Raw genomic sequence first — 108059 nt, forward strand, 5'->3', positions numbered from 1 at the left:
GACGACTTTTTCAACGGTATCTGCCGTTTGAAGACATCATGGCCAACTGCTTCCTCGTCGTGAACCAGGCGACGAAGTGGAACATGGACCCGTTTGGGGTCGCGCAGTGCGTGTCCATCGTGAAGGGCAAGCTCTGCTACGAAGGCAAGCTCGTAGCAGCCGTCCTGGATGCCAAGCTCGGGATCGAGCTCACCTTCACCTACGACGGGAAGAAGGGAGATGAGCTCGGCGTCGTGGTCTCCGGCGTCATCAACGGCGTCACCAAGACCGTCGAGGGAACGGTCGGCGGCTGGAAGACGACCGGGACGAACTCCCCCTGGTCGTCGCCGGCCAATCATCCGCGGCAGCTCGCCTATCGTGGCTCCCGTGAATGGGCCCGCGTCCACAAGCCGGCGCTGATGCTGGGCGCCTATACGGACGATGAGCTCGCCGATCTGCAGGATGCCAGCCGCGCGAACCGAGCACGCGAGGTCGCGCCTCCCGCGCCGCCTGCCACTATCGCTCCGCCCCCGCCGCCGGCCGCCGAGCCGAGCAAGGCCGAGATCGAAGACGCCACCATCCTTTCCGAGACCGCAGCCGGTGCCCCTCCCCCCAGCCAGCCGGCTGCGTCGGGCGCCGAGGCTTCCTTCAGCAACGCCCCCGCTGGAGATGCCTCGGCGTCCGAAGGTTTCGAGCACAACGACATCAACCCCGAAGACGAGATCGGCAACCTGATCGACAAGCTCGCCCACGCCAAGGATGAGGCGACGGTCGAGGAGTGGTACGTCGAGACCGACATCGAAGCCGCGCTGTCGGGCTTCGACGGCTATGTCGAGAAGGCGCGGAGTGTTCGCGATCAGCACCTCCAGCGGGTGCGGAAGCTCGCTGCAGCTGCGGCGCCGGCCGACGCGCCCGCGCCGCCTCCTCCGCCTCCGGCGTCCGGCCTTTCTGATGACGAAGAGAGCGAGGAAGCCGCTCCGCCTGCACCGCCCCAGGAGGATCGCGGGTTCGACCTGCAGGGCTGGCGCGAAGCCACCACGCGCCACCAGTATTCCGGCTACGCCGATCTTCTCGCTGCCTATGCCAAGAAGAAGGGCGACACCGAGATCATCGCCACCTTCTGGAAGGAGAGCAATCCGCTCCGGACGCAGCTCATTCCGATCGCTGATCGGGCTGAGCGCACGAAGATCAAGGAGCGTCTCGACAAGGTCTGGGCGGAGATCGAAGCCGCCAACGCCAAGCAGGGGGCCTGACCTTGGCCGCTCGCCCCGAAATCCTCGCCCGCTGGGACGGCCAGTCGCTCAAGGCGGTTGGCTGGGCCGATCGAGATGCGATTTCCGCATTCCCGGCGGGCACGACCTTCGCCCTGCGAAAGTGGGAAGCCGGGGCACAGGCTCAGCGCGCCTTCGCCCACAAGCTCATTGAGGTCGCCGCCGAGAACCACCCCGACTTCATCACTGCTGACAAGCTGAAGGGCGACATCAAGAAGGCCGGCGGCTTCACGACCGGCGAGCGTACCGAGGTCGATGGCAGCAAGGTCGAGGACACGAAGTCGATCGGCAAGATGGATCGCGAGGAGCTCACCCGCTTCACCGAGTTCGCGAAGGACTACATCGCCACCGAGATCGGCCTCGATGCGGAGGAGATCGCCGCCGAGGCGATGGAGCGGATCAAGCCGCGGGGCGCCCGGTCATGAAGGGCGCGACCGTCGAGCTCCGCCTCTACATCCACATGCGCGATCCGAAGCAGCCGCGCTCGATCCGCGTATCGAAGGACGGCGGCTATCGGGACTGCGAGCGGGAGAACCCGTTCCTGCCGACGTCGCAGATCAAGTTCGTCGAGGAGCGCGATGAGAAGGGCTTCGCCCTGATCCGCATGCCGGCCTGGCTGGCGAAGGACCGGGGGCTCGAATGAAGCCGAGCCCCTCTTCCCGCTCCATCGTCATGAACGGCACCGCGCGTCCGCTCGGGCTGTGGCGCATCGCCGGCGTCGGTCCCTGCGAATGGATCCTGTCGCATCGGTGGTTCTTCCGGCTCCTGGGCTGCGACGGCTTCCAGTCGATCTACACGCCGAAGCCGGCGCGCGCGCAGCGCAAGCCGATCCCCGCCCTTGACGGATGGCAGCGCCGCCCCGGCGACGAGGAGCCGTTCTGATGCGCGCCAGTGACCACCGCAAGCACATCCCGGTCGGCGCGAAGCTGCACGCCTGCCTCCTGCTGCTCGGCTACACCGAAGAGCAAATCCCGCATCTGCAATGGGACCACGAGCCCGCGCTTGGTCTGAGAGCCATCGACGCGGAGACCGGCGAGATGACGCCGGCGCCGAACGATCCGCGCTTCATCCGACCGATGCTGCCCGACGATCACGCGGTGAAGACCCGCGGCGCTGGTGCCACCACCGCGGGCAGCGACGTCGGCAAGATGAAGAAGCTCCGGAAGCTGGTCGCGAAGGAAGCGGCGTTCCGCGAGCGCGTCCTCGCGAAGGGCGGCCAGGCCTCGGCACCTATGACGAAGAAACAGCGACGGGCTTGGCCTTCCCGCGCCTTCCCTAATCGCAAGAGGAGGACATCGTGAGCGATCGGCCCACCAGCCGGCAGAAGCAGCAGGCGCTTGCTCGCAAGTTCGGCTTTCGCCGGCGCGTCTATGCGACCCGCGAGGCTGCCGACTCCATGAAGGAAGCCGAAGCGGCGTTTCAGATCGGCATCTTCGAGGAGATGGAAGCCGAGATGCGCCAGCGCGCTGAGGCCGTGCATCGTGCCAGGAGGCTGTTGTGAGCGATGTCGACTGCAACGACGCAGGTGAGAACCAGCGGTCAGACGAGGTTCTCTCGCATGATTTGGACAGTCTGTCCGCCGCTATGGGCGCCCGCAGCAGCGAGGCGGCGAGCGGCCGTCAGGATGTCGCTTCGGTGCAAATTGAACCGGGCCAAGTGTTCTTCGCTGGTTTCGGCCGGGTGCTCCTCGAGCTCATCCAGCGTCGCGAAACTGATCCTAAACGCGGCGCGATCATCCCCATCGACCATCCAGAAACGGACGGTCGAATGCTCAGTCTCGAGCTCTGGCCCGGCTTCCTCGTCAAAAGCGAACGCCATGGCCGGTTCCTGATGCCCCGCAGCCGGCAGATGATCGGCGCGATCTTGGCTTGCCGCAAGCTGGCAACAGCTGCACCGGCGCCCCGGCGGCGTCCGGAGGAGGTCTGACAATGCCGCGCGCGCCCGTCAGTCAAGCATCGATCACGCGGACGGTGAAGGCCGTCGCGAGCGCCGGCGTGCATGTCGGCCGCGTCGAGATCAAGCCCGACGGCACGATCGTCATTCACACCGTTGACGCCGATTCGCGGCCGGGCATGCTTCCCGCCATCAGCGGGGAGCCGAACGAATGGGACGAGGTTCTGGAGCCGGAGGCGTCACGGTGACGATCAAGCACGTGCACCGCTTCAAGGACCGCCACGGCAAGGTTCGCCATTACCTGCGGCTGCCGGGCGTGAAAGCTATCGCCCTGCCCGGCGCGCCCGGCGAGCCGGCCTTCATGCGCGCTTACAACCAAGCGCTCGAGCAGCATGCGGCGCCGGCCTCTGACAGCAAGTCGAAGGCTGCACCTGGATCGATGCGCGATCTCGCCGAACGCTACTACGCAACGGGCCGATTCAAGGACAAGAGCGAGCGCACGCGTTACGTCGAGCGCCAGATCTTCGATCGGTTCATGTTGAAGCACGGCGACAAGCGCGCTGCGGCTGTCGAGACCCGGCACCTAGATGCAATCTTCACCGAGATGTCAGACCGACCGGCCGCGGCGATGGATCTGCGCAAGCGCCTCCGAAACCTGTTCCGGCTCGCCATCAAGCTCGGCTGGCGCAAGGACGACCCGATCGCGGCGACCGACACCTTCAAGCTCGGCACCTGGCACACCTGGACCGACGACGAGATTGAGAAGTTCGAGGAGCGCTGGCCTGTAGGCACGCGCCAGCGGCTCGCCTTCGACCTTCTGATCTTTACCGGCCAGCGCTCAGGCGACGTCCGGCAGATGCTGTGGACCGACGTTCGGCATGGCAAGGTGAAGGTCATCCAGGGCAAGACCGGCGCCGAGCTCACGATTGCCCAGCACCCCAGCCTTGCGCCCTCCCTCGACGCCTTCCGCAAGGACGTCGGCTGCATCGTCGTGACCGAGTTCGGCAAGCCCTTCAGCGAGCACGGCTTCGGCAATTGGATGGCCGATGCGATTGGGCTGGCGAACCTGCCGGATGCCTGCGTCACGCATGGCCTGCGCAAGGCCGCCGCTCGCCGCCTCGCGGAGGCCGGATGCACGGCTCACGAGATCCAGGCGATCACCGGTCACACGACGCTGAAAGAGGTCGAGCGCTACACCGCAGCCGTCTCGCGGGAGCGGCTTGCCATCTCGGCAATCGGCAAGGTCGCGAACGTCGGTGGAACACCCGGCTCGCAAACCGACTTGCAAACCGCGGAGGAAAGTCAATGAAATTGGGCTTTTTGGGAAGGAATGGTGCCCAGAGCTGGAATCGAACCAGCGACACTGCGATTTTCAGTCGCATGCTCTACCAACTGAGCTATCTGGGCATCCGGCGAAGCGCGCTGCGCCTCGGTTGGTGAGTGGCGTATAGAGGCTGACGATCGAGCTGTCCAGCCGACAAAACACCGGCAGTGGAAAAATGCGACGCGGACGACGAGATGCCGGCCGCGGCGCCGTTTCACTCCTCCTCGTCGCGGCGTCGCGGGGCGGGATCGGCGATATCCTCGACCGGCTCGCCGGGAATCACATAGCTGCCCTTCAGCCAGCGGCCGAGATCGATGTCGGCGCAGCGCGCCGAGCAGAACGGTTTGAAGCGCTGCACCGCCGGCTTGCCGCAGATCGCGCAAGGCCTGCCGGTCGGCGTCACGTCGCGCGGGGTGTCAGGCGCCATATTGCAGGGTCACGCCGCCATCGACGACGAGCTCGAGCCCGGTGACATAGCGTGCCTCGTCGCTTGCCAGGAACAGCGCGGCCCAGGCCACGTCCCAGCCCTCGCCCATATGGCCCATCGGCACTTGCGCATCGCGCGCCTTCCACATCGCCGCAACGTCGCCCTTGGCATAGGACTGCGCCAGCCCCGCCGAATGCTCGACCATCGGCGTCTTCATCAGCCCGGGGAGGACGGCGTTCACGCGGATTTTCTCGCGCGCGTACTGTGCCGCCGTGGTGCGGGTGAGCTGGTTCATCGCCGCCTTGCTGGCGCCATAGCTCGCATAGGGCACGCCGGTGTGGCGGATCGAGGCGATCGAGGAAATGTTGACGATCGAGCCGCCCTGCCCGCTCTCGGCGAACTGGCGCTGCATCACCGGGATTACGTGCTTCATCGCCAGGAAGCAGCCGGTCAGGTTGACCGTGAAGACCCGCTCCCAAGTCTCGAGAGGCAGGTCGACGACGCTGCCGACCTCGGCGATGCCGACGTTGTTGTCGAGCACATCGATGCGGCCATAGCTCTTGAGCGTCGCCTCGACGAGCGCGGCCAGATCCTCCGGCCGGGTGACGTCGGTGCGGATCGCGAAGGCCTCGCCGCCCTCGCCCCTGATGATCTCGGCCGTCTCCTGCGCCGCGTCCAGATTGCGGTCGGCGCAGACCACGCGCGCGCCCTCGCGGGCGAACACGGTCGCGGTCGCCTTGCCATTGCCCCAGCCGGGGCCGATCGAGCCGGCGCCGGCGACGATCGCGACCTTGCCCTTCAGGCGTTCGCCCATCTCGTTTCCTCCATCGTCATTGTTCTGGTTCAGGCGGCGTTGAGCCAGCCCAGGCGAATCGGAAAGCCCTCACCGCCGAGCAGGTTCACCGTCTCGTGCAGCGGCAGGCCGACCACGCCGGTGTAGGAGCCGACGAGCTTGACCACGAAGGAGCCGGCAATGCCCTGGATGGCATAGGCGCCGGCCTTGCCGCGCCATTCGCCCGAGGCGAGATAGTTTTCCAGGTCCTCATTCGACAGGCGCTTGAAGCGCAATCGCGTCTCGACGATGCGCTCACGGATCGCGCCCGAGGGCGTCGCCAGCGCGACGCCGGTATAGACCCGGTGGGCCCGGCCGGAGAGCAATCTGAGGCAGGCGGCGGCCTCGTCGACGATCTCGGCCTTGGGCAGGATGCGACGGCCGACCGCGACCACCGTATCGGCGGCGATGACATAGGCGCCTTCGAGGTCCGGGCGGCTCTTCAGCGCAGCGTAACCTGCCTCGGCCTTGGCACGCGCCAGACGGCGGGCAAGATCGCGCGGGCGCTCACCCTTGAGCGGGCTCTCGTCGAGATCGGACGGCAAAAGCGCATCGGGCTTGAGGCCGGCCTGCTCGAGCAGAGCGAGGCGGCGTGGCGAGGCGGAGGCCAGCACGAGTTGCGGCCGCCAGCCGGCCGGTTTCGAGGAAGAAAAGAGGTTCAACGGATCAGGCTCGTTCCGGAGGCAGCCATGCGATGGCCTTCCCCAATGGCTTTAGAGCAATTTGCGACAAGGGGGAATGCAGCGCCGAGCCAATGCGCCGGGCGCAACACAACACGCATCGTCAAGCATGTTTTATGCAGATAACGCATATTTTATGCTCCGCATCGCATTGCACAATGACCGCTGCACTGCCACATTCGATCGCCCGCGGCACTGCAGCCGCCCTCGAAGCGCGCGCCGCCCGGCGCCCTTCCCCTGCCTCGCGGAGATACTTGGACATGGCGACATCGCGGAAACGCCCGGATTCCGTCTCCGCGGGAGCGCAGACGCAGGCCATCGTCGCCAAGGTGGTGACGATGCAGGCCGATGCCGGGCTGACCATCGCGATGCGGCTACCGATCCTGATGAAAGGCGCCTTCGGTGACGCGAGGGGCCAGCGCGAGGCCAGCAAGGCCGTGGTCGAGAAGGTCTCGGCGGTGATGGAGAGCAGCTTCGCCATCGGCCATGCCGCCACCCTGTTCTGGCTGAACATGGCGATGACCCCGCTGACGCCAGGCGCCCTCGGCGAAGCGGCTGCCAAGGCAGCGCACAACACGCTCGAGCCGTTCTCGAAACGCACCCGGGCCAATGCCAGCCGGCTGTCGGGCCGGCGCAGCTGAAACGACCGGGAGCTAGCGCTCCACCGTCCCCGGCTCGTCTGCCGCAGCGATGGTCACCGCCGCCTCGGCAGCCGGCTGCTGCTGCGCGGCATATTCGCGTTCGAGCTTGCGATAACGCGCGACGCTGACCGGGATCAGCCCGAGATAGGCGACGACGATCAGCGTCAGCATCTCGAAGGGATAGGCGAAGAACAGGCCGGCGACGACGACGACCGCGACGAAGATCGGCAGCACCTGGTCACGCGGGACGCGGGTTCCGAGCGTCTTGCCGGCATAGCAGGGGATGCGCGAAATCGTCAGGAAGGCGATAAACAGGATGTAGAGCCCAACGAAGGGCGCGCCATAGTCCTGCACCGGCACGCCGATGAAATGCAGGTAGAGCGGCAGCATGGCGGTGATCGCACCGGCCGGGGCCGGCATGCCGACGAAGAAGTTCTTCTGCCATTCCGGGCGGTTGGGATCGTCGATCATCACGTTGAAGCGGGCGAGCCTCAGCGCCATGGCGCAGGCGAGCGTCAGCACCGCGATCCAGCCGAAGGATTTCAGGTCGTGCAGGACGAAGATCCACAGCACATAGCCGGTGGCGACGCCGAAATTGACGAAGTCGGAGAGCGAGTCGAGCTCGGCACCGAAGCGCGAGGTGCCCTTGAGCATCCGCGCCAGCCTTCCGTCGACGCCGTCGAGCGCCGCCGCGATCAGGATGCAGATCGTCGCCGTCTCGAGTTTGCCCTCGACCACCAGCCGCATCGCGGTCAGGCCCAGGCAGAGCGCCAGCAACGTGATGACGTTCGGGGCGAGGAGCCGGAACGGGATAGGCTTGAAGCGCGCGCGCTTGGTTTCGACGCGTTCAGGTTCGAAAGGGGGAAAGAGATCGCTCATGGCAGCCGGAATACGCGGTTTTCTGGCAGCAGGCTAGGCGGTGCTGCGGGTCGTGCCCGGGGTTTCCCCCGAGCTTGACGTACAAGAATTTCCCGCAACAGTCTCCCGGGCGCCTGCCCGGAAGGACGTCACGGCTTTAGATCGCGCGGAACACACGGTCCGTGTCGTTGACCGAGAGATCGGCGAGCACGGTCTCGCCGGAGATCATGGTCTGGCCCTCGCTGACCAGCGGGATCACGCCCTGCGGCAGATAAACGTCGACGCGCGAGCCGAAGCGGATCAAGCCGAAGCGCTCGCCGGGGGCGAGATGGTCCCCTTCCTTGACGAAGGGCACGATGCGGCGGGCGACCAGCCCGGCGATCTGCACGACGCCGACGATGCCGGCCTTGGTCTCGATCGCCAGCGCGTTGCGCTCATTGTCCTCGCTCGCCTTGTCGAGCTCAGCATTGAGGAAGAGACCCGGCGTATAGGCCATCTTGGCGACCCGCCCGGCGACCGGGCTGCGGTTCACATGGCAGTCGAAGACGTTCATGAACACCGAGATGCGCAGCATCGGCTCGGCCGGCAGCTCGAGCTCGGGCGGCGGCAGCGCCGTGCCGATCTGGCTGATGCGGCCGTCGGCGGGCGAAACCACCAATCCTTCGCGTTGCGGCACGATGCGGACGGGATCACGGAAGAAATAGCAGATCCAAAGGGTGATCAGCGTGCCGAGCCAGCCGAACGGGGCCCAGAGCTGGCCGAGCACCAGCGTCGCGACAGCGCCGATGGCGATGAAGACATAGCCTTCCTTGTGGATCGGCACGATCAGCTTACGGACGGAATCGACGAGCGACATGGGGTGGCATCCTGTTGGTCTTGCTGGCGCACCGCGCCGTCATGGCCTTGCCTTCGCGGTCAGGTTGCGGCCGCCGGGCAGAGGACGCTGTTTAGGGGCTCCCGAGCCGCTGGGAAAGAGGCGTCTCTGACGCGGGCGGAATCAGCGCCTCACCTGACTGCCAGTGCCGCCGCCCGCCCGGCAATCCGTCCCGAGAAGATGCAGCCACCGAGGAAGGTCCCTTCCAGGGCGCGATAGCCATGCAGGCCGCCTCCGCCGAAGCCCGCCGCCTCGCCCGCGGCATAAAGGCCGGGCACGGGCGTGCCGTCATCTCCCAGCACCCGAGAGGACAGGTCGGTCATCAATCCTCCCAGGGATTTGCGGGTGAGGATGTTGAGCCTGACGGCGATCAGCGGGCCATGGGCCGGGTCGAGGATGCGGTGCGGCTTTGCCGTGCGGATCAGCCGGTCGCCGAGATAGGCGCGCGCGCCGCGCAGCGCCGTGACCTGCAGGTCCTTGCCATAGGGGTTCTCGGCATCGCGGTCGCGCGCCTCGATCTGCGCCCGTAAGTGCGCCTCGTCGATCAGCCCGGCGCCGGCGAGCGCGTTCATCCGGGCGACGAGCAGCGAGAAGTCGGTCTCGACGATAAAATCCTCGCCCTTGTCGAGGAAGGCCTGGACCGGCGCCGGCATACCGGCCCGGGCCCGCTGGATGACCTGCCGCCAGCTCTTGCCGGTGAGGTCCGGATTCTGCTCGGAGCCGGAGAGCGCAAACTCCTTGGCGACGATGCTACGGCTGGTGACGAACCATGAATGATCGAAGCCGGTGCGGCGCAGATGCTCGAGCGTGCCGAGCGTGTCGAAGCCGGGAAAGAGCGGTACCGGCAGGCGGTTACCCCGCGCATCGAACCAGAGCGAGGACGGGCCGGGCAGGATGCGGATCGCATGGGCTGACCAGATCGGCGCCCAGTTGGCGATGCCCTCGACATAGTGCCACATCCGGTCGCCATTGATCAGCCGGCCGCCGGCAGCCTCGGCGGCGGCGAGCATCGCGCCGTCGACATGGGCCGGCACGCCTGACAGCATCCGCTTCGGCGGCTCGCCGAGGCGCTGCGGCCAGTTGCGGCGGACGAGATCGTGATTGCCGCCGATACCGCCCGAGGCGACGATCACGGCCTGGGCCCTGATCGCGAAGCTCCCGCGCGCCGTGCGCGAGCTCGCCTGCCCGCGTTCGACCGCGCTCTCCTCCAGAAACTCGCCCGCGACACCGTCGACCGCGCCGGCACTGTGCGTCAGGCCGGTGACGCGATGGCGGAAGCGCAAGTTTATCAGCCCCCGCACCTCGCCTTCGGCGACGCGGCGCAGGAATGGCTCGAGCACGCCCGGGCCCGTCCCCCAGGTGACATGGAAGCGCGGCACCGAATTGCCGTGGCCGGTCGCGAGATAGCCGCCGCGCTCTGCCCAGCCGACGACCGGGAACCAGCGCATGCCTTGCTGGTGCAGCCAGCTGCGCTTCTCTCCGGCGGCGAAATCGAGATAGGCTTCAGCCCAGGCCTTCGGCCAATGATCCTCCTCGCGGTCGAAGCCGGCCGAGCCGAACCAGTCCTGCCGCGCGAGTGCAAGCGAATCCCTGATGCGAAGCCGGCGCTGCTCTGGCGAATCGACCAGGAAGAGCCCACCGAAGGACCAGTGCGCCTGGCCGCCGAGCGAGGCCCGCGGCTCCTGCTCGACGATGACGACCTTGCGGCCGGCATCGGCGAGTTCGGCGGCAGCGACCAACCCGGCAAGTCCGGCACCGACGATGACGACATCGGCCTCCTCAGCCATCTTCCCTCTCACCTGCCTGCGGCTTTCGCTTTGGCGCCGAGCTTGCCGAGAATCGGCGCGCCCGCAAGAGCGACGCCCGCGGTGGCTATCAGCTTGGCGGGATGGTGGCCGGGCGAGCCGGCGGCAATGCTTGGTGAAGCCGCGCCCGGGGGGTCAGACAGCCCTCAACGGCGCGGAACCGGCCGCGAAACGCCGGCCCGCCAGCACCGTCAGCACGAGGAATATCGCCAGCGCAATGCCCTGCACGATCGCGAAGGGCGGCTCGGCCTGCGTCGGCGCCATGGCGTTCAGCACCGGCACCTTGAGGAAGAGCTGGGCGATCAGGACGAAGATCAGCAGGTAGAAGGAGAGCATGGCGGTGATGGCGTAAGTCCGCCGCCAGCCACCTTGCAGGTGGCGCCCATAGAGGGCGACGGCGGCAACCGCCAACAGCACCAGCGAGATCGCCCCGACGATATGCGAGGGCAGGACACCGCTGAATGGGAAGAGGAAACCGGTCGCGCTGGTCGCGATCGCCGTCCAGAGGAAGATGCCGTTCCAGCGCGGGCTGAGATGGCCTTTCAGCAAGGCCGCCGCCGCCGGAAAGCCGGCGACGATGGCGATCAGGCTGAGCCAGGTGTGGAAGCCGACAAGCGTCGTCGGATCGAGCACGAACATGAGAAGCGCCCTCATTACCCAAGGGCAGTCTGCGCTTCGTCCCTGCGGCTGCCAAGCCACAATTTCGAGCAGATCCAATCTTTGCGCGATCAATCCGTCAGGCTGACGCGGACGCTCTCGCCCTCCTCCGCCGTGGCACGCTGCAGCGTCGCCTTGGCTTCGTCGACCTGGCGCTGGCGGTTCCAGAGCGCGGCGTAGACGCCGTCCGCCGCGAGCAGCTCGCGGTGATGGCCGCGCTCGACGATCAGCCCCTTGTCGAGGACGATGATCTCGTCGGCGTTGATAACGGTCGAGAGCCGATGCGCGATCACCAGGGTGGTGCGGCCCTGGCTGACCCGGTCGAGTGCGTCCTGGATCTCCTTCTCGGTGAAGGAATCGAGCGCCGAGGTCGCCTCGTCGAGGACGAGGACCGGCGGCCCCTTCAGGATCGTGCGGGCGATGGCGACGCGCTGTTTCTCGCCGCCGGACAGCTTGAGGCCGCGTTCGCCGACCGAGGTCGCATAGCCCTCGGGCAGCGTCCTGATGAAGCGGTCGATCTGGGCGAGACGGGCGGCCTCCTCGATCTCTTCCTGAGTGGCTTCGGGGCGGCCATAACGCAGATTGTACTCGATGGTGTCGTTGAACAGCACCGTGTCCTGCGGGACCATGCCGATCGCGGACCGCAGCGAGACCTGCTGGACGGAGGCGATGTCCTGACCATCGATCAGGATACGCCCCTTCTGCGGCTCGTAGAAGCGGAAGAGCAGACGCGAGATCGTCGACTTGCCGGCGCCTGACGGGCCGACGATGGCGATGGTCTTGCCCGCCGGCACCGAAAACGAGATGCCGCGCAGGATCGGCCGCTCCGGCACATAGGCGAAATGCACGTCCTCGAAGGTGACGGAGCCGGCCTGGACGTTGAGCGGTGGCGCGCCGGGCTTGTCCTGGATCTCGGGATCGCGGCCGATCAGCGAGAACATCTGCTCGATGTCGAGCGTCGCCTGCTTGATCTCGCGATAGACGGTGCCCATGAAATTCAGGGGGATATAGAGCTGGATCAGCATGGCGTTGATCAGCACGAAGTCACCGACCGTGTTGGTGCCGGCCTGGAAGCCGCGCACGCACATCACCATCGAGACCGTCAGCCCGGCCGCGAAGATCGAGGCCTGGCCGAAATTGAGCCAGGCGAGCGAGGTATAGGCCTTGATCGAGTTGCGCTCATAGCGCGCCATGGAGACGTCGTAGCGCGCGGTCTCGCGCGCCTCGGCGCCGAAGTACTTCACCGTCTCGTAGTTCAGCAGCGAGTCGATCGCCTTGGCGTTGGCGTCGGTGTCAGATTCGTTCATCTGGGCGCGGATGGCGATGCGCCATTCGGTGGCCTTGATGGTGTAGGCCATGTAGCCGACGACCATGACGACGAGCACAACGACATAGCGCCAGTCGAACAGCCAGAGCAGTACGCTGATGATCAGCGTGACCTCGATGATCACGGGCACGAGCTGGTTGAGGCCGAGCCGCACCATCTCCTCGATGCCGTTGCGGCCGCGCTCGAGCACGCGCGTCAGCCCACCGGTCTTGCGTTCGAGATGGAAGCGCAGCGACAGGTGGTGCAGATGGCCGAAGGTCTGCAGCGCCAACGTGCGCACGGCATGCATGAACACCGGGGCGAAGATCGCGTCGCGCAGCTGGATGAAGGCAGAGGAACCGACGCGGGCAAAACCGTAGATCACCGTCAGCGCCAGCGGCGCGCCGACCAGCCAGGGCAACCAGGAAGCGAGCGTCGTCGGCGTGCCCGCGAGCGCATCGGTCGCCCATTTGAAGGTGAAGGGCACGCCCATCAGCACTAGGCGACCGACCACCAGCAGCGCGAAGGCGATCACCACCCGCCGGCGCAGATCGGCGCGCTCCGGCGGCCAGAGATAGGGCCAGAGCGCCTTGAAGGTGGCGACGAAACCGGAACCCGGCTGGAGCACGGCCGAGCGTGCGAAAGGCGCCGGGGACGGCGCGGCAGGCGGGGACATTGTCACTCTTCCAAATTGAAGCGCCGATATAGGCCAGTTCTCCCGCAAATGCAGGGGGCCGAGGGAAATAACTCTCCCGGGCAAATGCGGACCGTTCAGGTGATCCGGTCGTGGTTGCACCAGACGATGTCGGCCGGGCGGCTCTCCGCCAGAACCAGGCGCGCATTGGGCAGATCGTTCCCGGCCACCCAGGCCCGCGCCGCCGCCGGCTTGCGACCGTGATGCGCCCAGCGCGCGAGCAGCCGGCGCTCCAGCTGATCGAGCGGAACGTCGATGAAGACCGTCAGGTCGAAGAGCGGCGCGAGCCGGGTCCAGGGCGGCCGGTCGAGCAGGAGGTAATTGCCCTCGACCAGCACGATCGACGTCGCAGCCGGCACGATCGCCGCTCCGGCCCGGGCGAGATCGGCGGCACGGTCGAAGAGCGGCACGGCGACGTCGGCATCGCCGGCGCGCAGGCGGCGCAAGATCGTTTCCAGGCCGCCGCAGTCGAAGGTCTCCGGCGCGCCCTTGCGGTCGCTCAGCCCCATGGCGGCGAGCACCGCATTGTCGAAGTGGAAGCCGTCCATCGGCACCAGGGCCGATTCGGGCAGCAGCTCGGCAAGCCGGGCCGACATCTCCGACTTACCTGCTCCCGGCGGCCCGGCGATGGCGACGACGATGCGCCCTGCCTCGCCGGCCTCGGCGCGGATGCGTGAGGCAACATGCGCGATATCGACCATGATCGCGCTCCCCCGCGCCCGAAATGCCTGTTGCCGCGAGACGCGGGCGCGCCCGTCAGGCCCCGCCCCCCTGCCATGAAGTGGCGCCGATCAGGCCTTGTTCTCGTCGCAAGCGCAATGCCAGACTGGCCTCAAGGCCTTGAAGGCTGAGACCGGGGACGAAAGCTCATGAACCTTCGCCGTGTATTGCCGACCGCCTGCGCACTCGCGCTCCTGCCTGCCCTGCCTGCTCTCGCTCAGTCCGCCCGCCCGCCGGCACAGGTCAAGATCACCAATGCTCGTACGGTGCCACTCGAGTCGCTGGAGATCACCACCACGGGCGAACAGCCCCGCCTCGTCGCCAAGCTCGCCAAGCCGCTGGCGCCCGGCAAGAGCATCTCGCTGAAGCTGAACAAGCCGGCCGGCTGCACCTACTATCTGCTCGGCAAGTTCAGCGACGACAGCGAAAGCGACAATGACGGCATCGATCTTTGCAAGGAAAGGTCGCTGCGCCTGACCGAGTGACGGGCCAGGCCTTCTCCCCGCGGGAGAGAAGGTGGCAGCGCGAAGCGCTGACGGATGAGGGAAGGGCAGCGGGAAGCTGTGGACGCATCACCCCATCGCGCCGCCCTCAACCCCTGCCGGACCTTCTCCCCCGAGGGGAGAAGGAGGCTGACTACGCCGTCGCGCCCTCGCGCATCAGCTTGTAGACGATCGAGTCGGTCAGCGCCTGGAACGAGGCGTCGATGATGTTGGCGCTGACGCCGACCGTGGTCCAGCGCTCGCCTTTCTCATCCGCCGATTCGATCAGCACGCGCGTCACCGCATCGGTGCCGCCCTGGAAGATGCGGACTTTGTAGTCGACGAGGCGCAAGCCCTCGATCAGCGACTGGTAGCGGCCGAGATCCTTGCGCAAGGCGATATCGAGCGCGTTGACCGGGCCGGAATCGCCTTCCGCCGCAGAGATCAGCACCTCCTCGCCGACCTTCACCTTGACGATGGCTTCCGAGAAGGTGACGAGCTCGCCGAGCGCATTGTGCCGCCGCTCGACATTCACCGCGAAGCGCTCGACCCCGAAGAACTCCGGGACTTCGCCGAGGATGCGGCGCACCAGCAAATAGAAGGAGGCATCGGCGCCCTCGAAGGCATAGCCCTGCGCCTCCTTGTCCTTCAGTTCCTCCAGCACCCGCGAAAGCCGCGGATCGTCACGAGCGATCGTGACGCCGACCCGCTCGAGCTCGGCCAGCAGGTTGGACTTGCCACCCTGGTTGGAGACCAGGACCTTGCGGCTGTTGCCAACCGCCTCCGGCGCGACATGCTCATAGGTGCGCGGGTCCTTCAGCACGGCCGAGGCATGGATGCCGGCCTTGGTGGCGAAGGCCGAGGAGCCGACGAAGGGCGCGTGCCGGTTCGGGGCGCGGTTCAGCATCTCGTCGAGCGCGCGCGAGACATGGGTGAGCTCGCCGAGGCGATCGTCCGCGACGCCGATGGAGAAGCGCTCGCGATAGCGCTCCTTCAGCTTCAGCGTGCCGATCAGCGTCACCAGATTGGCGTTGCCGCAGCGCTCGCCGAGCCCGTTCAGCGTGCCCTGGACCTGGCGTGCGCCGGCCTCGACCGCGGCGAGCGAGTTGGCGACAGCGCAGCCGCAATCGTCATGGGCGTGGATGCCGAGGTTCTCGCCCGGCACGACCTTCGCTACCGCGGCGACGATGGCGCCGATCTCGTCCGGCAGCGTGCCGCCATTGGTGTCGCAAAGCACCACCCAGCGGGCACCGGCTTCGTAGGCGGTGCGGGCGCAGGCGAGCGCATATTCTGGATTGGCCTTGTAGCCGTCGAAGAAGTGCTCGCAATCGAGCATCACCTCGCGCCCGGCCGCCTTGGCCGCCGCCACGCTCTCGGCGATGCCGGCGAGGTTCTCCTCCAGCGAAATCTCGAGCGCGACATGGACATGGTAGTCCCAGCTCTTGGCGACGAAGACGATGGCGTCGGCCTTCGCCTCGAGCAGCGCAGCGATGCCGGGGTCGTTGGCGGCCGAGCGCCCTGCCCGCTTGGTCATGCCGAAGGCCGCGAACTTCGCCTGCCGCGTCGGCTTCTGCTCGAAGAAGGCGGTATCGAGCGGGTTCGCGCCGGGATAGCCGCCTTCGACATAGTCGATGCCGAGCTTGTCGAGCATCACCGCGACCGCGCGCTTGTCGTCGAGCGAGAAGTCGACGCCGGTGGTCTGCGCGCCGTCGCGGAGCGTGGTGTCGAAAAGATGGACGCGGGCGCTCATCGCCGGGCTCTCAGGCGATAGCGCAGCACCTTCGGCATCACCATGGCGAGCATGACGAGCTTCATCGCGATCGAGAGCGAGCCGGCGGGGCGAATGCGGGGCGGGTTCATGCGCTTCTTCCTTCTTGGTTGTCGTCAGGCCAGGGCGAGGCGGGCGCGGTTCACCGCTTCACTTCCCAGGTCGTGATCGCCTCGCCCGTCGCCGGGTCCTTGCCGTCCTTGAGGGCGATGCCCAGGGCGGCGAGCTCGTCGCGGATGCGGTCGGATTCGGCGAAGTTCTTCGCACGGCGGGCGTCGAGGCGCGCGACGATCGCCGCCTCCACACGGTCGCGCAGGGCGGAATCGACCTGCGTCGTCGCGACCTCCGGCAGCACGATGCCGAGCAAATCGAGGCTCGCCTTCAGCCCCGCGAAGTCACCGGCCTTGCGCAGCGCGTGCAGCTCGGCGAGGACCTGCGAGGTGTTGAGATCGTCCGACAAGGCATCGAGCACGTCAGCAGGGACCTTCCCTGCCGCGCTGTCGCCAACGGCCGCGGCCCAGTCGAGCAGCGTCCTCTCCGCTTCCTCCAGCGCCTTCACCGTCCAGTCGATCGGCTGGCGGTAATGGGTGCGCAGCATAGCGAGGCGGAGCACTCCGCCCGGCCATTTGCGCCCGCCGAAGACCTCGGTCGCGAGCAGCTCGTTGATGGTGACGAAGTTGCCGAGCGACTTCGACATCTTCTCGCCTTCGACCTGCAGGAAGCCGTTGTGCATCCAGACATTGGCCATCAGCGGCGCGCCGCCATCGCCGCCGAAGGCGCAGCAGGACTGCGTCAGCTCGTTCTCGTGATGCGGGAAGACGAGGTCGATGCCGCCGCCGTGGATGTCGAAGACGTTCTTGGCGGGGTCATCGCAGGAGAGGCCGCCGCCGAAGGGCTCGAGCAGCGCCTTCATCGACATGGCCGAGCATTCGATATGCCAGCCGGGGCGGCCGGGCGTCGCGATGCCGGCGGGCGACGGCCAGCCGGGATCGACGCCTTCGCGGCTCGGCTTCCAGAGCACGAAATCCATCGGGTCGCGCTTGTAAGGCGCCACGTCGACGCGGGCGCCGGAGATCATCTCGTCGAGCGAGCGGCGGGCGAGCGAGCCATAGCGCGGCGCCTGCTTCATGGCGGCGACGGCAGGAACGTGGAAGAGCACATGCTCCTCGGCGACATAGGCGACGCCGCGGGCGATCAGCCGCTCGATGATCGCCTTCATCTCCTCGATGTGGCCGGTGGCGCGCGGCTCCTCGCCCGGCCGGAGATTGCCGAGCGCGTCGACATCGGCGTGGAACTGCGCCGTCGTCGTCTGCGTGACCTTGGCGATCGCCCGGTTCAGCGGCAGGTCGGGATAGTCGCGGGCGGCGCGCGCGTTGATCTTGTCGTCGACGTCGGTGAGGTTGCGCGCATAGAGCACGTGATCGGCGCCGTAGAGATGGCGCAGCAGCCGATAGAGCACGTCGAAGACGATAACCGGCCGGGCATTGCCGATATGGGCGTAGTCATAGACCGTCGGGCCGCAGACATACATGCGGACATTGCTCGGATCGACCGGGGCAAAAGCCTCCTTGGTCCGCGTCAGCGTGTTGTAGAGCCTGAGTTTCGGCTGCATCGATGCGGTGTCCTGACGAAAAGGCGACAAAAACGGCGTATCCAGGCCGCTGGCCGGGGCGCTGTCTGTCTTTTCGTTGGGACGAGGACGTGAGCAGCCGGCCAGCGAAAGCTAGCGGCAAATAATGCAGATAATGGCGAGGGCTCGCGTCATCGTCCTCGTGAATGCCTGCGGCGTGCGCTTACGTCAAGTGGCAGCGCTGCAACGCTCAGCCGCCGACGTGCGGCATTCGTCGCCTTGTCCAGCGATTCCGGCTCTGGCTGCCGCAATCCCGCCACAACCGCCCTCGCCTTGTGCGCCGCAACAAAGCTTGCCGCACTTCACCGTATTTTAAGCATTCGGAACCAAGCTGTGATGTCGAAGGTTCAGAGCTCGTCGAAGCTCAGGGAAAATATCATGCGCCGCGCAGTGGCTCTGGTCGGTTTGTTCGGAATCATCGGAGCCGGGCTCTCGCTTGCCGTGGTACCCACCACCGGCACCGTCGCCGCCCCCAAGCCCGAGCGCACCTATCTGATCCCCGCCAGCGACGGCTACGGCGTCGCCGATTGCATCGCCAGCAAGGCGGAATGCGGCCAGATCGTCGCCAATGCCTGGTGCGAGGCTCAAGGGCACCGCATCGCCAAGTCCTATGGCGTCGCCTCTGCCGAGGACTTTACCGGCACCGTCAAGGTGGCGGCTTCGAGCGAGGCCGAGCGGCCCCTCGTCATTACCTGCGGGCACTGAGCCCTCCCGGCGAGATCTCCCCAGAGCGAGGCAAGCGCTAGCCTGAGCGGCCGCGGATCGACCCGGCCGCAGCAGGGAGCGTCGGCCCATGCCTCACCCAGCATTGACCCATCCAGCACTCGTCGCCGGCTTCATCCTGGCGACCCTGCTGCCGGCCCAGGCCTTCGAGGGCCGCTATCGCATACTGGGCGGCAGCATGACGATCCGCCCGGCCGGCGCCGGGCTGTTCAAAGTCGACGCCGAAATCGGCAGCAGAAGCTGCGTCGGCGTTATCTCGGCGCGCGGCCGCGTCCAGGGCGACCGCCTCGTCGCCGAAGCCGAACGGGACGGCGACATCTGCCGGCTGGAGATCCGCCGCAAGGGCCGCAACCTCGTGGTGTCCGAGAGCGGCGAGTGTACGACCTTCCACGGCGCCAACTGCAACTATGTCGGCACCTACACGCCGCGCTAGAGGCGGTCGGCTACGGAAGGCGCCTCAGCGCACCCATTCGGCGCATTTCGCGACTTCGCCCATGCCGCCCCAGGGCATGATCGGCACGCTCGAGGTCGAGTTCTGCGGCGAGCCGTCGATCAGCTTGTCGGTATAGACCATATAGATCAGCACGTTGCGCTTGACGTCGCAGCCGCGAACGATCTGCATCTTCTTCCAGATCAGCGAACGGCGCTCGCGGAAGACGACATCGCCCTGCGAGAATTTTTCCTTGAACTTGATCGGGCCGACCTGACGGCAGGAGAGCGAGACGTCGGAGACCTCCTCGGCGACACCGAACATGCCGGAGACACCGCCCTTCTCGGGCACGGTGTAATGGCAGGCGACGCCCTCGACCACGGGATCGTCGACGCCGTAGACGGCGAGCTTGTCATCCGGGGTCATCATCTTCCAGACCGTCGACTTGCGGAAGATCAGATCCTCCTGGGCCTGTGCCGGGGCAAGCGCAGCGCCGCTGAAGGCGCAGGCGGCCAGCACAGCCAGGACGTGACGACGAAACCGCATTCAAATTCTCCCGACTCTGTGTCGCCCTAAGGCCGACAGGATATGGGATGGCCCGGCAGCGCGCGCCAGTGCAACCGGGCAAACCGGCCTCGCGCACGGGCCCTTCAGGCGGCCAGCGGCTTGAACGCCAGATAGGCGGCAGCGATCGCCCCGATCACCCCCAGCGCGAACAGCACGAGCTTGATGCGCGTAAAGCCGCTGGCGAAGGCGACCGTGCCCTCCTCGATCTTCGGATAACGATCAAGCAGGCGTGCAACCGCGAGGTTCTCGGCGATGTCGCAGAGCCCGCCAAAGAGCCAGCCCCCGCCGCAAAGGGCCGCGACCCACCAGGGATAACCGCGCATCGACACCCCGGCGATGATGAAGCCGCCAACGATGGCGTAGGTCAGCGCGACAGCGGCGTCGGCCGGCAGCAGCTTGTGGCGATAGGCGGCGCGGAGCCGCTCGCCATAGGCGGCGAAGAGCTTCTCGACATCATCCTTGCTGAAGCCGTCCCAGTCGCTCTCCAGGGCGCGGGCGACGCCGAGCTTGCGAGCCCAGAGCCCGACCAGCCAGAACAGCAGCATCACCAGCGCCGGCCCCCAGAAGAAGAAGGCGAGCGGAATCAGCGTCGGGTAGAAGGGCGCAAGATCGTCCATCTGGCGGCAGGCTCCGGAATCCGTGGTCGGAGGCGAGGTTACCGTGCTTGCCGCGCCAGCGCCACGGCCTCGCGCAGCACTCCGAGATCGCCGATCTGGTTGGCGAGGATCAACACCAGGCGCGCATTCAGCGCCGCGCTCTCGCGCTCATCGAGGTCACGATGCGCCTCGGCCAGCAGGCGATAGGCGGCGTCGGGATCGGCGAAGCGGGCTTCGCGCGCAAGAGCGGTGGGCTCGGTCATGAAGCGCGGCCCTCCAGCCTTTCGATGGCGATGGCGATGTCGGCCGCTCTCGCTTGACGGAACCGGGCCGCGACATGGCCATCCGGCCGCAGGACGACGGCATCGCCGGGCGCGAGCGCATAGCGCCGCCTGAGGATGTCGCCCGCCCCGGCAGCCGGCTCGACTGCGACCGTCCCCGGCGGTGCGAGCCGCGAAACCCCTTCGCCGATGATCACCGGCCTTCCCGGCCGCAGCGCTTCGCTCAGCCAGGTCGTGCCCCCTGCCCCACCCAGCAGCGGTGCATCGAGGAACGAGGAGCCCGGGGCTAAGCCGCCGTCCCAACCGGCATCAGCCATCGAGAGCGGCGAGTCGGCATAGGCACTCGGCAAGGAGAGCCGGCCGGAATTGACGAAGCGCTGGGCGAAGGGAGCGAGCGGCGCCAGCGACAGCGCAGCGGCGCGCAGCAGGCGCTCGCCCGGCGAGCGCGGCGCGATGAAATCGGTCGCGCGCGTCGAGTTCAGGATGTTCTCGTCGGCGGCGAAGCTACGCTCGCTGTCATAGCTTTCGAGCAGCGAAGCCGGGCTCCTGCCCTGCAGGACCAGCGCGAGCTTCCAGCCGAGATTGTCGACGTCCTGGATGCCGGAATTGGCGCCGCGGGCGCCGAAGGGCGAGACCTGATGGGCGGCGTCTCCGGCGAAGATCACGCGCCCATGCAGGAAACGGTCTAGCCGGCGGCACTGGAAGCGGTAGACCGAGACCCATTCCAGCGCGAAATCGGCATGGCCGAGCATGCGCTCGATCCGGGGGCGCACGATCTCCGGACGCTTCTCATGTTCGGGGTCGGCATCGGGACTGAGCTGCAGGTCGACGCGCCAGACATCGTCCGGCTGCTTGTGCAGCAGGGCAGACTGGCCAGAATGGAAAGGCGGATCGAACCAGAACCAGCGCTCGGTCGGGAACGGTGCCTGCATCTTCACATCGGCGATCAGGAAGCGATCCTCGAAGGCCTCGCCGCGAAATTCCAGGTCGAGCATGTCGCGGCTCGGCGAGCGCGCGCCGTCGCAGGCGACCACCCAGTCCGCGTGAAGCGAATAGTTCCCGTCCGGCGTGGCGATGGTGAGCGCGACTCCGTCCTCGCGGTTGGCGAGTCCCGCCAGGCGGTTGCTCCAGCGCAGATCGACCAGCGGCTCGGCTAGCGCGGCCTCGACCAGCGCCGCTTCGACATAGAACTGCTGGAGGTTGATGAAGGCGGGCTGCTTGTGGCCGCCCTCGGGCAGAAGATCGAACTCGTAGAGCCCGGCATCGCCGCGGAAGACCTTACCCTTCCGCCAGGTCACCCCCTTCTCGACCATCGCCTCCGCGAGGCCGAGCCTGTCGAAAATCTCGAGCGTGCGCTTCGCGAAGCAGATCGCACGCGAGCCCTCGCCGATCCGGTCGGCATCGTCGATCAGCACGACCGGCACGGCGCGGCGCGCGAGGTCGAGCGCCAGGGTCAGCCCGACAGGGCCAGCGCCCACGACGACCACCGGATGCCGCATCGGGCCGGCGGCATCCTGGTCGGCACTTCGGCGATAGGCGAACTGACGGAAGGGCTGCATCAGTGCAGGGCCTCCGGCCCTTCCAGCCCGAGCGCCGCAAGATCGGCCGCGCGCCGGACGGCGTCGAAGGCGAGGAAGTATTCGTCGAGTTGCGGCGGGGCGACGGGCGTGCCGGCCAGCATGGCGTGCGCCTGGCCACGATGGTGGATCTGGTGCTGAAAGAGGTGGCCGAGCAGGTCGTCGACCCGCTCCGACACCATGCCGTCCTCACCCCGATCGGTCGCGACAAGGCGCGACAGGAGCGCCTCGTCCTGGGCATCGCAAAAGGCGATCAGCCGGCGGTCGGAAGCGAGTTGAGCCGCGCGCAATTGGCGCGCCGCCAGCGGCCGGATCCCGTCGAAGATCGCGAGCCCGACCCCGCCCTCCTCCAGCATGTCGAGATAATAGAGATCGACCGTGAGATTGTGGTTCAGGGTCGCGTGGAGCGACGGGAAGAAGCTCGTCCGGCGCGCCAGGAATTCGTCGTCGCCCAGCTCCGCGCAGGCGCGCAACAGGCGGTCGTTCGACCAGGCGTTGTTGCGGGCTGCCTTGCGGAAATGCAGAGCGAGCGACACCGCCCTACCCCCGCAGATCCAGCCACATCTGGCGGTCGCGCTCGTCCGTCCAGATGCGCGGGTGGTCGAGGCCGCCGGCCTCGTCATATGCCCGGGTGACGTTGAAGGGCAGGCAGTGCTCGAAGATCACCCAGTCGCCATAGGCCGGCTTCAAGGCCTCGTGCACGCGCTCGAAGGTCTCGCGCAACGAACGGCCGGCAGCGACATGGCCTCGCACCGCCTCGAAGAGATCGGTTAAGAAGGCGCGCGTGCCCTTGATGCCGTCCACCACCATCGACCGGTTGGTCAGGGCGGCGCCGCGGCCCGGCACCATGGCGGCGGGCGCGAAGCTCGCCAGCGCATCGAGCGTCGCCGGCCAGTCGGTAAAATGCGCGTCGCCGCAATAGGGCGTCGCGCCGTATTCGACGAGGTCTCCGGCGAAGATCACATTGGTGTCCGGCATCCAGGCGACGATGTCGCCCGCGGTATGGCCGCGGCCGAGCTTCATCAACCGGACCTCACGCGAGCCCAGCCAGATCGAGGCATTGTGCGAGAAGGTCGTGGTCGGCCAGGTCAGGCCCGGGCGGATCGAGTCGGCCCCCTGGAAGAGGCGGGGAAAGCGGCCGATCTCGCTCGCCTTGTCCTCCTCGCCGCGCTCGACGATCATCGCCCGCGCCGCATCCGAGCAGACGATCTCGCGGGCGCCATAGGCCGGCGCGCCGAGCACGCGCACGGCATGATAATGCGAGAGCACGACATGGCTGACAGGCTTGTCGGTGACCTCGCGCACCCTCGCGATGACGCGCTCGGCCATGGTCGGCGTCGCCTGCGCATCGAAGACGAGCACGCTGTCGTCGCCGACGACGATGCCGCTATTGGGGTCGCCCTCGGCGGTATAGGCGTAGACCCCCTTGCCGATCTCGTCGAAGGAGACGGTCTTCTCGCCGAGATCGGCGGTGGAGGCGAAAGCGGGGGAGGACATTGAGCAACCTCACAAATCTGTCGATACGAACGTCATGCTCGGGCTTGCCCCGAGCATCTCAGGCCGCAAAAGGCTCCAACCGGCGCCCCACCTGACCAGAGATTCTCGGGTCTGCGCTGCGCTTCGCCCGACAATGACGGAGCGGCGTCGCCGCGCATGCCTCACCGCACATAGGGCATGATCTCCTGGTCGATCGCGCCGAAGATCGAATGGCCGGCGGCGTCCTTCATCTCGATGCGGACGCTGTCGCCGAAGCGCAGGAAGGGCGTCTTGGCCGCGCCGTCGCGGATGGTCTCGACCATGCGCTGCTCGGCGATGCAGGCGTAGCCGAGGCCGCCTTCTCCGACCGGCCGGCCCGGCCCACCATCGGCATCACGGTTTGAGACCGTGCCGGAGCCGACGATGGTGCCGGCGACGAGCGGGCGGGTCTTCGCGGCATGGGCAATCAGCACGCCGAAATCGAAGGTCATGTCGACGCCGGCCTCAGGCTTGCCGAAAGGCTTGCCATTGATCTGGGCGAGCAATGGCAGGTGGAGCTTGCCATCCTTCCAGGCGGAGCCGAGCTCCTCCGGCGTCACCGCCACCGGCGAGAAGGCCGAGGACGGCTTGGATTGCAGGAAGCCAAAACCCTTCGCCAGCTCGGCGGCAATCAGATTGCGCAGGCTGACATCGTTGGCGAGCATGACGAGGCGGACGAGCGCGCGCGCCTCGTCTGGGCTCACGCCCATCGGAACATCGCCGGTGATGACGGCGATCTCGGCCTCGAGATCGATGCCGTAATCCTCGCTCGCGATCCGAATCGGCTGCCGCGGGCCGAGAAACGAATCGGAGCCGCCCTGGTACATCAGTGGGTCGGTCCAGAAACTCGCGGGCATCTCGGCGCCCCGCGCCTTCCGGACGAGCTCGACATGATTCACATAGGCCGAGCCGTCGACCCATTGATAGGCGCGCGGCAGCGGCGAGGCGCAGTCATGCTCGTGGAAGCGGAAGGACGGCACCGAGCCGTGCTCCAGCCCCTCGGCGAGGTCGGAAAGGCGCGGCGCGCAGCGTTCCCAGTCATCGAGCGCGCCCTGCAGCGTCGCCACGACCGGGAAGGCATCCGTGGCGCGCGTCAGGTCGTTCGATACGACGACGAGACGGCCGTCGCGGCCATGCGTGAGCGATGCAAGCTTCATCTCTTTTCATTCCTCCCCGGACACGCCATGAAGGGCGCAACGAGCTTTCGGGAGGAGACCATATGGAACGCCGCGCGTTTTTGAAAACTGGTGCGCTCGCCGCCGCCGCGACCTCGATCACGATGCCGGCCATCGCCCAGTCGATGCCTGAAGTGAAATGGCGGCTGACCTCGAGCTTCCCCAAGCAGCTCGACACGATTTTCGGCACGGCCCAGCAGTTCGCGAAGTTCATGTCGGACGCCACCGACGGCCGGTTCCAGGTCCAGACCTTCTCGGCCGGCGAGATCGTGCCCGGCCTGCAGGCGCTCGACGCGGTCAGCTCCGGCACCGTCGAATGCGCCCACACCCCGACCTATTTCTACATCGGCAAGGAGCCGGCCTTCGGCCTCGGCACCGGCATCCCCTTCGGCCTGAACGCCCGCCAGCAGCATAGCTGGTGGTACTTCGGCGGCGGCGAGCAGATCATCAACGAGGCCCTGGCCAAGTTCAACGCCTACTCGATCCCCTGCGGCAATTCCGGCTGCCAGATGGGCGGCTTCTTCCGCAAGGAGCTGAAGACGGTCGACGACCTCAAGGGCCTGAAGTTCCGCATCGGCGGCATGGGCGGCGCGGTGCTGGCCAAGCTCGGCGTGGTGCCGACGCAGATCGCCCCCGGCGACGTCTATCCGGCGCTGGAGCGCGGCACGATCGACGCCGCCGAATTCGTCGGCCCCTATGACGACGAGAAGCTCGGCTTCGTGAAGGTCGCGCCCTATTACTACTATCCCGGCTGGTGGGAGGGCGGCGCCATGCTGCATCTCGTCATCAACCAGGAGCAGTGGAACAAGCTGCCCAAGCACTACCAGGCCATGGTCTACCATGCCTGCGAAGCGGCCAATAACTGGATGCTGGCGAAGTACGACGCCGTGAACCCGGGCGGCCTGCGCCGGCTCGTCGGCCAGGGTGCGCAGCTCCGCGCCTTCCCGCAGCCGATCATGGAAGCCTCGCTCAAGGCGGCCGAAGAGTACTATGCCGAGACCTCGGCCAAGAGCGAGCTCTTCAAGAAGGGCTATGACTCGATGGTCGCCTTCCGCGGCGAGAACCTGCTCTGGTGGCAGGTCGCGGAACTCTCCTACGACGCCTTCATGAACCGGCTGAAGTCGCGCTGAAGACTGTTCCACCTCGTCGGTCATCCCGGACAAGCGGCGAAGCCGTGCAGCTCCGGGATCCATCGTAGAACGTTGAGCCCTACGATGGATCCCGGGCCGAGCTTCGCTCGCCCGGGATGACGGAGCGGTTCCGAGCCTAGGCAAGTCCAAGATGCCAGCCTGATCACCAGGCCTCGCGCCTGTTCGGGTCGAAGCGCTTCTTCAGCCCTTCCCAGCAATCGGCGTAGTTCTCCTGCAATTCGGGCAGGCTTGCGGCGTAGCCGGTGACGCGCTGGGCGAAGCGCGTCTCGAACATGAAGGCCATGGTGCCGGTGAGCTTCACCGGCTTCAGTTCGACCGTGCTCGCATGCTCGAAGGCCTGGGTGTCCGGGCCGTGCGGCAGCATCATGTTGTGCAGGCTGAAGCCGCCGGGCGTGAAGCCCTCCGGCTTGGCGTCATAGACGCCGTAGATCAGCCCCATGAACTCCGACATGATGTTTCGGTGGTACCAGGGCGGCCGGAAGGTGTTCTCCGCCACCATCCAGCGCTCCGGGAAGATCACGAAGTCGATATTGGCGGTGCCGGGCGTCTCGGAGGGCGCCGTCAGCACGGTGAAGATCGACGGGTCGGGATGGTCGAAGGAGATCGCGCCCACCGGCGAATAATGGCGCAGATCGTATTTGTAGGGCGCGTAATTGCCGTGCCAGGCGACGACGTCGAGCGGCGACTGGCCGATCGGTGTCGAGAAGATCTCCCCGCCCCATTTGGCATAGAGCGTCGAGGGCTCCTCGATATCCTCATAGGCGGCGACCGGGGTCAGGAAGTCGCGGGGATTGGCGAGGCAGTTGGCGCCGATCGGGCCGCGATCCGGCAAGGTGAAGCCACCGCCATAGTTCTCGCAGACATAGGCGCGGGCCGGTCCGTCGATCAGCTCGCAGCGGAAGACGACGCCGCGCGGGATGACGCAGATCTCGCCGGGCTCGATCTCGATGATGCCGAACTCGGTGAAGAAGCGAAGCTTGCCCTCCTGCGCCACGACCAGCAGCTCGCCATCGGCACAGAACAGGTATTCGCGCTCCATTGAGGCGGTGACGAAGACCATGTGCGCGGCCATGCCGGCCTGGGCATCGCCGTCCCCGGCCGTGGTCAGCGTCCGCAGCCCGGTGAGGAAGGTCAGCTTCTCCTGAGGGACCGGGATCGGGCTCCAGCGCAACGGGCCGAGCGAGGGCTTGGTCTCGTCACGGCAGGGCGCGGTGCGGACCAGCCCCTTGTCGAGAAGCGTCCAGCGGCCGCCATGCTTGACGCTCGGGCGGATGCGATAAAGCCAGGAGCGCTCATTGGTCGAGCGCGGGGCGGTAAAGGGCGAGCCGGAAAGCTGCTCGGCATAGAGCCCGTAGGCCGCCTTTTGCGGGGAGTTGCGGCCGATCGGCAGCGCGCCGGGCAGGCTCTCGGTCTCGAAGGAATTGCCGAAGCCCGACATGTAGCGCAGGCCGTTCTGAACCTGCTGGCCGGACGCGGCGAGCGGCGCCGTCTGGACGTTCATGGCTGCTTCCTCCCTGGAGCCGTCGGCGCCTGTTGTAGCGGCACCGGTCCGGCAGTGATGGTACTTCGGCAGGGGATGTGGAAATGGCGCACGGCTTCTGCGAAAACCGGCTTTCGTCCGTTCCGTGCCCGCTGCCCGTCATCCGCTGATTAGTTGCAAGTGAAACTAATGTCAACGACACCAAAAACTGCAGACGGCGAGCGCGCCCTGCATCTCGAGCAGTTCGTACCCTATCGCATCAATGTGGCGGCGGTGTTCGCGAGCCGGGCGCTGGCGCGCATCTATGGCGAGCAGTTCGGCATCGGCATTCCGGAATGGCGGGTGATCGCCCAGCTCGGCGAATTCGGGCGGATGACCTCGCGGGACATCGGCGAGCTCTCACAGATGCACAAGACCAAGGTCTCGCGCGCCGTGTCGGGCCTCGACCAGCGCGGCCTCGTCGCGCGCAGCGAGAACCGGGCCGACCGGCGCGAATCCTTTGTCTCGCTCACTGCCGCAGGCGCGCGGGTCTATGCCCAGATCGTGCCGCTCGCGCTCGCCTTCGAGCAGCGCTGGACCGAGGGCATCGCGCCGGACGAGCTGCGAACCTTCGAGCGCGTGCTCGCGGTGCTGACCGAGCGCGGCCGGCTTCTGGCCGGCACCTATCGCGAAGACGGCGCCTGATTGGCGCCGAAGCAGGGCGCCGCGGCAGAGCCCCAGCGCGCCGTCCGCTCAGAAGTACTTCGCGAGGTTCCGCCTGATCCGCGCCAGTGGCGGTTCGTCGGCGGGCGGCGGGACAAAGGTCGTCCCCGTGATCGTCTCGAAGGCCTTCACATAGACCGCCGTGGTCTGCGCGATCAGCTCGTCCGGGATAGGCGGCAAGTCCTCCTTGTAGGGATCGCAGCGCGCCACCACCCAGTTGCGGACGAAATCCTTGTCGAAGCTCTCCGGCTTCCCGCCGGCGGCGAAGCGTTCCGGATAACTGCCGGCGAACCAGTAGCGGCTGGAATCCGGTGTGTGGATTTCGTCGGCCAGCAGGATGTTGCCGTCCTTGTCGGTGCCGAACTCGTATTTGGTGTCGGCCAGGATGAGGCCGCGCTCGGCCGCCAGCTTCTGGCCCCGGGCGAACAGCGCCAGCGCATGGCCCGAAACCGTATCCCATTGCTTTCTGGTCAAAAGGCCGCTGTCGACGATCCCCTGTGCGGTGAGCGGCTCGTCATGGCCGCCGTCGAAAGCCTTGCTGGTCGGGGTGATGATCGCCTCGGGCAGCTTCTCGTTATCGCGCATGCCATCGGGGAAACGCATGCCGTAGATCTCGCGCCTGCCCTCCTTGTAGAGCGTCAGCACGGAGGTGCCGGTGGTGCCGGCGAGATAGCCGCGCACGATCACCTCGACCGGGAGGATATCGAGCCGCTTGCCGACCACGACATTGGGATCGGGGTACTCGAGCACATGGTTGGGGCAGATATCGGCGGTGTTCTCGAACCAGTAGCGCGCGACCTGCGTCAGAACCTGCCCCTTCAGCGGGATCGCGGCAATGGCGCGGTCGAAGGCGCTGAGCCGGTCGGTCGAGATCAGGATGCGCCGGCCGTCCGGCAGGTCGTAGTTCTCACGGACCTTGCCGCGATAGTAGTTCGGCAGTTCCGGGATGAACGCCTCGTCGAGCGCTTGATGGAGGGGCATGGTTCGCTTCGCCTGATCGAGGAATGGGCGGGACGACGGGTCCGCGCTGCCTTCGCTTCTAATCACATGGCCGCTCGTACACCACCATGCCCTTGCGTCTGGCGGAGGGTTGCATTGAGCGGCGCCCCAAGGAAACCCGGCAGGACGGACGATTGTCGGCATCCCGCAAATGTGCCATCTCGGCCCTTGTCTGGCATACAGATGCGAATCTGCGTGGCTATGGCTCCATAGTTCCGTCGCCTTTGTGACATGTGCTCAGCGAATGCGCGCCGCCGGCTGCGGCGTCCGATGGCTAACAAGGGTTCAGACGCGTCCTCCGATGATCTCCGCTACGCTCCGACGTCTCCTCGCCCCGGCACTGGCGCTCGCCGCGCTGACCGGTGCAGCCGTCGCGCAATCGCCCGCCTGCAATAACTGGCGCGCGGAACTGGCGAGCCTGCAGGGCCAGCGGGGCGGCGATCCCCGCGCCGCGCAGGCGGCGCAGCGCGTCGCGGGGCAGATCGCCCGGCTCTCCGGGCAGTATCGTTCGATGGGTTGCGACCGGGGCGGCTTCCTGTTCTTCGGCGAGCAGGCACCGCCGCAATGCGGTGGCATCCGGGCCCAGCTTGGCCAGCTCGAGGCCCAGTACGGCGCCTTGCAGCGGCAGGCGGGTGGCGGCGGCATCGAGCAGCGCCGGGCCCAGCTCGCAGCGCTGATCGACAATAACTGCCGCGAGCAGCGCCGCGGCTTCTTCGAGACGATCTTCGGCATCGAGCCGCGCCGCGGCGAGATCGATTCGACCCTGCCCGAGCTCGACCCGGAGCCGCTGGAGCCCGGCGAGAGCCAGCCGCGCCAGGGCGGCCCCTACAGCGTCTGCGTGCGCACCTGCGACGGCTTCTTCTTCCCGCTTTCCAACAGTCCGGGCGGCCGCGAAAGCCAGGACGAGATGTGCCAGGCGCTCTGCCCGGGCACTGAGACCCTCGCCTTCGGAATGAGCAATGGCGGCGATGTCCAGAACGCGGTCTCGCGCAGCACCGGCACGCCCTATGCGTCTCTGCCGAACGCGCTGAAGTATACCCGCAGCTTCGATGCCGCCTGCACCTGCCGGGCGCCGGGGCAAAGCTGGGCCCAGGCCCTGCAGAACGCCGAGAACCTGATCGAGCAGCGCAAGGGCGACATCATCGTCACCGAGCAGCGTTCGCTCGAGATGTCGCGTCCCAAGCCGGAGGCACCGGCCCGCGGCAAGAAGGGCGCCGCCAATGCGCCGGAGGCCAAGCCCGGCCCCGCAGCGCCGGCCCCGACCGTGCTCCAGGCCGCCCCCGGCGACGAGCCGACAGCCGATGCCAATGTGCCGACCGCGAGCACCGAATCCGCCGGCGTCGGGCCGCAGAAGATCGACAGCGAGAAGACGCTGCAGCAGGGCGACGGCGTGAAGCGCGAGAGCAAGAGCGTTACCGGCGAGCGCCGCACGGTGCGGATCGTCGCGCCGAACCTCGCGCCCAATCTCGGCGCCGGCGCAACCGCCCGGCCCTGATCAGGCCGTCAGCTTCGCCAGCAGCTCGCCATAGTCGTCGAAGATCAGGTCAGGCCCGCGCGCCCTGAGCGACGCAGCACTGTTGTAGCCGAAGGTCACTGCCCCCGCCGCGATGCCGGCACGCCTTGCCGCGTCGATGTCGCGGATCTCGTCGCCGATCGAGATGGTGCGCTCCCTGGAAGCCCCTGCCCGGCCGATCACCGTCTTGAACTTGGCGCTCTTGCCCCAGAGCGAGGCGCCGCAGCTGAAATGGCTGACATGGCCGGCAGCCTGCCCCAGCGTGCGGCGTATCGCATCCTCGCCATTCGAGCTGACGATCGCGACCGTAATCCCGCTTGCAGTGAGGCGCGCCAGCATCGCCTCGACGCCCGGGAAGAGCGGCACCGCATCGCCAGCCTCGGCGCTCAGTCTGCGCATATGCATCGCGATCGCCGGCAGCTTCCACAAGGGCACGCCGAGGCGAGCCATGATCTCGCGCGATTCGAGGCCGCGAAGCTCCTCGGCCTCGCTTTCCTCGACCTCTCGGAAGGCGAACTGGCGCGCCGTCTGGTTGAGCACCGAGCAGAACCACGGAAAGCTGTCGGCCAGCGTGCCGTCATAGTCGAAGATCGCAAGGGAGAAGGCGGGCATCGCGGTGATCGGTCTTGGAGCTCGTTGACCGGGTCTCGGTCATTGGGGCCGGGTGCTTTGCCGCAAGGTCATGCAGGCGTCAATGCGGGCGGGCCGCGATCATTCGGAACATACTGCGAGGGCAGATCAGTCCTCCACTATCTTCATCGCGCGGGCGGAACGTATGGCGAGCTTGCGCGTTTATGACCCGCGCCTGAGCGATCCGCTCGCTCGGACCATGTTGAGCGCTGAGCAAGGCCATGTCGGAACCGGCAATCACCGCTGATGGCGGCATGGATCTCGCGGACACCGGCAGGCGCCTCAAGGCGATCTTCATCGGCTCAGTCGGCAATCTCGTCGAATGGTACGATTTCTACGCCTATACCGCCTTTGCGCTCTACTTCGCGCCGCACTTCTTCCCGTCCAGCGATCCCGTAGTGCAGCAGCTCAACGCCGCCACGCTCTTCGCCGCCGGTTTCATCGTGCGCCCACTCGGCGGCTGGCTTTTCGGGCATCTGGCCGACCGCTATGGCCGCCGGCTCTCGCTGACGCTTTCAGTCGTGATGATGTGCTTCGGCTCCCTGATCATTGCGGTGACGCCGACCTATGCCAGCATCGGCTTCGCCGCGCCGGTGATGCTGGCGCTGGCCCGGGTGATCGAAGGCCTCAGCCTCGGCGGCGAATACGGGGCGAGCGCCACCTATCTCACCGAGATCGCCCATCCCGAGCATCGCGGCTTCTATTCGAGCTTCCAATACGTCACGCTGATCGGCGGCCAGCTCACCGCGATCCTGGTGCTGCTGCTTCTGCAGAACGTCTTCCTGACGCATGAGCAGCTGGTGGAATGGGGCTGGCGCATCCCCTTCGTGATCGGCGCCCTGCTCGCAATCACCGCGATGTTCATGCGCCGGCACATGCACGAGACCGAGGCCTTCGTCGAAGCCAAGAAGGCCGGGCCTAAGAAGGAAAGCTCGCTGCGCGGCCTCACGCGCTATCCGCGCGAGGTCGCGATCGTGGTCGGGCTGACCGCCGGCGGCACGGCCGCCTTCTACACCTTCACCACCTATATGCAGACCTTCGTGAAGCAGACGGTCGGCCTCTCCGACATCACCACGACCTATGTCATCGCGGGATCGCTGATCTTCGCGCTGATCCTGCAGCCGATTTATGGCTGGATCTCCGACCGTATCGGCCGCAAGCCGCTGCTGGTCTTCTTCGGCCTCGCCGGCGCCCTTTTGACCGTGCCTATCCTGACGACGCTCTCACACACCAAGTCGCCCTGGACCGCCTTCCTGCTGATCGCCGGCGCCTGGGTCTTCGTCGCCGGCTACACCTCGATCAACGCCGTGGTGAAAGCAGAGCTGTTCCCGACCTCGATCCGGGCGACCGGCGTCGCCCTGCCCTATGCGGTGACGGTCTCGATCTTCGGCGGCACGGCGCCCGCCATCGCCCTGTTCTTCAAGCAGCAGGGCCATGAGGAATGGTTCTACTACTACCTCGCCGGCATGATCTTCATCTCGCTCTTGGTCTATTCGACCATGCGCGACACCAAGCACGAATCGGCGATGCACCGGCACGATTGATGAACCAAACGTATTGTCCCGCGCATGAATGGCTGAAGGGTCCGCGACGTAGCAGCGCTTATCGCCGATGCGGACAATACGACCGAACGACTAGCGAAAACCGGAGCGGCGTCAGCATCGGGTCGACAACGGTCGCTTGGAAGTCCGCTTGCCGGCTCAAATCATGCCGGTCTGTTCGGTGATGCTTGCCCAATCCCTCCAACCTGAGAAAAGCCCGCCGCTGGTTGGCGGCGGGCCTCTACGCTGATGGTCGGAACCTCGCAGATGCGAGGCTGCTTCGTCAGCCCCGGATCTGCGAGATCGCGCCTTGCTATCTGCTGCTTTCGACCACACTGCAGCTGTCGCCCCCGTGCCCGCGGCAAAAGTTGAGAGCCGCCCTGCGCGCTTCGGCGATGTCCGCCTTGCCATACGCATAGCCGCAACCCTTGGTCTTGCCCTTGGCGAAAGCCTTCGAGCCTTTGGATCCAGCGAAGACTTCGTAGCCCTTGATGCACCCTGCGCCCATGCCGGCCGGCTGAGCCAGCGCGGGCGCTGCAATTATCAGGAGCGCAATCACGCTCGACGGTCGAAGTAGTTTCACAGTAGCCCCCCGGCTCTTCATTGGTCATTGTCCGCCAGGGCTCATTATCTGACGTAAGCGTCGATGCAAGAGGTCCGAAAAAATCGGCGGCTCTCGCTAGGACAGAAACCGCAAGAGCTTGGCCGTTTGCGCTACGCCGCGCAGGCGAACAACTGGCACATGCGCGCCCTGAGCGCACTGCTGCTTCTCAATATCAGGCCGTTTCACCCGATCGGAGTTCCAGACGTGTCGCAGGAACGATACAAAATCGGCATCCAGCCTTTCGACGCAGCCATCGGGAAGATCGCTTCGCGGACGATTGAGGGCGCTACGCATGGCAACGCGGAGCAGGCACTTCACCCGGCTTGCTTCAACCCAGATAACCAGATCGGCGTCCGAGATGCCTCAAGTTGAAACGTTCCCAAGGATCACGATCCGTCGCATCGGCACCCGGCTAGCAGTTGCCGCTGCCATCGCGAACTGCCTCGGCACGTCAGCAACGGGGCGACTTCGGTCGTTCAGCAAGCTCCGCAAGCAATCCCGACCTCAGGCCGTCTCGCCCGCCAGCCGCTTCAGCGCCTTCTCGCGTCCGATCAGCGGCAGCAGGGCCGCGAGCTCGGGGCCGTGGTCGAGCCCGGTCAGCGCCTGGCGCAGCGGCATGAACAGCGCCTTGCCCTTGGCCCCTGTCGCTGCGGCGACCGCCTGCGTCCAGCTCTTCCAGGTCGTCTGATCGAAGGGTTCTTCCGGCAACAGCGCCGCGGCAGCTGCGGCGAAGGCGGGGTCGGCGATCTCAGGCGTGACCGGCCCTTCGACGACCCGCCACCACTCAGCAGCATCGCTCAGCCGCGCGAGGTTGCCGCGCACCGCCAGCCAGAACGGCTCGGTCGCGGGGATGCCGAGCGCCGCCAGACGATCGGCGACGGCGGCGAACGTGAAATGATGCAGCGTCCTCGCCGAAAGCGCCTCGAGCTCGTGCTCGTCGAACTTGGCCGGAGCGCGCGAGACATGGGCGAGTTCGACCAGCCCGGCGAGTTCCTCGAGGCTGGCGACCGGGCGCACCGCATCGGAGGTGCCGGTCAGCACCGCCAGCGCCGCGACCGCGAGCGGCTCGACGCCGGCCTCGCGCAGGCCCCTGAGCGAGAGATGGCCGAGGCGCTTAGAGAGCCCCTCGCCGCTCGCCGTGGTCAAGAGATTGTGATGGCCGAAAATCGGCAGCGCGCCGCCGAGCGCCTGGATGATCTGGATCTGCACCGCCGTGTTGGTGACGTGATCCTCGCCGCGAATGACATGGGTAATGCCCATGTCGACATCGTCGACCACCGAAGGCAGCGTGTAGGGATAGGTCCCGTCCTCGCGGACCAGGACGGGATCGGAAAGCGAGGCGCAGTCGACATGCGAGGGGCCGCGCACCAGGTCGTTCCAGCCGATCTCCTCCCAGTCGAGCAGGAAGCGCCAATGCGGCTTGCGGCCTTCGGCCTCCAGCGCCGCCCGCTCGGCCGCCGTCAGCTTAAGCGCGGCGCGGTCGTAGATCGGGGGCAATCCGCGCGCGAGCTGGCGCTTGCGGCGGCGATCGAGTTCGTCGGCACTCTCATAGCAGGGGTAGAGCCGCCCAGCGGCACGCAGGCGCGCTGCCGCCTCGTCATAGAGGGCGAGCCGTTCCGACTGCTTGATGCTGGCATCGGGCCTGACGCCGAGCCAGGCGAGATCCTCGGGGATCGCCGCCGCGAATTCGGGCTTCGAGCGCGCCTTGTCGGTATCGTCGTAGCGCAGCAGGAAACGCCCGCCATGCCTGACGGCGAAGAGCCAGTTGAACATGATCGAGCGGGCGTTGCCGATGTGGAGATAGCCGGTCGGCGACGGCGCGGTGCGGACGAAGGGTGCGGTCATGGCCGGCGCTTGTCGCGCGGCAGGGGCGCGAGTGCAAGGGCATCGCCGTTTCGTGCTGTCGGAGCTGTCGACAGGCGCCCAGATTGACGCAAGGTTAGAAATGGAGGGTGACGGGCTGTCTGCGCGAGGAGGCGAGGATGAGCATCACGGCTTCGGTCGGGCTCAGCGGCAAGAACACGGTTCCCGACACCCGCCTGGTCCAGGCGATGATCAACCCGCACGCGGCGGCGCTCGGCATCGAGCTGCTCGAGGTCGACGGCGATTGCGGGCCGCTGACCCGCGGTGGCATCAGGCGCTACCAGCAGGTCTTCCTCAAGATCGCGAACCCGGATTCACGGGTCGATCCGGGCGGCAAGACCTTCCTGCACATGGCCGGCAATCCGGCTCCGGCCGGTGTCGTGGTCAGCGCCATGCGCCTGCCGGTGAAGCTCAAGCCCGGCGATTTCCTGCAGGTGCCGGTGGTGATGGACCCCGCCGACGGCACGGTGCAGGACGCCTACACCGCCTTCGAATACGAGATCTTCGACAAAGGTGCCCGCATGGTCGGGACGGACTATGCCTTCGGCGTGCCCAACGAGATCGAGGTCTGGCCGAGCGCGCAAGTCAGGATCGGCGTAACGTTGAGCGCGCCCCTGCTGGCGCATGAGCAGTTCCATTACGATGTCGGCTACGTCGTCTGCCGGGCGCTGGCGCAGCAGCTCACCATCGCCCGCGCCCCGACCATCGCCGGGTTGGTGACGCAGCTCAACAGCCTCGTCGACCTGCACATCAAGCGCCGCGTCAAGCTGATCCAGCGCCGTTACGACATCGACACCCAGCACGGGCAGAACGCCAAATACCAGCGGATCTGGCTCGACCGGATGACAGCCTGCATCGCCAATCCTGCGGCCAACCAGATCGGCGGGTTCTGGCTGTAGCGGCAAGCGCTTCGCCGTCCTTCCGAGCAGGCCGCAGGCCCGAGCCCGGCACCCATGAACTCGACGCTGCTCCAGATCGTCATGCTCGTCCTTGTGGCGAGCATCCACGTCTTGAACACTACGTTCGGTGAAGGAAGACGTGAATGGCCGGGACAAGCCCGACCATGACGGAAAGGTTAGTGTTCATGGGCGCCGGGCTCGCCGCTACGCGGCGCCCCGGAATGACGGCGTGTTTCTTCGGCTCAGTAGTCGAAGCTCTCGGCGCTCGCCTTGCTGACGCCCTTGACCAGGCTCGCATCGGGCTTGTGGGCGCCGTTGCCGGGGTCGCGGAAGCCGTTGACGATCGGATAGCGCCGGTCGCGGCCGAAATTCTTGCGGGTGACCTTGACGCCCGGCGCCGCCTGGCGGCGCTTGTACTCGGCGAGATAGAGCAGGCGCTCGACCTTCTTGACCGTATCGAGATCGTGGCCGCGCGCGACGATGTCGGACAGCCGCATCTCGTGCTCGATCAGGCAGGCGAGGATATCGTCGAGCACCTCATAGGGCGGCAGCGAGTCCTGGTCCTTCTGGTTCTCGCGCAATTCGGCTGATGGCGGCTTGACGATGATGTTCTCGGGGATCACCTCGCCATCCGGTCCGAGCGCGCCGACCGGCTTCCAGCGGTTGCGCAGCGCGGACAGGCGGAAGACCTCGGTCTTGTAGAGATCCTTGATCGGGTTGTAGCCGCCGTTCATGTCGCCATAGAGCGTGGCGTAGCCGCAGGACATCTCCGACTTGTTGCCGGTCGTCACCACCATCGGCCCGAACTTGTTGGAGATCGACATCAGGAGCGTGCCACGCACCCTGCTCTGCAGGTTCTCCTCGGTGATGCCGCGATTGGTGCCGGCGAAGAGTTCGGCAAGTGCCCCTTCGAAGCCTTCGACCGGCTCGGCGATCGGGACGATCTCGTAGCGCACGCCGAGGGCATCGGCGCAGGCCTTGGCGTCGTCCAGGCTCTCCTGCGAGGTGAAGCGATAGGGCATCATCACGCAGCGCACGCGCTCCGCGCCGAGCGCATCGACCGCCATCGCCGCGCAGATCGCGGAATCGATGCCGCCTGAGAGGCCGAGCACGACACCGGGAAAGCGGTTCTTCTCGACATAGTCGCGCAGGCCGAGGACACAGGCCGAATAGTCGGCCTCGTCGCCGCTCTCGACGGCAGTGACCTCGCCTTGCAGGCAGTGCCAGCCCTCAGGCCCGCGCTCCCAGTTCGTCACGACCAGTGCCTCGCGGAAGGCGGGAAGCTGGTGAGCGAAGCTGCGGTCGGGATTGAGCACGAAGGACGCGCCCTCGAAGACCAGCTCGTCCTGGCCGCCGAGCTGGTTGAGATAGACCATGGGCAGCCCGCTCTCGACGACGCGGGCGACGGCGACGTTCAGCCTTTCCTCGATCACGCCGCGGCGGAAGGGCGAGCCGTTCGGCACCAGCAGGATCTCGCCGCCGGTCTCGGCGATGCATTCGACGACCTCGTCGCTCCAGATGTCCTCGCAGATCGGGATCCCCAGGCGGATCTGGTTGCGGAAGACGACCGGGCCGGGCAGCGGGCCGGGCTCGAACACCCGCTTCTCGTCGAAGACGCCGTAATTCGGCAGGTCGACCTTGAAGCGCACCGACTGGATCAGGCCGCCATCGAGCAGCGCATAGGCGTTGTAGAGCTTGCCGTCCTCGAGCCAGGGCAGGCCGAGGAGCACCGCTGGGCCACCATCAGCCGTCTCGCGGGCAAGCTCCTCGCAGGCCTTGCGGCAGGCGTCCTGGAAGGCCGGCTTCAGCACGAGGTCTTCAGGCGGATAGGCCGCGAGGAAGAGTTCCGGGAACATGACGAGCTCGGCGCCGAGCGCCGCCGCGTCGCGTCTGGCGGCGCGGACCTTCTCGGCATTGCCGGCGACATCGCCGACGGTCGGGTTGAGCTGGGCCAGGGCCAGGCGGAAGGAGGTCGCGGTCATAATCCGGATTTAGCTTGCGGGCGCTGGAGCGGCAACGGCAGCGCGTGCGTGCGGGTCTGCGTCTACGCGCTGCCTCCCTCGCCTCGGCGCCGGCTCGCCCGGCGGCGATCAGCTCAAGGTCGAGCGGAAATCGGCAGAGTAGCGCAGTTCGCGCATCGGCCGGACCAGCTGCGTGGTCTCGTCATAGATCGGATGGGCCTTGTAAGCGGCAAGCGCCGCCTCGTCGGCGAACTCGCCATAGACGACGATATCGATGTCGTTGCCGTAAGGGTCGATCTTGCCGTTGGAGACGACCTCGAAAGCGAGCGAGTGCGGGATCTCGCCAAGGCGGCGCAGCGCATGGAGGATCGTTTCGCGCTTCGCGGGGTCCTTGGCCGTGAAGAACACGATGTGACGCAGCATTGTCTCGTTCCCGAATTCGCAATACCGGCATCGCCGGCTTTCCGGCGGTCTGGTTAGCGGCAGGTCTCCTGAGTCGTCGATGCGGCCTGAGAGCCCAGCCCGCGCCCCGTGGGAATCTCGCAACGTTAACCGGACATTAGGGTTAATCGGGCATGAATGCTCTTCGAGCCTGCCACTAGCTCCTTTCGGCGGCTGTTCGGAGAGTCACCGATGCGTGCTGCATCTATCGCCGCCCTCCCCCCGGTCGTCGCGATGGCCTGCGCGCTCATGCTGCCGCAGGCAGCGCGGGGTGCCGACTATCTCAGGGGCTCGCAGATCGAGCAGCCGATCGAGGCTCCGGCCTTTGGCTCAGGTAGCTTCGACTGGTCGGGCTTCTATTTCGGCGGCGGCGCTGGCGTCAGCGACACGAAATTCAAGCCTGGCGAAGGCCTGCAGACGCTTGCGAACTATGCATTCCGAAACACCATGCTGGGCGCGGAGCACAATCTGGGCTCCTGGGTCGGCAACTTGCAGGAGAAGCGCGATAGCGGCGCACAATTCTTCGGCTTCACCGGCTACAACTACCTTTTTGGCGATGTCGTTCTCGGCTTCGAAGCGGACTACACGCGCTCAGGGCTTAGCTACGGCGTCAGCGATTCCATCGGACGGCGCGTTGTCACCTCGGACGGCGCCCTCAATGATGTCCGGATGACGACTAACCAGGGCGCCAAGCTCAACGACTATGCAACGCTCCGGCTGCGCATGGGCTGGGCCTATGGCCGGGTCATGCCCTATGCGACGATCGGTGGAGCCGTCGGACGCTTCAACACGACCTCGACGATCCAATCCACCTGGTTCATAACACGCAGCAATCCGATCACAGGCGCGACCGAAGCCTTCTACGCCACCGGCTATACACCGACAAATCCGTCCGTCGTCGGCGGCAGCAAGAAGAACACCTACGCCTTCGGCCTCAGCGCCGGCGCCGGCGTCGACTGGGCCGTGACCGACAACCTCTTCTTGCGTGCCGAGTACCAGATCGTCCGCTTCGCGGAAATCGAGGGCACGACGACGACGGTCAACACCGGTCGCGTCGCCGCCGCCCTGAAGTTCTGATCTTCAAGACACCTCTTGAAAACAAGAAGGGCCGCAGCGACGCTGCGGCCCTGTTTCGTTGGCGAGGGCGCTGCGGATTACTCAGCCGCCTCGACCTCCGGCCGCGCCCGGCCGGCGCGCTCGCGCTTGACCAGCTCGGCGACGAGGAAGGCCATCTCCAGCGCCTGCTCGGCGTTGAGGCGCGGATCGCAGACCGTGTGGTAGCGGTCGTTGAGATCGGCGTCGGTCATGCCGCGCGCGCCGCCGGTGCACTCGGTGACGTTCTTGCCCGTCATCTCCAGATGGATGCCGCCGGCATGGGTGCCTTCGGCCTGGTGAACGGCGAAGAAGTTCTTCACCTCGGAGAGGATCAGATCGAAGGGCCGGGTCTTGTAGCCGCTCGCCGCCTTGACGGTGTTGCCGTGCATCGGATCGCAGGACCAGACGACGTTGCGCCCTTCCCGCTTGGTGGCGCGCACCAGGGCCGGCAGATGGTCGAAGACCTTGTCGGCGCCGAAGCGGGCGATGAGCGTCAGGCGGCCGGGCTGGTTCTGCGGATCGAGCGCGTCGATCAGCTTGAGCAGCTCGTCCGGCTTGAGGGACGGACCGCATTTCAGGCCGATCGGATTGCGGATGCCGCGGAAGAACTCGACATGGGCATGGTCGAGCTGGCGCGTGCGGTCGCCGATCCAGACCATGTGGCCGGATGTGTCGTACCACTCGCCGGTGGTCGAGTCCGTGCGTGTCATCGCCTGCTCGTAGCCGAGCAGCAGCGCCTCGTGGCTGGTGTAGAAATCCGTCGTGCGCATCTCGGGATGCGTCTCGGGATCGATGCCGATGGCGCGCATGAAGTCGAGCGCCTCGGTGATGCGCCCAGCGACTTCCTGGTAGCGGCCCGACTGCGGGCTATCCTTGACGAAGCCGAGCATCCAGCGATGCGCATTGTCGAGATTGGCGTAGCCGCCGGTCGCGAAAGCGCGGATCAGGTTCAGCGTCGCCGCCGACTGCCGGTAGGCCTCGAGCTGGCGGCGCGGGTCCGGAATCCGGGACTCGGCCGTGAACTCGTTGTCGTTGATGATGTCGCCCTTGTAGCTCGGCAGTTCGACGCCGCCGATCGTCTCGGTCGGAGCCGAGCGCGGCTTGGCGAACTGGCCGGCAATGCGGCCGACCTTCACCACCGGCGAGCCGCCGGCGAAGGTCAGGACCACCGCCATCTGCAGGAAGAGCCGGAAGAAATCGCGGATGTTGTCGGCAGAGTGCTCGCCGAAGCTCTCGGCGCAGTCGCCGCCCTGGAGGAGGAAGGCCTCACCGGCAGCGACCTTGCTCAACGCCCGTTTGAGCTTGCGCGCCTCGCCTGCAAAAACGAGCGGCGGAAAGCCGGCGAGCTGCTGCTCAACCGCCTTCAAGGCTGCCTGGTCCGGATAATCCGGCATCTGCTGGACGGGCTTTGCCCTCCAGCTCTCGGGCGTCCACCGCTCGGACATCATAGTGCTCCTGATTTCACAAATCGCGCCTGCGTTAACCTCTTCTGAAGCGCGAAGGGCGGCCTATACACCCGCAAATGGCCGCTGACCACCGTTACGGCAAGACATGGCCAGGGGCATCTGCGCAAGGCGCGCGAAAGACCGAGATATGTCAGGATCTTGGCGCCATCGGCTGAGATCGCGATTCCGGTGCCTGAGAGACAGATTCAAACCATTCAGACACAGATTCAACCGGCTCCACGCCAGAACAGGACGACCGACCATGCCCAAGCGCAGCGTATCCTCCGACCGCGTCTACAAGAGCCGGCTGCCCTTCGCACAGGCGACGATCGCCGGCGACTTCATGTTCGTCTGCTGCGTCGGCGTGGACCTCCAGGGCAAGTACGCAACCGGCGATGCAAGGCGCCAGACCCAGCAATGCATCGACAACATCAAGGCCCTGCTCGAAGAGGCCGGAGCGAGCCTGAAGGACGTCGTCAAGTGCACGGTCTACGTCACCGACCGGGCCTATTGGGAGCCGATGAACGAGGTCTATTTCGCGAACTTCGCCGAGGAACCACCGCACCGGGTCTCCTGCATCGTCAACGGGCTGGGCTCGCCCGACTGCCTCGTCGAGATCGACGCGACCGCCTATCTCGGCAAGGCGGGCTGACCCAACGCAGGCTTTGATGCGCCAGCCGGATCAATCGCCCCGACATTTGCATTTCACACCAGCCCGCAAAGACCATTGTCTCCCTCACGCAGCGCGGCCGAAGATCACCGCGCAACCAACAACGCCCATTAGCGGCGACGGGAGGAACCATGAGACGTCACGTTCTGGCGGCCGCTTTCGGCCTGGCCTGCAGCCTCGGGCCGGCACAGGCCCAGCAGGCCCAGGAGCCGATCACCCTGCGCGGCATGGGCTCCTTCCATGTCGGCGGCAAGCTGGTCGAGATTTCCGGGCGGCCGGTGAAGGACGTGGTGTTCACGCCCGGCGGCACGCCGGCGCGCGTCGACCCCAACGGCACCTACCAGACCGGGCAGATGTATGTGCAGTACTTCCTGCCGCAAAACGAGAAGGGCACGGTCCCGCTGCTGCTCTGGCATGGCGGCGGTATGACCGGGGTCAACTACGAGACCACGCCGGACGGGCGCCAGGGCTGGCTCGAATTCTTCCTGCGCAAAGGCTGGTCGGTCTACAACTCCGACGCGGTCGAGCGCGGTCGCTCAAGCTGGGCGATGTACCCCGACGTCATTCCCGGCGAGCCGCTTTTCCTGACCACGGCGAACCCGTTCGAGCGCTTCCGCATCGGCGCGAGCGGCGGCTACGACGGCGATCCCGCCAAGCGCAAATACCTGCCGGGCAGCCAGTTCCCGGCCGAGGGCTACGACAACTTCGTCAAGCAGATCGTGCCGCGCTGGACCTCGACCGACCAGATGATCATCGACGCCTATATCGCCGAGGTCGACAAGGTCTGCCCCTGTGTGATCTCGTTCCACAGCCAGTCCGGCCAGTTCGGCTTCAAGGTGGCGCAGGCACGGCCCGACAAGGTCAAGGCGCTGATCGCGGTAGAGCCGGCCGGCATCGGCGATCCCGCGAAGGCAGCGGCGCTGAAGGACATCCCGGTGCTGATGGTGTTCGGCGACTATATCGAGCAGGATGCGCGCTGGCCGACGATCCGCAAGACAGCGACCGATTTCGGCGACAAGATCACCGCCGCCGGCGGCTCGGTCGATGTCGTCAACCTGCCCGCCGTCGGCCTCACCGGCAATTCGCACATGCTCATGATGGACAAGAATAATCTGGCTGTCGCACAGCTGATCCAGGACTGGCTGGCGAAGAAGGGGCTGACGAAATAGCTGCAGGCTCGCGCGCCTGCTCCAGCAGCCAGTCGCGGAACAGGGTGATCTTGCGCGCCGTCCGGCGCCGCGCCGGATAGGTCAGCCAGTAATCATAGCCGCCTTCCAGCATCAGAGCGAAGGGCTGGATCAGCAGCCCTTCGCAGAGCTCGCGCCGAAAGAAGACCGGCGAGCACATCGCTGCGCCGTTGCTGGCGAGCGCCGCGGTGACTTCGAGCTGTTGAACCGCGAGATCGAAGCCTGCCTCTGTCGGCGTGGCCTCCGAATTGACCCCGGCGGCAGCGAACCATTGGTCCCAAGCCTCGGTCTTGCCGATCCGTTTCACCCGCAAGAGGTCAGAAGGCTGCGGCGGGCGGCCGAGATCGCGGAACAGGTTCGGGCCGCAGAGCGGGGTGAACTCGCTCTTCATCAGCCAGTGTGCCTCGAGCCCCGGCCACTGGCCGCTGCCACGACGTATGGCGACGTCGCAATCGTCGGACTGCGGCTCGTGTAGCCCGGTCTGCGTGGTCATCCGCACCGCCAGCCCGGGATTGGCGCACTGGAACAAGCCGAGGCGCGGCACCAGCCAGTTCGAGGCGATGGTCGGCAAGGCCTGGATCGAGAGGACGCCTTCGGCCGTCTCGGTGACCGCTGCAAAGGCCGCACGCAGCCCGTCGAAGGAATCCATCACCGACGACGCCAGGCGCTCGCCCGTCTCGGTCAGGACGACGCGGCGGGCTTGGCGCTGGAAGAGCGGGAGGCCGAGCCGGTCCTCCAGCAGCTTGATCTGGTAGCTCACCGCGGCCTGCGTCATGCCGAGTTCCGCCGCGGCGCGGGTGAAGCTGCCATGGCGCGCGGCAGCCTCGAAGGCACGGACCGCGCTGAGCGGGGGCAGGCCGGTCGCCAGATTACTCATCAGCTGACCTTATGCATGAAGCGCAAAATCCGGTTTGTCCGCGACGGCTGCCGGCGGCATCCCTAGGGGCCACAGAACGCCTCCCGGGAGCCGCATGATGACGGCCGAAACTAGCAGGAAAAACGGAACTGTCAGCATCGCACCAGCGTTGAGACTGCGCTGGCCCGCATTCTTGCGGCGCCGCCACGAGCATAGGCTGGCGCTGAACGAGCGGCTCGAGCCAGAAGGGCTAAGCGCGCACATGACCAGCGACATCGGCCTGAACGATGCAAGGCTGACTTATGACAGCCGGCGCTCTGACTGCGAGCCTTAGGAGGCGCTCCTGCGCCCCCGCCCGAAGGGCCCGTAGCGGCCCCCTCCGATGATCAGAGTCGTCGGCTACGAACCGGCGGTCAGAGAGCGCTCTTGCGGGCCGTGCGCATGGTGACGAGTTCCTCGGCGGCGCTCGGATGCAGGGCGATGGTGCGGTCGAAATCCGCCTTGGTCGCGCCCATGGTCACGGCGATGGCGACGGCCTGGATGATCTCCCCGGCATCGTGACCGAGGATGTGGACACCCAGCATCCTGTCGGTCTTCGCGTCGACTACGAGCTTCATGTAGATGCGCTCATGACGGCCCGAGATCGTCGCCTTCATAGGCCGGAAGCCGGTCTCGAAGACACGCAGCTCATGACCGGCGGCGACCGCCTGCTGCTCGGTGAGCCCAACGGTACCGATTTCCGGCGTCGTGAAGACCGCCGAAGCGACGATGCTGTGGTCTGTCGTCCAGGGCTTGTTGCCGAAGGTCGAGTCGGCGAAGGCGTGGCCCTCGCGGATTGCGACAGGGGTCAGGTTGATCCGGTTGGTGACATCGCCGACCGCATGGATCGACGGGACGTTCGAGGCGGAGTTCTCGTCGACCAGGACCTGGCCGATCGGCCCGAGCTTGACACCCGCCGTTTCCAGTCCGAGCCCGTCGGTGTTGGGACGACGACCGGTCGCGACGAGGATCACGTCGGCATCGATCGGCTCGCCCTTGGCGCAATGGGCCCGGCGCGTGCCGTCAGGCAGCAGTTCGATGCGGTCGACCGTGCAGCCGAGGCGCAGCGTGATGCCGGCATGGCCGAGCGCCTCGCGCAGCCGCGTGCGGACATCCTCGTCGAAGCCGCGCAGGACGTTGTCGCCGCGATGCAGCACTGTGACGACGACGCCGAGCCGCGCGAAGAGGCTGGCGAATTCGAGCGCGATATAGCCGCCACCGACGACGAGCATGCGGCGGGGCAGCTCCGACAGATGGAAGACCTCGTTCGAGGAGATGCCGTACTCGCCGCCCGGGATCGGCGGATCGAAGGCCGGGTAGCCGCCGGTGGCGACGAGGATATGGCGGGCCCGGACCGGCTTGCCGCTGCGCTGCAACCGCACCGTGTGCGCGTCCTCGATGACGGCGCGCTCCTCATGGACCTGCACCATCGCCGCCTCGAGCCCCTTGCGATAGAGCCCGGAGAGCCGGCCGACCTCGTTGGCGACGGCATCGCGCAACGTCGGCCAATCGAACTCCGGCTTGGCGAGCTTCCAGCCGAAGCCGGCGGCGTCCTCGAACTCGTCGGCGAAGCGGCTGGCATAGACGAAGAGCTTCTTCGGCACGCAACCGCGGATCACGCAGGTGCCGCCGATCCTGTCTTCCTCGGCGATGGCGACGCTGGCGCCATGGCCGGCGGAGATCCGGGCCGCGCGGGTACCGCCCGAACCTGCACCGATGACGAAGAGATCGACGTCGAACTCGCTCATGTCCTGTCCTCGAGATTTCGCGTGTTCAAGGGAGCGGCGCAGAACAGCAACGCAGCCAGGGCCAGAATGGCGATCCACCAGCCCTGCCAGGCGCCATGCGCGACCACCACGATCGCGAAGCAGCCGGCGAAAAAGGCGACCGGCATCGCCGCCCGCGCGTGCGACAGGCGCCTCAAGCGCGCGAGCAGCAGCAGCCCGGCCGCCGCGAGCAAGGCGGCTCCGACGAGGCCGGTATCGACCCAGGCCTGCAGCGGCGCGCTATGGGGATGGCCGATCGGAAGCAGCGCCCGGCGCGGCTGCGAAATGCGTTGCGCCACCGGATTCTGGTCCAATGTCGCCGCAGCGTTGAAGCCGTAGCCGAGCACCGGCCGCAGCATCGCCGCCTCGCCGAAGGTCTCCCAGATATCGATGCGGACCTCGTGCGAGGGCTGGAGATGGCTGCGCAACGCGGCCGGCATCTCCGCCTCCAGTGCCGGCCCGATCGCAGGGGCGAGCGCCATGGTCGCCAGGAAGGCTGCGGCGGTCGCAGCAAGGGCCAGGCGCGGCGCCACCGCCAAAGCGAGCCTGGCCGCGACCATCACGACGAGCCCGAGCTTGGCCGCCTCGCTGTCCGAAGCGAAGACCAGGACCGCGACGACGAGGCCGACCAGGCCGGCAAGCGCGCGATCGCGCCCTCCGCCTTCCTGCCAGAGGCAATGGATGACGGGTACTGCAAGGATCAGGCAGGTGAGCGCGGCGCGGTTGAAATAGAAGCTCTCCTGGCGCCGGTCGAGGGCGAGCCATTTGCGCACCGCGAACTCGGTGACGAACTCGTAATAGAGCAGGCACGCGGCCAGGATCACAGTGACGGCGAGCACGCGCATGAACCGCCGGGACGGCGCAAAGGCTCCGCTCGCCGCAATCGCCAGCCCGGCGAGCACCGGCAACATGAACTCGCCCCACATCCGCAGGCCCGCTACCGGGCGATGGCTCCAGCTCGTGCTGAGCAGTGCCCATAGCGCGAAGACGAAGAGCAGGAGACCGAGCGGAGAAGACAGGAGCTTCCAGAGCCGCACGCGCATCGGGACGAGCCCCTCGCCGGCGACGGCGGCGACGAGAAAGGCGAGTGCCGCCAGAGCCAGGAACAGCGGCGCGGACCGCGTCGCGGCCCACATTGCGAGGGGAAGCGCAGCGAGCAGGCCATGGCCGAGCGCCGCAGCGGCTCCGGCAATGGGGGTACCCGTCACCACAGAAGAAGCAGGTCGAGACATCGGCGTGCTCATACGCGATCGCCGAAGCGCGCAATAGGGGGAAGTCGGAGTCCGCGAAAGACCTTGACTTAAGATTGATCAATCAGGCGCAATTGACTGCGCGGGCGGCGCAATGCCACAGGCGGGCGCCTACAACATATTGCGCGGAAGGGCCGCGCGCGGGAGGTAGAACATGCTGACAGCCATTCTCAAGCGCGGCGCCGTCACGGCGGTCGCGCTCGCCGGCCTGACGACGGCCGCATTCGCCCAGCTCGAACTGAAGATCATGGCGCCCGCCGCCCCCGGCGGCGGCTGGGACGGCACCGCCCGCTCGATGCAGCAGGCCCTGACCGCGTCCGGCATCGCCAAGAGCGTCCAGGTGACCAACGTCACCGGCGCCGGCGGTACCATCGGCCTCGCCCAGTTGATCGGCGCCAAGGGCGACGGCAATCAGCTGATGGTCAACGGCTTCGTGATGGTCGGCGCGATCCTGCTCAACAAGTCGCCGGTCAACCTGACGCAGGCGACCCCGATCGCCCGCCTGACCGCCGAAGCCCTTGTCATCGTCGTGCCCGCCGATTCGCCGATCAAGACCGCCAAGGACCTTGCCGAGCGCGTCAAGGCCGATCCGGCCAAGGTGACCTGGGCCGGCGGCTCGGCCGGCGGTGCCGACCACATCCTCGCCGCGCTGTTCACGGACGCGGCGGGCGGCGATGCCAAGAAGATCAACTACATCCCCTTCTCGGGCGGCGGCGAGGCGCTGGCCGCCATGCTCGGCGGCCGGGTTACAGCTGGCATCTCCGGCTATGGCGAGTTCGAAGGCCAGATCAAGGCCGGCAAGCTGCGCGTCGTCGGCGTCAGCGCCGGCAAGCGCCTTGAGAACGCGCCCGATGCCCCGACCCTGAAGGAGGGCGGCGTCGATGTCGAGCTGCTCAACTGGCGCTCGGTCGTCGCCCCTCCGGGCCTGACGGACGCGCAGAAGACCACGCTTTCCGGCGCGATCGACAAGATGGTCAAGTCGAAGGAATGGGCCGAGATCCTGAAGGCCCGTGGCTGGGACGACGCCTATCTCGCCAGCGCCGAGTTCGACGCCTTCCTGAAGGCCGAGACCGTGCGCGTCGAGAAGGTCATGCGCGATGTCGGCCTGGTGAAGTAAGAATACCCGATATCGACGGGTGGCCGCATGGCCGCCCGTCTTCGCAGTTCTCAACACAAGCTCGACGGCAAAGCCCATGTCCCGTTCCATCGACCGCCCTGCCCTCGTCGTCGGGCTCCTGCTTCTGGCCGCCGCGGCGATCGTCGCCTTCGACGCATCGCGCCAGACGATCACCTCGAATTACGGCGTAGGGCCGACTGCGATGCCCTATGTCGTCTGCGCCGGGCTGGTCACGCTCGGCCTCGCTCATCTCGTCGTCGCCTTCAAGGAAGGCCTGCCGAAGCCAGAGCCGGCCGATGTGCGGGCGCTGCTCTGGATCGGCGGCGGACTCGTCGGGCTGATCGCCTGCATCGCGCTCGGCGGCGGCTTCATCATCGCCACGGCGATCCTGTTTTCCTGCACGGCACGCGGCTTCGGTCGTGATGCGCTGCCGGCCGACATCGCGATCGGCCTCGTCATGGGCGCCTCGATCTACCTGCTCTTCCTCAAGCTCCTGACCCTGTCGCTACCGGCCGGGCCGCTCGAGCGGCTACTGGGCTGAAAGGCGCGCCCCGATGGAAACCCTGCTCTCCCTCGCCAACGGCTTCTCGGTCGCTCTCGAGCCCTCCAAGCTCCTTTTCTGCCTGATCGGCGTCTTCCTCGGCACCGCGGTGGGCGTGCTGCCTGGCATCGGGCCGGCGCTGACGGTCGCCCTCCTGCTGCCGGTGACCTTCAAGCTCGACCCGGCCGGCTCGCTGATCATGTTCGCCGGCATCTATTATGGCGGCATGTATGGCGGCTCGACCACCGCCATCCTGCTCAATGCCCCCGGTGAAAGCGCCTCGCTGGCAACAGCGCTGGAAGGCTCGAAGATGGCCAAGGCCGGACGCGGCGGCCCCGCGCTGGCGACGGCGGCGATCGGCTCCTTCGTCGCCGGCCTGATCGCGACGATCGGCCTCGCCTTCCTGGCGCCCTGGCTGGTCGAACTCGCAATCAAGTTCGGGCCTTGGGACTACTTCGCGCTGATGATCGTCGCCTTCGTCACGGTCTCGGCGACCTTCGGCGACTCGCCGCTGCGTGGCCTGACGAGCCTCTTCCTCGGCATGCTGCTCGGGCTGATCGGCATCGACAAGCTGACCGGCCAGGCCCGCCTGACCTTCGGCGTGCCCGAGCTGCTCAACGGCGTCGAGGTGACGACGCTCGCCGTCGGCCTGTTCGCGGTCGGCGAGGCCTTCTATGTCGCCTCGAAGCGCTGGCGCGAGCCTGAGGAGATCATTCCGATCAAGGGCTCGCTGTGGATGAACAAGCAGGACTGGAAACGCTCCTGGGCGCCCTGGCTGCGCGGCACAGCCTATGGTTTCCCGATCGGCGCCCTGCCGGCCGGCGGCGCCGAGGTGCCGACCTTCCTCAGCTATTCGACGGAGAAGAAGCTCTGCAAATATCCGGATGAGTTCGGCAAGGGCGCGATCGAGGGCGTCGCCGGCCCGGAAGCCGCCAACAACGCCTCAGCCGCCGGCACGCTCGTGCCTCTGCTGACGCTCGGCCTGCCGACCTCGGCGACCGCCGCGATCATGCTGGCCGGCTTCCAGCAGTACGGGCTCAACCCCGGCCCGCTGCTCTTCGCCGAGAAGCCCGACCTGGTCTGGGGCCTGATCGCCTCGCTCTTCATCGCCAACGTCATGCTGGTGATCCTGAACCTGCCGCTGATCGGGGTCTGGGTCCGGCTTCTGGCGGTGCCACAGCCCTGGCTCTATGCCGGCATCCTGGTCTTCGCGACCATGGGCACGCTCGCGGTCAACCCCTCCCCGGTCGAGCTCGGCATGCTCTTCCTCTTCGGCTATCTCGGCTATCTGATGCGCCGCTACGATTACCCGGTCGCGCCGATGGTCGTCGGGCTGATCCTCGGGCCGATGGCGGAGGCGCAATTGCGACGCGCCCTGCAGATCAGCCTCGGCGACCCGATGATCCTGCTTGAGAATCCGGGCTCGGCGACGCTGCTCGGCATCGCCTTCATCGCTCTGGTCGCGCCCTTCGTGATGAAGGGGCTGAACAAGTTCAAGGCTGCCGAGGACTGACGCCGGACGCGCAACCGGCACGTGTCAACGCCGGTTGCGCTTGAACAAATGCGGCGCGACTGTGTTGCGATCTTCACCGGCCCTGTGCGGCCCGACCGAGGATCGACCATGAGCGACGTAACGCTTTCCCCCACCACCGCCCAGCCTGTGACCGCCGAACCCAGCCTGCATCGCGTGATGGGGCCATGGCTGCTGCTGCTCTTCATCGTCGGCGACATTCTCGGCACGGGCATCTATGCGCTGACCGGCCAGGTCGCCAAGCAGGTCGGCGGCGTGGTCTGGCTGCCCTTCCTGATCGCGTTCGTGGTCGCGATGATCACCGCCTTCAGCTATCTCGAGCTCGTCACGAAGTATCCGCGCGCCGCCGGCGCGGCGCTCTACGCGCACAAGGCCTTCGGCGTCCATTTCATCACCTTCATCGTCGCCTTCGCGGTGATGTGCTCGGGCATCACCTCGGCCTCGACCGCCTCGCGCGCCTTCGCGGCGAACATGTCGAGCGCCTTCGGGCTCGGCCTCTCCGGTGGGTTCGGCATCACCCTGCTCGGCCTCGGCTTCATGGCGGTTGTCGCCGCAGTCAATTTCCGCGGCGTCGGCGAGAGCGTGAAGGCCAATGTCGTGCTGACCTGCGTCGAGCTGACGGGCCTGCTGATCGTGATCTTCGTGGGCCTATGGGCGATCGCCGCCGGCCAGGGCGACGTCTCGCGGGTGATGCAGTTCAAGCCGGCCGGCGATGGCGGGCTGTTCTGGCCTGTGATCGCCGCGACCACCCTCGCCTTCTTCGCGATGGTCGGCTTCGAGGACTCGGTCAACATGGCCGAGGAATGCAAGGAACCGACACGGATATTCCCGAAGGTGCTGCTCGCCGGCCTCATCATCACCGGAACGATCTATGTGCTGGTCTCGGTTTCGGCGATCACGCTGGTCTCGCCCGAACAGCTCGGCGAGGGCGAGACGCCGCTGCTCAAGGTGGTCGCGGCCGGCGCGCCAAACTTCCCGATCTGGATCTTCGGCTTCATCACCATGTTCGCCGTCGCCAACAGCGCGCTGATCAACATGCTGATGGCGAGCCGGCTGGTCTACGGCATGAGCCGCGAGCACGTGCTGCCGCCGGTTCTCGGCAAGGTGCATCCGAGCCGGCGCAGCCCCTATGTCGCGATCGCCTTCACGACACTGCTCGCCTTCGCGCTGATCACCTTCGTCGGCGAGGTACCGGCGCTGGGCGGCACGACGGCTCTGCTGCTGCTCTGCGTCTTCACCGTCGTCAACATCACCGTGCTGATCCTGCGCAAGGATCCGGTCGACCACGGCCATTTCCGCACCCCGACGATCCTGCCGGTGGCGGGCGCGCTGTTCTGTGCCTTCTTCGCCGGGCCTTGGACCGGGCGTGATCCGGTCCAGTACAAGATCGCCGGCGTGCTGATCGGCATCGGCGTCGTGCTATGGCTGGTCACGGTGATGGTCAACCGCGCCACGGGTGTGCGGCCGAGCGACCCGACCATGGAGGATATCGGCGGCCACGGCCCGGTGAACTGAGGCGGAGACGAGACACGAAAAAGCCGCCGGCGCGCTAGCACCGGCGGCTTTCATGTAGAGCGCTACCGCTCAGAGCTGATGGCCGCGCTTGCGCATCTCGGCATAGAAGCGATCATAGAGCATGTTGCTGGTCGCGACGCTCCAGGGCTGCAGCAGCGTGTAGATCTCGTCGATGACCTCCGGCCGGAACGAATTGTAGCGCTGGCCGACCGGCGAGTTGAAGAAGGCCGCGACCTCCTTGAGATCGGGCTCGGTCATCTTGCCGGCGAAGGCGCGCGCCGAAGTGTCGACGATCTCGTTGCGCTTGGACTCGGCATCATCCTTCAGGCTGGCGAGGACCTCGTCGAGATCCTTCTTCAGCTCCGGCCGGGTCGTGCCGACGCTCTGGCGGACACCAGCGACGAACTCGGTGTAGATCGAGTCGAAGGACTGGGCGAGGCCCGAGGAGACGACGACGTCGCGAGCCGCCTTGAGGTGCTCGGGGCTGGGCCCCTGCTGCGCCAACGCCGGTGCGGCAAGCAGCGCCAGCGAAAGGATCGCGCCGGCCAGGCTGTGACGGATCATGCAGGGTTCCCCTTTGTCGAATCTCGGCACCGGCTCAATCCGCCTCACGAGGCGGCGGACCTCGGCCGGGCACACCGTTGGCCGCTCTTAGAACATGTCCAGCCAAAGTGGAAACCACTTTTGCTGGATAGGTTCATTGGCCGGACATTGCCGAGAAAGCGGGCGCGAGCGTGGCGAGAATCCGGCTTCAGCCGCGCTTCGCCGACACGTCCCCGAAGAGCTGCACACCGGCCGGCCCCGCGACGAAGGCCGCCGTTGCCAGGCCGATGAACAGACCGCTTTCGACCACGCCGGGCACCTGGTTGAGCATGGCAGCGAGCCGCTCGGGATCCGCGATGCTGCCGAGATGCGCATCGAGGATGAAATGGCCACCATCGGTCAGGAGCGTCGAACCATCCGGCCGCTTGCGCAGGACGAGCTCGCCGCTCGCTTCGGCATCGGCGATGGCAGCAGCCACCGCGCGCCGGGTCGCCTCCAACCCGAAGGGCACGACCTCGATCGGCAACGGGAAACGGCCAAGCGTCGCGACCTGCTTGCCGGCATCAGCGATGACCACCATCCGCTTCGAGGCGGCAGCGACGATCTTCTCACGCAGCAGGGCGGCGCCGCCGCCCTTGATCAGCCGCAGGGAGCCGTCGATCTCGTCCGCGCCGTCGATGGTGAGATCGAGTTCGGGCGTCTCGTCCAGGGTCGACATCGGGATGCCGAGGCCAAGCGCCTGCGCCTGCGTCGCCTCGGAAGTCGCGACACAGACCACATCTAGGCCGGCGGCGACTTTCGCGCCAAGCCCGTCGACGAAGAGCTTGGCGGTCGAGCCCGTGCCGAGGCCGAGCCGCATGCCCGGCTGCACCAGCGCCAGCGCCGCCTCGGCAGCGGCCTTCTTGAGATCGTCGCTCATGCGCCCAGCCCGCCAACGAGCATGTATTTCATCTCGACGAACTCATCCATGCCGTGCAGCGAGCCTTCGCGGCCGAGGCCGGATTCCTTGACGCCGCCGAAGGGCGCGACCTCAGTGCCGAGCATGGCCGAATTGATGCCGACCATGCCGTATTCCAGCTCTTCGGCGACGCGGAAGGCGCGGCCGAGATCCCGGGTATAGAAATAGGCGGCCAGGCCGAAGGGCGTGTCGTTGGCGAGCGCGACGACCTCGTCCTCGTTCTTGAAGCTGTAGACCGGCGCGACCGGGCCGAAGGTCTCCTCGCGCGTCACCAGCATCTTGGTGGTCACGCCGGACAGCACCGTCGGCTCATAGAAGCTGCGGCCCAGCGCATGGCGCTTGCCACCGGTCACGACCTTGGCCCCGCCCGCCACCGCATCGGCGACATGGCGCTCGACCTTCTCGACCGCGCGCGCATTGATCAGCGGCCCCTGCACCACGCCGACCTCGACGCCGTTGCCGACCTTCATCTTGGCGACCTCGCCGGCGAACTTCGCCACGAACTCGTCATGGATGCCCTCCTGCACGAAGAGGCGATTGGTGCAGACGCAGGTCTGGCCCATGTTGCGGAACTTGGCCGCGATCGCGCCCTGCACGGCCGCGTCGACATCGGCATCGTCGAAGACGATGAAGGGCGCATTGCCGCCGAGCTCGAGCCCGACCTTCTTCACGGTCGAGGCCGCCTGCTGCATCAGGAGTTTGCCGACCGGGGTCGAGCCGGTGAAGCCGATGAAGCGCACCGTCGGATGCGAGGTCATCACGCCGCCGATCGCGACGGCGTCACCGGTGACGACATTGATCACGCCCTTGGGGAAGCCGGCGCGCTCGGCAAGCTCGACCAAGGCGAGCGCGGTGAGCGGGGTGTCCGGCGCCGGCTTGACCACGAAGGTACAACCGGCGGCGAGGCCGGGCGCACATTTGCGGGTGATCATCGCGGCCGGGAAATTCCAGGGCGTGATCGCGGCGCAGACGCCGACCGGCTGCTTCTGCACGATGATGCGCGAATTCGGGAAGGGCGAGGGAATCGTCTCGCCGTAGATCCGCTTGGCTTCCTCGGCATAGAACTCGACGAAGGAGGCGGCGTAGGCGACCTCGCCGCGCGCCTCGGCCAGCGGCTTGCCCTGCTCGGCCGTCATGATCTGCGCCAGATCCTCCTGGCTCGCCATGATCAGCTCGAACCATTTGCGCAGGATCGCCGAGCGCTCCTTGGCGGTCTTCCTGGCCCAGGGCTTGAAGGCGCGCGCGGCCGCCTCGACTGCAGAGGTCGTCTCGTCGGCGCCGAAGCGCGGCACTTTTGCGAGAACCTCGCCGGTCGCTGGGTTGTCGACCGCATCGACACCTTCGCCGATCCAACTACCGTCGACATAGCACTGCGAGCGAAGAAGCGACGGATCGTTGAGCTTGAGCATGGCAGGCCTCGGACATTGCGGAGGGGATGCCCGGGGCTCTAGCACGCGGGCACCGGGCTTGCCGACAGCAAAAAGCCCGCATCAGGCGCATGGGCGCCCGGCGGGAGCCATCGAACCCGGCCGAAATGCCCGCTACTTGGCTTGCGGCGTGCAGACCACCTTGTCGTCGAAGACGTAGCAGATGCTCATCTCGCCGGTACGGACATTGGCGCGGAAGATGCCGCCCTCGCGCTCATGCCGCGACGGCACGAGAACGTAGTCGCTCGGCGGCTGGGGACCCGCACCCTCGCCTGCCGGGAAGCAGGCGGTGACGCCGATGCCGCCCTCCTTGAGCTGGAACTGGCAGGCGCCGACCTCGCCGGTCGCCTTGTCGACACGGTAGACCCGGTTGAGATCGGTCTGCGGCGCCGGCGCGAATTCGAACGGGGCCGCCAGGACCGGAGCGGCCAGCAGCACCGCTGCGAAGCCGGCGAGCGAAAGCGCCCGGCCAAGCCTGCGCTTCGGAGTTTGCGAAATCTTCGACACCACTGCGACCCTTCCGACGATTCGTCCGCAGACTATCATGCTGGCCGGTCGGGATGAGCCTGCCAATTGCCAGGCACGCCAATGTGAGCGCAGGACGCACCGCCCTGCCCGCGCAGGAAGCAGACCCTTGCCGAGCAGAACTTGCCAAGCTGCGGCGGAAGGCTTTTATGCCGACCAACGCAGCCACAGAGATCGCCATGTCCCTGCCTCCCATCGTCGTTTTCGACCTCGACGGCACGCTCGCCGAAACCGCCCCCGACATCATGCGCACGCTCAACGTCATCCTGGAGCGCGAGGGGCTGCCGGCTCTGCCGGTGGAGCGGGCCCGCGAGCTGGTCGGCGCCGGCGCGCGCGCCCTGATCGAGCGCGGCTTCAAGGTCAGCGGCCGCCCGCTCGAAGCGGAGAAGCTCGAACTACTGTTCGAGGATTTCCTCGTTATCTACGCCGAAGCGGTGGCGCCCAACAGCTTCATCCATGACGGCGTGATCGGCGCGCTCGACACGCTCGCCGCAGAAGGCTTCGTCTTCGGCGTCTGCACCAACAAGCCGATCCTGCACACGCGGCTGATCCTCGACCATTTTTCGATCACCGACCGTTTCGCCGCGATCGCCGGGCGCGACAGCTTCCCGTTCTTCAAGCCCGATCCGCGCCACCTGACGCAGACGATCGCCGAGGCCGGCGCCGATCCGCGGCGCGCGGTGATGGTCGGCGATTCGCGCACGGACGTCGCGACGGCGCGCGCTGCCGGCCTGCCGGTGGTGTGCGTGCCCTTCGGTTACACCGACGTGCCGGTCGAGGCGCTCGAGCCCGACGTGGTGATCCAGCACTTCAGCGAATTGCCGCAGGCTGTGCGCCGGCTGACCGGCGGCGAACCGGCACTCGTCGAGCGTTCTTGACGGCGCCGCCGCGCCCCACTAGGAACAGCGCGGTCCGGGCGGCTAGCTCAGCGGTAGAGCACTCCCTTCACACGGGAGGGGTCACAGGTTCGATCCCTGTGCCGCCCACCATTCCCTTCCAAGGCCGACAGAGTTTGCCACCTAGGCGGCACCGAGCTGCTTTGGTTCGGTCATCACTGTCCTGTCAGGCCAACGCGCCTCCGGCTCGGAACAATCAGGGGCACCGATTCGTTTCGGGAAGGTGCCCGGGCGCCCGATGCGAAGACGATGCCGGGCGGCATTAGCGGAAGATTTACGGCAATGCGTCATGTTCGCCTTTGGCGTTGGCGCCGAGAGAGGCCGCATGATCTATTTCGCAATTTTCTACCTGGCTTCGTTCAGCATCTTCATCGAGATGGCTGACCGGGCGCCCGAGCTTCCCTGGCACGACTGATCGGCCCTGAGTCGCACGGGCGGCGAAGCCACATCGCGCCGCTGCCTAGGACAGCGGCGCATATCACGACACGCTGAAGCGCCGCCGCAGGGCCGGGCAATGTTCCAGCAAGCCGACGCGCCGACCACTCCGCCGGGATCTCCCGTGGAGCTCGGATCATGCGATTCGGAAATCAACCATCTGCGGCCTTCGCCGGCCGCGCCTTGCACACCTATCTCGATTTCGTTCAGCGGACGACGCGCTTCAAGCCGGCGATCCCCGGCGCCAAGCCCTGGGAACGCAGCCGCGAGCCCTTCATCGCCCTGACCTGGCACGGCCAGCAAATGCTGAGCCTGGCAGCGCTCGAAGGCGCAGCGCAGCTCGCCGTCCTGACCTCGCTGCACTTCGACGGAACGGTGGTGGCCTCCGTGGTGGAGCGGGCGGGCTTCCGCGTCATCCGCGGGTCGGGCACGCAGAGCCGCCCGAAGATCGTCGCCAAGCGGGCTGTTCCCGCCTTCTTCGAGATGCGCGAGGCGTTGCGGGAAGGTACCAGCTTGCTGCTCACGGCCGATGTGCCGAAGGTGGCGCGCGTCGCCGGCAAGGGGGCGGTCAAGCTCGCCCGCTCGACCGGGCGGCCGATCTACCTCTTCGCAGCGGTGACGAGCGCGCGGCTCGATCTCGACAACTGGGACAAGGCCAGCATCGCCTTGCCTTTCGGCCGCGGCTGCGTCCTCTGGTCGGAGCCGCTATATGTGCGTCAATCGGCCGACGAGCGCGAAATGGGCCTGATAGCGCTCGATATTTCGAGCCAGCTCGACGAGCTGCATGCCACCGCACATCGCCTTCTCGACCAGCGCCGCTAGCCCGCTTGCGGTCTCGCACATTTCCTGCCGCATCAGCCCCACGCTAGCGGTCGGTCGGTGGGCAATCGGCCGGCGTGGCGCAAATCCTGCCAGGCGGACGCAGCTGCTGCGGCGTGTCCGTGGGCGCGATGACGATGCGGCTAAGATCCCCCGAAAAGCGCAGGCCGAGCCCGGAGGAGATCAGCACGATCCGGGCCCGCGACGATGCGAGGATCGTGGCGTTCGCGCCAGCAAGGAAATGGGCGCTGCCGCCGAGACTGGCATAGGTGCCGAAGACATCCTCCTGTCGATCGAGACCATAGACCAGCATGATCACCCGGCCGTAATCGGCGCCGAGCCCGATGCCGACGGAGAGCGCCGACCAGCTCACGGGAATCGGGACTCCGTCCGAGAAACGCAATTCGCCGCTGCCATGTCGCCCGCCGATCACGAAGGAGCCGCTGAGCTCGCCGCCGACGATATAGGCGTTGGGTTCGCCGAAGAGTGCGAGCGAACGCTCGATCGGGATGCTGACCGTCTTGGAAGTCGTGTCGAATACCGTTTCGACCAGCCGAAAGATGTCCTGCCGCGAGGCTGTCGGCAGCTGTCCCGCCCGGACATCCCGATCCGTGACCGCTACCTGCGCCGGCGTCACACCCGGGGCGAGAGCCAGCAGCGCAACCAACAGGCAACGCAAAGCAGGCCGGATCCGGAGGACGCGCAGCGCACGCATCAGGCCGGCAGCTCCTGGAGAGAGTTGTACGGCAATGGCGATACGGTCCATGCAGAGAGTGGAAGCGGCGAGCGCCGGGCTCCGCAAATCATATCCTGATCGAGGTTCCGTGACGACCCGCAACGCAGCACCGCTTTCCGTCCGGCCCGGGCCGGCAGCCCCCTTGCCGCCAGCCCTTCGCCGGGCTCTGCGGCATGGCGGCAGAGGCCAGCCATGACCTCGCTGTCGCGCGCCCTCACCATCCGCCTGTCGCTGCTCGGCATCGTCCTGCTCACCGCTTTCGTCGGCGCCGTCTTCGCCTTTGCCGTGATGACCGAGGATCCCGGCACCGTGCGCAACGACGTCACCTCCCAGATCATCCAGCAAGGTGTGCGCCAGTCTCCCGGCAACGCCTTGCAGGTCGAAAAGACAGCGGGCCTGGCCCGGATCGAGCGCACCAGCCCCGGCCTCTGGTACCTTGTCTCCGACGGACGTTCCGTCGTCGAGTATGCGCCAGAATTGCGGCCGGCCCTGCCGATCGATATCCGGCTGGACGGCCCGACCATCGCCGCGCAGATGCGCGTTGGCGGCGACAATGCGCTCGCCTTCGACGTGATCGAGAAGGATGACAACCGCATCATCGTCGCGACCGGCGGCGGCCGCCCGGGCTGGGACCTGATCCTCGGCTACTTTCTGTGGGCGATGGCCTGGCCCACCCTGGCGATCTCGGTGATTTTCGGCCTGCTCATCGCCGGTGCCATCGCGATGTCGGTGTCCTACATCAGCGAGCGGCTGCGCAGCGCGGCGGAGGCCGCCGCGAAGATCGACCCGAAGGCGCCGCGCGGCCTGCTGCCGACCGAGGAAACCCCGGTCGAGCTGATGCCGCTGACCACGGCGCTCAACGCCGCGCTCGACCAGATCGCCGGCAACATGGAGGCACAGCGGCGCTTCATGAACAATGTCGCGCACGAGTTGCGCACGCCGCTGACCGTGATGCGCGGCCGGATCGAGGCGCTGCCGAACGACCAGATGCGGCTTGCACTCGCCACCGATATCAGCCGGCTGACCACCATCGTCTCGTCGATGCTGCAGCTCGCACGCCTGCACAGCACCGAGCTGCCCTTCGAGCCGCTGCAGCTAAACACGATCGCGCGCGCGGTGCTGGCCGACCTGGCGCCGCTGGTTCTCGACAACGGCGCCGATGTCGAACTGGAAGAGCAAGGCGACCGCCGCTCGCAGATCAAGGCCAACGAGCCGACCGTGCGCGCGGCTATCGCCAACCTCGTCGACAACGCGCTGCGTCACGCACAGGCGAAATCGACGATCCTGGTGAGGGTGATCGATGGCGCCGTGGTCGAGGTCTCCGATGACGGCGTCGGCATCCCGGCTTCCGACCGCCCGCAGATGACCGAGCCGTTCAACCGGATGTCGCAGAATTCGACCGGCGCCGGCCTCGGCCTGACGATCGTGCGGGACATCATGGCCGCCCATGGCGGCACGCTGACCATTCTCGGCAGGCCGCAGGGCGGCACCACGGTGCGCCTCACCTTCCCGCCGCGAGAGATCGGCGGATGAAGCGCTGTCGACGGCTCCTGCTCCAACTCGAGCGTCAATTAGAGCTGTCGCGAAGCGAGGGGCCCAGCCCTCGAAACTCAGGTCGATCTGGCGGCAGCACCGTCACCGACGTGCATTTTTGGGCGGGGGCATCGGCTCGGTGCTCAGGCCTGTCGGTTTCCCCCGGAAGGACGGCGCGGCTCCTGTTGAGCCGCCTAGCAGACTGCTTCAGAGACCCTCAGCATGTAGCCGATGCCGCGCAGCGAGGTGATCTCGACCCGGGCGCCGGCATCCTTCAGCTTGCGGCGGAGCCGCGAGATCTGTGCCTCAAGCGTGTTCGACTCGATCAGGTCGTCGAAACCGTAGACCGCCTCGATCAGGACGTCGCGGGTGACGACACGGCCGACGCGTTGGACCAGCGCTTCGAGGATCAGCGTCTCGCGGCGCCGCAAGTCGAGTTGCTGCGAATCGACGGAAGCGCGGCGTCCCTCGAGATCGAGCGAGAGATTGCCTGCCGTGATCACCAGCGAGCGCTTGGGATGGCGCCGACGCATGATGACCCGCAACCGCGCCAGCAATTCTTCCGGCTCGAAGGGTTTGACCAGGTAGTCATCCGCACCGCCGTTCAGGCCATCGATGACGTCGGCCTTGGCATCGCGGGCGGTCAGGACCAGGAACGCGGGACGCGTCTCTGCGGTGCTCAGCGCCTTGACAATCGACAGGCCGTCGCCATCGGGCAGGCGCCGGTCGATGATCGCGATGTCGAATGGAGTCGAGCGCAGGGCGGCGAGCGCCGCATCGACCGTCGTCGTGCGATCGGCGATGAGCCCTGCATTGGTCAGAAGGGAACAGAGGAAGGCCATCAGCTGCGGCTCATCCTCGACGATCAATGCGCGCATGGGAAGAATCAGATCAGGGGTGCACGGATGGAATGTAATGCCGGAATAGGGGCGATGTATCCAGACGCATCACACCCCATCCATGCCTGGGCGCAGCCCAAGGAGGCGGCACCGCCCCGGCCGCATCGACCGGATCGGTGAACCCGTCCTTTGCTTGGAAGCGACGGCCACTCCACCGGCCAGCTTGCGCAGCAAACCGACAGAACAGGCCCCAGGGCTGCAACTGGTCCGGGCCGGTCACCCGGCCCGGTGTCTCGGGGCTCAGAACCGGAAGTTCAAACCGGTCTTGATGAGATGCTCGTTGACGCCGACGCGGGTGCGGCCGCCTGCGAGCTGGAAGTTCTGCTTGCCGAGCGACACGTAGTTGTACTCGATCTTGGCGGAGAGATTGTCGGTGATGCCGTATTCGGCACCGGCGCCCACGACATAGCCGAGCTTGCCCTTCTCCCTCGAGAACCCGCCATTGCTCACCCGCATGCTGCCATAGGCGGCACCGGCGAGGCCGTAGACCAGGACGCGGTCGAAGGCGACACCCGCACGGGCCTTGAAGGTGCTGACATAGCGCATGTCGGCCGTGGTGCCGCCGGTGCGCTTGTCACCCTTGCCGAGCCCGTTGAGGGAGAAGTCGGCTTCGAGACCGGTGACGAGACGGCCGGACTGGACAGTGTAGCCGAGCTGACCGCCGAACAGCGCCTCGTTGCGGCTCTTGCGGGTGGTGCCCTGGAATCGGTCGAAGGCGGCGCCGGCATGGGCACCGACATAGAGACCGTTCCAGTTATAGGTCCGCGGCTGGGTATAGGCCGGCTGCCATTGCTGAACAGGCACGCGACGATCGGCCGCCATGGCCGGAACGGCGAGCAGGGTCAGCAGGCCGAGGCCAGCCATCGGAGAGAGACGTTTCATCGAATACTCCTTGCAGCGGCTTGCTCGCCGCCGACGCATCTGCCTAATGACCGCATGTCCGTGCATCGGACCGGGTCGACGTGGTGCAGATTGCGGGCGAAGATTACGGCAAGGTTGCCCGCCAGACGGGCCCGGCTGCAAAGCGGATTCTTCTAAGTTCCGAGGGGTCCGCCGTGGCGCGGCTGCGAGCGCGGGGCGCGCTCAGTTCCGGGCGTTGAGCGCCGGAGGCTGGTCTTTTGCACCATCAGCCCTTTCGGCCAGCGGCGCGGTCGCCAGAAACTGCTCGATCGCAAGCAGGGTGATGTCGCCGGAATGACCGGAGCGGTGAAGGCCGAGGATCAGGCGCGCGAGCCATTCGCGGTGCGGATTCTCGAGGGGGCCATCCATCGGGGCGACGTGCTGCCACGCCTGGTGAAAGACGCTTCCCAGGGCAGCGAGTTCTTCAGGTCCGGCGTTGAACTGGCACGCAGGCATGGCGAGCTTCCCGGCTTCTCCCGGAACGGAGCAGTGCCCGCCCGGCCTTGCAATCGGAAATTGCCCCTCACCGCAGTTCTATGGGAACGATCGGTTAACGACAATCCGAAAAGCCATCACAGGCTGCGCACGATTTCGCGCGGATGAAGAGCCGCGAAAGCACGTGCCGAATCGCGGAAAGCCATCCAGGCGGAGCCCAGTTCGGCATCGTCGCGCTGCGCTGCGGGGAGCAGCGGACGGGTGATCTCGTCGACCGCGGCATCCGGGTCGATGCGCGCCGAGCGGCAGAGTGCCCGCGCGATCCTGATGATGCGCTGCTCCTCGTTATCGTCGGGAATCATGGTCGGCAGGCCTCGTTCTCGTCGCCGAAAGGGCGGCGGGACGAGAACGCCTGGAGACGTGCGCGGTTCCATGACCCGCCGCCTCGCTTTCGCCGGAAAAGCGCCCAGATCACCCCAAGCGAGACTCGAACCACCGGGCTCTGTTGCAGTGCCGCAACGCACCTGCCCAAAGGAGAGAGGGTCGCGCCGATGTGAATGTCGATCGATTGCGCCAGAGAGGCGTTGCTGTCAGAAACTTGGGGAATTGTTGACGTTTTTGCGTCAGCTTTCGCTCCGCGCCACCGTTCACTTCCTGTTTGAGGCTACAATGACCCGTTTCTTCAACCTGGCTCTGATCGCCGGCGTGTGCCTTTCGGCGAGCGCGACCGTCGCCATGGCCGAGATCGACCCGCTAACCCGCCAGCCGCTGGTGAATTACGTCGATCCTGCCAAGGCGCAGGCGACCGCCATTCCGCGTGAGATCGTTTCCTATCCCACCAATCAGCGCCCCGGCACGATCGTCATCAACACTGCCGAGCGTCGTCTCTATTACGTGCTGCCCGACGGCAAGGCCGTCCGCTACGGCGTCGGCGTCGGCCGTCCCGGCTTCGACTGGGCGGGCGTGCAGACGGTTTCGCGCAAGACCGAGTGGCCAACCTGGACCCCGCCGGCGCAGATGCTGAAGCGCCGCCCCGACCTGCCCCGCTTCATGCCCGGTGGCCCGGAGAACCCGATGGGCGCCCGCGCCCTCTATCTCGGCTCGACGCTCTACCGCATCCACGGCTCGAACGAGCCGGAGACCATCGGCCAGGCCGTCTCCTCGGGCTGCATCCGCATGCTGAACGAAGACGTCATCGATCTCTACGAGCGCGCCAGAGTTGGCACCCGGGTCGTCGTCGCCCGCTGAGCGGCAAGCCCTCTCGCATTACGGAAAGGCCGGCCCCGCGCCGGCCTTTTTCGTTGCGGCGTGCGACAACGTGATCATGCCCACCGGTGCTCGGCCATGGGTATTGCCGCTCGAAGCAGACAGGAACTGCCTCGATGGGCCTTGCGGACGGGGATGAACAAGTATGGCCGTTCCACGGGACAAGGATGCGTTGCTCGGCCTGATCGATTCCACCTTTCAAAAACTGACCGCCGCGCTGGCCGAGGTCCCCGAACATCTTGCCCGCGAACGACGCCTGGAAGGTCACGCCAAGGGAACGCAGATGAGTGCCTGCGATCTCGTCGCCTATCTCGTCGGCTGGAACGAGCTCGTGTTGAAATGGCTGGCGCAGGACACAGCGGAGCAACCCATCGATTTTCCTGAAACCGGGTTCAAGTGGAACGAACTCGGCAGGCTCGCGCAGAAATTCTATCGCGACCATGAGGGCGTCGCGTTTCCGCAACTCCTCGAACGTCTCGGCGCGGCGAAGAGCGCGATCGTCGCCGCCATTGCAAGCCGCGACAACGCCGTTCTCTATGAACACGCATGGTACGGCAAATGGACGATGGGCCGGATGATCCAGCTCAATACCGCCTCGCCCTATGCCAATGCGCGCGGTCGCCTGAGAAAATGGCTGAAGGCCAGGGGCTTGCCACGGCGCTACTGAAAACAGGCGCTCAGGCGGCCATTCCTGTTTCCGGCACGGGAACCGCGTCTGTGTTGTGCCGGCGCGCAAAGGCTCGCGGCGAACAGCCGACCCGCTTGCGAAAGGCGGTACTGAAGGCGCTGGCGGACTCGTAGCCGATCGTTTCCGCGAGTCGGTCGAGCGATTTTACGCCCCGGCTCAGGGCATCGCGGGCCAGCGCCATGCGCCAGCGTGCCAGATAGTCGATCGGCGCGCAGCCGACGGCCTCTGCGAACCGGGCGGCGAAGGTCGAGCGCGACATCCCGGCAAGGCTAGCGAGCTCCGCGACCGTCCACCCCGCCGCGACATCGGCGTGAACGGCGCGCAGGACCGCAGCGAGCGCCGGTTCGCGCAGCCCGGCCAGCAGCCCGGCCGGCAACTCACCCTCCTCAGGGTGTCGTGCCCGCAGGCATTCGACCAACATCACCTCCAGCAGGCGGCTGAGGATCATGTCGCGGCCAGGCCGATCGGCCTCGCACTCCTCCCTGATCAGCCCGGCAATGCCGGCCATCCTTCCGGTCAGGCCCTCGGCCGCGCGGATATGGATCACGTCCGGCAGCAGCGCGAGCAGCAGCCCGGCATTGGCCTGCTCGATCTGGAAGGCGCCGCCGAGCATCGCGAAATCGGGCTCGCCCTCGCGCTCGCCATGCCTGACCGCCTCGCGCGACGGCTCCACGGGGCGGCAGGCGATGCCGGGCTCACTGGACAGCGAGAAGGCGGGCGTAGCCGGCAAGAGCAGGAAATCGCCCTCACCGAGCCGCAACGGCGCGCCATCCCCGAGCGCGAGCCAGCAATGCCCGGCGAGCACGAGCGCGAAACCCGGCTGCCCATAGGCCGCATAGCGCACGCCCCAGGCGCCACGGCCGGTGATCGGCTTCGATATGGCCGTGTGCGGGCGCAGCAGGGCGACGATCTCACTGAGCGGATCCATCTTGGACGATCCATAACTCTTTCTGGCCGTCTGATTATAGATCGTCGCGAGACAGTGTCTATTGAACGAGGTGCAGAAAATGGAGATCTGAATGCCTAAGACAGTCCTCATCACCGGCACCTCGTCGGGCTATGGCAAGACGACGGCCGAACATTTCCTCGGCCGCGGCTGGAACGTGCTGGCGACGATGCGACGCCCCGACCCCGACCTGTTCGGCGCGCGCACCGAACGGCTGAAGGTTCTGCCGCTCGACGTGACGGACCGGCACAGCATCGACGCTGCGATCGCTGAGGGGGTCGCTGCCTTCGGCGCGATCGACGTGCTGGTCAACAATGCCGGGATCGGCATGGCCTCGATCGTCGAAGCGACGCCGGATGCGACGATCCGCGAAGTCTTCGAAACCAATACGTTCGGCGTGTTCGCCACTTCCCGGGCCATCATCCCGCAGATGCGCAGGCAGGGCGGCGGGCGGATCGTCAACGTCACCTCGAGCACGACCATCGGGGTGATGCCGCTGGTCGCGGTCTATGCCGCCAGCAAATGCGCCGTCGAAGGCTTCACGGAATCGCTCGCCTACGAGCTGGAGGGTTTTGGCATCAAGGCGAAGCTGGTCGAGCCCGGCTATGCTCCGACCACCAGCTTCACCGCCAATGGCGCCCAGCGCATGCAGGGCCTGATGCCGGCGGATTACGGCGCCTTCGCCCAGGCCTGCTTCGGCAAGATGGCGAATTATCCGACGGCTTACTGCACCGAAGCGGAGGTCGCGGAGGCCGTGTTCCTTGCTGCGACGGAGGACGGGCCGCAGTTGCGCTATCCCGCAGGCCCGGACAGCAGGCTGTTCGCGCAGCTACGCTGGTCGAGCTCGGAGGAGCACTATCTCGGCAAGATGCGGGAGATGTTCGGCCCCTCGCCTTCCGCCTGAAGGAGCGTGCGGCTCAGCCTCGCCGCACCCGCTCCCGCGACAGGCCCTTCGCCGCGAGTTCGTCGAGATAGGCCTGGAGCTTGGCCTCGCCATCGCGGCCGAGCTCGCGCAGATAGTCCCAGCCATAGATGCCGGTGTCGTGCATGTCGTCGAAGGTCAGACGCACGGCATAGTGACCGACGGGCTCGATTTTGAGGATCTCGACCTCGCGCTTGCCGGGCACGGTCTGCTTTTGGGTCGGGCCATGACCCTGGACCTCGGCCGAGGGGCTTTCGACGCGCAGCAGCTCGGCGGAAAGCTCGTAGCGCTGCCCGTCTTCGAAGGAGACATGCAGGGTCCGCCGGTCCTTGGACAGGCGTATTTCGGTCGGCCAGGCTGACATCGTCGTTCTTCACCAAGGTGATGTGGCGTTAGCAGCTATTGACGCCGGCCGTGCCGGTGCCAATCTCTTTCCTTGTTATAATGATGCGGCTGCCACCACGCACGTGCGAGCAGCGCTTGGTGGAAACGCTGGCGAGACGAAACCAGAGTGCTGATCAACTCCCATATGCCGCTGACGCGTGCGCCGCTGGTCGACCCGTTCGGCCGCGACATCTCCTATCTGCGCATCTCGGTGACGGATCGCTGCGATTTCCGCTGCGTCTACTGCATGTCCGAGGACATGGCCTTCCTGCCGAAGCGCGACCTTCTGACGCTCGAAGAGGTCGACCGCGTCGCCACCGCGTTCGTCTCGCGCGGCACGCGGAAACTGCGCATCACCGGCGGCGAGCCGCTGGTCCGGCGCGACATCATGAACCTGTTCCGCTCGCTCTCGCGCCACCTGACCTCGGGCGCGCTCGACGAGCTGACGCTGACCACCAATGGTTCGCAGCTTTCCCGCTATGCGCAGGAGCTGGCCGATTGCGGGGTGCGGCGCGTCAATGTCTCGCTCGATACGCTCGATCCCGAGAAGTTCCGCAAGATCACGCGCTGGGGCGATCTGTCCAAGGTGTTGGCCGGCATCGAGGCGGCCCGCGCCGCGGGCTTGCGCGTCAAGATCAACGCGGTCGCGTTGAAGGGCGTCAACGAGGACGAGATCGAAGGTTTGATGCAGTGGGCCCATGGGCTCGGCATGGACCTGACCCTAATCGAGGTGATGCCGCTCGGCGAGATCGAGCCGGCGCGGCTCGACCAGTTCCTGCCACTCTCGGTGGTCCGTGCCCGGCTGATGGACCGCTACACGCTGACCGACGATCCCTATCGGACCGGCGGGCCGGCGCGCTATGTCAAGGTTGCCGAGACCGGTGGCCTCGTCGGCTTCATCACGCCGATGACCCATAATTTCTGCGAGAGCTGCAACCGCGTGCGCCTGACCTGCACTGGCACGCTCTATATGTGCCTGGGACAGGAGGACGCCGCCGATCTGCGCGCCCCGATCCGCGCCTCGGCAGACGACGCCCTGCTCTACCGGGCGATGGAAGAGGCGATCTCGCGCAAGCCCAAGGGCCATGATTTCGTGATCGACCGCCGCCGTCCGCGCGCGGCGGTCGGCCGGCACATGAGCGTGACCGGCGGCTGAGGGCGCAACGAGCCCCTGCTGCGCTCAGCGGGCCCGCAATGCACGCACGATGTTTGCCGCCCGCCTGAGAGCGGTCACCGCGGCCCCCACCGCGATCAGCCCGAGCGCGATAAGCAGCACCTCGTTCTGGCCTCGCCAAAGCGGCTCCAACAGGGACAGCAGCGCCGCAGCGGTGATCGTCGCTATGCGGTGCTGCTTAGCCATCGGGCCGGAAAAATCAGCCGCCAGCCCGCAATTGCGGCCGAGCTCGCGGGTATAGGCGGTCAGCACGGCAAAGGCGGCGGCCGCCCAGCCCAGGGCTGGGGCGCCGATCCCGTAACCGACCCCGGTCAGGATCAGGATATCCGCGACCCGATCCGGAAACTCGTTCCAGAACGGGCCGTCGGCCTCCTGCTTGCCGCCCTCGATCGCGACCATGCCGTCGAAGAGATTGCAGAGCAGCCTGAACTGGCAGAACAGGGCAGCGACGAGCAGCAGTACAACGCGCGGCCCGGAAGCCGCGCCTCCCGCGAGCCAGAAGGCGGCGCCGGCGACAGCCGCCATCGCCATGCTCGCCATCGAGATCTGGTTCGGCGTGATGCCACTGGTGCTCAGCCGGCGCGCAATGCCGCGAGCCCAGCCGGTGTCGCGACTCGATAGCGGCCGCCGGTCGTCACTCTGCGCCATGGTTCATCGCCTTCCTGCTGCGCCACAGCGAAAAATTGTAGAGCCCCGCATAGCTGGTCGCGACGGTGAGCGGCACGGCGATGGTCCTGGCGATCTCGGGCGTGCCGCCGATCGTATGGATGATGGTCAGCAGACTGGCCGAAACGAGACCGGCGATCACAGGCGGTGCAAGCAGCGCAGGCAATCCGGCGAAGCGGCTGGCGAGATATTCGATGCCTCGCTTGAGCAGCAGCGTGATGAGCGCCGACAGCGTGCCCTGGATCAGCCCGGCGACGAGCGGCGCCGGCATCGGGTGGGCGCGATTGGCGAAAACCGCCCAGCTGCCCATGGCGAGGAAGGCGAAGCCGACATGGACGATGCTGCTTCGCATCAGGCGCGCGAGCGGCGGGCTCATGTCGCCGACCAGCCATAGCGGACGAGGTGGAAGAAGATCGGGGCCGAGAACACCACCGAATCGAGCCGGTCGAGGAAGCCGCCATGGCCGGCGATCAGATGGCCCCAATCCTTGATGCCGCGGTCGCGCTTGATCGCCGACATCACGAGCCCGCCAAAGAAGCCCATCAGCACGATGACGAGCGCCAGGAAGGCCGCCTGCAACGGCGTGAACGGCGTCATCCAGGACAAGGCGGCACCGACCGCCGTCGCGCTGAGCGCGCCGCCGATGAAGCCCTCGACCGTCTTGGACGGCGACAGCCTGGGCGCGATCTTGCTGCGGCCGAGCAGCTTGCCCCAGACATATTGCAGGACGTCGCTCATCTGCACGACGATGACGAGGAAGGCGATCAGCAGGACGTTGCGCCCCTCGAAGCCGGGGATGTCGAGGCTGAGCAGCGCCGGCACATGCGAGATGCAGAAGACGCAGATCATCAGCGCCCACTGCACTTCGGCGATGCGCACGAGGAAGTGCTCGGTGTCGCCGCGCAATGACGCGATGATCGGCATCAGCAGGAAGGCGTAAACGGGGATGAAGATCGAATAGAGCCCGTACCAATCGATCCAGATCAGATAGTACTGCACCGGCAGCACGACGAAGAAGCCGGCCGCCAGCGCCCAATGATCGGCGCGGCGGGTGTCGGTCAGCGTGATGAATTCGCGTAGCGCGGCGAAGGAGCAAAAGCCGAAGAGCAGCGTCACGCCGGCCTTGCCGCCGATCAGCGCCAGCCCCATCAGCACGATCATGATCCACCAGGCGCGGATACGATCGTTCAGGTTCTCGACCACGGCGTTCGAGCCGTCGGGCGACAACCGCCGCTGCAGCACATAGCCGATCGTCGACGCCACGATCAGGACACCGAGCAGGCCGGCCAGCACAGCGATGAGATCGGGGTGCGGCATCGTCATGACGCGTTCGCCTTCGGTGACAGGGCGAGCAGCGCCGCTTCAGCCCGCGCCAGGAAATTCTGCTTCGTCTCGCCTTCGACGACGGACAGGGCGGCGCCGAAGGTGACAGTGCAGACCAGTGGGACCGGCACGAACTCGCCCTTCGGCATGACGCGGTTGAGATTGTCGATCCAGACCGGCACGAGCGCCACATTCGGCCGGGCCTGCGCCAGATGGAACAGCCCGCTCTTGAACGGCAGCAGAGGCGCGTCCGTGGTGTTGCGCGTCCCTTCCGGGAAGACGATGAGTGAGGAACCGGCGTCGAGCGCTTCGGTCATCTGGGCGATCGGATCAGTCGTTCGGGTGACATGATCCCGATCGATCAGAACGGCGTTGAAGACATCGCAGCCGATGAAGCGCCGCAGGCCGCTCTTCAGCCAGTAATCGCTTCCGGCGACCGGCCGGGTCGCGAAGCGGAGGCGTCGCGGCAGCACGGTCCAGATCAGGACGAAATCGCCATGGCTGGCATGGTTCGCGAAATAAATCCGCTGCTCGTCTGTCGGCGCGACGCCATCCCAGCGCCCGCGCACCGCCGTGATGAAGCGGGCGAAGAACAGAATGAGCGCGCCCGCCAGGCCGGCTCCGATCTCGCGCATTCCCCCCACCCGATTACCAGCCCTGCGATGACGTAGCGTTCACAGCGAACGCTGTCGACATTGCGGGGGTCTGAGGCAGTTTCGAAGACCGCAACCGCTTGCTGCCGGCCGGCACGGGCACGCGTCACATGCGCCTCGGCCAGGGGACGCCGCCAACCTGCGCCCCGATCCGCGCCTCCGACGATGACGCCTGCTCTGCCGAGCGATGGAGGAGGCGATCTCGCGCAAGCCCAAGGGCCGCAGCTCCGCTATCGATCGCCACCACCCGCGGGCGGGCGCCGGTCGGCATATGAGCACGGTCGGCGAATAGAGCTCGGGCCGGACAAAGCGATACTGGCGCACAGTCCCCCTGCCGCATCGGCCATTTCGAAAGTGCCGGAGTTGATTTAGGCTTCGACACCGACCGGGGGGCGGCCGACCTCGTGCCCCCCGACCGGTATCCGGCCATGGCGGGGGGCGGCCCGACGCCAAGTCCGGGACAAGGCAACACCCGCCCATCTTGCCTGCACGAAGACAGTCGATGGAGGTGACTATGAAGCTCCAGATCGCATTATCGGCATTGGCAATCGCATTCGTCGGCATGAGCGCACAGGAGGCGGGCGCAGTCGTCTACTGCACCTATGTCGGCTATCCCGCCGGCTGCGTCGCCAGGCCAGGCGTCGCCCTGGCGCCACGGCCTGTTGCGCGCGCCGTCGCGACGCCGGGCGTCGGTGCGCCGGGCGTGGGCGTCAGGCCCGGCACGCCGATGAACCGTGGCGGCCCAGTCAATCGGGCCGGCAGGCGCTGAGCACTCCTTTTTCAGGGCGTCCTGCGAAGGACCGCCTACCGTTCCCGGACTGAGAGCCTGCCGGCAGCAGCTGGGCAGCATTGGCTTGGGCGGTTTCGACTTGGCACGCTGACTTGTCCAAGGGGGGCCGATGGAAGGGAAGGCACAGAAGCCGAGCCGTGCCCGGTCACGACCGAGCATGATCGACACGGCGATCCGCATCGGGCTGGTGATCCTGCTGGTCTATGCCAGCGCCCGCATCGTCCTGCCGTTTGCCTTCCTGCTGATCTGGTCGGCGATCCTGTCGGTGATGCTGCATCCGCTGCACGCCCGCCTGGCGCCGCGCATCGGCAACCGCGGCTCGGCTTTCGTGATCGGGCTGCTCGGCGTCGCGCTGATGCTCGGGCCGACGGCGGTGCTGGTGACATCGCTCGCGACATCGCTCTACTCGCTGATATCGAGCTTGCAGGGCCAGGACATCGCGATCCCGGCCGCGCCTCCCTGGCTCGACGGCATCCCCTTGGTCGGCCAGAAGATCAAGGAATTCTGGACGCAGATCGCCTCCAATCTGCCGGCCGCTCTGGCAAAATACGGCCACCTCGTCGGCGGACCCCTGGCCTGGCTGGCCTCCTTCGCCGGCGGCCTCGCGCTCGCCGAACTGTCTTTCGTGCTGTCCTTCGTGATCGCCGCGATACTGCTCGCCTATAGCGAGCCCGCCGCCGCCTTCGCACGACGCCTGCTGGAACGTGTCACCGGTGACGATGCGCGGGCGGAGCAACTGCTCGCCTTGACCGCCGCGACGATCCGCGGTGTCGGCCTCGGCGTCGTCGGCGTCGCAGTCATACAGTCGCTGCTGCTTGGCCTCGGCTTCTTCGCGATCGGCATCCAGGCGGCCGGCCCGCTGACGCTGATCGCGCTCCTGCTCGGCATCATCCAGATCCCGCTGATCCTGCTGACATTGCCGGTCGTCGCCTATGTCTTCCTGACGGAGCCGACGCAGCCAGCAGTCATTTTCCTGATCTGGAACGTCATCATCGGCCTCAGCGACAATGTCCTCAGGCCGCTGATGCTCGGCCGGGGCTTGGAGGTCCCGATGCCGATCATCCTGTTCGGCGTGATCGGCGGCATGGTGGCCGAGGGACTGCTCGGCCTGTTCGTCGGGCCGGTCCTGCTCGCCGTCACCTATGTGCTGATGCTGGAATGGCTCGAACAGCACCACGCCTGATCCGCCCTGCCCTCGCAGCAGAAGCTCGCTCCGGCCGAGACCACAGATCCCGATCAGAACGTCGAGAAGCAAGCCATCGAGCACTTGCCGACCAGCGCTTGTGCACTAGTATACATGCCAAGGTCACAGCAAAATTGACCGGGACAGAGGGAGTGAGACATGGCCAATCCGACACGGCGCGGCGTGATCGCCGGTGCTTCCAGCCTTGCGGCGCTGCATGCGAGCGGCGCCTTCGCACAGGGCGCGATGCCTGCGAGTCCGGTGATGCTCAACATCATCGACGTCGCCGGCAATTTGCAGCTGACGCAGAGTTCGATCGAGAAATTCGCCAAGGACAATCCGAAGCTGATCTCGCGGCTCAACTTCTCGCGCGCGCCCTCGCCCGAACTGCCGGCCAAGCTCAAGGCTCAGCAGGACGCCAACCGCGTCGATATCGACATGGTGCTGACCGGGCCGGGCGCGATGTCGGACGGTATCCAGCAGGGGCTCTGGGTCGACGTCTGGAAATCGCACACGGCCAGCCTGCCCAAGGCCGAGGACACCTATCACGAGCAAGCGCTGATGATGCAGCGCAATTTCGGCCAGAACGAAGGCGTCGCCGTCGTCTATTCGCCCTCCGGGCCGCTGTTCGAGTACATGCCCGACAAGCTCAAGACGATGCCGAAGACGGCGGAGGAGTTCCTCGCCTATGTGAAGCAGAACCCCAACCGCTTCACCTATGCCCGCCCGCTCAACTCCGGCCCCGGCTGGACCTTCCTGCAGGGCATGCCCTACATCCTCGGCGACAGCGATCCGAGCGACCCGATGAACGGCTGGGCCAAGACCTGGGCCTATCTCAAGGAGCTCGGCACGGCGATCGACTACTATCCGACCGGCACCGCCGCGACGATGAAGGAGCTCGGCGACGGCACGCGCGACTGCATCGTCTCGACGCTGGGCTGGGACATCAATCCACGCGCGCTCGGCATCGTGCCGAAGGAGGCGAAGGTCTTCACCATCGCGAACACGCACTGGATTCCCGACACCCAGTTCATGTGCATCCCGAAGGGCGTGGCGGCGGACAAGATCCCGGTGATCCTGGCGCTGATGTCGCATCTGCTGAAGCCGGAATCGCAGGCCGCAACCTATGACAAGGGCTATTTCTACCCCGGCCCGGCGATCAAGGGCGTGACGCTCGCCATGGCACCGCAGGAGAGCCAGGACGTGCTGAAGGAGTTCGGCCGGCCCGAATATGACAGCCTGATCGCCAGCCTGCCGACGCGCCCGCCGCTGACGCCCGCGCGCCTGGTCGCCGCCTTCCGGCGCTGGGACCAGGAGATCGGCGTCGGCCACGCGCCGAAGTGAGAGACAGCGAATGCGTTTCGCCGCCATCGGCCTCGACCATCGCCACATCTACCACATGGTCGGCGGCCTGCTGGAGGCCGGCGCGCATTGCGCCGGCTTCGACCCTGCGACCAGCGACCCGCGCGTGCTCGCGGGCTTTCGCGAGCGCTTCCCGCAGCTCGCGGAGGCGCGGGCCGAGCGCCTGCTCGACGATCCCGCGATCGACCTGATCGTCTGCGCCGGCATCCCCTCCGAGCGCGCCGCGCTCGCGATCAGGGCGATGCGCGCCGGCAAGGACGTGATGGTCGACAAGCCGGGCGTCACCTCGTTCGAGCAGCTGGCGGAGGTCGAGCAAACGGTCGCCGAAACCGGCCGGATCTTCTCCGTCTGCTTCTCCGAACGCTTCGTCGTTCCGGCGACCATCGTCGCCGGAAAGCTGATCGCGGATGGCGCGATCGGCCGCGTCGTCCAGACGGTCGGCCTCGGACCTCACCGGCTCAACCGGGCGATCAGGCCGGACTGGTTCTTCGACAGGCAGTATTTCGGCGGCATCCTGACCGATATCGCCTCACACCAGATCGACCAGTTCCTGCATTTCACCGGCTCTCAGGACGCCGAGATCGTCGCCTCCGGCGTTGGCCATTTCGGGGCGGCCGACCTGCCCGATTTCGAGGATTTCGGCGAGATCCTGCTACGCAGCGACCGGGCTTCCGGCTTCATCCGGGTCGACTGGTTCACCGCTGACGGGCTGCCGACATGGGGCGACGGACGGCTCACCATCCTCGGCACCGAGGGCACGATCGAGCTGCGCAAATATGTCGACATCGCCGGCCGGCCGGGCACCGACCACCTCTTCCTGGTCGACAAGGCCGGCACCCGCCATGTCGACGCCTCCGGCGAGCCCCTAACCTATTTTCGCGACCTCATCGCGGATGTCGCCGACCGCAGCGAGCGGGCGGCGACCCAAAGGCACGTCTTCACGGTGTGCCGGCTGGCGCTGCATGCGCAGGACCGGGCCGTGCGCCTGCCGATCAGAGGAACGGACGCAAAGTGACACGCAAGATCGGCATCGCCGTCATCGGCCTCGGGCCGGCCGCCCTGCCCCATTCGCGCAGCCTCATCGATCTCGCCGAGCGGGTCGATGTCCGGCATGTCGTCAGCCGCTCGCAGCAGCGGCTCGACGCCTACCGCCAGCAGTTTCCCTTTCCGGGAACGACCGATGTCGAGGCGGCGCTCGCCGATCCCACCGTCGATGCGGTGATCGTGCTGACGCCGCCTTCCAGCCATCTCGACGTCTCGGCACGCTGCCTCGCCGCCGGCAAGCATGTGCTGGTCGAGAAGCCGCTAGAGCTGACGGCGGCGCGGGGCGCGGAGCTGGTCGCGGCGGCGCGGCGGGCCGGCAAGGTCTTCGGCGTGGTGCTGCAGCACCGTTTCCGCCCTGCGAGCCTGCGCCTGAAGGCCGCGCTCGACGATGGCGAACTCGGCGAGGTCGAGGCCGCGCTGCTGCAGGTGCCGTGGTGGCGGCCGCAATCCTATTATGACGAGCCCGGCCGCGGCACGCTCGCCCGCGATGGCGGCGGCGTGCTGCTGACGCAGGCGATCCATTCGCTCGACCTGTTCCGCTCGCTGGTCGGCGTCTCGCGTGTGGTGGCTGCCCAGGTCCGCACAACCGGGCTGCACCGGATGGAGACGGAAGACTATGTCGGCGCGCTGCTCGAAACCGCCAATGGCGCCCCGGCGACGCTGGTTACCACCACCGCGGCCTATCCCGGCCATCCGGAACGCATCGAGATCATCGGCCGCAAGGGCCATGCGGCGCTGGTCGGCGGACGGTTGGAGCTTTCCTTCCTCGACGGCAGCAGCGAAACGGTCGAGGCGGAGGGCAGCACCGGCTCGGGCGCCAACATCATGGACTTCCCGCACGATGCGCATCGCGCGGTGATCGCCAACTTCCTTGACGCCATCGATAGCGGCGGCGACCCGGTCGTCACCGGCGAGGAAGCGCTCGCCTCGCAAAGGCTGATCGACGGCATCCTCACCGCCAGCCGGCGCTGACGCCCCGACGGCGGGGCGCAGCTTCTCACATCCGATAGGCCATCCGGACGCCGCCCCAATGGCGGCCATGGATGCTGAGCGGTGCATCGACCTCACGCATCAATTGCGTGCCGGCGGCGCCCATGTCGCGATGATAGGACTGCACGAGGAACGGCCGGGTCGAGCGCGCGGCCATGATGCCGGCGCGGTCGTCGAAGATGCGTCGGTCGCGGCTATAGGCGGGGTCCCAGCCAGCCTCACCCGGACGCTGCGGCTGCGAATACTGCGGGTGGTGCACCGGGATGTAGCCGTTGCGATCGATCGCCACCGCAAAGACCAGGCGCGAATCGCTCCGCAAGGTCTCGGCGAGGATCGGCGGCAGGATCGTCTGGAGGATCGGCAGGGCGCGGTTGCTGAACTGCCGCGGCTCGGTGTCCGGCAGCGCGACATAGTCGGTGTCGAACAGTTCATCCTCGCGCAGGCGGCGCTGGCTGAGCGCATCCTCGAACAGGATGGCAACCTGCCGCGAGAACAACTGGGCCCGCTCGATCAGCGGGCGATAGGCCTCCTCGACCTCGGCGAGACGCTGGTGCAGCGCCTTCTGCCCCTGGCTGTCGTCGGAATCGAAGGCGATATGCAGTCCGAGATCGCTCCTCGCCTTGATCCGGCAGGCCAGCGGCGGCAGGCCGTCGACGACGAGCTCGCCGCGCGCGCCCACCGGCAGGCGTAGATCATCCGCCCCGGCAAGCAGCGTTCCGCCGAAGCCGAGATCGATGGTCTGCAGCGCATGGCTCTCGCCCGCGACCGTGAGCCTCGCAGGAAGCTCGGCCGGAAAGCGGTCATGCCGCCGGCGGTCGGCGAACAGGGTCTGGCGCAAGGTTGGGACGAAGCGCTCGAGCAGGCCGTCGGCCTGGCGCGCGCCTTCCGAAAGCGCCCGGCGTGCGCCCGCGCTTTCGTCGGCCGCCGCGAGCGCGACCCGGTCGATGTCGCTGACACGATGCTGGACCGTCTCGATGAAGCGCGCCGTGACCTCGGCCGAGCGTGACAACTCAGCGGCCGCGGCAGCCTGCTCATGCGAGGCCTCACCGATCGTCGCCATCACCGGGTTGACGTCGCTGACCAGCCGGAAGGCGTCGCTGACGAAGGACGCCGAGCCCTGCGTCGCCTGGTTCAGCCGGTCGACCCGGCCGCGAATGTCATCGACCGCGTCGCGTACCTCGAGCGAGAGCGACTTCACCTCCTGCGCCACCACGCCGAAGCCGCGGCCCGCCTCGCCGGCGCGCGCAGCCTCGATGGTGGCGTTGAGGGCGAGCAGATTGGTCTGGCGGGCGATCTCGGCGATGGCGTCGACGATCGAGCGAATCTCGGCAGTCGCCTGCGTCAGATCGCTCATCATTCTTGTCGCCTCGGCGGCGCGCGTGGCGGCCGCGTCGAGCATGTCCTTGGCGCCCATCATCGAGGCACCGACACGCTCCGCCGCCTCGGAGACCTGGACGGTCGCGCTGGCGAGCGCCGAGGAGTTAGCGCTGGCGGTGAAGGTCACCTCGCGCAATTCGGCCATGCCGCCATGGATCTCGCGCGAGCGCGCCTCGGAGCGGGCAGAGAACTCCTCGGCGCGGCCGAGCCCATCATTGAGCCGGCGCATGGCGGCGACGACATCGTTCTCGAGTTCGTTGACGGCCTCGCCAAGGGGGGCGTCGGCCGGCGGCGCTGGCTTCGCCGGCTCAGGCAGCGGAACGACCGGCTCCGCAGCCGGCTCGGCGGGGCCGACGCGGCCCAACAGACGCCGGAATGAGCGAGCAAGCATAGGCCGATCCCGGAAAAGCACGTACCCGCAAGCTATGCCGCGAGCACGGTTAACAAACCCTCTGCGCGGCACCGTCCAGCCTCCCGCGGCGCGCATGCAGACGCCCTGCCCGCAGGCATGGACCCTCCCGCGCTCGTGGGACTAGATTGCCGCAGTCGCCAGCCGGATATCGAGGACAAGAACAGCAATGACTGCGCCTCATTACGACGTGATCGTCGCCGGCGTCGGCGCCATGGGATCGGCGGCCTGCTGGCATCTGGCGAAGCGGGGCCAGCGCGTGCTCGGGCTCGAGCGCTTCGACCTCGGCCACGCCATGGGCTCCTCGCACGGGCTGACCCGGATCATCCGCCTCGCCTATTTCGAGGGCTCGCATTACGTGCCGATCGTGCGCCGGGCGCACCAGCTCTGGCGCGAGACCGGCGACACTGCCGGGCTGAAGCTGCTTCATGTCACCGGCTCGCTCGACCTCGCGCCAGAGGGAGCCGGCCCGGTCGAATCCTCGCTGCAATCCTGCCTGGACCACGGGCTGGCGCATGAGGTTCTCGGCCAGGCAGAGATCGCCCGGCGTTTTCCGGCTTTCCAGCTGCCGTCAGGCCATCTCGGACTCTGGCAACCCGACGGCGGCTTCGTCGCCTCGGAAAAGGCGATCTACGCCCATGTCGGCCTTGCCCAGTCAAAGGGCGCCGAGATCCGCACCGGCGAGCCGATGCTGGACTGGCACCCGACCGCCGATGGCGGGGTGATCGTGCGGACCGAGCGCGGCAGCTATTCGGCGGGCAGGCTGGTGATCACCTCCGGCGGCTGGATCGCCGATGCGGTTCCGGTGCTGGCCTCGCAGGTCAAGACCGTGCGCCAGGCGATCGGCTGGTTCACGACGCGCCGGCCCGAGCTGTTCCGCGAAGGCGCCTTCCCAGTCTTCATCCTGACCGTCGAGGAAGGCAATTTCTACGGCTTCCCGCTCTATGAGCATCCCGGCTTCAAGCTCGGCGGACCGCATTTCGGACGCGAGCCGATGGACCCGCGCGACCCAGACCGCACGCCGAGCCCGACTCAGGTTAGGCTGATCCGCGAGTGCCTGGCGCGCTACATCCCCGATGCAGCCGGTGACCCGCTGACGGTGAAGGGCTGCGTCTACACGGTTTCGCCCGATGAGGGTTTTGTGATCGACACCGTGCCCGGCGTGCCGCAAGCGGTGTTCGCCTCGGCCTGCTCGGGCCATGGCTTCAAGTTCGCCAGCGCCATCGGCGAGATCCTCGCCGATCTCAGCACCGACACCAAAACGCCTTTCGATCTCTCGCCCTTCGCGCTCGCCCGCTTCGACGCCTGAGCCGAATCCGCTCGACTGGAGCCCGCCTTGGCGACCGCCGCACAGAATCGCAGCGGCATCCTCGCCCTAGCAGCGGGGATGGCGGCGCAAACACCGGAAGGCGGCAAGCCGCTATGACCCCAAAGCGCCCGGCCCTGCTGGTCCTCGTCGCGATCTCGACGCTGCAACCGATCGCGCTCAACATGGTCGCGCCGGCGACGCCGGCGCTGGCGCGCGGCTTCTCCGCCAGCTACGCCACGATCCAGCTGACGCTGACGCTGTTTCTCGTCGCCGTTGCGCTGACCCAGCTCGTCGTCGGCCCCCTCTCCGACCGTTTCGGCCGGCGCCCCTGCGTGCTCGCCGGCATCGTCGCCTTCATCCTCGGCTCGGCACTCGGCGCCATCGCCACAAGCACCGAGGCACTGCTGTTCTCGCGCATTCTCGAAGGCGCCGGCGCCGGCACGACCTTCGCCCTCGCCCGCGCCATCATCCGCGACACATCGAGCCGCGACGAGGCGGCCGGCCAGATCGCCTCGGTGACCATGGTCATGGTCGTTGCCCCGATGCTCGCCCCCTATGTCGGCGGCCATATCGAGACCTGGTTCGGCTGGCGCATGATCTTCTGGGCGATGACCGCCGCGGGGGTGGCAGTGCTGGTGCTGACCGCGATGCGCCTGCCCGAAACCGCGCCTAGTCTCGGCGTCCGCACCTCGCTGCTCGGGATCTTCCGCGCCTTTCCCGAACTCGCCTCCAACCGCGCCTTCATCGTCGATGTCATCGCACTGACGATGACCTCGGCCTCCTTCTTCGCCTTCATCGCGGCGGCGCCGTTCATCGTCGTCGAGACCATGGGGCGGGGCTCGGACGTCTATGGCGCGTACTTCATCCTCAACGCCCTCGGCTACATGATCGGCAACTTCGCGATGTCCCGGCTCGCCATGCGGGTCGGTACCGGCCGCATGGTGCGGATCGGCCTCGCGATCTCGTTCGTGGCGCTCAGCGCCGCCTTCGCGATCTCGCTTTCGCCCTACTGGACGCCGCTGACGCTGTTCCTACCGCTGGCGCTGAACGCCATCGGCAACGGGCTGACGATCCCGGGCGCAACCGCCTCCGCGCTTTCGGCCAAGCCAGAGCTCGCCGGCTCGGCCGCCGGGCTGATGGGCGCGGTCCAGCTCGGCTCCGGCGCGCTCGCGACGATCGTGATCAGCGCCTTGGTCGCGGTCTGGCCGCAGGCGCTAATGGCGATGATGTGGCTGATGCTTGCTGTGGCGCTGCTCGCCCTGCGCTTCGGGCGCTGATCCACAGCGCGGCTCAGACATAATCTTGCGCGCCATGTAGCATTGGTATAACCGCCCTTCTTGCGGCGCATAATGCTGCCATAATCGCAAGATGCCAGGGAGACCTGCAGTGGAAGGACCACTCGCTTTCAGCCGCGTGATCGACAAGATCAATCGCGAGATCGGAAAGAAGGTCGCCTGGCTGATTTTGCTGGCCGTCATCGTCGCCACAGTGAACGCGATCGTCCGTAAGGTCTTCAGCGTCTCGTCCAACGCCTGGCTCGAGCTGCAATGGGTGCTGTTCGGCACGGTCTTCCTGCTCTGCGCTGCCTGGACGCTGCAGGTGAAGGAGCATATCCGCATCGACATCGTGAACAGCATGCTGCCGAAGCGCGTGCAGCAATGGATCGACCTGATCGGCCACACCCTGTTCCTGATGCCGTTCTGCCTCCTGATGATCTACCATTCCTGGCCGTTCTTCACCCGCTCCTATGCGGTGAACGAGCAGTCGCTCTCGGCCGGCGGCCTACCGCAATGGCCGGCCAAGGGCCTCGTCATCATCGGCTTCATCCTGCTAGCCTTCCAGGGCGTCTCCGAGATCATCAAGCAGATCGCGATCATGCGCGGGAAGCTCGACGACGATGACAGCTCGCGCGGCCACGCCGCCGCTGCGGAGGCCGAGGCCCAACGCCTGCTCGACCAGGCGAAGGCCGAAGGCCTCGCCCCGTGAGCCCAGCAGCAGATTCCCGGACAGCTTTCATGACCCTCGCCCGCTCCGCCCGCGCCTGCGCGCTGCTGCTCGCGCTCACCGCCACCGCCTTCTTCAGTCTGCACACCGGCGACGCCCAGGCCGCCGGCTTCGGCGATTTCCTGCGCGAGAACATGGCGCCGGTGATGTTCGCCGCGCTCGTCGTCTTCCTGCTGCTCGGCTACCCCGTCGCCTTCGCGCTCGCCGCCAACGGCCTGCTCTTCGCGCTCGTCGGCATCGAGCTCGGCATGTTCCAGGAGAACTTCCTGCAGGCCCTGCCGGAGCGCATCTACGGCACGATGAACAACGACGTGCTGCTCGCCATCCCGTTCTTCACTTTCATGGGACTGGTGCTGGAGCGCTCGGGCATGGCCGAGGACCTGCTCGACACGATCGGCCAGCTCTTCGGACCGATCCGCGGCGGCCTCGCCTATGCGGTGATCTTCGTCGGCGCCCTGCTCGCGGCCACCACCGGCGTCGTCGCCGCCTCGGTGATCTCGATGGGCCTGATCTCGCTGCCGATCATGCTGCGCTACGGCTATGACCGGCGCCTCGCCTCGGGCGTCATCGCGGCGTCCGGCACGCTCGCCCAGATCATCCCGCCCTCGCTCGTCCTGATCGTGCTCGCCGACCAGCTCGGCCGCTCGGTCGGCGACATGTATGAAGGCGCCTTCATTCCCGGCCTGGTGCTGGCCTCGCTCTATGCCGGCTATGTCTTCCTGGTCACCATCATCTATCCGAAGCGCGCGCCCGGCCTGCCGCCGGAGGCCCAGACCCTGCGCGATGCCGACGGCAAGATCCGGCGCTTCTCGCTGCTGGTCGTGACGCTGCTCTGCTTCGCCGTCGCATACGCCTATATGAAGCTCTTCACCAAGGTCACCGCGGGTGCCGACTTCGTCATCCTGACCATGTCGATCATGGTCGCGGTCGCCTTCGTGATCGCGCTGGTCAACAAGGGCCTGAAGCTCAACCTGCTGTCGCGCATGACCGAGCAGGTGATCTTCGTGATGGTGCCGCCGCTGGCGCTGATCTTCCTCGTGCTCGGCACCATCTTCATCGGCCTCGCCACGCCGACCGAGGGCGGCGCTATGGGCGCGGCCGGCGCGATCCTGCTCGCCTGGGGCAAGAAGCGCATGACCTTCGACCTGCTGCGGCAGGCGACGGAGTCGACCGCCAAGCTCTCGGCCTTCGTGCTCTTCATCCTGGTCGGCGCGCGCGTGTTCTCGCTGACTTTCTACGGCGTCAACGGCCATATCTGGGTCGAGCATCTCCTGGTCGGGCTGCCCGGCGGCGCGACGGGCTTCCTGATCGTCGTCAACGTGATGGTCTTCCTGCTCGCCTTCTTCCTCGACTTCTTCGAGCTCGCCTTCATCATCGTGCCGCTGCTCGGACCGGCCGCCGACAAGCTCGGCATCGACCTGATCTGGTTCGGCGTCATCCTCGGCGTCAACATGCAGACCTCGTTCATGCATCCACCCTTCGGCTTCGCGCTGTTCTTCCTGCGCTCGGTCGCACCCAAGGAACGCTACAAGGACAAGGTCACCGGCAAGATGATGGAGCCGGTCACCACCGGGCAGATCTACTGGGGCGCCGTACCCTTCGTCGTGATCCAGTGCATCATGGTCGCCCTCGTCGTCTTCTTCCCGCAGATGGTGATGCACTACAAATCTTCCGCCGTGCAGCTCGACCAGCAGCAGATCAACAAGCAGTTCGACTCAATCCAGATACCGGGTCTGGGCGGAGGACCGGGCGGGCTGCCGGGGCTCGACCTCAACGCACCGCCGACGCTCAACCTGCAATAGACAAGACAGGCCGCAACGAAAAAGCCCCGGATCACTGCGATCCGGGGCTTTTTCTTTTCGCCCGTCATGCTCGGGCTTGGCCCGAGCATCTCAGGCCGGAAGAGACGCCCATCGGCGCCTTGTCATCACGAGATTCTCGGGTTTGCGCTCAGCTCCGCCCGAGAATGACGCTGGCCTCACCAGCGCTGCCAGCTGCCGTTATTGAGATTGTTGTCGCGCTGGACACGGCCGCTGATCACGGCGCGCATCTCGCCGACCGGAGTCGGGCTGCGTGCCTCGCCATAGAGCATCGCGTCGGCCGACGAGCCGAAGCCATTGCGCGAGCTCTTGCCGAACTCCGCACGAACGCCGCCGCCGATCCGGACGCAGGATGTCGAACCCTCGATCCGGACGAAGCCCGGCCCATATTCCGGACAGGGCCTTGTCGCCTGTTGCGACGCTGGCGGCGCCGCGGCGGGCTTCGCCTTGGCTGGGCCGCGACCTGGGATGGGTTCGCCGATGGACTGGGCCGCCGCAAGCGCAGGCAGGCCCAAGGTCGCGAGGAGGATGGCGACTGGCAGCTTCATGAGAGCCCCTATTGCGAAGACGCGCAGTGTAGCGCGCCAAACAAGGCCGGGCTAGGGCAAGGCGCCGGCAGTCCGAGCGCCGCCTGCCAGGATCGGGGCCGTCTCGATCTCGCCGACGCCGGGCACGGCGCTCAGCCGATCGACCAGTTGCGACAGGGCCTGCGGACCTTCCGTCTCGACGATCAGCATCGCGTCGACAGGCCCGGCCAGCGAATAGCAGGCGAGAATCTCCGGCCAGTTCCTGAAGCGGTCGAGCACAGTCGCGCAGGGCCGCGTGCGGATGCGCAGCGAGAGCATTGCGCGGGTCGTCGGCGCCTTTTGCCGGTCGGCGAGCCGCACCGTGTAGCCGAGGATCACGCCGTCGCGCTCGAGCCTCGCCATGCGCTCCTGCAGCGCGGTGCGCGACAGCCCGGCCTCGCGCGCCAGCGCCGTGAAGGAGGCGCGGGCGTCGATCTCGAGCAGGGCGAGCAACTTCCGGTCGATGGCATCGAGCTCACCGTCGTTTCGCAAGCGACCTCCTCCCAGAAACCGCCGATCGCAGGGGCAACCGGCGTCTTGCCTATGGCATGGGCGCTGCCGGCGGTGAAGATTCAGGGTCTATTCCAACTACGGAGAAGCGGGAATGAGGACGATCAAGCCGCGGGAGTTCACCGGCAGCCGCGCCTGGGAAGCGCTCGACATCGAACGCATCGACGACGCGACCATCCGGCTGCACTGGACCGACCAGCCCTATATATGGCACGTCAACGACGGGCCGGAGGTCTTCGTCGTCCTCGACGGCGAGGTCGACATGCACACCCGCTCCGGCGGCGCAGAGAGCGTGGAGCGGCTCGGCTCCGGCGACATCTTCCACGCGCAGGATGGCGACGCCCATGTCGCCCACCCGGTCGGCGCCGCACGCGTCCTGGTGATCGAGCGCGCCGGCAGCGTCTAGCGCCGGCGCAATTCGGCGTCATCGCCGCTGCGCTGCCGCCTGCATGGCACTGGAACGAAAAGCCCCAGCCTTGCGGCCGGGGCATCAAGTTGGCCGGCGAACCGGCAGTCGCCTCCGGCTTTAGAGCTGATTGGCAGCGCGGGCGCGGATCAGGAAGTTGTCATAGGTGTATTCGGCGATCTGGAACCAGAGATACTCGTCGCCGCGGAAGGCCGACATCGCCTCGTAGACCTTCTTGAAATCGGGGTTCTTGGCGCTCGCCTCGGCGTAGACCTCCTTGGAGGCCTTCAGGCAGGCTTCGAGAATCTCCTGCGAGAAGGGCCGCAATTGCGCGCCGCCGCCGACCAGTCGCTTCAGCGCCGCCGGATTGCGGGCATCGTATTTCGCCTGCATATCGACATTGGCGAGGCCGGCCGCAGTGGTGAGGATCGACTTGTAGATCTTGGGCAGAGCTTCCCATTTCGCCGTGTTGATGAAGAAGTGTAGCGCAGCGCCGCCCTCCCACCAGCCGGGATAGTAGTAATAGGGCGCAACCTTGTTGAAGCCGAGCTTCTCGTCATCCGCCGGACCGACCCATTCGGCCGCGTCGATCGTACCCTTCTCCAGCGCAGGGTAGATATCGCCGCCGCCGATCTGCTGCGGCACGACGCCGAGCTTGGAGACGACCTGCCCGGCGAAGCCGCCGATGCGCATCTTCAGGCCCTGAAGGTCGGCGACCGTCTTGATCTCCTTGCGGAACCAGCCGCCCATCTGGCAGCCGGTATTGCCGCCCGGGATCGCGTAGATGTTGTGCTTCTTGTAGAAGTCGTTGAGCAGGTCCATGCCGCCGCCATGGTAGAACCAGGCGTTCTGCTGGCGCGAATTGAGGCCGAAGGGCACCGCCGTGCCGAAGGCGAAGGTCGGATCCTTGCCGACATAGTAGTAGGACGCCGTATGGCACATCTCGACGGTGCCATTGGTGACGGCATCGGCCGCCTGCAACGCCGGCACGATCTCGCCCGCCGCAAAGACCTGGATCTGGAACTTGCCGTCGGTCGCCTCGGAGACCGCCTTGGAGAGAACCTCCGAGGCGCCGAAGATCGTATCGAGCGATTTGGGGAAGGACGAGGTGACCCGCCACTTCACCTCCGGCATGGACTGCGCGACGGCCGGAGCGGCGATGGCGCTTGCTGCGGCGCCGGCACCGGCGACCTTCAGGAATTGACGACGCTTCATAGGGCTGGCTCCTCCCAGAGCTGTTCAGGCGCGCCGGGTTTCCGGTTCGCGCGAGGCCCTCAGCAAAGCGGCGGCGGCGAGAAAGCGCAAGAGAAAAGCATACCCCCCATGCAATTATCGCATGGCGTACGACTTTAGTACTGCCCTCCCCGAGGTTCTTCGCGCCGCGACGCAGGTTCGCGGGGCTGCAGACGTGAAAAAGCCCGGCACAGGGCCGGGCTTAAGCAGTCTTCTGGATCCGGAACGCGCTCGCGAGGCGCGAGAATGCTCCGACTCACTGTCTGATCGCATCCGGTCGCGCGGAGCTTGCGTCCGCAGCGCCCGGAAATGCTGCGGCGAGCGCGGGCGGCGCTCGCCGGCGCGTTCAGCGGGCGCGCGAGCGAACCTGGAAGATGTCGAAGGTCAGCTCGGCCACCTGCCACCAGAGATACTGGTCGTTGCGGAAGGCCTGCATCGCGTCGATCGCCTTCTTGAACTCCGGGTTCTTGGCCGAAATCTCGGCATAGAGCTCGTTCGAGGCCTTGAGGCAGGCTTCGAGGATCTCCTGCGAGAACGGACGCAGCTGCGCGCCGGCGCCGACCAGGCGCTTCAGCGCCGCCGGGTTCTGGACGTCGTACTTCGACGTCATGACGTTGGTGGCGTAAGCGCAGGCCGCGTTCAGCGCCGCCTGATAGTTCTTCGGCAGCGAAGCCCACTTCTCGGTGTTGATGAAGGCGTGGACCGCCGGGCCGCCTTCCCAGAAGCCGGGATAGTAGTAGTACGGGGCGACCTTGGCGAAGCCGAGCTTCTCGTCGTCATAGGGACCGACCCACTCGGCGCCGTCGATGGTGCCCTTCTCGAGCGCCGGGTAGATGTCGCCGCCCGCGAGCTGCTGCGGCACGACGCCGAGCTTGGCCATGACCTGACCGGCAATGCCGGCGATGCGCATCTTCAGGCCCTGAAGATCGGCAGCGGTCTTGATCTCCTTGCGGAACCAGCCGCCCATCTGGGCGCCGGTCGAGCCGCACTGGATGGCGTGGACGTTGTACTTCTTGAAGAACTCGTTGAAGAGCTCGCCGCCACCGCCCTGCGAGAGCCAGGCGTTCTGCATGCGGGTGTTGAGGCCGAACGGAACCGAGGACGGGATCGCGAAGGTCGGGTCCTTGCCGACATAGTAATAGGAGACCGTGTGGCACATCTCGACGGTGTTGTTGGTAACCGCGTCGAGCGCCTGCAGGCCGGGGACGATTTCGCCGGCTGCGAAGACCTGGATCTGAAACTTGCCGTCGGTCAGCTCCGAAACCATCTTCGACAGCGTCTCGCCGCCGCCATAGATGGTGTCGAGCGACTTCGGGAAGCTCGACGTCAGGCGCCACTTCACTTCCGGCGACGACTGCGCGATCGCGGGCATGGCGATGGCGGAGGCGGCCGCGCCGGCAGTGGCGGCCTGGATGAATTGACGACGCTTCATTGTGGGCATCTCCTCGGTAGGACCTTTTTTACAGCAAGCGCCGGCGATGGCACCGCTGCGTGCGAATTTAGGCTGTCGGTCGTGGCGTGATGCAGTAACAAAAAAGAGCTGGAGCGCCGGGTTGATCCACGATCACCTTCATCAGCTTCGAATCTATACTTGCACGTAATGTGCGCAGCACCCCCCGTCGTCGCAGGACCGTCAACCAACCCTGGGTGCTCGACAATTGCGCCCTCGGCATGGCACGGCTGCATCAGAAGCGCATGGTCCATTCGGCGATTTCAGTCAACCTCGCCCTTTGGCGGATCAGCGCAAACGGTACGGAGTCACGGCAATGGACCAGGACAAGCTGGCGAAACTGAGGGCCCGCTATGCCGGCGGCAGCGGCGCCGACATCCATGACCCGCGCTTCGCCAAGGTGGCCGCCGACCAGTTCAAGGGGGACCGGCGCAAATGGCCCTTCGCCGACGTCGCGACCTTCATCAGCGCGCCCTACCGGCCGGATGCGCTGTCGCAACCCGATCTCGGCGGACTGGATGTCGCGATCATCGGCCTGCCGATGGACCTCGGCGTCACCAACCGGGCCGGCACCCGGCTCGGGCCGCGCGCCGTCAGGGCGGTCGAGCGCATGGGGCCGATGGACCATGTCACCGGCGTGGCGCCGTTCGGCCAGCTGAAGGTCGCCGATATCGGCGACGTGCCGTTCCGCTCGCGCTATTCGCTGGAAAGCTGCCATGAGGACATCGAGGCGACCTTCAAGACGATCGTGAAGGCCGGCGTCTCGACGCTCGCGGTCGGCGGCGACCATTCGATCACCTACCCGATCCTCAAGGCGGTCGGCGAGAAGCGTCCGGTCGGCATGGTGCATATCGACGCCCATTGCGACACGTCCGGCCCCTATGAGGGCTCGAAGTTCCATCATGGCGGCCCGTTCCGTCAGGCCGTGCTCGATGGCGTGCTCGACCCCGAGCGCGTGATCCAGATCGGCATCCGCGGCGGCGCCGAATATCTCTGGGAGTTCTCCTACGAGTCGGGCATGACCGTGATCCATGCCGACGAGGTCGACCGGATGGGGCTCGACGCCGTCATCGCCAAGGCGCTCGCAGTGATCGGCGATGGACCGACCTATGTCTCCTTCGACGTCGATTCGCTCGACCCCGCCTTCGCGCCGGGCACCGGCACGCCCGAGGTCGGCGGGCTGACGCCGCGCGAGGCGCTTGCCATCCTGCGCGGCCTGCGCGGCAGGAACATCGTCGCCGCCGACGTGGTCGAGGTCGCGCCGCAATACGACGCGACCAGCAACACGGCGCAATGCGCGGCGCAGGTGCTGTTCACCGAGCTCTGCCTGATCGCCGAGGCGCGCGCCACCGGCAAGGGCCGGCCCTGACACGGAAGACTTCGGGCGAGGGCGCGACGCGTCGCGCCCTCGCCCGCCGCGTAGTGTGGCCGGCTTGCCAGACGACCATGCCAGCCTAACCAACCCCGAAACCTAACCATACCCGGGACGCATACCCCGACCGAATTAGCACGTCGGACATGCAAATTGCTTGCATCGAGGCCCGCGCGACGGCACTATGTTGCGACGCAGCACGCACGACGTGCCGCACCAACAACATCCCATTTCCGGACGAAACATATGACTCCCGCCAGCACGGGCGACGCCGCCATGCGTCCGCTCGCCGAACCGGCACGGCGCACCGGCCTGATCCTGTTCGCCCTTGCTCTGGGCGGCTTCGCCATCGGCACGACTGAATTCGCGGTGATGAGCCTGCTGCCCTATTTCTCGGCCGGGCTCGGCATCGACGAACCGACGGCGGGACATGTGATCAGCATCTATGCGGCCGGCGTGGTCGTCGGCGCGCCGATCATCGCGGTCCTGGCGACGAAGCTTTCGCGCCGCACTCTGCTGATTGCGCTGATGGCGGCCTTCGCCATCGCCAACGGGCTTTCCGCGCTCGCCCCGTCCTATGGCTGGATGCTGATGTTCCGTTTCCTGAGCGGCCTGCCGCATGGCGCCTATTTCGGCGTCGCCGCGCTGGTCGCGGCCTCGCTTGTGCCGGCGAACCAGCGGGCGCAGTCGGTCGCACGCGTCATGCTGGGCCTCACCGTCGCGACCATTCTCGGCGTGCCGTTCGCGAACTTCCTCGGGCAGACACTCGGCTGGCGCTGGGGTTTTGGCACCGTCGCCGTGCTGGCGCTCGCGACCGCTGTCATGGTCGCAGCCTTCGCGCCCAAAGATGTACCGCAGCCCGGCGCGAGCCCGCTGCGCGAGCTCGGCGCGCTGCGCAGCCGGCAGGTCTGGCTGACGCTGGCGATCGGCGCCGTCGGCTTCGGCGGCCTGTTCGCCGTCTACACCTACGTCGCCTCGACGCTCATGGAGGTGACCGGGGTCTCGCCGGCAACGGTACCGGTGGTGCTGGCGATTTTCGGGCTTGGCCTGACGGCCGGCACGCTCGTCGCCGCCTGGGCGGCGGACCGGGCGCTGATGCCGGCGATCGGCGCAATCCTGCTCTGGAGCGCAGCCTCGCTGGCCTTGTTCCCACTGGCGGCGGGAAACATCTGGGCCGTATCGGTGGTGATCTTCATGATCGGCTGCGGCGGCGGGCTCGGCGCCGCCCTGCAGACCCGCCTGATGGACGTCGCCGGCGAGGCGCAAACGCTGGCAGCGGCGCTGAACCACAGCGCTTTCAACACCGCAAACGCACTCGGCCCCTGGCTCGGCGGCATGGCGATCGCGGCCGGCCATGGCTGGACTTCGACCGGATGGGTCGGCGCCGGGCTGGCGCTGTCCGGCTTCGCCATCTTCCTGGTGACGCTCTGGGATGCAAGGGCGAGCGAGCAGGCCATGCTCGCGCCGGCGGAGTAAGCCGAGGCCGCTTCAGGTCCGGAGTTGCGCCGCGACCAGGCGCATCGCTGCCGGAATCGCCGCACGCCCTTCGTCCAGACTGTCGGTCAGGACGTAGTACCAGTTGAAGCCGATATAGAGTGCGAGCCGCGTCTCGACCTCGTCGGCAGCGATCTCGCCGCGCGCCACGGCGGCAGCGAACAAAGCCCGCACGTCGAGCAGGCGCTCCGGCAGAAATTTCTCACGCAATCCGTCAAGCGCCGCGGCATCGTTCTGCGCCTCCGCGATCAGCGCGCGAAAGGTCCGACCGGACGGCGTGTCGCGCCAGAAATCCCAGAGCGCCGCGGTATAGAGGACAAGATCCCCGGCCAGGTTGCCGGTTTTCGCGGCCTTCACCCTCGCCTTCTCGGCCGCATAAACCTCGATCAGCAGCTCGGCCTTGTTCTTCCACCAGCGGTAGATCGTCGGCTTGCCCGCCCCGGCGCGGCGCGAGACGGCGTCGATCGAAAAGCCGGCATAACCCTCTTCGGCCAGCACGGCACGAGCCGCGGCGAGGATCGCCGCCTGCGAGGCCGGATTGCGCCGCGCCCCGATCGAAGCCCGGCGGGCCGGCTGGTCGACCTTAGCAGTCGTCATGGCCTGCCCCTCTCCCGTTTCCCAAGCCCGTAGCAGCCGTTTCGGTTCGTTCCGGCAGGGCTATCCGGTGCAAGCACGAACTTGCAACAGACCGCTTGATATCGAAACGGATCGTATCTATCAATCATAACGAAACGATACGTTTCGTTATGGAGATAGCCATGGCCGGACCAACACCCAATCCCTCTCTCGCCCGTCTTCGTTTCCTGGGAACGCTGATGCTCGGCGCCTACCTATTGATCAACGCCTTGCTGCTGGCCCTGAAGCCCGTGACTGGCGGCTGGCCGGTCTGGTCCGTCACCGCCCTCGCCGTGCCGCCGATGGTGCTCGGCATGGTCTACCTGGTGATGCCCCTGGCGCGCCGCGTTGCCGCTTGTGGACATGAGGTGCGATCATGATCTCCGCCCGCCTCGCAAACCCGTTGATCGGGGCGCTCGCGCTCCTTGCCAGCCAGTCAGTCGCCGTGGCCAGCGGCGCGCCTGCCCTGGCGCCCCCGAAGACAGGAACTCCCGTGACGATGACGACGCTCGCCGCCCAGCCCGTCGCAACGACCGTCAGCGCCTTCATGCCGGCCGGCTATGCCGAGTCGGCCCGGCGCCGGATCGTGGTTGACGGCGAGCCGGCCGAGCTTGTCCGCCATCAGCGAACCGATGGCCGCAACGCCGCCCTCGGCGGCGAGCATTTCAGCACCGTCATCGCCGCAGACGGCCGCCTGAAGGGCTTTGCGCGCATGGACCTCGACCTGGTCGGCGGCCGACTGCCTTCGCGCGATGAAACGCGAGCCATCGCCATGGATTTCCTGAAGCTGGCAGCGCCGGATCTGCTGCCGGTGCTCGAGGTCAGCTGGATCGAGCCACATGATGAACCGCTCCGCGTCTCGCGCGGCGGGAAGACCGAGAACCTCACGCTCACCGGAATGAAGGTGAAGATGCGCAACAAGGCCGATGGGCGCTGGATGTGGGTCATCGTCGGAGCCGACCGAAAGGTCATGGTGTTCGAGCGCGACATCGTCTGGGTAACCTTCCCCGGCCACCGCAAGACGGAGAAATGGCTGCACGACGCCTGGCTCGCCAAGAACGGCGCCGGCCTGCTCTGAGCTATATCGACAGGCGGGACATGCGCTCCGCAGCCGGGACGTCACCAAGTCGATGGGTCCCGGCTGCAAGCGCAGATGCTGCTTGACGGCCCACGCGGCGGCGGCGTTCACTGCCGGCCGGAGACCGTCACGAAAGACCTTGAGCGCCCGCGGGAACGGATCCTAACCCAGCGCTTCAGGAGGCGGATGCGCGAGCGAGGTGCAGCCAATGGCTTGGCTGAGCAGATCAATCGCAGCGCTCCTGGCGGCCATGTGGATGCTCTGCGCCGCGACGCCGGACATGGCGTTCGCGGGCGAACCGCGGTTCAGGATCACATTGCATTGGTCCGGCACGGAAGTATCGCCGCTGAGGCAAACCTTCCGCACCTACTTCGAGGTCAATTTCGCCCTCATCGGGGGCCGAGGCGTCGAGGAGCGGGTCACCAACGATCCCTCGCCGCTAACTCCGAGGTGGAGCCCGAACCGGACCAAGACCCTGGCCTTCGGCGAAGAATATGCGGTGGGCCGCTTCCCTGCCGTCTGGCGAGTGCTCGATGATCGTACCTTGATCCGGATCGTGGCCTATCCGACACATTCCTGGATCGTTCGCGTCAGCACGAATGGAACATCGTCCTGTTCGGTCAAGTTCGAATGGCGTCTAAAGGATGGCCTCTCGGAGTTCGGCGGCTGGTCAAATCAGCGCAAGGTCGAGACACGCTGGGTCGACCCCGTTGTTCGCGCCTCGCAGTGCGAAGTTCTCAGACAAACATGAGAGAAGGCCGCCCGAGGGCATGGCCGTTCTCGCGGTGCCATCGACGTCGCCCTTCCGTTATTAGCGCGCAATGTCTCGCCTCGTGATGGAATCGGCTGCGCCGGCAGCAGGCCCAGGTATCGAAGCTCTGACATCCTCCCCGTCCGGCGCAGTGAATCGAGGGCTCAACATGCCCTGCGGCAGGCAACTAAAGCGCCACAGCACGGGCCTTGCTCGGACAAACGGCCACCAGCCGCCGCTCAAATCGCGCTTTCGTCGCAAAAGCCAACGAGCTCGCAGAGCAGGAAGAATATTAAATAATCAAGCGATGACAAAGCCTTGTGGTGCATTTTTCTTGCGCCGGATCGCACAGAAAAGCTGCAAGGCGCCCCTTGCGGGCGAGGCCCGTGATCGCACAATCTGCGCGCACAAGCTGGAACGGGAATTCGAAACGCCCGGCCCGGCAAACCTCAAGGGGAGGCACCATGAAAGGTTTCGTTCGCTTCATCGCCGCCGCGGCACTCACTGCCATCGGCGCCACCGGTGCCCTGGCGCAGGCCAAGGAATGGAAAGAGGTCAGGATCGGCACGGAAGGCGCCTATCCGCCCTACAACAACCTCAACGCCAAGAAGGAGCTCGAGGGCTTCGAGATCGACTATGGCAACCTGCTCTGCGAGAAGATGAAGGTGAAGTGCACCTGGGTCGTGCAGGACTGGGACGGCATCATCCCGGCGCTTCAGGCCAACAAGTACGACATCATCATCGCCGGCATGAACGCCACCGACGAGCGCAAGAAGCAGGTCGACTTCACCTCGCCCTACAGCAAGACCCCGATCTGGATGGTCGGGCCTAAGGCGACCACGTCCACCGACATCTCGCCCGCCGCCCTCAAGGGCAAGGCGATCGGCGCGCAGGGCTCGACGATCCACGCGAACTTCCTCGAGAAGTTCTACAAGGACTCGACCGCGCGGCTCTATCCGACCCAGGAAGAGGCCAATCTCGACCTGCTGAACGGACGCCTCGACTACATCGTCGCCGACGCGCTGGCGCTGGCCGACTTCCTCAAGGGCCAGGGCAAGGATTGCTGCAAGAAGATCGCTGAAGTGAAGCGCGACGATGCGATCCACGGGGCCGGCGTCGCCGGCGCCGTGCGCAAGGCAGACACGGCGCTCAAGGCGATGTTCGACAAGGCGATCGCCGAGACGATAGCCGACGGCTCGCAGAAGAAGATCGAAGACAAGTGGTTCAAGTTCGACTGACCCTTGGCTGACGCCTGCCCGCCGGCCGCACCAGGCCGGCGGGATTCAATTCCTCGCGCGCCGGCTCTCCCATGCTCTACAAATTCGCGCTGCTCGGCTTCGGCCCCGGCGGCTGGGGATGGGCCCTGCTCCAGGGCGCCGCCATCACCATCTCGATCGCCCTCGCCACCCTGCCCTTCGGCCTGGCGCTCGGCCTGATCGTCGCGCTCTGCAAACGCTCCGAGAGCATCGTCCTGCGCGCCTTCGCGACGGTCTACACCACGGTGTTCCGCGGCGTGCCCGAGCTGCTGACGCTCTACATCATCTATTTCGGCATCCAGATCCTGGTCCAGAAGATCTGGTCGGGCTTCTCGATCCCGCCCTTCGTCGCCGGCATGGTGGCGCTCGGCATGGTGCTCGCCGCCTTTTCCAGCGAGGTCTGGGTCGGTGCTCTGAACTCGATCCAGAAGGGCCAGCGCGAGGCCGCCGCCGCACTCGGTCTGTCCAAGCCGCAGGCGTTCCGTCTCGTCGTCTTCCCGCAGCTCATCCGCGTCGCCCTGCCCGGGCTCGGCAACAACTGGATGGTGCTGCTGAAGGAGACCTCGCTCGTCTCGGTGATCACGCTGCCCGACATCATGTTCATCACGACGCGCGCCAATGTCGTGACCAAGGAGCCCTTCCTGTTCTTCGGCGCGGCGATGCTGATCTATTTCGGCTTCTCGCTGATCTCCGCCTGGGGAATCGGGCGGATGGAGAAGCACACCAATCGCGGCTACGCCGCCTTCGGCGGGACGACGCGATGAACTGGTGCGAATATCCCGGCTATCTGGTCGGCTCCGAAGTCTTCCAGAACTATGGCTGCCGCATGTTCGGCGGCCTCTGGCTGACCTTGCAGCTCGTGGTGATTTCGGTCGCCGTCGGCTTCGCGCTCGCCATCGGACTCGCGGTTGCGCGACTCTACGGCCCGCGCTGGGCGCAGGTCGCGATCAACGGCTACACCACCTTCTTCCGCGGCACGCCGCTGCTCTGCCAGCTCTTCCTGGTCTATTACGGCTTCGGCCAATTCCGCCTCTTCTGGCAGGATGTCGGGCTCTGGTGGTTCTTCCGCGAGCCGTTCTACTGCGCCGTCTTCACCTTCACGATCAATACCGCAGCCTACCAGACCGAGATCCTGCGCGGCGCGATCCAGTCGATCCCGCGCGGCCAGTTCGAGGGCGCGCTGGCGCTCGGCCTGCACCGCTGGTCGAGCCTGCGCCATGTCATCCTGCCGCAAGCGATGATCCTGGCGCTGCGCCCGCTCGGCAACGAGCTGATCGTGATGATCAAGGCGAGCGCGATCGCCTCGCTGGTGACGCTGTTCGACCTGATGGGCGCGACTCGCCTCGCCTTCGCGCGCTCCTTCGACCTGTCGATCTACCTCTATGCAGCTCTGATCTATCTCGCGCTGACCGAGCTGATCCGGCGGGTCTGGGACCGGCTGGAACTCAGGCTGACCAAGCATCTGGCGATGCGGTGAGGGCTGCACGGCACCGCTGCCGTCCTAGCCCTCAGGGTCCAGAAAATTGACAATCTTTACCAAAATTTGCCATGCTCAACCTGCGCGGAGATCGACATGGCAACGATGAACATATCCCTGCCCGCTTCGATGAAAGAATGGGCCGAAGCGCAGACCGAAACCGGCCGTTACGCCAATACGAGCGACTATGTGCGTGACCTGATCCGGCGGGATCAGGACCGCAATGACAAGATCGCCGCCATGCAGCGTTTCGTCGACGAAGGCGTGAGAAGCGGAGCCGGCACGCAATCCAGCGATGCGCTCTTCGCGACGGCCCTTAAGCGCACCACCACATCGCCCGGCAATCGATAGTGGGCTTTCAACTTTCGCGGGCGGCGGAAGAAGACATCATCGGCATTGCCGAACAGGGAATACGCCTGTTCGGCGCGATCCAAGCCAAACGCTATCATGACGAGCTATTCGCGCTGTTTGACGCGATCGCCGCCTACCCGCGCATGGCGCGAGAACGCTTTGAGCTGTCGCCGCCGATGCGCATCCATCCGTTCAAGGCGCATCTCGTCGTCTATCGTCTTGGAGAACACGGCGACGTCCTGATCGTTCGCGTCCGTCATGCGCATGAGGATTGGAGCGAGACTTGACCGCTGTACTGAGCGGCGCTCTGCTCAGGCCGGCAAGGTCAGGATCCACGGGCCGTTGGCGGTCGCGACCACGGTGTGCTCGAACTGGACCGTCGGGGCACGCGGCTCGGAATAGAGGGTCCAGCGGTCGTCGCCCTCGTGCTCGGCCCAGTCCGCGCCCAGCGACAGGAACGGCTCGACGGTGAAGACCAGCCCCTTCTGCATGATGCGGCGTTCGGACCGCTCGGGCCAGGTGGCGATCTCCTTCGGCTCCTCATGGAGCGAGCGGCCGATGCCGTGGCTGGCGAGGTTGCGGACCAGAGAATAGCCGTTCTTCTGCGCGAAGCGACCGACCGCCTGGCCGATGCCGGCGAGCGGCTTGCCGGCGCCGACCTGACCGAGCCCGGCAAAGAGCGCCCGCTTGCCGTCGCGGCAGAGCCGCTCGATGCGGCGGTCGACCGGCGGGACCGTGAAGGAAGCGCCGGTATCGGAAAAATAGCCGCCCTTCTCGGCGGAGACATCGATGTTGACGAGGTCGCCGGCGGCGATCCTGCGCTCGCCGGGAATCCCGTGCGCGACCTCCTCGTTGACGCTGATGCAGGTCGCGCCCGGGAAGCCGTAGACGGTCTCAGGCGCCGAGCGTGCGCCCTCGCGATCGAGGATGCCGCGGCCGATTGCGTCCAGCTCAGCCGTCGTCATGCCCGGCTCCAGCGCCTTGCCCATGGCCGCAAGCGCTTCGGCGACGATGCGGCCGATCTCGCGCAGCGCCTGAAGCTCATCGTCATTATTGATCGTCATGGCCGGTTTCCTGCCGGATTTCCGGAGGCCGGGCAAGACATTGGCGCCGCCGCTCCTGATGTCGTGAGCGCAGGCGTGCATTTTGGGCCAGGCCGGCTTGGCGCCATGCACCTTCCCTCCTCCGCCCCCGCGCGCTACACGCGATTCGGAACCCTACGAACCGGAATGGAGCAGTCCCATGGCCAAAGTCGCTTTCCTCGGTCTCGGCGTGATGGGCTACCCCATGGCCGGCCATCTCAAGGCCAAGGGCCACGAGGTCACGGTCTACAACCGCTCCCCCGCCAAGGCGCAGGCCTGGGTCGCGCAGCATGGCGGCGCCTCGGCACCGACCCCGGCGGACGCCGCCAAGGGCCAGGAGATCGTCTTCTGCTGCGTCGGCAACGACGACGATCTGCGCTCGGTGACGACCGGTGAAGGCGGCGCCTTTGCCGCCATGGGCAAGGGCACGGTCTTCGTCGACCACACCACCGCATCGGCCAATGTAGCGCGCGAGCTCGACGCCGCAGCGAGCGCCGCCGGCTTCGGCTTCATCGACGCTCCGGTCTCGGGCGGGCAGGCCGGCGCCGAGAACGGCGTGCTGACCGTGATGTGCGGCGGTGATCAGGCGACCTATGCGCGGGTCGAGCCGGTGATCGCGAGCTTTGCGCGCATGTGCAAGCTGATGGGCCCGGCTGGCTCCGGCCAGCTCACCAAGATGGTCAACCAGATCTGCATCGCCGGCCTCGTCCAGGGCCTGTCGGAAGGCGTCCATTTCGCCAAGCGCGCCGGTCTCGATGTCGAAGCGATGCTCGAGGTGATATCGAAGGGCGCCGCCGGCTCCTGGCAGATGGAGAACCGCGGCAAGACGATGAATGCCGGCAAGTTCGATTTCGGCTTCGCGGTCGACTGGATGCGCAAGGATCTCGGCATCGTGCTCGACGAGGCCCGCCGCAACGAGGCGACGCTGCCGGTCACCGCGCTGGTCGACCAGTTCTACGGCGACGTCCAGAAGCTCGGCGGCGGCCGCTGGGACACCTCCAGCCTGTTGAAGCGGCTGGAGAAGTGACCTTAGGATATCTCCTCGACCCAGGGGGAGATGCCTTTGCGTTTTGGACTTCTGATGGCGGCGCTCATGACCACGATGGCCAGCGCCGCGCAAGCGGCCGAGATCGTCGTGGCGGCCGGTAGCGAGCGCCGCATTGCCCGGGCGGGATCGGTCAACTCGCGGACATGCCTGTCTTCGGGCAAGGAGCCGCTGGTTGTTCGACCACCGGCCCATGGCCGCCTGGCCATCCGGATGGAAGAGGCCAGGATCGGGAACCGGAATTCGCGCTGCTTCGGGCAGGTGGCCCGTGCGTTCGCGGTCTACTACCGTCCGAATCCCGGTTATCGCGGGCAGGACAGCGTGACGCTCTCGGACCTGGTGAACAACGGGCGCGTCGATGTGCGCAACGACCGCACTTTCAGGCTCAGCGTTCGATAGGCCGCATCAATCGACCAGCCGCGCCACCTCGGCGCGCAGGACCGGCAGCAGCTCAGCCTCGAACCAAGAGTTCTTCCTGAGCCAGCCATTGTTGCGCCAGGAAGGGTGCGGCAGCGGCAGGATGCGCGCCTGGCGCGCCTCCGCGAGGATCGCGCGCCAGCCGGCGACGGTTGCGGTCAGGTCAGCCGCGGCCTTCGGGCCGAGATGCCAGGCTTGCGCATAGCGGCCGATCACCAGGATAAGCTCGATGTCGGGCAGGCGGGCGAGCACGCGATCCTGCCAGGTCGGTGCGCATTCACGGCGCGGCGGCAGATCGCCCCCCTTGCCGTCCGGGCCCGGAAAGCAAAAGCCCATCGGCACGATGGCGACGCGCGCGGCATCGTAGAAGCGCTCCTTGTCGAGGCCGAGCCAGTCGCGCAGCCGGTCACCCGAGCGATCGGTAAAGGGCTTTCCGCTGGCATGGACGCGGGTCCCCGGCGCCTGGCTGGCGATCAGCAGCCTCGCGCCCGCCGCCGCCTGGATGACCGGCCGCGGCTCATGCGGCAATCGCGGTGGGTAGAGCGGCGCATCGCGGCAGAGCCGGCAGGCGCGCAGCTCGGCAAGGACGGCGTTGAGGTTTTCCTGCGCCGCCTGTTCCCGCGAGATCATCGGCCAGCGAGCCGGGTCGCCTCACCCTGCCGGCGCGAGATCAGCCCGTCGCAGTTCCAGGCCGGCACTTTTTCGGTATGGCGGTGCGGATCGTCCGGCTCGATGGCGGCGATGCCGTTGACGCGACCTTCGCGCAAGGTCCGCAGGACATAGAGCTGGCCGCTACGCTCCACCGAGAAGCAATAGGTCCGGCGCGTCTCGTGGGGGCCGTAATAGTAGCAGACCGCATCCTGCGTCGTGGTCCAGCAGGCATCGCGGTTGAGGACATTCCGGTTATGCCCGGTGGCCCGGCCGTCCCGGTGGTGGAACTCGCTGAAGGGGCGGCCATTATTGTAGCGGCCGCTCACCGTATTGCCCTCGAAGAGCTGGCGGATCGCCTCGCCGGAAAGGCGTTCGACCGCGACCGTCGGCTGGGCGAGCCCGCATTGCAGGAGCAGCATCGCGGCGAGGCTGCGCCGCATCCCGGTCATCGCGCGGCCAGAACGCGGCGCGACATCGGCGCGGCCGGCGCCCGCGAGATCAGCCCGTCGCAATACCAGGGCTGGCCACCATCATTGTGCTTACGCGGATTGGCGAGCTCGACCGTCGCGACGGCGTTGATCCGGCCATTGTCGAGATTGCGCAGCACATAGAGGCGCTCGTTCATCTCGACGGTGAAGCAGTGGATCGTGCGGTCGCTCGGCGGGCCGTAATAGTAGCAGACCGCATCGTCCTTGATGATCCAGCAGGCGTCGCGGTTCTCGTGCCAGCCATTATGGCCCAGCGCCCGGCCATCGGGGTCGTGATACTCGGTGAAGAAGCCGCCGCCCGTGTAGCGGCCGCTGACCGTGTTGCCGGTGAAAGCCTGCCTGATCTGCTCACCGGTCAGCCTTTCGGTCGCCAGCGCCGGCAGGGCGAGCAGCAGCGCCAGCAGGACGACAATCCCGCGCACCCTTCAGGCCTTCCAGCTCGGGCGCGTCGAGAGCTCGCCGTGCCAGCGCCGAATATTGGCGAAGTCCTCTGGCAGCGGGATACGCGACGGCTTCATGAAATCGATCGCGATGCCCGCGGTGATGTCGGCGACGCTCAACTCCTCGCCGCAGACGAAGCGATTGCCGGCGAGCTGGAGATCGAGCAGCATCAGATGGTCGTCGATCATTTCCCGGTTCGCCTCGGCCCATTCCGGCACCTGATCTTCGAGCTCGGCCATAGAGGGATGGCTGTGGCGGAAGACGGCCGCGACGCTGGAGAAAAGGCCGAGCTCGATCCGCCGGTTCCACATCTCGATCAGCGCCACCTCCTTGGGAGCGGCGCCGAACAGCGCCGGCATGGGGTGCAGCCCTTCGAGATAACGGCAGATCGCCATCGTCTCGGCCAGCGCCGTGCCGTCGTCCAGCACCAGCACCGGCAGGCGCTGGGACGGGTTGATGCGGGTGAACTCCGGCGTCCGATGCTCCTTCTTGGCGATGTCGACCGGCACCAGCTCAGGCAGCGACACCCCCTTCTCGGCAAAGAAAATCCGTACCCGCCGGGGATTGGGCGCCCGCCCACCGTCATAGAGCTTCATCGCCACCCTCACGCCGCGCTTTCGTCTGAGCCACATTCCTGCCAGCCGCATTCATGGCGGCAAATCTGCCCTGTCAAGACAAAGCCCGGCAAGACGGCGCCAGCATGGCTGCGGCAGACATAGCGCATCGGCCGCGACAGCGCGGAACCGCACGCTCCAAATCCCGTTGAAAGGACGAAAGGAGCGCGCAGCATGGAGCAGAGCTGGAGTTTCGTTGTCTGGATCGTGATCCTGGCGATCCCGGTCGGCCTGGTGCTGGCGAGCTTCTGGTCGCGCTCCAGGCGTGCGGGCGCGGCACGGCTCGAAGGCCCCAGCCTCGACGACCCGCGCGAGCCGCGATAGCCGCGCTACAGGACCGGCGCGAGCAGGATCAGCGCTATCGGGACCGTCAGGGCGGCCAGTACCGTCTGCAAGGCGCAGATGCCGGCCATCAGCGGGGCATCGCCGCCGAGCTGGCGCGCCATGACATAGGAAGACGAGGCCGTCGGCAGCGCGTGAAAGAGGATGGCGATGAATGCCGCATGGCCGCCCAGGCCGACGGCCTTGAGCATGATGAAGGTTGCGAACGGCATAAGCACGAACTTGGCGAACGAAGCCGCGAGCGCGGGGCGCAGGCCCCGCCCGAGCGCGCCCCAATCCAGCGCCGCCCCGACGCAGAGCAGGCCGAGCGGCAGGGAAGCCTGGCCGAGCGCCTTCATGAAGCTGTCGATGCCGGGCGGCAGGCCGAGGCCGCTCGCCTGCAGCAGGATGCCGATGAGGCAGGACATCAGCAGCGGATTGAGCGCAAGACCGCGCAATACGCCGCGCAGGGTCGGCTGCGCGACGCCCCAGCGCGCGAAGACCAAGACGCAGAGCAGATTGACCGTCGGCACGATCGCGGCATTGGCGACGGCAGCCATCGACAGCGCCGGCGCGCCGAGCAGGCTCACCGCGGCGCTGAGGCCGACATAATTGTTGAAGCGGATGCCGCCCTGAAAGACGGAAGTGAAGGCCGCGTCGCTGTAGCCAAGCCAGCGCTTCGCCAGCACCAGCAGCGCCGAGACGACGATGATCGGCACCATCAGGGTCATTGCGAGGCTGGCGACCGGAATGCCACGCAGATCGGCCATCGCAAGCGCGTGGATGAACAGCGCCGGCAGCAGCACATAGTAACAGAGGCGTTCCGCCTGCGGCCAGAAGCTGTCGGGCAGGAAGCGCCGGCGGTGCATGAGATGGCCGAGCGCGATCAACAGGGCGATCGGTGCTAGCGCGAGAAAGATGGCGCCGATCATCGGCCTGCTCCGGCTTGTCCCTCGGGAGGGAAGGATCGTCTTCTAAAGCGGAGCCGGCGGCGAAGAAATTCCCCATGGCAGCCCGGCGTCATGCGCTCGTCGCATGCCCTTTCCGGGCGCGCAGCGGGCCAGGTACGAGGTCGATCGGAGCGGGCTAGCGCGGATGGCTCTGCCGCCACTCCGAGGGCCGCTGGAAGCTCAATGCCCAGAGTCCGCGTCCGGCCGCCCTCGCCTGCTCTTCCTCGGCCCGGTAGTCGCCATAGGCCAGCGCCTGGCCGTTGCGGACGAGGGCGGCGTTGATGTCCGCCTCGCCCTGGCGGCAGCGGGCGAGGCCGCGGCCATAACGATCCGGGCGCGACACCGTGCAGCTGACATTGCCGAGCGCCAGCATGTCGGCAAGCGCGCGACGGGCTTGGCGGCCGCAGGCGACGTCGCGCCCGCCCTTGTCTCTGCAGGTCTGGCGGTATTCGGGCGCGTCGATCCCCTCGAGGCGCAGCTCCTCTCCCGCGAGCCTGATCGAATCGCCATCGATCGCCTCGGCGGCGCCGACCAGGCTCTTCGAAGGGCCCAGCCGATACTGCAGCACGGCACCTGCGACCGCCAATAGGCCAATGAAACCAAGCGCAACGACGAGATCGATCGCGCGGCCGACGCGCCGCCAGCCAAACGGGCCGTAACCATTCGTCCTGAATCCGAAGCGAGACATCAGCACAAGCTTAACGATTTACTGCCCATCATGGCGAGCCGGAGCGCAAGGTGCGCGACCGGGCAGGAGCCGCTTTTCTCGGGTATGCCGGAACTCACCGTCGAACAGGTCCAACGTGGTCGCGGACCCGACCCGTCGGCGCTGGCGCGCCGCAAGCTGATCAGCCGCGAGGTGAGATCGGCCCGCGAACGGCTGACCTCGACGACCGGCCTCGACCGTGCCTTCGACTACGAACTCGTCCGGCTGTTCGCCCAGTACCGGCTGAACGGGACGGCCGGCACCTTGGTGCTCGCCCTGCTCGTCGGCGCGGCGGCATGCGCCTGGGTGCCGCTCTACAAGGTTTCGGGCTGGTTCGCCTTCGTGGCGATTTCCTGCCTCCTGATGTTCGTGCTGTGCCGGCGCTTCCTGGCCGAGCCGTCGGCCGAGGCGCGCATCGGCTTCTGGCGCAAGACCATGCCGGTCGCGGAGATGCTGCACGGCGTCTCCTGGGGGCTTCTGCCACTCCTGTTCATCGGGGTCGAGGCGCCGGGCGCGCGCTTCTTCCTGACGACGACGCTGCTGATCGTCAGCGCGATCACGGTGATGCTCTCGGCGACCATGCCGATGGCGGTCTACGCCGGGCTGGTGCCGGTCACCGGTGCGCTCGTTCTGTTCTTCTCCGGCCGTTCCGACATCGACAGCGTCACCATGCTGATGATGGCGGCTTGCGCCCAGCTCTTCTTCATCTACCTCGCCAACCGGCTCTACTCGACCTCGGTCGCGACCATCGAGTTCAGGGCGGAGAAGGACGCGCTGATCGCCGAGCTCGGCACGGCGAAAGCCAACTCCGACGAGGCGCGGCGCAAGGCCGAGGAAGCCAATCTCGCCAAGTCCCGCTTCCTGGCGACGATGAGCCATGAGCTGCGAACTCCGCTCAACGCCATCCTCGGCTTCTCCGAGGTGATGAAGAACGAGGTGTTCGGCGCGCACGCCAACGGCGCCTACAAGGAGTATTCCGGCGACATCCATGGCTCCGGCCAGCATCTGCTCAACCTGATCAACGAGATCCTCGACCTGTCGCGGATCGAGGCCGGCAAGTACGAACTCAACGAGGAGGCGCTCAGCCTCGCCGGCATCGTCGACGACTGCGTCCACATGCTCAACCTGCGCGCCAAGGCCAAGAGCCAGGGCATCCGCGAGGCGGTCGAGCCCGATTTGCCGAAGATCTGGGCGGATGAGCGCGCCATCCGGCAGGTCGTCCTCAACATCCTCTCCAACGCCATCAAGTTCACACCGCAGGGTGGCGAGATCTCGGTCAAGGTCGGCTGGACCGCGACCGGCGGGCAATATGTGACTGTGACCGACACCGGTCCCGGCATTCCCGAGGACGAGATACCGGTGGTGCTGCAAAGCTTCGGGCGCGGCTCGCTCGCGATCAAGACCGCCGAACAAGGCTCGGGCCTCGGCCTGCCGATCGTCAAGGGCCTGATCGACCTGCACAATGGCGGCTTCAGCCTGAAGTCGAAGCCTCGCGCCGGCACGGAGGTGACGATCACGCTGCCGGCCGAACGGGTGATGGACGCGCTGCCGGCCCTGCCGGAACCCGGCGAGCGCTCGGCCGCCTGAAGGGCGCGCCCCGCCGTCAGGCGACCTTCGCAAGGCGGCTCGTCCCGCTACCTTCGGCCTCGACCTCCTCCCACCAGCCGCCGAGCGCATCGATCAGCGGCACGAGCCGAAGGCCTGCCGGCGTCAGCTGGTAGTCGACCCGGCGCGGATAGCCCTCATGATCGATGCGGTGAACGATGCCGGCGGCCTCCAGCTTGCGCAGCTCGAGCGCCAGCATGCGATGCGAGACCGTCGGATTGTCGCGCCGGAGTTCGCTGAAGCGCTTGGTGCCGTCCTTCAGATAGTAGAGCAGCAGGGTCGGCCAGCGGCCGCTCAGCACCCGCATGACGCTTTCGATCGGGCAGTCGGAGACGACATCCTTCATGCTCTGTTCCAGCTGGTTACAGAAATGTGCGCAATTTACATGGAGCGGCGGATGACTAGGTTCCAGCCCGCTGCGCAGCGTTTCCCGACCCGAATGGAAAACGCAAGATGGAACCGATCCTTGTTTATGGCTACCCGTCCGGCACCTCGATGGGGCTGGTCGCGGCCCTCGAATGGCTGGGCCAACCCTACAAGCTTTGCCGCGTCGATATGCTCGGCGAAATGCGCGAGCCGGCTTACACCCGGATCAATGCGCGTGTCGAAACCCCGGTGCTGATCACCGATCAGGGCCGGCCGCTCACCGAGACCATGGCGATCGCCGCCTGGCTCGAAGCGCGCGACAAGGAGCGACGCATCAGCTTCGATACGCTTTCGCCGGAAGCCGACCGGATGCACCAGCTGATGGCCTTCCTCAACACCGGCTTCACCGGCGCCTTCGGGCCGCTCTGGGTCGCGCTGGAACTTCCCGAGCCCGACCCCGACTACGAAACGATGCTGCGCCGCTTCGGGCGTGAGCAGGTCATCGAGCGGCACGACAAGCTCGAGGCCATGCTGGACGGAAGCCCCTGGCTCGCCGGCGACAAGCATACGCTCGCCGACGGGCTTCTCGCCGGCGTGGCGCGCTGGCTCGAATTCCACGAAGTCGCCGACCTCGCACGCTGGCCGAAGCTGCAGGCCTTGCGCCGCCGGGTCGAGGCCGATCCGGCGGTGATCTACGCGGCTGCGATCGAGCAGGGGGAGACGCCCTCCGCCAGCGGCTCCTGCAAGGGGCATGTGCCGCTGGCGGAGGTGATCGCGCGCTACGGCGCGTGACGAACACAAGCCGCGCCGGGTCGAGCCCCCGGCGCCGCTCACCAACCTAGTCAGCCTTCTGCGACACCTGTGCCTGCGCGAAGGTCGCCATACCGGAATGGACACCGGCAGCGGCCTTGACGAGGCCGGCTGCCAGCGCAGCCCCGGTGCCTTCCCCGAGCCGCATGTCGAGCGCCAGCAGCGGCTGCTTGCCGATCCGGACCAGCGCCTGCGCATGCGCGCCCTCGGCCGAGAGATGGCCGGCGAGGCAATGGTCGAGTGCCGACGGATCGAGCGCATGCAGGATCGCCGCGGCGGCGGTCACGACATAGCCGTCGAGGATCACCGGGATGCGCTGCAGGCGGGCGGCGAGGATCGCGCCGCAGATCGCCGCGATCTCGCGCCCGCCGAGGCGGCGCAGCACCTCCAGGGGATCGCCGAGATGGGCGGCGTGCAGCTTCAGTCCTGCCTCGACAGCAGCGACCTTGCGCTTCAGCCCGTCATCGTCGACGCCGGTACCGCGGCCGCACCATTCGGCAGCGCTGCCGCCATAGAGCGCCGCGAAGATCGCTGCGGCCGAGGTGGTGTTGCCGATGCCCATCTCGCCGAGGGCCAAGAGGTCGGCACCGCCGGCGAGGGCTTCCATGCCGAAGGCCATGGTGGCGACGCAGGCACGCTCGTCGAGTGCGTCCCCTTGGGTGAAATCGCCGGTCGGCAGGTCGAGGGCGAGATCGAAGACCTTGAAGCCGAGATCATAGGCGGCGCAGATCTGATTGATCGCGGCGCCGCCGGCGGCGAAGTTCTCCAGCATCTGGCGCGTCACGCTCTGCGGAAAAGCCGAGACGCCCTGGGCGACGACGCCGTGATTGCCGGCGAAGACGCAGACCAGCGGCCGGTCGACGCGCGGCGGCGCCTTGCCCTGCCAGGCGGCGAGCCATTCGGCGATCTCCTCGAGCCGGCCGAGGCTGCCGGCCGGCTTGGTCAGATCCTTGTCGCGGGCCCGCACGGCGTTGGCGGCGGCCATGTCGGGGCCGGGCATCCCAGCGATGAGCTGGCGGATATCGTCGAAAGGCAGGCCGGAGGAAGACATCGCGTCTCGTCTTTTCGCAAACTTCTGGAATCCGGCGGCTGAGCCATCGCCGCCTGCTTGCCGCTGCTGCTATAGGCTGAGGCGAGCGAAGACAATCTGGGATATCGACGCGGAATGGCCGAAGCCGAAAGCGAGAATGCGCCTGCCGCGCCGCCGACATGGCCGGGCTGGCTCGCCGCGACGGCCGCCTGCATCCGCTTCTATTCGCGCCTGCCGGTGCCGGAGATGCCGGGCGAGAGCGCGCATGCGACGCCCGATTTCAGGCTGTTGCCGCGCGCTTTGCCCTTCGCCGCCCTGCTGATCGCGCTGCCCGCCGCGCTCATCGTGCTCGCGACCGGCCTCGCCGGGCTCGACGATCTCGTCGTCGCATCCCTCGGCGTCGCCGTGCTGGTCTTCACCACCGGCGCCTTCCATGAGGACGGGCTGGCCGACAGCGCCGACGGGTTGTTCGGCGGCTGGACGCCCGAGCGCCGGCTCGAGATCATGAAGGACAGCCGGATCGGCAGCTATGGCACGCTGGCGATCGGGCTCGCGCTGCTGCTGCGCGTCTCCGCGCTGGCGGCGATCCTCGATGGCGCCGGCGCCTTCGCCGCCGCAGCCGCCATTCTCGGAGCAGCCGCCTGGTCGCGCATCGAGGGCATTCGCGTGGTTGCAACGCTGCCGCCGGCACGCGTCGACGGCGCCTCGGCGGCTGTCGGCACTCCGGAACGCGCGGTGTTGCCCTTCGCCTATGGGCTCTCCGCCGGCATCGGTCTTCTGCTCGGGTTCGCCGGCGCCCTGCCGCTTGCCGGCCTCGCGATCGGCATCGGGCTTTCGGCGCTGGCGAGCGGTTGGCTGATGCGCACGGCGAAGCGGCTGATCGGCGGGCAGACCGGCGACATCGCAGGGGCCTGCCAGCAGTTGTCCGAGATCGCAATCTATCTCGGCATCGCGCTCGTTCTCGGCTGGAGCGGACAGTGAGCGCCGGGTCGAGCCCGTGTGTCCGCATCTGCGTGATCGACCCGGCGAGCAAGCTCTGCGAGGGCTGCGGGCGCACGCTTCAGGAGATCGCGCAATGGTCACGCCTTTCCGAAGCCGAGCGGCTGGCGATCATGGCGATATTGGAGGAACGGCTCAGCTCTCTGCGAGGCGACGCAGATCCTCACCGCTCAGCCTGAAGAAGACCTTCTCCGGCTGCGGCGAAGCACCGAGGCTCTCATAGAAGCGCAGCAGGCGGGCATCGTCGCGTGCCGCCGTCCAGTCGACGCGGCCAAAGCCTCGCGCCAAGGCGAGGCGCGCAAGCTCGGCCATCAGGCGGCGCCCTGCCCCGAGTCCCCGCGCCGCCTCCGCGACGTAGAGCTCCTTCAGGAAGAAGCCGGCGCGCAGGCCGGGACCGGGATAGATCGCCGCGAAGGCGGCGAAACCGACGAGCGCGTCCCCATCGTCCGCGACCAGGAGCTCCACTCCGGCAGGACGGCCCGCAAGCCCGGCCCGGATCTCGGCATCAGACGGGCACGGCACGCGATAATGCGCCTGCATCTCGGCCATCAGCCGGGCGAGTGCCGGATAATCGGCTTCGGTGCCTGCGCGGATCGAGAGCACGGCCCGTTCCCAGCTCAGAAGACCAGCGACCAGAAGAAGCGGGCGCAGACCAGGAGGAGGAAGATGCCGAAGGCGACTTCGAGCTTGCGCTTCGACAGGCGATGCGCCTGGCGCGCGCCGATCGGGGCTGTCCAGATCGAGGTCGGAATGAAGAGCAGGAAGCCGATCAGCGAGACATAGCCGAGCGAGAGCGGCGGCAGCAGGTCCATCTTCGGCCAGCCGGCATAGATGTAGCCCAGCGCGCCGGGGATCGAGATCAGCACGCCGAGACCGGAGGAGGTCGCGACCGCCTGATGGATCGGGCGGCCATAGAAGGTCATGAACAGACTGGAAAGCTGGCCGCCGCCGATGCCCATCAGCGCGGAGAGGACGCCGATGACCAGGCCGTAGATCCGCATCAGGAAGGGCCCGGGCATGTCGTCGCCGAGCTTCCAGCGGTCCGAGGCGAAGAGCAGGCGCATCGCGCTGACGAAGGCGACCGCGACGAAGACCGCCTTGAACACATCCGGCGGGGCATAGCGGGCGACCAGGCTGCCGAGGCCGACGCCGAGCACCACGGGCAGCGCCCAGATCCGAATGATCGAGGTGTCGACCAGCCCCTTGGCCCGGTGCGCGTTGAAGGAGCGGATCGAGGTCGGGATGATGACCGCGAGCGAGGTGCCGACGACGAGGGGCATGCGCACCTCCTCGGGCACGCCGATCACCCGGAAGACCTCATAGAGCACCGGCACGATCACCGCCCCGCCGCCGACGCCGAACAGGCCGGCGAGCAGGCCGGTGACGGCCCCTGCGGCGATCAGCGAGACGGCGAGAAAAATCAGGTCGTTGATGGGAATGCCGGCAATCATAATGTTTCCGAATACGGGAAGGTGGGGCTGCTCTTAGGGATTCGCCGGGAAAGGGCAAGGTTGGTGCGGCAGGGCCGCCATGCGCGCAGACACAGCCATGTGCCGGCTGAGCAAGAAGCGCGCCGTCGGCCCGAGGGCTGGGCGGTGCCGGCACGGCACCCGCGCCGTGTGGAACGTTGCGGAGCGGCTTGGCGCATCTCGGCAAGGCAGTAACAGTTACAAGCTTGTCCGCTGCCGCTGCGTGCTTTCACTCTCTCCGTCCCGAGCGCGAGCGTCAGAAGCTATGGCGAAACAGGGCCTCCGCTCACGGTTCCGACCCATGCGCGAGGTTTCTCCATGCCCCCGAAGCAGGACGTCTCCGGCACGAACCCATCTCTCGACAGGCGCAGCATTCTTCTGGGCGGGACCGCCCTGGCCGCGGCTGCATCCTATCTTTCAGCCGAGGTCAAACCGGCCCAGGCGCAGCAGCCGGCAGCGCCGGCCGGCGGGCGCAAGCCGAACATCCTCGTGATCTTCGGCGACGATATCGGCATCCCCCAGGTCAGCGCCTATACGATGGGCATGATGGGCTACCGCACGCCCAATATCGACCGCATCGCCAGCGAAG

General features: G+C 66.8%; 120 protein-coding genes, 2 tRNA genes and 1 pseudogene (1 of these 123 running past the window's edge). 62 read left to right on the forward strand and 61 right to left on the reverse strand.

Annotation, left to right across the window (positions count from 1 at the left end; translation table 11 throughout):
- Positions 1-38 precede the first annotated feature (38 nt).
- From DK26_RS07960 to DK26_RS08000, 9 genes are read left to right on the forward strand one after another with little or no spacing between them, the layout of a single operon-like run.
- Positions 39-1232, forward strand: a complete 1194-nt coding sequence (locus tag DK26_RS07960) for a hypothetical protein (RefSeq protein WP_066470274.1) — start codon at positions 39-41, stop codon at positions 1230-1232.
- A 2-nt stretch (positions 1233-1234) separates the two neighbouring features.
- Positions 1235-1675, forward strand: coding sequence for a hypothetical protein (locus DK26_RS07965; RefSeq protein WP_066470276.1), 441 nt, complete (start codon positions 1235-1237; stop codon positions 1673-1675).
- On the forward strand, positions 1672-1893 hold the full coding sequence (locus tag DK26_RS07970; protein ID WP_066470279.1) for a hypothetical protein: 222 nt from the start codon (positions 1672-1674) through the stop codon (positions 1891-1893). Before DK26_RS07965 ends, DK26_RS07970 begins: the two co-directional genes overlap by 4 nt.
- On the forward strand, positions 1890-2132 hold the full coding sequence (locus DK26_RS07975; RefSeq protein ID WP_157089575.1) for a hypothetical protein: 243 nt from the start codon (positions 1890-1892) through the stop codon (positions 2130-2132). The genes DK26_RS07970 and DK26_RS07975 overlap by 4 nt, the downstream gene beginning before the upstream one ends.
- On the forward strand, positions 2132-2551 hold the full coding sequence (locus tag DK26_RS07980) for a hypothetical protein (RefSeq protein ID WP_066470287.1): 420 nt from the start codon (positions 2132-2134) through the stop codon (positions 2549-2551). Before DK26_RS07975 ends, DK26_RS07980 begins: the two co-directional genes overlap by 1 nt.
- Positions 2548-2751: a hypothetical protein gene (locus DK26_RS07985; protein ID WP_066470290.1), complete on the forward strand. Its 204-nt coding sequence runs from the start codon at positions 2548-2550 to the stop codon at positions 2749-2751. The genes DK26_RS07980 and DK26_RS07985 overlap by 4 nt, the downstream gene beginning before the upstream one ends.
- Complete coding sequence (locus DK26_RS29620; RefSeq protein WP_248309902.1) at positions 2748-3176, forward strand: hypothetical protein; 429 nt, start codon at positions 2748-2750, stop codon at positions 3174-3176. The genes DK26_RS07985 and DK26_RS29620 overlap by 4 nt, the downstream gene beginning before the upstream one ends.
- Positions 3177-3178: 2 nt before the next feature.
- Positions 3179-3391 carry a hypothetical protein gene (locus tag DK26_RS07995; RefSeq protein ID WP_066470294.1) on the forward strand — a complete coding sequence of 71 codons (213 nt, stop codon included), beginning with the start codon at positions 3179-3181 and terminating at the stop codon, positions 3389-3391.
- A complete protein-coding gene (locus DK26_RS08000; protein ID WP_066470296.1) occupies positions 3388-4452 on the forward strand; it encodes a tyrosine-type recombinase/integrase in 1065 nt (354 codons plus the stop codon). The genes DK26_RS07995 and DK26_RS08000 overlap by 4 nt, the downstream gene beginning before the upstream one ends.
- Before the next feature lie 22 nt (positions 4453-4474).
- Here the strand turns inward: DK26_RS08000 and DK26_RS08005 are convergent.
- The 4 genes from DK26_RS08005 to DK26_RS08020 form a co-directional block, all read right to left on the reverse strand.
- Positions 4475-4550 (reverse strand) — tRNA-Phe (locus DK26_RS08005).
- Positions 4551-4681: 131 nt separating this feature from the next.
- Complete coding sequence (gene yacG, locus DK26_RS08010) at positions 4682-4894, reverse strand: DNA gyrase inhibitor YacG (protein WP_066470298.1); 213 nt, start codon at positions 4892-4894, stop codon at positions 4682-4684.
- Positions 4884-5708, reverse strand: a complete 825-nt coding sequence (locus DK26_RS08015; protein ID WP_066470301.1) for an SDR family oxidoreductase — start codon at positions 5706-5708, stop codon at positions 4884-4886. Before DK26_RS08015 ends, yacG begins: the two co-directional genes overlap by 11 nt.
- Positions 5709-5737: 29 nt before the next feature.
- Positions 5738-6388 carry a Maf-like protein gene (locus tag DK26_RS08020; RefSeq protein ID WP_066470304.1) on the reverse strand — a complete coding sequence of 217 codons (651 nt, stop codon included), beginning with the start codon at positions 6386-6388 and terminating at the stop codon, positions 5738-5740.
- Between the two features lie 278 nt (positions 6389-6666).
- Between DK26_RS08020 and DK26_RS08025 the strand changes: the two genes are divergently transcribed.
- Entirely contained in the window at positions 6667-7047 is a 381-nt protein-coding gene (locus DK26_RS08025) for a hypothetical protein (protein WP_066470305.1), read from the forward strand.
- A gap of 12 nt (positions 7048-7059) precedes the next feature.
- Here the strand turns inward: DK26_RS08025 and DK26_RS08030 are convergent, their stop codons facing one another.
- From DK26_RS08030 to DK26_RS08055, 6 genes and pseudogenes are all read right to left on the reverse strand, one after another.
- Complete coding sequence (locus DK26_RS08030; RefSeq protein WP_066470307.1) at positions 7060-7926, reverse strand: phosphatidylcholine/phosphatidylserine synthase; 867 nt, start codon at positions 7924-7926, stop codon at positions 7060-7062.
- Positions 7927-8062: 136 nt separating this feature from the next.
- A pseudogene (locus tag DK26_RS08035) lies at positions 8063-8764 on the reverse strand (phosphatidylserine decarboxylase); the annotation flags it as partial.
- A 146-nt stretch (positions 8765-8910) separates the two neighbouring features.
- Positions 8911-10566, reverse strand: coding sequence for an FAD-binding dehydrogenase (locus DK26_RS08040; RefSeq protein WP_066470314.1), 1656 nt, complete (start codon positions 10564-10566; stop codon positions 8911-8913).
- A 153-nt stretch (positions 10567-10719) separates the two neighbouring features.
- Complete coding sequence (locus DK26_RS08045) at positions 10720-11223, reverse strand: hypothetical protein (RefSeq protein ID WP_066470318.1); 504 nt, start codon at positions 11221-11223, stop codon at positions 10720-10722.
- Positions 11224-11312: 89 nt separating this feature from the next.
- Complete coding sequence (locus tag DK26_RS08050; protein WP_083533068.1) at positions 11313-13223, reverse strand: ABC transporter ATP-binding protein/permease; 1911 nt, start codon at positions 13221-13223, stop codon at positions 11313-11315.
- A 95-nt stretch (positions 13224-13318) separates the two neighbouring features.
- Positions 13319-13942 (reverse strand): nucleoside triphosphate hydrolase, encoded by a 624-nt coding sequence (locus DK26_RS08055; RefSeq protein ID WP_066470319.1) that lies wholly within the window; start codon positions 13940-13942, stop codon positions 13319-13321.
- Positions 13943-14110: 168 nt separating this feature from the next.
- On the opposite strand from DK26_RS08055, the gene DK26_RS08060 reads away from it, so the two are divergent.
- Positions 14111-14446 carry a hypothetical protein gene (locus DK26_RS08060; RefSeq protein ID WP_066470320.1) on the forward strand — a complete coding sequence of 112 codons (336 nt, stop codon included), beginning with the start codon at positions 14111-14113 and terminating at the stop codon, positions 14444-14446.
- Positions 14447-14597: 151 nt separating this feature from the next.
- On the opposite strand, the gene cimA is transcribed toward DK26_RS08060, so the two are convergent.
- Positions 14598-16193, reverse strand: coding sequence for a citramalate synthase (gene cimA, locus DK26_RS08065; RefSeq protein ID WP_066470321.1), 1596 nt, complete (start codon positions 16191-16193; stop codon positions 14598-14600).
- A gap of 160 nt (positions 16194-16353) precedes the next feature.
- Positions 16354-17823, reverse strand: coding sequence for a cysteine--tRNA ligase (cysS, locus tag DK26_RS08070; protein ID WP_066470323.1), 1470 nt, complete (start codon positions 17821-17823; stop codon positions 16354-16356).
- Between the two features lie 396 nt (positions 17824-18219).
- Between cysS and DK26_RS08075 the strand changes: the two genes are divergently transcribed.
- Both DK26_RS08075 and DK26_RS08080 read left to right on the forward strand, forming a co-directional pair.
- Positions 18220-18546 carry a hypothetical protein gene (locus DK26_RS08075; RefSeq protein WP_083533095.1) on the forward strand — a complete coding sequence of 109 codons (327 nt, stop codon included), beginning with the start codon at positions 18220-18222 and terminating at the stop codon, positions 18544-18546.
- Between the two features lie 88 nt (positions 18547-18634).
- Positions 18635-18997: a hypothetical protein gene (locus tag DK26_RS08080; RefSeq protein ID WP_157089576.1), complete on the forward strand. Its 363-nt coding sequence runs from the start codon at positions 18635-18637 to the stop codon at positions 18995-18997.
- Between the two features lie 24 nt (positions 18998-19021).
- Here DK26_RS08080 and DK26_RS08085 read toward each other — a convergent pair whose 3' ends face one another.
- The 7 genes from DK26_RS08085 to DK26_RS08115 all read right to left on the reverse strand — a co-directional run bounded on the left by DK26_RS08085 (position 19022) and on the right by DK26_RS08115 (position 24687).
- Complete coding sequence (locus DK26_RS08085; RefSeq protein ID WP_066470328.1) at positions 19022-19540, reverse strand: CreA family protein; 519 nt, start codon at positions 19538-19540, stop codon at positions 19022-19024.
- A 104-nt stretch (positions 19541-19644) separates the two neighbouring features.
- Complete coding sequence (locus DK26_RS08090) at positions 19645-20178, reverse strand: hypothetical protein (protein ID WP_066470334.1); 534 nt, start codon at positions 20176-20178, stop codon at positions 19645-19647.
- A 38-nt stretch (positions 20179-20216) separates the two neighbouring features.
- Positions 20217-20420 (reverse strand): DUF2783 domain-containing protein, encoded by a 204-nt coding sequence (locus DK26_RS08095; protein ID WP_066470337.1) that lies wholly within the window; start codon positions 20418-20420, stop codon positions 20217-20219.
- Positions 20417-21997 carry an FAD-dependent monooxygenase gene (locus DK26_RS08100; protein WP_157089577.1) on the reverse strand — a complete coding sequence of 527 codons (1581 nt, stop codon included), beginning with the start codon at positions 21995-21997 and terminating at the stop codon, positions 20417-20419. Before DK26_RS08100 ends, DK26_RS08095 begins: the two co-directional genes overlap by 4 nt.
- Positions 21997-22551 (reverse strand): DinB family protein, encoded by a 555-nt coding sequence (locus DK26_RS08105; protein WP_066470346.1) that lies wholly within the window; start codon positions 22549-22551, stop codon positions 21997-21999. The genes DK26_RS08100 and DK26_RS08105 overlap by 1 nt, the downstream gene beginning before the upstream one ends.
- 4 nt (positions 22552-22555) lie before the next feature.
- Positions 22556-23512, reverse strand: coding sequence for an MBL fold metallo-hydrolase (locus DK26_RS08110; RefSeq protein WP_066470348.1), 957 nt, complete (start codon positions 23510-23512; stop codon positions 22556-22558).
- 161 nt (positions 23513-23673) lie between these two features.
- On the reverse strand, positions 23674-24687 hold the full coding sequence (locus DK26_RS08115) for a fumarylacetoacetate hydrolase family protein (protein ID WP_066470354.1): 1014 nt from the start codon (positions 24685-24687) through the stop codon (positions 23674-23676).
- A 62-nt stretch (positions 24688-24749) separates the two neighbouring features.
- Here DK26_RS08115 and DK26_RS08120 point away from each other — a divergent pair, with 62 nt between their 5' ends.
- Positions 24750-25835: a TRAP transporter substrate-binding protein gene (locus DK26_RS08120; RefSeq protein ID WP_066470355.1), complete on the forward strand. Its 1086-nt coding sequence runs from the start codon at positions 24750-24752 to the stop codon at positions 25833-25835.
- Positions 25836-25998: 163 nt separating this feature from the next.
- Here the strand turns inward: DK26_RS08120 and hmgA are convergent, their stop codons facing one another.
- Positions 25999-27357, reverse strand: a complete 1359-nt coding sequence (hmgA, locus tag DK26_RS08125) for a homogentisate 1,2-dioxygenase (RefSeq protein ID WP_066470357.1) — start codon at positions 27355-27357, stop codon at positions 25999-26001.
- A 168-nt stretch (positions 27358-27525) separates the two neighbouring features.
- Here hmgA and DK26_RS08130 point away from each other — a divergent pair, with 168 nt between their 5' ends.
- Entirely contained in the window at positions 27526-28020 is a 495-nt protein-coding gene (locus tag DK26_RS08130) for a MarR family winged helix-turn-helix transcriptional regulator (protein WP_066470362.1), read from the forward strand.
- A 48-nt stretch (positions 28021-28068) separates the two neighbouring features.
- On the opposite strand, the gene DK26_RS08135 is transcribed toward DK26_RS08130, so the two are convergent.
- Positions 28069-29019 (reverse strand): phosphoribosylaminoimidazolesuccinocarboxamide synthase, encoded by a 951-nt coding sequence (locus DK26_RS08135; protein WP_066470363.1) that lies wholly within the window; start codon positions 29017-29019, stop codon positions 28069-28071.
- A 319-nt stretch (positions 29020-29338) separates the two neighbouring features.
- Here DK26_RS08135 and DK26_RS08140 point away from each other — a divergent pair, with 319 nt between their 5' ends.
- Complete coding sequence (locus DK26_RS08140; protein ID WP_066470365.1) at positions 29339-30532, forward strand: DUF2865 domain-containing protein; 1194 nt, start codon at positions 29339-29341, stop codon at positions 30530-30532.
- On the opposite strand, the gene DK26_RS08145 is transcribed toward DK26_RS08140, so the two are convergent.
- On the reverse strand, positions 30533-31162 hold the full coding sequence (locus DK26_RS08145) for an HAD hydrolase-like protein (protein WP_066470368.1): 630 nt from the start codon (positions 31160-31162) through the stop codon (positions 30533-30535).
- A gap of 239 nt (positions 31163-31401) precedes the next feature.
- On the opposite strand from DK26_RS08145, the gene DK26_RS08150 reads away from it, so the two are divergent.
- Together DK26_RS08150 and DK26_RS08160 are read left to right on the forward strand one after the other, a co-directional pair.
- Positions 31402-32724, forward strand: a complete 1323-nt coding sequence (locus tag DK26_RS08150; RefSeq protein WP_066470370.1) for an MFS transporter — start codon at positions 31402-31404, stop codon at positions 32722-32724.
- A 706-nt stretch (positions 32725-33430) separates the two neighbouring features.
- Positions 33431-33697, forward strand: a complete 267-nt coding sequence (locus DK26_RS08160; RefSeq protein WP_157089579.1) for a hypothetical protein — start codon at positions 33431-33433, stop codon at positions 33695-33697.
- Between the two features lie 132 nt (positions 33698-33829).
- Here DK26_RS08160 and gltX read toward each other — a convergent pair whose 3' ends face one another.
- Positions 33830-35170, reverse strand: a complete 1341-nt coding sequence (gltX, locus tag DK26_RS08165; protein ID WP_066470382.1) for a glutamate--tRNA ligase — start codon at positions 35168-35170, stop codon at positions 33830-33832.
- Between the two features lie 137 nt (positions 35171-35307).
- Here gltX and DK26_RS08170 point away from each other — a divergent pair, with 137 nt between their 5' ends.
- Positions 35308-36087: a hypothetical protein gene (locus tag DK26_RS08170; RefSeq protein ID WP_066470385.1), complete on the forward strand. Its 780-nt coding sequence runs from the start codon at positions 35308-35310 to the stop codon at positions 36085-36087.
- Between the two features lie 242 nt (positions 36088-36329).
- Here DK26_RS08170 and DK26_RS08175 read toward each other — a convergent pair whose 3' ends face one another.
- Together DK26_RS08175 and DK26_RS08180 are read right to left on the reverse strand one after the other, a co-directional pair.
- The gene (locus tag DK26_RS08175) at positions 36330-38069 is read right to left on the reverse strand and encodes an NAD+ synthase (protein ID WP_066470388.1); all 1740 of its coding nucleotides are present in this window, start codon (positions 38067-38069) and stop codon (positions 36330-36332) included.
- A 108-nt stretch (positions 38070-38177) separates the two neighbouring features.
- Entirely contained in the window at positions 38178-38471 is a 294-nt protein-coding gene (locus DK26_RS08180; RefSeq protein ID WP_066470391.1) for a Dabb family protein, read from the reverse strand.
- Positions 38472-38681: 210 nt separating this feature from the next.
- Here DK26_RS08180 and DK26_RS08185 point away from each other — a divergent pair, with 210 nt between their 5' ends.
- The gene (locus tag DK26_RS08185) at positions 38682-39566 is read left to right on the forward strand and encodes an outer membrane beta-barrel protein (protein WP_066470393.1); all 885 of its coding nucleotides are present in this window, start codon (positions 38682-38684) and stop codon (positions 39564-39566) included.
- 77 nt (positions 39567-39643) lie between these two features.
- On the opposite strand, the gene DK26_RS08190 is transcribed toward DK26_RS08185, so the two are convergent.
- On the reverse strand, positions 39644-41029 hold the full coding sequence (locus DK26_RS08190) for a 3-deoxy-7-phosphoheptulonate synthase class II (RefSeq protein ID WP_066470395.1): 1386 nt from the start codon (positions 41027-41029) through the stop codon (positions 39644-39646).
- Positions 41030-41291: 262 nt separating this feature from the next.
- Between DK26_RS08190 and DK26_RS08195 the strand changes: the two genes are divergently transcribed.
- Together DK26_RS08195 and DK26_RS08200 are read left to right on the forward strand one after the other, a co-directional pair.
- Entirely contained in the window at positions 41292-41681 is a 390-nt protein-coding gene (locus DK26_RS08195) for a RidA family protein (protein ID WP_066470402.1), read from the forward strand.
- Between the two features lie 149 nt (positions 41682-41830).
- Entirely contained in the window at positions 41831-42868 is a 1038-nt protein-coding gene (locus DK26_RS08200; RefSeq protein WP_066470405.1) for an esterase, read from the forward strand.
- Here DK26_RS08200 and DK26_RS08205 read toward each other — a convergent pair.
- The 3 genes from DK26_RS08205 to DK26_RS08215 all read right to left on the reverse strand — a co-directional run bounded on the left by DK26_RS08205 (position 42792) and on the right by DK26_RS08215 (position 46779).
- Positions 42792-43763, reverse strand: coding sequence for a LysR family transcriptional regulator (locus DK26_RS08205; RefSeq protein ID WP_083533070.1), 972 nt, complete (start codon positions 43761-43763; stop codon positions 42792-42794). The two genes, DK26_RS08200 and DK26_RS08205, sit on opposite strands and share 77 nt — an antisense overlap.
- Positions 43764-44155: 392 nt before the next feature.
- Positions 44156-45529 carry a glutathione-disulfide reductase gene (gene gor / locus DK26_RS08210; protein WP_066470407.1) on the reverse strand — a complete coding sequence of 458 codons (1374 nt, stop codon included), beginning with the start codon at positions 45527-45529 and terminating at the stop codon, positions 44156-44158.
- The gene (locus tag DK26_RS08215) at positions 45526-46779 is read right to left on the reverse strand and encodes an O-antigen ligase family protein (protein WP_184231738.1); all 1254 of its coding nucleotides are present in this window, start codon (positions 46777-46779) and stop codon (positions 45526-45528) included. Before DK26_RS08215 ends, gor begins: the two co-directional genes overlap by 4 nt.
- Before the next feature lie 172 nt (positions 46780-46951).
- Between DK26_RS08215 and DK26_RS08220 the strand changes: the two genes are divergently transcribed.
- The 4 genes from DK26_RS08220 to DK26_RS08235 all read left to right on the forward strand — a co-directional run bounded on the left by DK26_RS08220 (position 46952) and on the right by DK26_RS08235 (position 51501).
- On the forward strand, positions 46952-47914 hold the full coding sequence (locus DK26_RS08220; RefSeq protein ID WP_066470416.1) for a tripartite tricarboxylate transporter substrate binding protein: 963 nt from the start codon (positions 46952-46954) through the stop codon (positions 47912-47914).
- A 76-nt stretch (positions 47915-47990) separates the two neighbouring features.
- A complete protein-coding gene (locus tag DK26_RS08225; protein ID WP_066470418.1) occupies positions 47991-48455 on the forward strand; it encodes a tripartite tricarboxylate transporter TctB family protein in 465 nt (154 codons plus the stop codon).
- Positions 48456-48468: 13 nt separating this feature from the next.
- Entirely contained in the window at positions 48469-49968 is a 1500-nt protein-coding gene (locus tag DK26_RS08230; protein WP_066470420.1) for a tripartite tricarboxylate transporter permease, read from the forward strand.
- Positions 49969-50076: 108 nt separating this feature from the next.
- Complete coding sequence (locus DK26_RS08235; RefSeq protein WP_066470421.1) at positions 50077-51501, forward strand: APC family permease; 1425 nt, start codon at positions 50077-50079, stop codon at positions 51499-51501.
- Positions 51502-51570: 69 nt separating this feature from the next.
- Here DK26_RS08235 and DK26_RS08240 read toward each other — a convergent pair whose 3' ends face one another.
- From DK26_RS08240 to DK26_RS08255, 4 genes are all read right to left on the reverse strand, one after another.
- Complete coding sequence (locus tag DK26_RS08240; RefSeq protein ID WP_066470422.1) at positions 51571-52065, reverse strand: DUF2059 domain-containing protein; 495 nt, start codon at positions 52063-52065, stop codon at positions 51571-51573.
- A 187-nt stretch (positions 52066-52252) separates the two neighbouring features.
- On the reverse strand, positions 52253-52963 hold the full coding sequence (rpiA, locus tag DK26_RS08245) for a ribose-5-phosphate isomerase RpiA (RefSeq protein ID WP_066470426.1): 711 nt from the start codon (positions 52961-52963) through the stop codon (positions 52253-52255).
- Entirely contained in the window at positions 52960-54411 is a 1452-nt protein-coding gene (locus tag DK26_RS08250; protein WP_066470431.1) for an NAD-dependent succinate-semialdehyde dehydrogenase, read from the reverse strand. Before DK26_RS08250 ends, rpiA begins: the two co-directional genes overlap by 4 nt.
- Positions 54412-54543: 132 nt before the next feature.
- Positions 54544-54867: a hypothetical protein gene (locus tag DK26_RS08255; protein ID WP_184231741.1), complete on the reverse strand. Its 324-nt coding sequence runs from the start codon at positions 54865-54867 to the stop codon at positions 54544-54546.
- A gap of 266 nt (positions 54868-55133) precedes the next feature.
- Here DK26_RS08255 and DK26_RS08260 point away from each other — a divergent pair, with 266 nt between their 5' ends.
- The 3 genes from DK26_RS08260 (at position 55134) to DK26_RS08270 (ending at position 57107) form a co-directional block, all read left to right on the forward strand.
- Positions 55134-55832 (forward strand): HAD family hydrolase, encoded by a 699-nt coding sequence (locus DK26_RS08260; RefSeq protein ID WP_066470773.1) that lies wholly within the window; start codon positions 55134-55136, stop codon positions 55830-55832.
- 36 nt (positions 55833-55868) lie between these two features.
- Positions 55869-55943, forward strand: a tRNA-Val gene (locus DK26_RS08265).
- Between the two features lie 480 nt (positions 55944-56423).
- Entirely contained in the window at positions 56424-57107 is a 684-nt protein-coding gene (locus tag DK26_RS08270; protein WP_083533073.1) for a DUF374 domain-containing protein, read from the forward strand.
- Positions 57108-57150: 43 nt separating this feature from the next.
- On the opposite strand, the gene DK26_RS08275 is transcribed toward DK26_RS08270, so the two are convergent.
- A complete protein-coding gene (locus DK26_RS08275; protein ID WP_066470443.1) occupies positions 57151-57819 on the reverse strand; it encodes an EipA family protein in 669 nt (222 codons plus the stop codon).
- A gap of 213 nt (positions 57820-58032) precedes the next feature.
- Here DK26_RS08275 and DK26_RS08280 point away from each other — a divergent pair, with 213 nt between their 5' ends.
- Positions 58033-59373, forward strand: a complete 1341-nt coding sequence (locus tag DK26_RS08280; RefSeq protein WP_066470446.1) for a HAMP domain-containing sensor histidine kinase — start codon at positions 58033-58035, stop codon at positions 59371-59373.
- Positions 59374-59567: 194 nt separating this feature from the next.
- Here the strand turns inward: DK26_RS08280 and DK26_RS08285 are convergent, their stop codons facing one another.
- The 4 genes from DK26_RS08285 to DK26_RS08300 form a co-directional block, all read right to left on the reverse strand.
- The gene (locus DK26_RS08285; RefSeq protein ID WP_066470448.1) at positions 59568-60251 is read right to left on the reverse strand and encodes a response regulator transcription factor; all 684 of its coding nucleotides are present in this window, start codon (positions 60249-60251) and stop codon (positions 59568-59570) included.
- Positions 60252-60512: 261 nt separating this feature from the next.
- The gene (locus DK26_RS08290; protein WP_184231739.1) at positions 60513-61154 is read right to left on the reverse strand and encodes an outer membrane protein; all 642 of its coding nucleotides are present in this window, start codon (positions 61152-61154) and stop codon (positions 60513-60515) included.
- A gap of 201 nt (positions 61155-61355) precedes the next feature.
- Entirely contained in the window at positions 61356-61628 is a 273-nt protein-coding gene (locus DK26_RS08295; protein WP_157089580.1) for a hypothetical protein, read from the reverse strand.
- Between the two features lie 116 nt (positions 61629-61744).
- Positions 61745-61969: a hypothetical protein gene (locus DK26_RS08300; protein ID WP_066470465.1), complete on the reverse strand. Its 225-nt coding sequence runs from the start codon at positions 61967-61969 to the stop codon at positions 61745-61747.
- A 307-nt stretch (positions 61970-62276) separates the two neighbouring features.
- On the opposite strand from DK26_RS08300, the gene DK26_RS08305 reads away from it, so the two are divergent.
- On the forward strand, positions 62277-62855 hold the full coding sequence (locus tag DK26_RS08305) for a L,D-transpeptidase (RefSeq protein ID WP_066470467.1): 579 nt from the start codon (positions 62277-62279) through the stop codon (positions 62853-62855).
- A gap of 163 nt (positions 62856-63018) precedes the next feature.
- Positions 63019-63540, forward strand: a complete 522-nt coding sequence (locus tag DK26_RS08310) for a ClbS/DfsB family four-helix bundle protein (protein WP_066470468.1) — start codon at positions 63019-63021, stop codon at positions 63538-63540.
- Between the two features lie 10 nt (positions 63541-63550).
- On the opposite strand, the gene DK26_RS08315 is transcribed toward DK26_RS08310, so the two are convergent.
- Complete coding sequence (locus tag DK26_RS08315; RefSeq protein WP_066470469.1) at positions 63551-64489, reverse strand: AraC family transcriptional regulator; 939 nt, start codon at positions 64487-64489, stop codon at positions 63551-63553.
- Positions 64490-64580: 91 nt separating this feature from the next.
- Here DK26_RS08315 and DK26_RS08320 point away from each other — a divergent pair, with 91 nt between their 5' ends.
- Positions 64581-65411 (forward strand): SDR family oxidoreductase, encoded by an 831-nt coding sequence (locus DK26_RS08320; protein WP_066470472.1) that lies wholly within the window; start codon positions 64581-64583, stop codon positions 65409-65411.
- Between the two features lie 13 nt (positions 65412-65424).
- Here DK26_RS08320 and DK26_RS08325 read toward each other — a convergent pair whose 3' ends face one another.
- Positions 65425-65793, reverse strand: coding sequence for a DUF971 domain-containing protein (locus DK26_RS08325; RefSeq protein ID WP_066470474.1), 369 nt, complete (start codon positions 65791-65793; stop codon positions 65425-65427).
- A gap of 165 nt (positions 65794-65958) precedes the next feature.
- Here DK26_RS08325 and moaA point away from each other — a divergent pair, with 165 nt between their 5' ends.
- Positions 65959-66969, forward strand: coding sequence for a GTP 3',8-cyclase MoaA (gene moaA, locus DK26_RS08330; RefSeq protein ID WP_066470775.1), 1011 nt, complete (start codon positions 65959-65961; stop codon positions 66967-66969).
- A gap of 24 nt (positions 66970-66993) precedes the next feature.
- On the opposite strand, the gene DK26_RS08335 is transcribed toward moaA, so the two are convergent.
- Genes DK26_RS08335 through DK26_RS08350 form a run of 4 tightly spaced genes read right to left on the reverse strand, consistent with a single transcriptional unit; the run spans position 66994 to position 69611 of the window.
- The gene (locus DK26_RS08335; RefSeq protein ID WP_066470476.1) at positions 66994-67635 is read right to left on the reverse strand and encodes a CDP-alcohol phosphatidyltransferase family protein; all 642 of its coding nucleotides are present in this window, start codon (positions 67633-67635) and stop codon (positions 66994-66996) included.
- On the reverse strand, positions 67622-68029 hold the full coding sequence (locus DK26_RS08340) for a hypothetical protein (RefSeq protein ID WP_066470479.1): 408 nt from the start codon (positions 68027-68029) through the stop codon (positions 67622-67624). The genes DK26_RS08335 and DK26_RS08340 overlap by 14 nt, the downstream gene beginning before the upstream one ends.
- Positions 68026-68976 carry a phosphatidate cytidylyltransferase gene (locus DK26_RS08345; protein ID WP_066470480.1) on the reverse strand — a complete coding sequence of 317 codons (951 nt, stop codon included), beginning with the start codon at positions 68974-68976 and terminating at the stop codon, positions 68026-68028. Before DK26_RS08345 ends, DK26_RS08340 begins: the two co-directional genes overlap by 4 nt.
- Entirely contained in the window at positions 68973-69611 is a 639-nt protein-coding gene (locus DK26_RS08350) for a lysophospholipid acyltransferase family protein (RefSeq protein ID WP_066470481.1), read from the reverse strand. Before DK26_RS08350 ends, DK26_RS08345 begins: the two co-directional genes overlap by 4 nt.
- A gap of 580 nt (positions 69612-70191) precedes the next feature.
- Here DK26_RS08350 and DK26_RS08355 point away from each other — a divergent pair.
- The 5 genes from DK26_RS08355 to DK26_RS08375 all read left to right on the forward strand — a co-directional run bounded on the left by DK26_RS08355 (position 70192) and on the right by DK26_RS08375 (position 74980).
- Positions 70192-70398: a hypothetical protein gene (locus tag DK26_RS08355; RefSeq protein WP_248309913.1), complete on the forward strand. Its 207-nt coding sequence runs from the start codon at positions 70192-70194 to the stop codon at positions 70396-70398.
- Positions 70399-70576: 178 nt separating this feature from the next.
- A complete protein-coding gene (locus DK26_RS08360) occupies positions 70577-71602 on the forward strand; it encodes an AI-2E family transporter (protein ID WP_248309903.1) in 1026 nt (341 codons plus the stop codon).
- A gap of 159 nt (positions 71603-71761) precedes the next feature.
- On the forward strand, positions 71762-72946 hold the full coding sequence (locus DK26_RS08365; RefSeq protein ID WP_066470495.1) for an extracellular solute-binding protein: 1185 nt from the start codon (positions 71762-71764) through the stop codon (positions 72944-72946).
- Positions 72947-72956: 10 nt separating this feature from the next.
- A complete protein-coding gene (locus DK26_RS08370; protein ID WP_066470497.1) occupies positions 72957-73979 on the forward strand; it encodes a Gfo/Idh/MocA family oxidoreductase in 1023 nt (340 codons plus the stop codon).
- Positions 73976-74980: a Gfo/Idh/MocA family oxidoreductase gene (locus DK26_RS08375; protein ID WP_066470499.1), complete on the forward strand. Its 1005-nt coding sequence runs from the start codon at positions 73976-73978 to the stop codon at positions 74978-74980. Before DK26_RS08370 ends, DK26_RS08375 begins: the two co-directional genes overlap by 4 nt.
- A 25-nt stretch (positions 74981-75005) precedes the next feature.
- Here the strand turns inward: DK26_RS08375 and DK26_RS08380 are convergent, their stop codons facing one another.
- Positions 75006-76766, reverse strand: a complete 1761-nt coding sequence (locus DK26_RS08380; RefSeq protein ID WP_184231740.1) for a methyl-accepting chemotaxis protein — start codon at positions 76764-76766, stop codon at positions 75006-75008.
- A gap of 187 nt (positions 76767-76953) precedes the next feature.
- On the opposite strand from DK26_RS08380, the gene solA reads away from it, so the two are divergent.
- The 4 genes from solA to DK26_RS08400 all read left to right on the forward strand — a co-directional run bounded on the left by solA (position 76954) and on the right by DK26_RS08400 (position 81899).
- Positions 76954-78093 carry an N-methyl-L-tryptophan oxidase gene (gene solA, locus DK26_RS08385; protein WP_066470505.1) on the forward strand — a complete coding sequence of 380 codons (1140 nt, stop codon included), beginning with the start codon at positions 76954-76956 and terminating at the stop codon, positions 78091-78093.
- Positions 78094-78206: 113 nt separating this feature from the next.
- On the forward strand, positions 78207-79370 hold the full coding sequence (locus DK26_RS08390) for a multidrug effflux MFS transporter (RefSeq protein ID WP_066470508.1): 1164 nt from the start codon (positions 78207-78209) through the stop codon (positions 79368-79370).
- 109 nt (positions 79371-79479) lie between these two features.
- Positions 79480-80079, forward strand: coding sequence for a TRAP transporter small permease subunit (locus tag DK26_RS08395; protein WP_066470510.1), 600 nt, complete (start codon positions 79480-79482; stop codon positions 80077-80079).
- A 152-nt stretch (positions 80080-80231) separates the two neighbouring features.
- Positions 80232-81899 (forward strand): TRAP transporter large permease subunit, encoded by a 1668-nt coding sequence (locus tag DK26_RS08400; RefSeq protein ID WP_066470777.1) that lies wholly within the window; start codon positions 80232-80234, stop codon positions 81897-81899.
- Between the two features lie 176 nt (positions 81900-82075).
- On the opposite strand, the gene DK26_RS08405 is transcribed toward DK26_RS08400, so the two are convergent.
- Positions 82076-82465: a hypothetical protein gene (locus DK26_RS08405; protein ID WP_066470512.1), complete on the reverse strand. Its 390-nt coding sequence runs from the start codon at positions 82463-82465 to the stop codon at positions 82076-82078.
- Positions 82466-82516: 51 nt separating this feature from the next.
- Positions 82517-82975, reverse strand: a complete 459-nt coding sequence (locus DK26_RS08410) for an Lrp/AsnC family transcriptional regulator (RefSeq protein ID WP_066470515.1) — start codon at positions 82973-82975, stop codon at positions 82517-82519.
- 112 nt (positions 82976-83087) lie between these two features.
- Here DK26_RS08410 and DK26_RS08415 point away from each other — a divergent pair, with 112 nt between their 5' ends.
- Positions 83088-83399 (forward strand): cupin, encoded by a 312-nt coding sequence (locus DK26_RS08415; RefSeq protein WP_066470516.1) that lies wholly within the window; start codon positions 83088-83090, stop codon positions 83397-83399.
- A 120-nt stretch (positions 83400-83519) separates the two neighbouring features.
- On the opposite strand, the gene DK26_RS08420 is transcribed toward DK26_RS08415, so the two are convergent.
- The gene (locus DK26_RS08420; protein ID WP_066470518.1) at positions 83520-84614 is read right to left on the reverse strand and encodes a TRAP transporter substrate-binding protein; all 1095 of its coding nucleotides are present in this window, start codon (positions 84612-84614) and stop codon (positions 83520-83522) included.
- A 364-nt stretch (positions 84615-84978) separates the two neighbouring features.
- Positions 84979-86064, reverse strand: coding sequence for a TRAP transporter substrate-binding protein (locus DK26_RS08425; RefSeq protein ID WP_066470521.1), 1086 nt, complete (start codon positions 86062-86064; stop codon positions 84979-84981).
- A gap of 334 nt (positions 86065-86398) precedes the next feature.
- Between DK26_RS08425 and speB the strand changes: the two genes are divergently transcribed.
- Both speB and DK26_RS08435 read left to right on the forward strand, forming a co-directional pair.
- Positions 86399-87451: an agmatinase gene (speB, locus tag DK26_RS08430; RefSeq protein ID WP_066470524.1), complete on the forward strand. Its 1053-nt coding sequence runs from the start codon at positions 86399-86401 to the stop codon at positions 87449-87451.
- A gap of 279 nt (positions 87452-87730) precedes the next feature.
- Entirely contained in the window at positions 87731-88930 is a 1200-nt protein-coding gene (locus DK26_RS08435) for an MFS transporter (protein WP_066470779.1), read from the forward strand.
- Between the two features lie 12 nt (positions 88931-88942).
- Here the strand turns inward: DK26_RS08435 and DK26_RS08440 are convergent, their stop codons facing one another.
- Complete coding sequence (locus tag DK26_RS08440; RefSeq protein WP_066470527.1) at positions 88943-89545, reverse strand: TetR/AcrR family transcriptional regulator; 603 nt, start codon at positions 89543-89545, stop codon at positions 88943-88945.
- A 161-nt stretch (positions 89546-89706) separates the two neighbouring features.
- On the opposite strand from DK26_RS08440, the gene DK26_RS08445 reads away from it, so the two are divergent.
- The 8 genes from DK26_RS08445 (at position 89707) to DK26_RS08480 (ending at position 94763) form a co-directional block, all read left to right on the forward strand.
- Positions 89707-89943: a hypothetical protein gene (locus DK26_RS08445; RefSeq protein WP_157089582.1), complete on the forward strand. Its 237-nt coding sequence runs from the start codon at positions 89707-89709 to the stop codon at positions 89941-89943.
- A complete protein-coding gene (locus DK26_RS29330) occupies positions 89940-90641 on the forward strand; it encodes a hypothetical protein (protein ID WP_198162301.1) in 702 nt (233 codons plus the stop codon). The genes DK26_RS08445 and DK26_RS29330 overlap by 4 nt, the downstream gene beginning before the upstream one ends.
- A gap of 208 nt (positions 90642-90849) precedes the next feature.
- A complete protein-coding gene (locus tag DK26_RS08455; RefSeq protein ID WP_157089583.1) occupies positions 90850-91392 on the forward strand; it encodes a hypothetical protein in 543 nt (180 codons plus the stop codon).
- A 464-nt stretch (positions 91393-91856) separates the two neighbouring features.
- Positions 91857-92630 carry a transporter substrate-binding domain-containing protein gene (locus DK26_RS08460; protein WP_066470535.1) on the forward strand — a complete coding sequence of 258 codons (774 nt, stop codon included), beginning with the start codon at positions 91857-91859 and terminating at the stop codon, positions 92628-92630.
- 71 nt (positions 92631-92701) lie between these two features.
- A complete protein-coding gene (locus DK26_RS08465) occupies positions 92702-93412 on the forward strand; it encodes an ABC transporter permease subunit (protein ID WP_066470537.1) in 711 nt (236 codons plus the stop codon).
- Positions 93409-94125 (forward strand): ABC transporter permease, encoded by a 717-nt coding sequence (locus DK26_RS08470; protein ID WP_066470539.1) that lies wholly within the window; start codon positions 93409-93411, stop codon positions 94123-94125. Before DK26_RS08465 ends, DK26_RS08470 begins: the two co-directional genes overlap by 4 nt.
- 96 nt (positions 94126-94221) lie before the next feature.
- Entirely contained in the window at positions 94222-94476 is a 255-nt protein-coding gene (locus DK26_RS08475) for a type II toxin-antitoxin system ParD family antitoxin (RefSeq protein ID WP_066470541.1), read from the forward strand.
- Positions 94476-94763, forward strand: coding sequence for a type II toxin-antitoxin system RelE/ParE family toxin (locus DK26_RS08480; RefSeq protein WP_066470544.1), 288 nt, complete (start codon positions 94476-94478; stop codon positions 94761-94763). The genes DK26_RS08475 and DK26_RS08480 overlap by 1 nt, the downstream gene beginning before the upstream one ends.
- Before the next feature lie 24 nt (positions 94764-94787).
- On the opposite strand, the gene map is transcribed toward DK26_RS08480, so the two are convergent.
- Positions 94788-95540 carry a type I methionyl aminopeptidase gene (map, locus tag DK26_RS08485; RefSeq protein ID WP_066470546.1) on the reverse strand — a complete coding sequence of 251 codons (753 nt, stop codon included), beginning with the start codon at positions 95538-95540 and terminating at the stop codon, positions 94788-94790.
- Between the two features lie 178 nt (positions 95541-95718).
- On the opposite strand from map, the gene DK26_RS08490 reads away from it, so the two are divergent.
- Positions 95719-96585: an NAD(P)-dependent oxidoreductase gene (locus tag DK26_RS08490; RefSeq protein ID WP_066470547.1), complete on the forward strand. Its 867-nt coding sequence runs from the start codon at positions 95719-95721 to the stop codon at positions 96583-96585.
- A gap of 66 nt (positions 96586-96651) precedes the next feature.
- Positions 96652-97002, forward strand: a complete 351-nt coding sequence (locus DK26_RS08495; protein WP_157089584.1) for a hypothetical protein — start codon at positions 96652-96654, stop codon at positions 97000-97002.
- Positions 97003-97008: 6 nt separating this feature from the next.
- Here DK26_RS08495 and DK26_RS08500 read toward each other — a convergent pair whose 3' ends face one another.
- The 4 genes from DK26_RS08500 to DK26_RS08515 are packed head-to-tail and all read right to left on the reverse strand — an operon-like array spanning position 97009 to position 99196.
- Positions 97009-97650 carry a uracil-DNA glycosylase family protein gene (locus tag DK26_RS08500; RefSeq protein ID WP_066470549.1) on the reverse strand — a complete coding sequence of 214 codons (642 nt, stop codon included), beginning with the start codon at positions 97648-97650 and terminating at the stop codon, positions 97009-97011.
- Positions 97647-98111 (reverse strand): hypothetical protein, encoded by a 465-nt coding sequence (locus tag DK26_RS08505; protein ID WP_157089585.1) that lies wholly within the window; start codon positions 98109-98111, stop codon positions 97647-97649. The genes DK26_RS08500 and DK26_RS08505 overlap by 4 nt, the downstream gene beginning before the upstream one ends.
- A gap of 5 nt (positions 98112-98116) precedes the next feature.
- A complete protein-coding gene (locus DK26_RS08510; protein WP_066470553.1) occupies positions 98117-98581 on the reverse strand; it encodes a hypothetical protein in 465 nt (154 codons plus the stop codon).
- Positions 98582-98584: 3 nt separating this feature from the next.
- Positions 98585-99196 (reverse strand): glutathione S-transferase, encoded by a 612-nt coding sequence (locus DK26_RS08515; protein WP_066470555.1) that lies wholly within the window; start codon positions 99194-99196, stop codon positions 98585-98587.
- A 192-nt stretch (positions 99197-99388) separates the two neighbouring features.
- On the opposite strand from DK26_RS08515, the gene DK26_RS28920 reads away from it, so the two are divergent.
- Positions 99389-99538: a hypothetical protein gene (locus DK26_RS28920; protein ID WP_157089586.1), complete on the forward strand. Its 150-nt coding sequence runs from the start codon at positions 99389-99391 to the stop codon at positions 99536-99538.
- A gap of 5 nt (positions 99539-99543) precedes the next feature.
- On the opposite strand, the gene DK26_RS08520 is transcribed toward DK26_RS28920, so the two are convergent.
- Entirely contained in the window at positions 99544-100467 is a 924-nt protein-coding gene (locus tag DK26_RS08520; RefSeq protein ID WP_066470562.1) for an AEC family transporter, read from the reverse strand.
- Positions 100468-100621: 154 nt separating this feature from the next.
- On the reverse strand, positions 100622-101173 hold the full coding sequence (locus tag DK26_RS08525) for a thermonuclease family protein (protein WP_157089587.1): 552 nt from the start codon (positions 101171-101173) through the stop codon (positions 100622-100624).
- Between the two features lie 84 nt (positions 101174-101257).
- On the opposite strand from DK26_RS08525, the gene DK26_RS08530 reads away from it, so the two are divergent.
- Positions 101258-102778 carry a HAMP domain-containing sensor histidine kinase gene (locus tag DK26_RS08530; RefSeq protein WP_066470564.1) on the forward strand — a complete coding sequence of 507 codons (1521 nt, stop codon included), beginning with the start codon at positions 101258-101260 and terminating at the stop codon, positions 102776-102778.
- 16 nt (positions 102779-102794) lie between these two features.
- Here DK26_RS08530 and DK26_RS08535 read toward each other — a convergent pair whose 3' ends face one another.
- Positions 102795-103142, reverse strand: a complete 348-nt coding sequence (locus DK26_RS08535; protein ID WP_066470567.1) for a helix-turn-helix domain-containing protein — start codon at positions 103140-103142, stop codon at positions 102795-102797.
- A 107-nt stretch (positions 103143-103249) separates the two neighbouring features.
- Between DK26_RS08535 and DK26_RS08540 the strand changes: the two genes are divergently transcribed.
- Entirely contained in the window at positions 103250-103954 is a 705-nt protein-coding gene (locus DK26_RS08540; protein ID WP_066470570.1) for a glutathione S-transferase family protein, read from the forward strand.
- Between the two features lie 46 nt (positions 103955-104000).
- On the opposite strand, the gene cobT is transcribed toward DK26_RS08540, so the two are convergent.
- A complete protein-coding gene (cobT, locus tag DK26_RS08545; protein WP_066470573.1) occupies positions 104001-105023 on the reverse strand; it encodes a nicotinate-nucleotide--dimethylbenzimidazole phosphoribosyltransferase in 1023 nt (340 codons plus the stop codon).
- 114 nt (positions 105024-105137) lie between these two features.
- Here cobT and DK26_RS08550 point away from each other — a divergent pair, with 114 nt between their 5' ends.
- Positions 105138-105983 (forward strand): adenosylcobinamide-GDP ribazoletransferase, encoded by an 846-nt coding sequence (locus tag DK26_RS08550; RefSeq protein WP_066470576.1) that lies wholly within the window; start codon positions 105138-105140, stop codon positions 105981-105983.
- Positions 105980-106180 carry a DUF1289 domain-containing protein gene (locus tag DK26_RS28490; RefSeq protein ID WP_083533078.1) on the forward strand — a complete coding sequence of 67 codons (201 nt, stop codon included), beginning with the start codon at positions 105980-105982 and terminating at the stop codon, positions 106178-106180. The genes DK26_RS08550 and DK26_RS28490 overlap by 4 nt, the downstream gene beginning before the upstream one ends.
- Here the strand turns inward: DK26_RS28490 and DK26_RS08555 are convergent.
- Together DK26_RS08555 and DK26_RS08560 are read right to left on the reverse strand one after the other, a co-directional pair.
- Positions 106137-106541, reverse strand: a complete 405-nt coding sequence (locus tag DK26_RS08555) for a GNAT family N-acetyltransferase (RefSeq protein ID WP_083533096.1) — start codon at positions 106539-106541, stop codon at positions 106137-106139. The genes DK26_RS28490 and DK26_RS08555 overlap by 44 nt on opposite strands.
- Before the next feature lie 77 nt (positions 106542-106618).
- Positions 106619-107452, reverse strand: a complete 834-nt coding sequence (locus DK26_RS08560; RefSeq protein ID WP_066470583.1) for a sulfite exporter TauE/SafE family protein — start codon at positions 107450-107452, stop codon at positions 106619-106621.
- A gap of 336 nt (positions 107453-107788) precedes the next feature.
- Between DK26_RS08560 and DK26_RS08565 the strand changes: the two genes are divergently transcribed.
- Positions 107789-108059 carry the start of an arylsulfatase gene (locus DK26_RS08565; RefSeq protein ID WP_066470587.1) on the forward strand. Its footprint extends 1373 nt past the window's final position, so the window shows 271 of its 1644 coding nt (coding positions 1-271); the start codon lies at positions 107789-107791; its stop codon lies beyond the right edge, outside the window.

Origin of the sequence: Allobosea sp. WAO (assembly GCF_001509835.1) — a bacterium.
Lineage (GTDB): Bacteria > Pseudomonadota > Alphaproteobacteria > Rhizobiales > Beijerinckiaceae > Allobosea.

What these genes read in the sequence shown, in the direction of transcription:
- DK26_RS07960 (WP_066470274.1), top strand. Translation starts at nt 39, where the DNA reads ATGGCCAACTGCTTCCTCGTCGTGAACCAGGCGACGAAGTGGAACATG.
- DK26_RS07970 (WP_066470279.1), top strand. Translation starts at nt 1,672, where the DNA reads ATGAAGGGCGCGACCGTCGAGCTCCGCCTCTACATCCACATGCGCGAT.
- DK26_RS07975 (WP_157089575.1), top strand. Translation starts at nt 1,890, where the DNA reads ATGAAGCCGAGCCCCTCTTCCCGCTCCATCGTCATGAACGGCACCGCG.
- DK26_RS07980 (WP_066470287.1), top strand. Translation starts at nt 2,132, where the DNA reads ATGCGCGCCAGTGACCACCGCAAGCACATCCCGGTCGGCGCGAAGCTG.
- DK26_RS07995 (WP_066470294.1), top strand. Translation starts at nt 3,179, where the DNA reads ATGCCGCGCGCGCCCGTCAGTCAAGCATCGATCACGCGGACGGTGAAG.
- yacG (WP_066470298.1), bottom strand. Translation starts at nt 4,894, where the DNA reads ATGGCGCCTGACACCCCGCGCGACGTGACGCCGACCGGCAGGCCTTGC.
- DK26_RS08015 (WP_066470301.1), bottom strand. Translation starts at nt 5,708, where the DNA reads ATGGGCGAACGCCTGAAGGGCAAGGTCGCGATCGTCGCCGGCGCCGGC.
- DK26_RS08025 (WP_066470305.1), top strand. Translation starts at nt 6,667, where the DNA reads ATGGCGACATCGCGGAAACGCCCGGATTCCGTCTCCGCGGGAGCGCAG.
- DK26_RS08030 (WP_066470307.1), bottom strand. Translation starts at nt 7,926, where the DNA reads ATGAGCGATCTCTTTCCCCCTTTCGAACCTGAACGCGTCGAAACCAAG.
- DK26_RS08040 (WP_066470314.1), bottom strand. Translation starts at nt 10,566, where the DNA reads ATGGCTGAGGAGGCCGATGTCGTCATCGTCGGTGCCGGACTTGCCGGG.
- DK26_RS08045 (WP_066470318.1), bottom strand. Translation starts at nt 11,223, where the DNA reads ATGTTCGTGCTCGATCCGACGACGCTTGTCGGCTTCCACACCTGGCTC.
- DK26_RS08050 (WP_083533068.1), bottom strand. Translation starts at nt 13,223, where the DNA reads ATGTCCCCGCCTGCCGCGCCGTCCCCGGCGCCTTTCGCACGCTCGGCC.
- DK26_RS08055 (WP_066470319.1), bottom strand. Translation starts at nt 13,942, where the DNA reads ATGGTCGATATCGCGCATGTTGCCTCACGCATCCGCGCCGAGGCCGGC.
- DK26_RS08060 (WP_066470320.1), top strand. Translation starts at nt 14,111, where the DNA reads ATGAACCTTCGCCGTGTATTGCCGACCGCCTGCGCACTCGCGCTCCTG.
- cimA (WP_066470321.1), bottom strand. Translation starts at nt 16,193, where the DNA reads ATGAGCGCCCGCGTCCATCTTTTCGACACCACGCTCCGCGACGGCGCG.
- cysS (WP_066470323.1), bottom strand. Translation starts at nt 17,823, where the DNA reads ATGCAGCCGAAACTCAGGCTCTACAACACGCTGACGCGGACCAAGGAG.
- DK26_RS08075 (WP_083533095.1), top strand. Translation starts at nt 18,220, where the DNA reads ATGCGCCGCGCAGTGGCTCTGGTCGGTTTGTTCGGAATCATCGGAGCC.
- DK26_RS08080 (WP_157089576.1), top strand. Translation starts at nt 18,635, where the DNA reads ATGCCTCACCCAGCATTGACCCATCCAGCACTCGTCGCCGGCTTCATC.
- DK26_RS08085 (WP_066470328.1), bottom strand. Translation starts at nt 19,540, where the DNA reads ATGCGGTTTCGTCGTCACGTCCTGGCTGTGCTGGCCGCCTGCGCCTTC.
- DK26_RS08090 (WP_066470334.1), bottom strand. Translation starts at nt 20,178, where the DNA reads ATGGACGATCTTGCGCCCTTCTACCCGACGCTGATTCCGCTCGCCTTC.
- DK26_RS08095 (WP_066470337.1), bottom strand. Translation starts at nt 20,420, where the DNA reads ATGACCGAGCCCACCGCTCTTGCGCGCGAAGCCCGCTTCGCCGATCCC.
- DK26_RS08100 (WP_157089577.1), bottom strand. Translation starts at nt 21,997, where the DNA reads ATGCAGCCCTTCCGTCAGTTCGCCTATCGCCGAAGTGCCGACCAGGAT.
- DK26_RS08110 (WP_066470348.1), bottom strand. Translation starts at nt 23,512, where the DNA reads ATGTCCTCCCCCGCTTTCGCCTCCACCGCCGATCTCGGCGAGAAGACC.
- DK26_RS08115 (WP_066470354.1), bottom strand. Translation starts at nt 24,687, where the DNA reads ATGAAGCTTGCATCGCTCACGCATGGCCGCGACGGCCGTCTCGTCGTC.
- DK26_RS08120 (WP_066470355.1), top strand. Translation starts at nt 24,750, where the DNA reads ATGGAACGCCGCGCGTTTTTGAAAACTGGTGCGCTCGCCGCCGCCGCG.
- hmgA (WP_066470357.1), bottom strand. Translation starts at nt 27,357, where the DNA reads ATGAACGTCCAGACGGCGCCGCTCGCCGCGTCCGGCCAGCAGGTTCAG.
- DK26_RS08130 (WP_066470362.1), top strand. Translation starts at nt 27,526, where the DNA reads ATGTCAACGACACCAAAAACTGCAGACGGCGAGCGCGCCCTGCATCTC.
- DK26_RS08135 (WP_066470363.1), bottom strand. Translation starts at nt 29,019, where the DNA reads ATGCCCCTCCATCAAGCGCTCGACGAGGCGTTCATCCCGGAACTGCCG.
- DK26_RS08140 (WP_066470365.1), top strand. Translation starts at nt 29,339, where the DNA reads ATGATCTCCGCTACGCTCCGACGTCTCCTCGCCCCGGCACTGGCGCTC.
- DK26_RS08145 (WP_066470368.1), bottom strand. Translation starts at nt 31,162, where the DNA reads ATGCCCGCCTTCTCCCTTGCGATCTTCGACTATGACGGCACGCTGGCC.
- DK26_RS08150 (WP_066470370.1), top strand. Translation starts at nt 31,402, where the DNA reads ATGTCGGAACCGGCAATCACCGCTGATGGCGGCATGGATCTCGCGGAC.
- gltX (WP_066470382.1), bottom strand. Translation starts at nt 35,170, where the DNA reads ATGACCGCACCCTTCGTCCGCACCGCGCCGTCGCCGACCGGCTATCTC.
- DK26_RS08170 (WP_066470385.1), top strand. Translation starts at nt 35,308, where the DNA reads ATGAGCATCACGGCTTCGGTCGGGCTCAGCGGCAAGAACACGGTTCCC.
- DK26_RS08175 (WP_066470388.1), bottom strand. Translation starts at nt 38,069, where the DNA reads ATGACCGCGACCTCCTTCCGCCTGGCCCTGGCCCAGCTCAACCCGACC.
- DK26_RS08180 (WP_066470391.1), bottom strand. Translation starts at nt 38,471, where the DNA reads ATGCTGCGTCACATCGTGTTCTTCACGGCCAAGGACCCCGCGAAGCGC.
- DK26_RS08185 (WP_066470393.1), top strand. Translation starts at nt 38,682, where the DNA reads ATGCGTGCTGCATCTATCGCCGCCCTCCCCCCGGTCGTCGCGATGGCC.
- DK26_RS08190 (WP_066470395.1), bottom strand. Translation starts at nt 41,029, where the DNA reads ATGTCCGAGCGGTGGACGCCCGAGAGCTGGAGGGCAAAGCCCGTCCAG.
- DK26_RS08195 (WP_066470402.1), top strand. Translation starts at nt 41,292, where the DNA reads ATGCCCAAGCGCAGCGTATCCTCCGACCGCGTCTACAAGAGCCGGCTG.
- DK26_RS08200 (WP_066470405.1), top strand. Translation starts at nt 41,831, where the DNA reads ATGAGACGTCACGTTCTGGCGGCCGCTTTCGGCCTGGCCTGCAGCCTC.
- DK26_RS08205 (WP_083533070.1), bottom strand. Translation starts at nt 43,763, where the DNA reads ATGAGTAATCTGGCGACCGGCCTGCCCCCGCTCAGCGCGGTCCGTGCC.
- gor (WP_066470407.1), bottom strand. Translation starts at nt 45,529, where the DNA reads ATGAGCGAGTTCGACGTCGATCTCTTCGTCATCGGTGCAGGTTCGGGC.
- DK26_RS08215 (WP_184231738.1), bottom strand. Translation starts at nt 46,779, where the DNA reads ATGTCTCGACCTGCTTCTTCTGTGGTGACGGGTACCCCCATTGCCGGA.
- DK26_RS08220 (WP_066470416.1), top strand. Translation starts at nt 46,952, where the DNA reads ATGCTGACAGCCATTCTCAAGCGCGGCGCCGTCACGGCGGTCGCGCTC.
- DK26_RS08225 (WP_066470418.1), top strand. Translation starts at nt 47,991, where the DNA reads ATGTCCCGTTCCATCGACCGCCCTGCCCTCGTCGTCGGGCTCCTGCTT.
- DK26_RS08230 (WP_066470420.1), top strand. Translation starts at nt 48,469, where the DNA reads ATGGAAACCCTGCTCTCCCTCGCCAACGGCTTCTCGGTCGCTCTCGAG.
- DK26_RS08235 (WP_066470421.1), top strand. Translation starts at nt 50,077, where the DNA reads ATGAGCGACGTAACGCTTTCCCCCACCACCGCCCAGCCTGTGACCGCC.
- DK26_RS08240 (WP_066470422.1), bottom strand. Translation starts at nt 52,065, where the DNA reads ATGATCCGTCACAGCCTGGCCGGCGCGATCCTTTCGCTGGCGCTGCTT.
- rpiA (WP_066470426.1), bottom strand. Translation starts at nt 52,963, where the DNA reads ATGAGCGACGATCTCAAGAAGGCCGCTGCCGAGGCGGCGCTGGCGCTG.
- DK26_RS08250 (WP_066470431.1), bottom strand. Translation starts at nt 54,411, where the DNA reads ATGCTCAAGCTCAACGATCCGTCGCTTCTTCGCTCGCAGTGCTATGTC.
- DK26_RS08260 (WP_066470773.1), top strand. Translation starts at nt 55,134, where the DNA reads ATGTCCCTGCCTCCCATCGTCGTTTTCGACCTCGACGGCACGCTCGCC.
- DK26_RS08270 (WP_083533073.1), top strand. Translation starts at nt 56,424, where the DNA reads ATGCGATTCGGAAATCAACCATCTGCGGCCTTCGCCGGCCGCGCCTTG.
- DK26_RS08275 (WP_066470443.1), bottom strand. Translation starts at nt 57,819, where the DNA reads ATGCGTGCGCTGCGCGTCCTCCGGATCCGGCCTGCTTTGCGTTGCCTG.
- DK26_RS08280 (WP_066470446.1), top strand. Translation starts at nt 58,033, where the DNA reads ATGACCTCGCTGTCGCGCGCCCTCACCATCCGCCTGTCGCTGCTCGGC.
- DK26_RS08285 (WP_066470448.1), bottom strand. Translation starts at nt 60,251, where the DNA reads ATGCGCGCATTGATCGTCGAGGATGAGCCGCAGCTGATGGCCTTCCTC.
- DK26_RS08290 (WP_184231739.1), bottom strand. Translation starts at nt 61,154, where the DNA reads ATGAAACGTCTCTCTCCGATGGCTGGCCTCGGCCTGCTGACCCTGCTC.
- DK26_RS08295 (WP_157089580.1), bottom strand. Translation starts at nt 61,628, where the DNA reads ATGCCTGCGTGCCAGTTCAACGCCGGACCTGAAGAACTCGCTGCCCTG.
- DK26_RS08300 (WP_066470465.1), bottom strand. Translation starts at nt 61,969, where the DNA reads ATGATTCCCGACGATAACGAGGAGCAGCGCATCATCAGGATCGCGCGG.
- DK26_RS08305 (WP_066470467.1), top strand. Translation starts at nt 62,277, where the DNA reads ATGACCCGTTTCTTCAACCTGGCTCTGATCGCCGGCGTGTGCCTTTCG.
- DK26_RS08310 (WP_066470468.1), top strand. Translation starts at nt 63,019, where the DNA reads ATGGCCGTTCCACGGGACAAGGATGCGTTGCTCGGCCTGATCGATTCC.
- DK26_RS08315 (WP_066470469.1), bottom strand. Translation starts at nt 64,489, where the DNA reads ATGGATCCGCTCAGTGAGATCGTCGCCCTGCTGCGCCCGCACACGGCC.
- DK26_RS08320 (WP_066470472.1), top strand. Translation starts at nt 64,581, where the DNA reads ATGCCTAAGACAGTCCTCATCACCGGCACCTCGTCGGGCTATGGCAAG.
- DK26_RS08325 (WP_066470474.1), bottom strand. Translation starts at nt 65,793, where the DNA reads ATGTCAGCCTGGCCGACCGAAATACGCCTGTCCAAGGACCGGCGGACC.
- moaA (WP_066470775.1), top strand. Translation starts at nt 65,959, where the DNA reads ATGCCGCTGACGCGTGCGCCGCTGGTCGACCCGTTCGGCCGCGACATC.
- DK26_RS08335 (WP_066470476.1), bottom strand. Translation starts at nt 67,635, where the DNA reads ATGGCGCAGAGTGACGACCGGCGGCCGCTATCGAGTCGCGACACCGGC.
- DK26_RS08340 (WP_066470479.1), bottom strand. Translation starts at nt 68,029, where the DNA reads ATGAGCCCGCCGCTCGCGCGCCTGATGCGAAGCAGCATCGTCCATGTC.
- DK26_RS08345 (WP_066470480.1), bottom strand. Translation starts at nt 68,976, where the DNA reads ATGACGATGCCGCACCCCGATCTCATCGCTGTGCTGGCCGGCCTGCTC.
- DK26_RS08350 (WP_066470481.1), bottom strand. Translation starts at nt 69,611, where the DNA reads ATGCGCGAGATCGGAGCCGGCCTGGCGGGCGCGCTCATTCTGTTCTTC.
- DK26_RS08355 (WP_248309913.1), top strand. Translation starts at nt 70,192, where the DNA reads ATGAGCGCACAGGAGGCGGGCGCAGTCGTCTACTGCACCTATGTCGGC.
- DK26_RS08360 (WP_248309903.1), top strand. Translation starts at nt 70,577, where the DNA reads ATGATCGACACGGCGATCCGCATCGGGCTGGTGATCCTGCTGGTCTAT.
- DK26_RS08365 (WP_066470495.1), top strand. Translation starts at nt 71,762, where the DNA reads ATGGCCAATCCGACACGGCGCGGCGTGATCGCCGGTGCTTCCAGCCTT.
- DK26_RS08370 (WP_066470497.1), top strand. Translation starts at nt 72,957, where the DNA reads ATGCGTTTCGCCGCCATCGGCCTCGACCATCGCCACATCTACCACATG.
- DK26_RS08380 (WP_184231740.1), bottom strand. Translation starts at nt 76,766, where the DNA reads ATGCTTGCTCGCTCATTCCGGCGTCTGTTGGGCCGCGTCGGCCCCGCC.
- solA (WP_066470505.1), top strand. Translation starts at nt 76,954, where the DNA reads ATGACTGCGCCTCATTACGACGTGATCGTCGCCGGCGTCGGCGCCATG.
- DK26_RS08390 (WP_066470508.1), top strand. Translation starts at nt 78,207, where the DNA reads ATGACCCCAAAGCGCCCGGCCCTGCTGGTCCTCGTCGCGATCTCGACG.
- DK26_RS08400 (WP_066470777.1), top strand. Translation starts at nt 80,232, where the DNA reads ATGGCGCCGGTGATGTTCGCCGCGCTCGTCGTCTTCCTGCTGCTCGGC.
- DK26_RS08405 (WP_066470512.1), bottom strand. Translation starts at nt 82,465, where the DNA reads ATGAAGCTGCCAGTCGCCATCCTCCTCGCGACCTTGGGCCTGCCTGCG.
- DK26_RS08415 (WP_066470516.1), top strand. Translation starts at nt 83,088, where the DNA reads ATGAGGACGATCAAGCCGCGGGAGTTCACCGGCAGCCGCGCCTGGGAA.
- DK26_RS08420 (WP_066470518.1), bottom strand. Translation starts at nt 84,614, where the DNA reads ATGAAGCGTCGTCAATTCCTGAAGGTCGCCGGTGCCGGCGCCGCAGCA.
- DK26_RS08425 (WP_066470521.1), bottom strand. Translation starts at nt 86,064, where the DNA reads ATGAAGCGTCGTCAATTCATCCAGGCCGCCACTGCCGGCGCGGCCGCC.
- speB (WP_066470524.1), top strand. Translation starts at nt 86,399, where the DNA reads ATGGACCAGGACAAGCTGGCGAAACTGAGGGCCCGCTATGCCGGCGGC.
- DK26_RS08435 (WP_066470779.1), top strand. Translation starts at nt 87,731, where the DNA reads ATGCGTCCGCTCGCCGAACCGGCACGGCGCACCGGCCTGATCCTGTTC.
- DK26_RS08440 (WP_066470527.1), bottom strand. Translation starts at nt 89,545, where the DNA reads ATGACGACTGCTAAGGTCGACCAGCCGGCCCGCCGGGCTTCGATCGGG.
- DK26_RS08445 (WP_157089582.1), top strand. Translation starts at nt 89,707, where the DNA reads ATGGCCGGACCAACACCCAATCCCTCTCTCGCCCGTCTTCGTTTCCTG.
- DK26_RS29330 (WP_198162301.1), top strand. Translation starts at nt 89,940, where the DNA reads ATGATCTCCGCCCGCCTCGCAAACCCGTTGATCGGGGCGCTCGCGCTC.
- DK26_RS08455 (WP_157089583.1), top strand. Translation starts at nt 90,850, where the DNA reads ATGGCTTGGCTGAGCAGATCAATCGCAGCGCTCCTGGCGGCCATGTGG.
- DK26_RS08460 (WP_066470535.1), top strand. Translation starts at nt 91,857, where the DNA reads ATGAAAGGTTTCGTTCGCTTCATCGCCGCCGCGGCACTCACTGCCATC.
- DK26_RS08465 (WP_066470537.1), top strand. Translation starts at nt 92,702, where the DNA reads ATGCTCTACAAATTCGCGCTGCTCGGCTTCGGCCCCGGCGGCTGGGGA.
- DK26_RS08470 (WP_066470539.1), top strand. Translation starts at nt 93,409, where the DNA reads ATGAACTGGTGCGAATATCCCGGCTATCTGGTCGGCTCCGAAGTCTTC.
- DK26_RS08475 (WP_066470541.1), top strand. Translation starts at nt 94,222, where the DNA reads ATGGCAACGATGAACATATCCCTGCCCGCTTCGATGAAAGAATGGGCC.
- map (WP_066470546.1), bottom strand. Translation starts at nt 95,540, where the DNA reads ATGACGATCAATAATGACGATGAGCTTCAGGCGCTGCGCGAGATCGGC.
- DK26_RS08490 (WP_066470547.1), top strand. Translation starts at nt 95,719, where the DNA reads ATGGCCAAAGTCGCTTTCCTCGGTCTCGGCGTGATGGGCTACCCCATG.
- DK26_RS08495 (WP_157089584.1), top strand. Translation starts at nt 96,652, where the DNA reads ATGACCACGATGGCCAGCGCCGCGCAAGCGGCCGAGATCGTCGTGGCG.
- DK26_RS08500 (WP_066470549.1), bottom strand. Translation starts at nt 97,650, where the DNA reads ATGATCTCGCGGGAACAGGCGGCGCAGGAAAACCTCAACGCCGTCCTT.
- DK26_RS08505 (WP_157089585.1), bottom strand. Translation starts at nt 98,111, where the DNA reads ATGCGGCGCAGCCTCGCCGCGATGCTGCTCCTGCAATGCGGGCTCGCC.
- DK26_RS08515 (WP_066470555.1), bottom strand. Translation starts at nt 99,196, where the DNA reads ATGAAGCTCTATGACGGTGGGCGGGCGCCCAATCCCCGGCGGGTACGG.
- DK26_RS28920 (WP_157089586.1), top strand. Translation starts at nt 99,389, where the DNA reads ATGGAGCAGAGCTGGAGTTTCGTTGTCTGGATCGTGATCCTGGCGATC.
- DK26_RS08520 (WP_066470562.1), bottom strand. Translation starts at nt 100,467, where the DNA reads ATGATCGGCGCCATCTTTCTCGCGCTAGCACCGATCGCCCTGTTGATC.
- DK26_RS08525 (WP_157089587.1), bottom strand. Translation starts at nt 101,173, where the DNA reads ATGTCTCGCTTCGGATTCAGGACGAATGGTTACGGCCCGTTTGGCTGG.
- DK26_RS08530 (WP_066470564.1), top strand. Translation starts at nt 101,258, where the DNA reads ATGCCGGAACTCACCGTCGAACAGGTCCAACGTGGTCGCGGACCCGAC.
- DK26_RS08535 (WP_066470567.1), bottom strand. Translation starts at nt 103,142, where the DNA reads ATGAAGGATGTCGTCTCCGACTGCCCGATCGAAAGCGTCATGCGGGTG.
- DK26_RS08540 (WP_066470570.1), top strand. Translation starts at nt 103,250, where the DNA reads ATGGAACCGATCCTTGTTTATGGCTACCCGTCCGGCACCTCGATGGGG.
- cobT (WP_066470573.1), bottom strand. Translation starts at nt 105,023, where the DNA reads ATGTCTTCCTCCGGCCTGCCTTTCGACGATATCCGCCAGCTCATCGCT.
- DK26_RS08550 (WP_066470576.1), top strand. Translation starts at nt 105,138, where the DNA reads ATGGCCGAAGCCGAAAGCGAGAATGCGCCTGCCGCGCCGCCGACATGG.
- DK26_RS08555 (WP_083533096.1), bottom strand. Translation starts at nt 106,541, where the DNA reads ATGCAGGCGCATTATCGCGTGCCGTGCCCGTCTGATGCCGAGATCCGG.
- DK26_RS08560 (WP_066470583.1), bottom strand. Translation starts at nt 107,452, where the DNA reads ATGATTGCCGGCATTCCCATCAACGACCTGATTTTTCTCGCCGTCTCG.